Origin of the sequence: uncultured Psychrobacter sp., from assembly GCF_947488565.1 — a bacterium.
Taxonomy (GTDB): Bacteria; Pseudomonadota; Gammaproteobacteria; order Pseudomonadales; family Moraxellaceae; genus Psychrobacter; species Psychrobacter saeujeotis.
The window spans coordinates 807400-922742 of record NZ_CANKZC010000001.1 but is presented as its reverse complement, the minus strand read 5'-3'; the positions used below and the strand labels follow the sequence as shown (position 1 = coordinate 922742).

Annotated in this window: 108 protein-coding genes and 1 tRNA gene (2 of these 109 only partly in view); 64 read left to right on the top strand and 45 right to left on the bottom strand. The window is 42.3% G+C overall.

Annotated elements, in window-relative coordinates; genetic code table 11:
* The 4 genes from minD to Q0890_RS03750 all read right to left on the bottom strand — a co-directional run.
* Nucleotides 1–35, bottom strand: partial view of a septum site-determining protein MinD gene (gene minD / locus Q0890_RS03765; protein ID WP_058369466.1) — the beginning only. It extends 778 nt beyond the left edge of the window; only the first 35 of its 813 coding nucleotides appear in the window; the start codon lies at nucleotides 33–35; its stop codon lies off the left edge, out of view.
* A gap of 431 nt (nucleotides 36–466) precedes the next feature.
* The gene (gene minC, locus Q0890_RS03760; RefSeq protein ID WP_299217786.1) at nucleotides 467–1315 is read right to left on the bottom strand and encodes a septum site-determining protein MinC; all 849 of its coding nucleotides are present in this window, start codon (nucleotides 1313–1315) and stop codon (nucleotides 467–469) included.
* 219 nt (nucleotides 1316–1534) lie between these two features.
* A complete protein-coding gene (locus Q0890_RS03755) occupies nucleotides 1535–2629 on the bottom strand; it encodes a hypothetical protein (RefSeq protein ID WP_299217784.1) in 1095 nt (364 codons plus the stop codon).
* Nucleotides 2630–2668: 39 nt separating this feature from the next.
* Entirely contained in the window at nucleotides 2669–3631 is a 963-nt protein-coding gene (locus Q0890_RS03750) for an acyltransferase (protein ID WP_299217782.1), read from the bottom strand.
* A 666-nt stretch (nucleotides 3632–4297) separates the two neighbouring features.
* Here Q0890_RS03750 and Q0890_RS03745 point away from each other — a divergent pair.
* From Q0890_RS03745 to Q0890_RS03715, 7 genes are all read left to right on the top strand, one after another.
* A complete protein-coding gene (locus Q0890_RS03745; protein WP_299217780.1) occupies nucleotides 4298–4954 on the top strand; it encodes an OmpA family protein in 657 nt (218 codons plus the stop codon).
* Nucleotides 4955–5335: 381 nt separating this feature from the next.
* Nucleotides 5336–6787 carry an imelysin family protein gene (locus Q0890_RS03740; RefSeq protein WP_299217778.1) on the top strand — a complete coding sequence of 484 codons (1452 nt, stop codon included), beginning with the start codon at nucleotides 5336–5338 and terminating at the stop codon, nucleotides 6785–6787.
* 258 nt (nucleotides 6788–7045) lie between these two features.
* Nucleotides 7046–8677, top strand: coding sequence for a di-heme oxidoredictase family protein (locus tag Q0890_RS03735; protein WP_299217776.1), 1632 nt, complete (start codon nucleotides 7046–7048; stop codon nucleotides 8675–8677).
* Between the two features lie 180 nt (nucleotides 8678–8857).
* Entirely contained in the window at nucleotides 8858–10006 is a 1149-nt protein-coding gene (locus Q0890_RS03730; protein ID WP_299217775.1) for an imelysin family protein, read from the top strand.
* A 3-nt stretch (nucleotides 10007–10009) separates the two neighbouring features.
* Complete coding sequence (locus Q0890_RS03725; protein ID WP_299217773.1) at nucleotides 10010–11515, top strand: DUF1513 domain-containing protein; 1506 nt, start codon at nucleotides 10010–10012, stop codon at nucleotides 11513–11515.
* A gap of 203 nt (nucleotides 11516–11718) precedes the next feature.
* Nucleotides 11719–12306 carry a YgjP-like metallopeptidase domain-containing protein gene (locus Q0890_RS03720; protein ID WP_299217772.1) on the top strand — a complete coding sequence of 196 codons (588 nt, stop codon included), beginning with the start codon at nucleotides 11719–11721 and terminating at the stop codon, nucleotides 12304–12306.
* 108 nt (nucleotides 12307–12414) lie between these two features.
* Nucleotides 12415–13017 carry a methyltransferase domain-containing protein gene (locus tag Q0890_RS03715; protein ID WP_299217770.1) on the top strand — a complete coding sequence of 201 codons (603 nt, stop codon included), beginning with the start codon at nucleotides 12415–12417 and terminating at the stop codon, nucleotides 13015–13017.
* Here Q0890_RS03715 and Q0890_RS03710 read toward each other — a convergent pair.
* Nucleotides 12998–13666, bottom strand: a complete 669-nt coding sequence (locus tag Q0890_RS03710) for a hypothetical protein (protein ID WP_299217767.1) — start codon at nucleotides 13664–13666, stop codon at nucleotides 12998–13000. The two genes, Q0890_RS03715 and Q0890_RS03710, sit on opposite strands and share 20 nt — an antisense overlap.
* 47 nt (nucleotides 13667–13713) lie before the next feature.
* Nucleotides 13714–14622 (bottom strand): hydrogen peroxide-inducible genes activator, encoded by a 909-nt coding sequence (locus tag Q0890_RS03705; RefSeq protein ID WP_299217766.1) that lies wholly within the window; start codon nucleotides 14620–14622, stop codon nucleotides 13714–13716.
* A gap of 293 nt (nucleotides 14623–14915) precedes the next feature.
* Between Q0890_RS03705 and ahpC the strand changes: the two genes are divergently transcribed.
* On the top strand, nucleotides 14916–15482 hold the full coding sequence (gene ahpC, locus Q0890_RS03700) for an alkyl hydroperoxide reductase subunit C (RefSeq protein WP_299217764.1): 567 nt from the start codon (nucleotides 14916–14918) through the stop codon (nucleotides 15480–15482).
* A gap of 268 nt (nucleotides 15483–15750) precedes the next feature.
* Nucleotides 15751–16617 (top strand): SDR family oxidoreductase, encoded by an 867-nt coding sequence (locus tag Q0890_RS03695; protein WP_299217762.1) that lies wholly within the window; start codon nucleotides 15751–15753, stop codon nucleotides 16615–16617.
* 129 nt (nucleotides 16618–16746) lie between these two features.
* Here Q0890_RS03695 and Q0890_RS03690 read toward each other — a convergent pair whose 3' ends face one another.
* On the bottom strand, nucleotides 16747–16995 hold the full coding sequence (locus Q0890_RS03690; protein ID WP_299217759.1) for a DUF465 domain-containing protein: 249 nt from the start codon (nucleotides 16993–16995) through the stop codon (nucleotides 16747–16749).
* Between the two features lie 504 nt (nucleotides 16996–17499).
* On the opposite strand from Q0890_RS03690, the gene ahpF reads away from it, so the two are divergent.
* Nucleotides 17500–19077 carry an alkyl hydroperoxide reductase subunit F gene (gene ahpF, locus Q0890_RS03685; protein WP_299217757.1) on the top strand — a complete coding sequence of 526 codons (1578 nt, stop codon included), beginning with the start codon at nucleotides 17500–17502 and terminating at the stop codon, nucleotides 19075–19077.
* A gap of 68 nt (nucleotides 19078–19145) precedes the next feature.
* Here ahpF and Q0890_RS03680 read toward each other — a convergent pair whose 3' ends face one another.
* The 5 genes from Q0890_RS03680 to Q0890_RS13690 all read right to left on the bottom strand — a co-directional run bounded on the left by Q0890_RS03680 (nucleotide 19146) and on the right by Q0890_RS13690 (nucleotide 23308).
* Nucleotides 19146–20006 (bottom strand): bile acid:sodium symporter family protein, encoded by an 861-nt coding sequence (locus Q0890_RS03680; protein ID WP_299217755.1) that lies wholly within the window; start codon nucleotides 20004–20006, stop codon nucleotides 19146–19148.
* A gap of 229 nt (nucleotides 20007–20235) precedes the next feature.
* Entirely contained in the window at nucleotides 20236–20568 is a 333-nt protein-coding gene (locus Q0890_RS03675) for a TIGR01244 family sulfur transferase (protein WP_299217752.1), read from the bottom strand.
* Between the two features lie 111 nt (nucleotides 20569–20679).
* The gene (locus Q0890_RS03670; protein WP_299217749.1) at nucleotides 20680–21006 is read right to left on the bottom strand and encodes a sulfur transferase domain-containing protein; all 327 of its coding nucleotides are present in this window, start codon (nucleotides 21004–21006) and stop codon (nucleotides 20680–20682) included.
* Between the two features lie 208 nt (nucleotides 21007–21214).
* On the bottom strand, nucleotides 21215–22933 hold the full coding sequence (locus Q0890_RS03665) for a SulP family inorganic anion transporter (protein WP_299217746.1): 1719 nt from the start codon (nucleotides 22931–22933) through the stop codon (nucleotides 21215–21217).
* Between the two features lie 84 nt (nucleotides 22934–23017).
* On the bottom strand, nucleotides 23018–23308 hold the full coding sequence (locus tag Q0890_RS13690; RefSeq protein ID WP_345832191.1) for a metalloregulator ArsR/SmtB family transcription factor: 291 nt from the start codon (nucleotides 23306–23308) through the stop codon (nucleotides 23018–23020).
* A gap of 348 nt (nucleotides 23309–23656) precedes the next feature.
* Between Q0890_RS13690 and Q0890_RS03655 the strand changes: the two genes are divergently transcribed.
* The 3 genes from Q0890_RS03655 (at nucleotide 23657) to trxA (ending at nucleotide 25300) form a co-directional block, all read left to right on the top strand.
* Nucleotides 23657–24526, top strand: a complete 870-nt coding sequence (locus Q0890_RS03655; RefSeq protein ID WP_299217741.1) for an MBL fold metallo-hydrolase — start codon at nucleotides 23657–23659, stop codon at nucleotides 24524–24526.
* Nucleotides 24527–24582: 56 nt separating this feature from the next.
* The gene (locus Q0890_RS03650; RefSeq protein WP_299217738.1) at nucleotides 24583–24765 is read left to right on the top strand and encodes a DUF2892 domain-containing protein; all 183 of its coding nucleotides are present in this window, start codon (nucleotides 24583–24585) and stop codon (nucleotides 24763–24765) included.
* A gap of 97 nt (nucleotides 24766–24862) precedes the next feature.
* Nucleotides 24863–25300, top strand: coding sequence for a thioredoxin (gene trxA, locus Q0890_RS03645; RefSeq protein ID WP_299217736.1), 438 nt, complete (start codon nucleotides 24863–24865; stop codon nucleotides 25298–25300).
* A 117-nt stretch (nucleotides 25301–25417) separates the two neighbouring features.
* Here the strand turns inward: trxA and Q0890_RS03640 are convergent, their stop codons facing one another.
* The 4 genes from Q0890_RS03640 to Q0890_RS03625 form a co-directional block, all read right to left on the bottom strand.
* The gene (locus tag Q0890_RS03640; protein WP_299217734.1) at nucleotides 25418–25819 is read right to left on the bottom strand and encodes a hypothetical protein; all 402 of its coding nucleotides are present in this window, start codon (nucleotides 25817–25819) and stop codon (nucleotides 25418–25420) included.
* A gap of 158 nt (nucleotides 25820–25977) precedes the next feature.
* Complete coding sequence (locus tag Q0890_RS03635) at nucleotides 25978–26337, bottom strand: SirB2 family protein (protein WP_299217732.1); 360 nt, start codon at nucleotides 26335–26337, stop codon at nucleotides 25978–25980.
* Between the two features lie 74 nt (nucleotides 26338–26411).
* Nucleotides 26412–26732: a BolA family transcriptional regulator gene (locus Q0890_RS03630; protein ID WP_299217730.1), complete on the bottom strand. Its 321-nt coding sequence runs from the start codon at nucleotides 26730–26732 to the stop codon at nucleotides 26412–26414.
* Between the two features lie 201 nt (nucleotides 26733–26933).
* A complete protein-coding gene (locus Q0890_RS03625) occupies nucleotides 26934–27746 on the bottom strand; it encodes a M48 family metallopeptidase (protein ID WP_299217728.1) in 813 nt (270 codons plus the stop codon).
* 425 nt (nucleotides 27747–28171) lie between these two features.
* Here Q0890_RS03625 and Q0890_RS03620 point away from each other — a divergent pair.
* Nucleotides 28172–28246 (top strand) — tRNA-Gly (locus Q0890_RS03620).
* 286 nt (nucleotides 28247–28532) lie between these two features.
* Nucleotides 28533–29324, top strand: a complete 792-nt coding sequence (locus Q0890_RS03615) for a glucose 1-dehydrogenase (RefSeq protein WP_299217726.1) — start codon at nucleotides 28533–28535, stop codon at nucleotides 29322–29324.
* A gap of 140 nt (nucleotides 29325–29464) precedes the next feature.
* On the opposite strand, the gene Q0890_RS03610 is transcribed toward Q0890_RS03615, so the two are convergent.
* The 4 genes from Q0890_RS03610 to Q0890_RS03595 form a co-directional block, all read right to left on the bottom strand.
* Nucleotides 29465–30721 carry an amidohydrolase family protein gene (locus Q0890_RS03610; RefSeq protein WP_299217723.1) on the bottom strand — a complete coding sequence of 419 codons (1257 nt, stop codon included), beginning with the start codon at nucleotides 30719–30721 and terminating at the stop codon, nucleotides 29465–29467.
* 227 nt (nucleotides 30722–30948) lie between these two features.
* Entirely contained in the window at nucleotides 30949–31179 is a 231-nt protein-coding gene (locus Q0890_RS03605; RefSeq protein WP_299217720.1) for a hypothetical protein, read from the bottom strand.
* Nucleotides 31179–32084, bottom strand: a complete 906-nt coding sequence (locus Q0890_RS03600; RefSeq protein ID WP_299217718.1) for a LysR family transcriptional regulator — start codon at nucleotides 32082–32084, stop codon at nucleotides 31179–31181. The genes Q0890_RS03605 and Q0890_RS03600 overlap by 1 nt, the downstream gene beginning before the upstream one ends.
* A gap of 166 nt (nucleotides 32085–32250) precedes the next feature.
* Nucleotides 32251–32859, bottom strand: coding sequence for a YceI family protein (locus tag Q0890_RS03595; RefSeq protein ID WP_299217716.1), 609 nt, complete (start codon nucleotides 32857–32859; stop codon nucleotides 32251–32253).
* Nucleotides 32860–33369: 510 nt separating this feature from the next.
* On the opposite strand from Q0890_RS03595, the gene Q0890_RS03590 reads away from it, so the two are divergent.
* From Q0890_RS03590 to Q0890_RS03580, 3 genes are all read left to right on the top strand, one after another.
* Nucleotides 33370–33774 (top strand): DoxX family protein, encoded by a 405-nt coding sequence (locus Q0890_RS03590; protein ID WP_299217713.1) that lies wholly within the window; start codon nucleotides 33370–33372, stop codon nucleotides 33772–33774.
* A gap of 69 nt (nucleotides 33775–33843) precedes the next feature.
* Nucleotides 33844–34398, top strand: coding sequence for an NADPH-dependent FMN reductase (locus Q0890_RS03585; protein WP_299217711.1), 555 nt, complete (start codon nucleotides 33844–33846; stop codon nucleotides 34396–34398).
* Between the two features lie 76 nt (nucleotides 34399–34474).
* Complete coding sequence (locus Q0890_RS03580) at nucleotides 34475–35128, top strand: YoaK family protein (protein WP_299218008.1); 654 nt, start codon at nucleotides 34475–34477, stop codon at nucleotides 35126–35128.
* A gap of 206 nt (nucleotides 35129–35334) precedes the next feature.
* On the opposite strand, the gene Q0890_RS03575 is transcribed toward Q0890_RS03580, so the two are convergent.
* Entirely contained in the window at nucleotides 35335–35661 is a 327-nt protein-coding gene (locus tag Q0890_RS03575; protein ID WP_299217709.1) for a GNAT family N-acetyltransferase, read from the bottom strand.
* Nucleotides 35662–35924: 263 nt separating this feature from the next.
* Between Q0890_RS03575 and Q0890_RS03570 the strand changes: the two genes are divergently transcribed.
* From Q0890_RS03570 to Q0890_RS03560, 3 genes are all read left to right on the top strand, one after another.
* Nucleotides 35925–36638 (top strand): pirin family protein, encoded by a 714-nt coding sequence (locus Q0890_RS03570; protein ID WP_299217706.1) that lies wholly within the window; start codon nucleotides 35925–35927, stop codon nucleotides 36636–36638.
* 201 nt (nucleotides 36639–36839) lie between these two features.
* Nucleotides 36840–37778: a pirin family protein gene (locus tag Q0890_RS03565; protein WP_299217703.1), complete on the top strand. Its 939-nt coding sequence runs from the start codon at nucleotides 36840–36842 to the stop codon at nucleotides 37776–37778.
* 205 nt (nucleotides 37779–37983) lie between these two features.
* On the top strand, nucleotides 37984–38595 hold the full coding sequence (locus Q0890_RS03560) for a nitroreductase family protein (protein WP_299217701.1): 612 nt from the start codon (nucleotides 37984–37986) through the stop codon (nucleotides 38593–38595).
* A 152-nt stretch (nucleotides 38596–38747) separates the two neighbouring features.
* Here the strand turns inward: Q0890_RS03560 and Q0890_RS03555 are convergent, their stop codons facing one another.
* The 3 genes from Q0890_RS03555 to nadR form a co-directional block, all read right to left on the bottom strand.
* The gene (locus Q0890_RS03555) at nucleotides 38748–39194 is read right to left on the bottom strand and encodes a DUF962 domain-containing protein (RefSeq protein WP_299217699.1); all 447 of its coding nucleotides are present in this window, start codon (nucleotides 39192–39194) and stop codon (nucleotides 38748–38750) included.
* A 172-nt stretch (nucleotides 39195–39366) separates the two neighbouring features.
* On the bottom strand, nucleotides 39367–40110 hold the full coding sequence (gene pnuC / locus Q0890_RS03550; protein ID WP_299217697.1) for a nicotinamide riboside transporter PnuC: 744 nt from the start codon (nucleotides 40108–40110) through the stop codon (nucleotides 39367–39369).
* 107 nt (nucleotides 40111–40217) lie between these two features.
* Entirely contained in the window at nucleotides 40218–41315 is a 1098-nt protein-coding gene (gene nadR / locus Q0890_RS03545) for a multifunctional transcriptional regulator/nicotinamide-nucleotide adenylyltransferase/ribosylnicotinamide kinase NadR (RefSeq protein ID WP_299218006.1), read from the bottom strand.
* Nucleotides 41316–41879: 564 nt separating this feature from the next.
* Here nadR and Q0890_RS03540 point away from each other — a divergent pair.
* The 4 genes from Q0890_RS03540 (at nucleotide 41880) to Q0890_RS03525 (ending at nucleotide 46140) form a co-directional block, all read left to right on the top strand.
* The gene (locus Q0890_RS03540; RefSeq protein ID WP_299217695.1) at nucleotides 41880–42092 is read left to right on the top strand and encodes a PspC domain-containing protein; all 213 of its coding nucleotides are present in this window, start codon (nucleotides 41880–41882) and stop codon (nucleotides 42090–42092) included.
* A 412-nt stretch (nucleotides 42093–42504) separates the two neighbouring features.
* A complete protein-coding gene (gene glyQ, locus Q0890_RS03535) occupies nucleotides 42505–43500 on the top strand; it encodes a glycine--tRNA ligase subunit alpha (RefSeq protein WP_299218004.1) in 996 nt (331 codons plus the stop codon).
* A 9-nt stretch (nucleotides 43501–43509) separates the two neighbouring features.
* A complete protein-coding gene (glyS, locus tag Q0890_RS03530) occupies nucleotides 43510–45603 on the top strand; it encodes a glycine--tRNA ligase subunit beta (RefSeq protein ID WP_299217693.1) in 2094 nt (697 codons plus the stop codon).
* A 240-nt stretch (nucleotides 45604–45843) separates the two neighbouring features.
* Nucleotides 45844–46140, top strand: coding sequence for a hypothetical protein (locus tag Q0890_RS03525; RefSeq protein ID WP_299217691.1), 297 nt, complete (start codon nucleotides 45844–45846; stop codon nucleotides 46138–46140).
* Between the two features lie 16 nt (nucleotides 46141–46156).
* Here Q0890_RS03525 and Q0890_RS03520 read toward each other — a convergent pair whose 3' ends face one another.
* Entirely contained in the window at nucleotides 46157–46615 is a 459-nt protein-coding gene (locus Q0890_RS03520; protein ID WP_299217687.1) for a cell division protein ZapA, read from the bottom strand.
* A gap of 107 nt (nucleotides 46616–46722) precedes the next feature.
* A complete protein-coding gene (locus Q0890_RS03515) occupies nucleotides 46723–47163 on the bottom strand; it encodes a hypothetical protein (RefSeq protein ID WP_299217684.1) in 441 nt (146 codons plus the stop codon).
* 212 nt (nucleotides 47164–47375) lie between these two features.
* Between Q0890_RS03515 and Q0890_RS03510 the strand changes: the two genes are divergently transcribed.
* From Q0890_RS03510 to Q0890_RS03495, 4 genes are all read left to right on the top strand, one after another.
* On the top strand, nucleotides 47376–48029 hold the full coding sequence (locus tag Q0890_RS03510) for a UPF0149 family protein (protein WP_299217681.1): 654 nt from the start codon (nucleotides 47376–47378) through the stop codon (nucleotides 48027–48029).
* A gap of 69 nt (nucleotides 48030–48098) precedes the next feature.
* Nucleotides 48099–48581, top strand: coding sequence for a nucleoside deaminase (locus tag Q0890_RS03505; protein ID WP_299217679.1), 483 nt, complete (start codon nucleotides 48099–48101; stop codon nucleotides 48579–48581).
* A gap of 31 nt (nucleotides 48582–48612) precedes the next feature.
* Nucleotides 48613–49848 (top strand): acetylornithine deacetylase, encoded by a 1236-nt coding sequence (gene argE / locus Q0890_RS03500; protein WP_299217677.1) that lies wholly within the window; start codon nucleotides 48613–48615, stop codon nucleotides 49846–49848.
* Nucleotides 49849–49972: 124 nt separating this feature from the next.
* On the top strand, nucleotides 49973–50704 hold the full coding sequence (locus Q0890_RS03495; protein ID WP_299217674.1) for a LysE family translocator: 732 nt from the start codon (nucleotides 49973–49975) through the stop codon (nucleotides 50702–50704).
* 108 nt (nucleotides 50705–50812) lie between these two features.
* Here Q0890_RS03495 and miaB read toward each other — a convergent pair whose 3' ends face one another.
* The gene (gene miaB / locus Q0890_RS03490) at nucleotides 50813–52294 is read right to left on the bottom strand and encodes a tRNA (N6-isopentenyl adenosine(37)-C2)-methylthiotransferase MiaB (RefSeq protein ID WP_299217671.1); all 1482 of its coding nucleotides are present in this window, start codon (nucleotides 52292–52294) and stop codon (nucleotides 50813–50815) included.
* Nucleotides 52295–52981: 687 nt separating this feature from the next.
* Between miaB and Q0890_RS03485 the strand changes: the two genes are divergently transcribed.
* From Q0890_RS03485 to Q0890_RS03470, 4 genes are all read left to right on the top strand, one after another.
* Nucleotides 52982–54964 carry a lytic transglycosylase domain-containing protein gene (locus Q0890_RS03485; protein ID WP_299218002.1) on the top strand — a complete coding sequence of 661 codons (1983 nt, stop codon included), beginning with the start codon at nucleotides 52982–52984 and terminating at the stop codon, nucleotides 54962–54964.
* A gap of 257 nt (nucleotides 54965–55221) precedes the next feature.
* Complete coding sequence (locus tag Q0890_RS03480) at nucleotides 55222–56043, top strand: ribonuclease T2 (RefSeq protein ID WP_299217668.1); 822 nt, start codon at nucleotides 55222–55224, stop codon at nucleotides 56041–56043.
* Nucleotides 56044–56337: 294 nt separating this feature from the next.
* Nucleotides 56338–57321, top strand: a complete 984-nt coding sequence (locus Q0890_RS03475) for a malate dehydrogenase (RefSeq protein WP_299217665.1) — start codon at nucleotides 56338–56340, stop codon at nucleotides 57319–57321.
* A 208-nt stretch (nucleotides 57322–57529) separates the two neighbouring features.
* Nucleotides 57530–57769, top strand: coding sequence for a DUF2789 domain-containing protein (locus tag Q0890_RS03470; RefSeq protein WP_299217662.1), 240 nt, complete (start codon nucleotides 57530–57532; stop codon nucleotides 57767–57769).
* Nucleotides 57770–57846: 77 nt separating this feature from the next.
* On the opposite strand, the gene ribF is transcribed toward Q0890_RS03470, so the two are convergent.
* Complete coding sequence (ribF, locus tag Q0890_RS03465; protein WP_299217660.1) at nucleotides 57847–58890, bottom strand: riboflavin biosynthesis protein RibF; 1044 nt, start codon at nucleotides 58888–58890, stop codon at nucleotides 57847–57849.
* A gap of 203 nt (nucleotides 58891–59093) precedes the next feature.
* Here ribF and Q0890_RS03460 point away from each other — a divergent pair, with 203 nt between their 5' ends.
* Nucleotides 59094–59720, top strand: a complete 627-nt coding sequence (locus Q0890_RS03460; protein WP_299217657.1) for a GNAT family N-acetyltransferase — start codon at nucleotides 59094–59096, stop codon at nucleotides 59718–59720.
* A gap of 22 nt (nucleotides 59721–59742) precedes the next feature.
* On the opposite strand, the gene Q0890_RS03455 is transcribed toward Q0890_RS03460, so the two are convergent.
* The 3 genes from Q0890_RS03455 to ampD all read right to left on the bottom strand — a co-directional run bounded on the left by Q0890_RS03455 (nucleotide 59743) and on the right by ampD (nucleotide 62846).
* The gene (locus Q0890_RS03455) at nucleotides 59743–60399 is read right to left on the bottom strand and encodes a hypothetical protein (protein ID WP_299217654.1); all 657 of its coding nucleotides are present in this window, start codon (nucleotides 60397–60399) and stop codon (nucleotides 59743–59745) included.
* A gap of 133 nt (nucleotides 60400–60532) precedes the next feature.
* Nucleotides 60533–62083: a murein biosynthesis integral membrane protein MurJ gene (gene murJ / locus Q0890_RS03450; RefSeq protein WP_299217651.1), complete on the bottom strand. Its 1551-nt coding sequence runs from the start codon at nucleotides 62081–62083 to the stop codon at nucleotides 60533–60535.
* Nucleotides 62084–62246: 163 nt separating this feature from the next.
* Nucleotides 62247–62846, bottom strand: a complete 600-nt coding sequence (gene ampD, locus Q0890_RS03445) for a 1,6-anhydro-N-acetylmuramyl-L-alanine amidase AmpD (RefSeq protein ID WP_299217648.1) — start codon at nucleotides 62844–62846, stop codon at nucleotides 62247–62249.
* A 222-nt stretch (nucleotides 62847–63068) separates the two neighbouring features.
* Between ampD and Q0890_RS03440 the strand changes: the two genes are divergently transcribed.
* From Q0890_RS03440 to lpxC, 12 genes are all read left to right on the top strand, one after another.
* On the top strand, nucleotides 63069–65186 hold the full coding sequence (locus tag Q0890_RS03440) for a DUF4105 domain-containing protein (RefSeq protein WP_299217645.1): 2118 nt from the start codon (nucleotides 63069–63071) through the stop codon (nucleotides 65184–65186).
* Nucleotides 65187–65195: 9 nt separating this feature from the next.
* Nucleotides 65196–66035 (top strand): SDR family oxidoreductase, encoded by an 840-nt coding sequence (locus Q0890_RS03435; RefSeq protein WP_299217642.1) that lies wholly within the window; start codon nucleotides 65196–65198, stop codon nucleotides 66033–66035.
* Nucleotides 66036–66092: 57 nt separating this feature from the next.
* Nucleotides 66093–67145, top strand: a complete 1053-nt coding sequence (locus Q0890_RS03430) for a hypothetical protein (RefSeq protein ID WP_299217639.1) — start codon at nucleotides 66093–66095, stop codon at nucleotides 67143–67145.
* A gap of 76 nt (nucleotides 67146–67221) precedes the next feature.
* Nucleotides 67222–67965, top strand: a complete 744-nt coding sequence (pyrE, locus tag Q0890_RS03425) for an orotate phosphoribosyltransferase (protein ID WP_299217637.1) — start codon at nucleotides 67222–67224, stop codon at nucleotides 67963–67965.
* Nucleotides 67966–68117: 152 nt separating this feature from the next.
* Nucleotides 68118–69083 carry a glutathione synthase gene (gene gshB, locus Q0890_RS03420; protein WP_299217634.1) on the top strand — a complete coding sequence of 322 codons (966 nt, stop codon included), beginning with the start codon at nucleotides 68118–68120 and terminating at the stop codon, nucleotides 69081–69083.
* A 237-nt stretch (nucleotides 69084–69320) separates the two neighbouring features.
* Nucleotides 69321–70406, top strand: a complete 1086-nt coding sequence (gene murG / locus Q0890_RS03415) for an undecaprenyldiphospho-muramoylpentapeptide beta-N-acetylglucosaminyltransferase (RefSeq protein ID WP_299217631.1) — start codon at nucleotides 69321–69323, stop codon at nucleotides 70404–70406.
* Between the two features lie 90 nt (nucleotides 70407–70496).
* On the top strand, nucleotides 70497–71936 hold the full coding sequence (gene murC, locus Q0890_RS03410) for a UDP-N-acetylmuramate--L-alanine ligase (protein WP_299217628.1): 1440 nt from the start codon (nucleotides 70497–70499) through the stop codon (nucleotides 71934–71936).
* Nucleotides 71937–71965: 29 nt separating this feature from the next.
* Nucleotides 71966–73060: a D-alanine--D-alanine ligase gene (locus Q0890_RS03405; protein WP_299217625.1), complete on the top strand. Its 1095-nt coding sequence runs from the start codon at nucleotides 71966–71968 to the stop codon at nucleotides 73058–73060.
* Nucleotides 73061–73460: 400 nt separating this feature from the next.
* Entirely contained in the window at nucleotides 73461–74264 is an 804-nt protein-coding gene (locus tag Q0890_RS03400) for a cell division protein FtsQ/DivIB (protein ID WP_299218001.1), read from the top strand.
* Nucleotides 74265–74416: 152 nt separating this feature from the next.
* Nucleotides 74417–75709, top strand: a complete 1293-nt coding sequence (ftsA, locus tag Q0890_RS03395; protein WP_299217622.1) for a cell division protein FtsA — start codon at nucleotides 74417–74419, stop codon at nucleotides 75707–75709.
* A 281-nt stretch (nucleotides 75710–75990) separates the two neighbouring features.
* On the top strand, nucleotides 75991–77187 hold the full coding sequence (gene ftsZ, locus Q0890_RS03390) for a cell division protein FtsZ (protein ID WP_299217620.1): 1197 nt from the start codon (nucleotides 75991–75993) through the stop codon (nucleotides 77185–77187).
* 348 nt (nucleotides 77188–77535) lie between these two features.
* Nucleotides 77536–78453 (top strand): UDP-3-O-acyl-N-acetylglucosamine deacetylase, encoded by a 918-nt coding sequence (gene lpxC / locus Q0890_RS03385; RefSeq protein WP_299217617.1) that lies wholly within the window; start codon nucleotides 77536–77538, stop codon nucleotides 78451–78453.
* A 299-nt stretch (nucleotides 78454–78752) separates the two neighbouring features.
* Here lpxC and Q0890_RS03380 read toward each other — a convergent pair whose 3' ends face one another.
* Nucleotides 78753–79268 (bottom strand): DciA family protein, encoded by a 516-nt coding sequence (locus Q0890_RS03380; protein WP_299217615.1) that lies wholly within the window; start codon nucleotides 79266–79268, stop codon nucleotides 78753–78755.
* Between the two features lie 151 nt (nucleotides 79269–79419).
* On the opposite strand from Q0890_RS03380, the gene Q0890_RS03375 reads away from it, so the two are divergent.
* Nucleotides 79420–80148 carry a CHAP domain-containing protein gene (locus Q0890_RS03375; RefSeq protein WP_299217612.1) on the top strand — a complete coding sequence of 243 codons (729 nt, stop codon included), beginning with the start codon at nucleotides 79420–79422 and terminating at the stop codon, nucleotides 80146–80148.
* A 189-nt stretch (nucleotides 80149–80337) separates the two neighbouring features.
* On the opposite strand, the gene Q0890_RS03370 is transcribed toward Q0890_RS03375, so the two are convergent.
* Nucleotides 80338–81099: a hypothetical protein gene (locus Q0890_RS03370; protein ID WP_299217608.1), complete on the bottom strand. Its 762-nt coding sequence runs from the start codon at nucleotides 81097–81099 to the stop codon at nucleotides 80338–80340.
* A gap of 144 nt (nucleotides 81100–81243) precedes the next feature.
* Complete coding sequence (locus Q0890_RS03365; RefSeq protein WP_299217606.1) at nucleotides 81244–81555, bottom strand: YhbY family RNA-binding protein; 312 nt, start codon at nucleotides 81553–81555, stop codon at nucleotides 81244–81246.
* 460 nt (nucleotides 81556–82015) lie between these two features.
* On the opposite strand from Q0890_RS03365, the gene Q0890_RS03360 reads away from it, so the two are divergent.
* From Q0890_RS03360 to Q0890_RS03335, 6 genes are all read left to right on the top strand, one after another.
* Nucleotides 82016–82648 carry an RlmE family RNA methyltransferase gene (locus Q0890_RS03360; protein ID WP_299217603.1) on the top strand — a complete coding sequence of 211 codons (633 nt, stop codon included), beginning with the start codon at nucleotides 82016–82018 and terminating at the stop codon, nucleotides 82646–82648.
* Between the two features lie 270 nt (nucleotides 82649–82918).
* Nucleotides 82919–84811: an ATP-dependent zinc metalloprotease FtsH gene (ftsH, locus tag Q0890_RS03355; RefSeq protein WP_299217600.1), complete on the top strand. Its 1893-nt coding sequence runs from the start codon at nucleotides 82919–82921 to the stop codon at nucleotides 84809–84811.
* A gap of 219 nt (nucleotides 84812–85030) precedes the next feature.
* Complete coding sequence (gene folP, locus Q0890_RS03350) at nucleotides 85031–85936, top strand: dihydropteroate synthase (RefSeq protein WP_299217597.1); 906 nt, start codon at nucleotides 85031–85033, stop codon at nucleotides 85934–85936.
* Nucleotides 85937–86004: 68 nt separating this feature from the next.
* Nucleotides 86005–86286: a succinate dehydrogenase assembly factor 2 gene (locus tag Q0890_RS03345; protein WP_299217594.1), complete on the top strand. Its 282-nt coding sequence runs from the start codon at nucleotides 86005–86007 to the stop codon at nucleotides 86284–86286.
* A 17-nt stretch (nucleotides 86287–86303) separates the two neighbouring features.
* Nucleotides 86304–86777 (top strand): hypothetical protein, encoded by a 474-nt coding sequence (locus Q0890_RS03340; protein ID WP_299217591.1) that lies wholly within the window; start codon nucleotides 86304–86306, stop codon nucleotides 86775–86777.
* 217 nt (nucleotides 86778–86994) lie between these two features.
* The gene (locus Q0890_RS03335) at nucleotides 86995–87711 is read left to right on the top strand and encodes a YidB family protein (RefSeq protein ID WP_299217589.1); all 717 of its coding nucleotides are present in this window, start codon (nucleotides 86995–86997) and stop codon (nucleotides 87709–87711) included.
* Nucleotides 87712–87836: 125 nt separating this feature from the next.
* On the opposite strand, the gene Q0890_RS03330 is transcribed toward Q0890_RS03335, so the two are convergent.
* From Q0890_RS03330 to trmB, 3 genes are all read right to left on the bottom strand, one after another.
* On the bottom strand, nucleotides 87837–88931 hold the full coding sequence (locus tag Q0890_RS03330; protein ID WP_299217587.1) for a regulatory protein RecX: 1095 nt from the start codon (nucleotides 88929–88931) through the stop codon (nucleotides 87837–87839).
* 40 nt (nucleotides 88932–88971) lie between these two features.
* A complete protein-coding gene (recA, locus tag Q0890_RS03325; protein ID WP_299217584.1) occupies nucleotides 88972–90030 on the bottom strand; it encodes a recombinase RecA in 1059 nt (352 codons plus the stop codon).
* A gap of 1054 nt (nucleotides 90031–91084) precedes the next feature.
* Nucleotides 91085–91906, bottom strand: a complete 822-nt coding sequence (trmB, locus tag Q0890_RS03320) for a tRNA (guanosine(46)-N7)-methyltransferase TrmB (RefSeq protein WP_299217582.1) — start codon at nucleotides 91904–91906, stop codon at nucleotides 91085–91087.
* 326 nt (nucleotides 91907–92232) lie between these two features.
* Between trmB and Q0890_RS03315 the strand changes: the two genes are divergently transcribed.
* Nucleotides 92233–93162, top strand: a complete 930-nt coding sequence (locus Q0890_RS03315; RefSeq protein WP_299217580.1) for a DUF2628 domain-containing protein — start codon at nucleotides 92233–92235, stop codon at nucleotides 93160–93162.
* A gap of 102 nt (nucleotides 93163–93264) precedes the next feature.
* Here the strand turns inward: Q0890_RS03315 and Q0890_RS03310 are convergent, their stop codons facing one another.
* The 8 genes from Q0890_RS03310 to gmk all read right to left on the bottom strand — a co-directional run bounded on the left by Q0890_RS03310 (nucleotide 93265) and on the right by gmk (nucleotide 104321).
* Nucleotides 93265–95154, bottom strand: coding sequence for a monovalent cation:proton antiporter-2 (CPA2) family protein (locus Q0890_RS03310; RefSeq protein ID WP_299217577.1), 1890 nt, complete (start codon nucleotides 95152–95154; stop codon nucleotides 93265–93267).
* Nucleotides 95155–95216: 62 nt separating this feature from the next.
* Nucleotides 95217–95921 carry a hypothetical protein gene (locus Q0890_RS03305; protein WP_299217575.1) on the bottom strand — a complete coding sequence of 235 codons (705 nt, stop codon included), beginning with the start codon at nucleotides 95919–95921 and terminating at the stop codon, nucleotides 95217–95219.
* 247 nt (nucleotides 95922–96168) lie between these two features.
* A complete protein-coding gene (locus Q0890_RS03300) occupies nucleotides 96169–97353 on the bottom strand; it encodes a cation diffusion facilitator family transporter (protein ID WP_299217573.1) in 1185 nt (394 codons plus the stop codon).
* A 317-nt stretch (nucleotides 97354–97670) separates the two neighbouring features.
* On the bottom strand, nucleotides 97671–99944 hold the full coding sequence (locus Q0890_RS03295) for a primosomal protein N' (protein WP_299217571.1): 2274 nt from the start codon (nucleotides 99942–99944) through the stop codon (nucleotides 97671–97673).
* Between the two features lie 174 nt (nucleotides 99945–100118).
* Complete coding sequence (locus tag Q0890_RS03290; protein WP_299217568.1) at nucleotides 100119–100499, bottom strand: RidA family protein; 381 nt, start codon at nucleotides 100497–100499, stop codon at nucleotides 100119–100121.
* A gap of 125 nt (nucleotides 100500–100624) precedes the next feature.
* Nucleotides 100625–102811, bottom strand: a complete 2187-nt coding sequence (locus Q0890_RS03285) for an HD domain-containing protein (RefSeq protein WP_299217567.1) — start codon at nucleotides 102809–102811, stop codon at nucleotides 100625–100627.
* A 449-nt stretch (nucleotides 102812–103260) separates the two neighbouring features.
* Complete coding sequence (gene rpoZ, locus Q0890_RS03280; protein WP_299217564.1) at nucleotides 103261–103521, bottom strand: DNA-directed RNA polymerase subunit omega; 261 nt, start codon at nucleotides 103519–103521, stop codon at nucleotides 103261–103263.
* Between the two features lie 170 nt (nucleotides 103522–103691).
* A complete protein-coding gene (gene gmk, locus Q0890_RS03275; RefSeq protein WP_299217562.1) occupies nucleotides 103692–104321 on the bottom strand; it encodes a guanylate kinase in 630 nt (209 codons plus the stop codon).
* A 303-nt stretch (nucleotides 104322–104624) separates the two neighbouring features.
* Here gmk and ispH point away from each other — a divergent pair, with 303 nt between their 5' ends.
* The 10 genes from ispH to Q0890_RS03225 all read left to right on the top strand — a co-directional run.
* Nucleotides 104625–105581 carry a 4-hydroxy-3-methylbut-2-enyl diphosphate reductase gene (gene ispH, locus Q0890_RS03270; RefSeq protein WP_299217561.1) on the top strand — a complete coding sequence of 319 codons (957 nt, stop codon included), beginning with the start codon at nucleotides 104625–104627 and terminating at the stop codon, nucleotides 105579–105581.
* Between the two features lie 10 nt (nucleotides 105582–105591).
* Nucleotides 105592–105837, top strand: coding sequence for a hypothetical protein (locus tag Q0890_RS03265; protein WP_299217559.1), 246 nt, complete (start codon nucleotides 105592–105594; stop codon nucleotides 105835–105837).
* Nucleotides 105838–105928: 91 nt separating this feature from the next.
* Nucleotides 105929–106744 carry a thioesterase family protein gene (locus tag Q0890_RS03260; RefSeq protein WP_299217556.1) on the top strand — a complete coding sequence of 272 codons (816 nt, stop codon included), beginning with the start codon at nucleotides 105929–105931 and terminating at the stop codon, nucleotides 106742–106744.
* Between the two features lie 372 nt (nucleotides 106745–107116).
* Nucleotides 107117–108637, top strand: coding sequence for a catalase (locus Q0890_RS03255; RefSeq protein WP_299217555.1), 1521 nt, complete (start codon nucleotides 107117–107119; stop codon nucleotides 108635–108637).
* Between the two features lie 248 nt (nucleotides 108638–108885).
* A complete protein-coding gene (htpG, locus tag Q0890_RS03250) occupies nucleotides 108886–110904 on the top strand; it encodes a molecular chaperone HtpG (RefSeq protein ID WP_299217553.1) in 2019 nt (672 codons plus the stop codon).
* 212 nt (nucleotides 110905–111116) lie between these two features.
* Nucleotides 111117–112622 carry a C13 family peptidase gene (locus Q0890_RS03245; RefSeq protein ID WP_299217551.1) on the top strand — a complete coding sequence of 502 codons (1506 nt, stop codon included), beginning with the start codon at nucleotides 111117–111119 and terminating at the stop codon, nucleotides 112620–112622.
* A 216-nt stretch (nucleotides 112623–112838) separates the two neighbouring features.
* Nucleotides 112839–113729 (top strand): S-formylglutathione hydrolase, encoded by an 891-nt coding sequence (gene fghA / locus Q0890_RS03240; protein ID WP_299217549.1) that lies wholly within the window; start codon nucleotides 112839–112841, stop codon nucleotides 113727–113729.
* A gap of 384 nt (nucleotides 113730–114113) precedes the next feature.
* The gene (locus Q0890_RS03235) at nucleotides 114114–114359 is read left to right on the top strand and encodes a TIGR03643 family protein (RefSeq protein ID WP_299217999.1); all 246 of its coding nucleotides are present in this window, start codon (nucleotides 114114–114116) and stop codon (nucleotides 114357–114359) included.
* 104 nt (nucleotides 114360–114463) lie between these two features.
* Nucleotides 114464–115156: a ribulose-phosphate 3-epimerase gene (gene rpe, locus Q0890_RS03230; protein ID WP_299217547.1), complete on the top strand. Its 693-nt coding sequence runs from the start codon at nucleotides 114464–114466 to the stop codon at nucleotides 115154–115156.
* Between the two features lie 51 nt (nucleotides 115157–115207).
* Nucleotides 115208–115343 carry the 5' end (the start) of a hypothetical protein gene (locus Q0890_RS03225; RefSeq protein WP_299217544.1) on the top strand. Its footprint extends 215 nt past the window's final position, so only the first 136 of its 351 coding nucleotides appear in the window; it begins with the start codon at nucleotides 115208–115210; its stop codon lies off the right edge, out of view.

Genomic DNA, 115343 nt, shown 5'->3' with positions numbered 1-115343 from the left:
CCTTTACCTGAAGTGATTACAACAATCTTCGCCACAATGGCACACTCCTATAATTCAATGGGATATTCGATAGTTAAAAATCGTTTAATAAACGTGAATATAATGTTGATGCTTACAGCACTGGATATCTATGATTCAGTATTTAATAATAATTATGTGTCGTTAAACATAACAAGCATAATACGACTACTATCTGCGAGCGTAAGCCTAGCATAAATCAACAAAAATTTATAGCTTGTCTATAACAAACACTAAAAACCTGTTGAGATAAACCCTATTTTATATAATTGTTTACTAATCTTGTAGATAGTGGCTGACTTACAGATTTATAGTAGGACAGTTTTGTTAAATTACCTTACGTGAATATTAACGAAGTCTTATGTAAGTACTTTTTAACTTTCGCCAAAATAAAAAACAGCCTTAACTATCAAATAGTTTGGCTGTTTTTACATAATATAATTGCATATTAAGTGCTTTCCATGACAGTAAACACCAAGCCTTCCCCTTCTACAAAACGCACTTGTACTGGTTTGTCGATAGTATTTTCAGGCAGGTTGTCACGCAAGCAATAAGTGCCAGCGACAGAGACTAGGGATGGATTAAATACCTGACAAAATATGCGCGCATCTTTGTCGCCCGTAGCTCCCGCAACTAGACGGCCTTGGGCGCGTCCGTAAACATGTAAGCTATTATCTGTAATGGCTTCAGCACCGCTATTGACACTATTGGTTAGGATTAAATCACCACCAACGTGGTTGATACTTTGGCCTGAACGTAGCAGTTGATCGTAAATCATACTGGTGATGTGCTCACTACTGAGCAAGGTTTCTGCAGAGACATCTATAGTATTTGGGTCTTTATTTACAGTATTTGGATCTTCACTGTTGGCAGTATCAGCAGCACTACTTTCTTTAGTCTGTGCCTTGGCTGCTTTTTCAGCGCTGGTTTGGCTCAACTGAGTGATTGATTTTTTACTAGATACAATACGCTCTATGCGTTTGCCATCTGCTGGGAATATCGCCAGTCTTTGAGCCTGCGCTTGTCTATCAAGCAATCCTGTTACGACACCAATAGGCTGCAAACCCCACGTCCACAAAAGCTCAATCAAAGCGGACAAATCTTGTTCAACGCTACTGTCGATGATGACAGGAATCTGACTGCTCTTATTGCTTAGCATGTCTGATAAATGTGCTTCAATAGCGGTTAAATCATTGGTTCTCAGTTGCAGGCGTGAAAACGTCAGCATCTTTCCATAAAAGGTTATCGCAGGTTGAGATGTCATATCATCATGCTGGCCTGTATCCGAAATCGTCATAATGCAAATCCTTAAAAGATACTAATAACGCTGCGATCACGGCGCAGTTGTTACTATAAATAGATCGTTAGTTTGTTCGCTATCAACGAGCAGTGTACTAAGGGTTGCTGGTATTTAACAAGCCCCTAGTCATACAAAAATTGACATAAATAGTTACATAAAAATTGAAATCTGATAATCATAAAGACCTGTTTTTTAGCAGTACCTAGGCCATAGAAGTTATAAATTGAGCATATCTTGATGTTTCCACTGCTGAATTTTGATTTGTGCTTCAAATTCGCTCAAGCTATCATTGATGATACTTGCAAGCAACGCCTCCAGTGCTGCATTATTGATATCAATATTTACAATACTATGGGCAATGTTTACCATCAATGCGTCAATATGCTCAGCTTTCAGCAGACGCTCATTGAGAGAGTAGACGACATTTTCTCCAATGTTATGTCCAATATGTTGAAGTTGCGACTCAATGAGGCTACCTGCAATCGGAATCAGACGCAGGTAACGCCGCAGCTCAGGGGTGTTAGCGAGTCCGTCTTGAATGGCATTACCAACCTCGTTTGCTATAAGCTGACCACCTTCTGATTTATCAGTAAGCTTTTGAAGTATGGGCGTAAGCTCTTGACGTAACAACGATAACAACATCGCTTCGATCTGCTCGCGATTGCGCTCAATAGTCGATTTAATCAGCGATTTATGAGCGTCAGAGTCAGTAAGCTGTTGCCGAAAGTTATAGATAGTCGTCAAAATAACACGATCAGACAATTCTTCTAATAACACATCGATATAAAACTTGATACGATTGATCCAAGGTTGCGGCAGTACCTGATAACCAAGCTGATGCAAGCGTCGACCGATTATCACAGCTCGAAACAGACGTAGTGCACGCAGCTGCGGAAAGCAGCCAAGCACTTCATACCAGTGGACAAATGGAAAGAAAAACCAGCGATAATAAACCTCATCTTTAATGGCAATTACCCAACGTGCCAGCAGCTCAACAATTAAAAATATGGTAAAGAATCCACCTATGGTACGTAGTGGATCGTGCAAGCTGTTCTGATACCAGCTAAGCCCATCACTAATTGCCAACCATCCTGCCACATGGCTACTGAAGTTACTCATCAAAATTGCATCGATACTAATAAATAGTAGATCAATACTAATAGCAATAAGCATCACAATATCGTAGGCCAGTTTTAGCCGGTTCGGCTGTGGACGTCTAGGAGGCTCTGGTTTTGACAACGAGGTTTCTAGCTGATTGGGCAGCGGCTTGGTATCTGTAACAAAAGGAGGAGTAGAGGCGGACACAATCATACCTTATATCGTCGGTGGTTATATTAGAGCAATTTAGTCTTAAGCATTGTTAGGTTCAGAGTTGGAGTCAAACTCAGCGAGCATAGTATCGATACGTTCATTTTTTTGTTGCCATACGTCCCCAACCCAATCAAACATCTCAGCTTTAATCGATTCATCTTTTTCGTAACCACCTTTTTGGATAGCAGTGAACAGCGTGTCAGGCATCTTGATATAGCGGACATCGACTCCCAAGCGTTTGATGTTGCCTTTCCACAAATCGCTATAGTTTGGTATGCCATCAGGATAAACGATGGTCATGTCTAAAATACCATCGATATCCTCACCCAAAGCATTAATAGCGAGTGCAAGACCGCCTGCACGAGGCTTGAGTAAATGACTATAAGGCGATTGCTGCTTAGCGTGTTTGGCTTTAGTAAAACGCGTACCCTCTAAGTAATTCAATAGGGTAAAAGGTTTGCCTTTTAACAAAGCACAAGCACGTTTGGCCTCCTCGATATCCTTACCTTGTAGAGCTGGGTTTTTCGCTACCGCTTCTTTTGAATGCCGGCGCATCATAGGAAAGTCTAAAAAATAAAAGGCTTGTCCAATGACAGGAATATAAATCAGCTCAAACTTGGTAAAAAAACGCGTTAATGGTAAGCGCTTTTCGCTAACATACTGTACGATACTGGTATCAACCCATGATTGGTGATTGCTAATCAGCAAGTATTTACCCTTTGGATGCACATCATCAGGTAGGTTAATACGCCAATCTTTATTGGGTAAAATATTATCAATCAAAGCATTATTGCTATTTATCCAATAATTGGTCACTTTAATGACAGTATCATCAGCAATTTTCGCGCCAGTAATGGTTTTGGCTGCACCCATAAACCATATCGGTATGCTTGCGCCAATACTATTACCAGTAATAACACCCGTAGCCGTTGCAAGAGAGAGGGCTTTGCCGAGTCTGGGAGCGCGCTCATGCAGTTTTTGAATAGTAGAAATCAATTGCACGATAAGTCCTTTTTTATTTGTTGTAGTAATCGTTGCGAATGTTATAAGGGCTGCTAGTGCTATAGAGAAAATACGAGTGGTTTATATAGATATAGCAACGTGAGCCATATAAATTTAAATAAAACGATCAATTTATAGTACTAAGCAGGCACGAGTTTAGCAGAAAGCAAGAACAGTGTACGAGTGTTAACATCACTTTTGGTAGCAAACACTACAAATATTTTATTATATTTATAGTTATAACTATTGGCTAAAATCGGGAATTTTTTGAATAATAATATTTCTTATATTCAGAAAAAAGTATATATTGAGGTCGTTTTATAGTATTTATTGCATTTATATAATCGTATCGATAACAGTGTGTGTAAGGTCTCATGCACTTCTTATACATAGATGTGACAAAATATTACACATAGACAGAACTTGCTTGCGATAATAATGACGAGTGTGAATAACACCTAACAAGCTGTTTAATGTTTGGTATCTTGTGAACTTGTACGACTGTCAGATATAACTGCTTTTGATTCTTTACAAAAACGTTATAATCGTTAACTGTACTAAACCCTAATATGTCGCATATCAATCATATTAATAGCGTGTTTTTAGAGGAAAAATTCTAGAATACAACAGAGTACAATGAATAAATTTAACTTAAGAGGGAATACTATGCGTAATAAATTAATGATTGCAGCAGTAGCATCAGGTCTAGCATTAAGCGGTTGTACTACTGATCCAAACACTGGACAACAGCGTTTGAATAAAACGGCTTTGGGCACTTTAGTTGGTGCAGCAGGTGGTGCGACTATCTCAAAGGCTACTGGTGGCGATAAGACTGGTCGTGATGCTGCTATTGGTGCAGCGCTAGGTGCTGGCGTTGGTTACTATATGGAACGTCAAGCAAAGCAGCTTGAGCAACAAATGGCTGGCACGGGCGTCACGGTCGAGCAAAATCCAAATACGGGTAACATTGACTTGGTTATGCCAGGTAATATTACTTTCTCATTTGATGATGCAACATTGAGCTCTTCTTTCAAGCCAACATTAGACAAGCTTGCATCAACAATGAACCAATATAATAAAACGACAGTAAACATTGCAGGCCATACGGATAGCAAAGGTTCGGATGCTTATAACATGCGTCTATCGCGTGACCGCGCTTACTCAGTCGCTAACTATTTGACTGCACGTGGCGTATCTTCCAACCGTATCAATGTGGTTGCATATGGTGAGTCTCGTCCAGTTGCTGATAATGGTACAGACTATGGTCGTCAGCAAAACCGCCGCGTAGAGTTGACTATCAACTCACCACAAAGCATAAACTAAGCACCAAATACGTATTTGTACCGAATAACATTGTATTAAATAACGAAAAAAAGAGAGCTGGCACTTTGCTGGCTCTTTTTTTTGCTATAAATTTATGAAAGGTAGAGAGTAGTTAAGGTAGAAAGTAGTTATTGAAAAAATATTAATGTTAAATTAAATATTGATAATGATTATCGATAACTTTATACTTCATTAATATTTATTATGGCTGTAACGCTAACACTTTTATTATGCATAATTAGATGTATGACGAAAAAGAGTCGTCATATAAAGATAAGTGCGCTTACGACTCTAGGGACAAAACGCCTAATAATATTTGGTCAAACTTTAGTATTTGGTCAAAATTGATAAATTCTTTTGCAAAACTTTTTGAGGATATGTATGACATTTACCACAGTAACGAGCCGCAAGTTTTTACCAACTACTTTAGCTACTGCACTTACCGCGATACTAATGGTGTCGGGTTGTACCAAACAGACAGAAGAGGACACTACTGTTACACAGACAGAAGTGCAAAGCGCAGAAACATCTGATGATGGACAACGCTCAGCTGCCGAGCAAGCTCATATTGATCGACTGGTAAGTAGCTATGCCAATATGGCACATGCTGCTTATAAAGACTCACTAGACACAGCAAAAGCCCTGCAAACTGCGGTCGAAACCTACGTAGCAACACCAACTAAAGCCAACCTAGATGCTGCAAAAGCCGCCTATAAAGCGGCGCGTCAGCCTTATTCACAGACCGAAGTGTTCCGTTTTGATGAAGGTTTTGTCACGGCTAATGACAAGCGTGCCATCGGTAGCGTCGATGGGTGGGAAGGTCAAATAAATGCATGGCCACTTGATGAAGCGTTGATTGATTATGTCAGTGATAGCTATGAAGGTGAGTACAATAGCCAGGACAATATTATCAATAGCGATAGTATTACGGTCGGCAGTATTAAACAAGATACCAGCGAAATCACCCCTGAGCTACTAGCAGAAATGAATGAGATCGGTGGTAGTGAAGCCAATGTCACAACGGGCTATCATGCAATTGAATTTATGCTATGGGGTCAAGACACCAATGGCGTCAGCGCGGGTGCAGGAGAGCGCCCTGTGACTGACTATGCCACTGAAGCTGGGCAATGTACCAGTGGTGATATCGTCAATGATGACGCCAGTATATGTGAACGTCGCGGTAATTTTTTAAAGGCGGCGACTCAGCTATTGGTTGATGACTTAACAGCGATGGAAGCTGAGTGGCAACCTGATAGCGAAAATACTTTACGTAGTGATCTTATAGCGCGTAAAAACGACAATGCTTTACGTCAAATCATGTATCAAATGGGCAGCTTAGCACTGGGTGAGCTGGCTTCTGAGCGCATACAGGTAGCGTTTGTGACTGGATCAACAGAAGACGAGCACGAATGCTTTAGTGATTTGACTCACTTAAGTTATGCCAATAACGCACGTGGTATCCAAAATGTATTCAATGGTAGCTATCAAACAGTCACTGGCGAAACCGTTGGGGGTTACGGTATTCATCAGTATCTTATTGATAACGGACACTCAGACGCCGCTGATAGATTGGCCATCGACTTTATCAAAGTAGAAGATGCTTTTAATGTCATCGTTAAAAAAGGCGAAGAAGAAGGCATTAAAGTTGATCAAATGATTGCTACAGCAGGTCAAGTGAGTAAACAAGGTATCTCGGCTGAAGAGCAAAACACGCGTCGTGGCTGGATTGAGAGTAGCATTACTAGCTTACAAGAACTGACTGCTGGTATCGAAAATGCAGCAAAAGCGGTCGGTATCGACAACTTAGATGCCGATGCAGGCTCTCAGTTTTAAGTTGACGCTTATCTGTTTAAATAGATTGGTTTATACTGCTTGTCATGTCTGTTGAGTCATTATAAGTTTGTAAGACAGGTCCTGATAAAAGCGTCAATCAGATATAATATATACGTTGCTGGCAATGGTTGGCAGCGTATTTTTGAGCATTAAAATAAGCCGATAGGCCAGTGTGTACCAGTACATCAGTCAACAGACTGATCAAAACCGTATAGCAGCTGATTTTAATGGTTCTACTTGTGAACTAAGGCAACTTCTATGAGCGTCACTTCTGCCAAACCCTCTACTTTCCCTGCTTTAATTCTCCAACGTACTATCTATAAACTGACGATAACAATCATAGGCGCAGTGGCGATCAGCGCTTGTCAACCGACTGATAGTGTATCTAAAAATAAAAACGAGGTAGCGGATAGCGCAGAGGCACAAGCGGTCACACCTAAGCGTGCTCAAGATATTGAAGCGCTGGCGGGCGTGCCAATGACGCAGCTTGCGATATTTGACCCGCAAGAGATCAAGCAAGGTGGTGATACTGGTATTAGCATTACGAGTAGTGAAAGTTACTCTAAACCGTCCTCCAATCTATCGGCCTCACGTAAGGGTAGTTTTTTTATTGGTAATGCGTTTTTTCGCCAGCCGTGGGTCGTCGCCCCTGCCAGTACCGATAGCCGTGATGGTTTGGGCGCGTTATTTAACGTCGCTGCCTGCCAGTCTTGTCACATTAAAGACGGCCGTGGTCATGCGCCGATGAGTAATGAGGACGATGCCGACAGCTTGCTGATTCGTCTGGCGATGCCTGCGACTACAGCTGAGGAGCGTCAGCAGCTGCAAAACTCGCTGATCGAAAAAGTCGTCGATCCAATGTATGGTGGCCAACTGCAAGATCGCGGTATTCAGGGTGTGCCCGCTGAAGCACGTATTAGTGTGCAGTGGACCGACAAGCCCGTTACTTTTGCTGATGGTCACGTTGAGACCCTGCGCGCGCCAACCTTTGATCTGACACGCCCAGGTTATGGCGCGTTTGATGATGAACTAATGGTGTCGCCGCGCGTTGCTCTACCGATGATAGGGCTTGGGCTGCTGGAGCAAATACCTGACGACGACATTAAAAAACAAGCAGTGGAAAATAACAGTGACGATATCAGCGGTAAATTTAACTGGGTTATGGATCCACAAACAGGTAAAACTGCATTGGGACGTTTTGGTTGGAAGGCCGGCCAGACTAAGCTTTTAACACAAAACCAAAGCGCCTTTAATGAAGATATGGGGTTGACCTCTAACATCCGTCCTCATGAATCCTGTATGCCAACGCAGACCGCGTGTGTCAACGCGACCACGGGCGCTGATGAGCAAGGCAATGGTAAGCCACCTGTGGAGGTCAATGATGAGGTGGCTAAGTTTGTCGAATTTTATACGCGCAATCTGGCCGTGCCGCATCGCCGCAATGCCGACGATAAACTAGTACTTGCGGGCAAAAAACGCTTTTATGATATGGGTTGCCAAAGCTGTCATACGCCAAGATATCAGTTGCCAAAAACCGACGATGACCACCTTGAGCAGCATGGACAAGTGATTTATCCTTATACTGACTTGCTACTGCATGACATGGGCGACGAGCTTGCCGATCGGACGGCCGCTGGTAAGCTGCCGCCAAAAGACGCGCAAGTAGAGTTTTTAGCCAACTCCTATGAATGGCGAACGCCAGCTTTATGGGGGGTTGGCCTTGCGCAAACGGTCGATCCACAAGCGACGTTTCTACACGATGGCCGCGCTCGTACATTGATGGAAGCTGTACTTTGGCATGGCGGTGAGGCAGAAAAACAAAAGCAAAAAGTACTACAGCTAGATAAGCAAGGACGCGCTGAATTGACCGCGTTCTTACAATCGTTATAAAAAGAGCCGTCATAAAAAGAGCCGTCATAAAAAGAGCCGTTATAAAAAGCGTCATTATAAAAGCGCAGATCAGCGTTGATCGTTAACGGCTACAATTTTAATGACTGAATACATTGATATTATTATGATTACTTTTATCAGTTTTTCAGCCATCTTATTCATACAAATACCGAGAAACTTATGAAAATAAACCATGCTTTAGCGATGACGCTCTCTGCTTTGAGTGCTGGGCTACTGATCAGCTGTGTCAAACCTGCAGATGAAAACAAAACGCCAGAGACTGATAGCCAAAAAGTCGTACAAGATAGCGCTACTACGTCTTCTGTAAACGATAAAAATAATAGTATAGAGAAAATCGCCGCTGTCGATATTAGTGCTGAGACAGAAAAAACCTATCTGACTCACGTGGCAAATGATATCGTTATTCCGGCCTATGCCGATGCTGTAGAGCAAAGCGAGCTGATGCATAAACTGGCGCAAAAGCATTGTCAGTCAGGAGCAGTCAGCGGTGATGAGCTACAAGCGCTACGTGATCAATGGCTGGTGTTGGCCCAAGCATGGGCGCGCGCTGAGATGATCAATTTTGGCCCTGCGACCGCCAGTATGAGCAACTTATATATCAATTATTATCCTGATGAGCGTGGACTGGTACATAGTGGTGTGGCAGATCTTATCGCTGCCAATCCAAACCTAAGCGCTGAGCAGCTCGCTAACGAAAGTGCCATTGTACAAGGAGTGCCAGGATTGGAAGAGGCACTTTATGCTAACGAGAGCTTGGATGCTGGCCAGTGTGCTTACGTGATAAGCGCAAGTCATGCCCTGAGTACGCGCTTGCAAGATATCGAAAACCATTGGCAAGAGAATGCCACCGAGCTGTTGGCAATTGATAAGACGGCAGATAGCGATCAGGGCTTAAACCAATGGTTTAATTCTTTGTTGTCTTTGGTTGAGACCATGAAATCTAACGCCATTGATCAGCCTTTGGGACTGACGGGTAAAGCCAAAGGTCATCTGCCAGCTGCGACAGCAGGTCAAAGCCGCGCCATTATCAATGCCAAATTAGCCACGTTAAATGAAGCGCTAACTGATCCTGTCTTAACCGCTATCCTCGGCAGTAATAACGAAAACGAAGTCGCTGATAATTTATCAACAGCACTTGCAGACGCCACCACGCTGTTGGCACAAATGCCAGAGGATCTTGCTACAGCTGATAAGGCCGTGCAGCAAGAACTGTATGATCATCTGACCACCATTACTCGTATTATGAAGCGCCAGATGATTCCGACACTCGGTATTCGTGTGGGCTTTAATAGTACTGATGGTGATTAAGCAATGTATAAACGTATTAATGAAACGCAGACTGGCATGTTGGCGCTTGATATCAGCGATCAGCCCAGTCAGGGGTTATTGACGTCATCTGTGCTGACAGCGCTCGCTAGTATCACAGGCACGGCAGCACTGGTCGGCATCCATCATTATTATCGAAAGCGGCACCAGCCCGATGCAAGCTTGCAAGATTACGTGATCGGTGTCCGCGCACAGTGGCAGGTATGGCAGCAAGCGTATCAGCAGTATTATCAAGAGACAACAAATGCTCCTGATTTTGCTGCTTTGCATACCACCACCATGGTGGCACGTCCCGTAAGCTGGGTAAGCGGTGTGGCATCTATGCCAAAAAATATCACTGGTGCTGATAGTTCTAACAGGCAGCTTGACAGCGACTTTGGTGTCGTCGGTATCGATGCTGATAGACAGATCGTTTGGCAGACCACCATGCCTGAGCGTGTGCACGATATCGTTGTTCAGCCATCTGTTGATGATTTATGTGGTATGCAGCATGTTACTCAAGATAGCGTGAAAAATCAGCCTCTTCACCGTGATGTCGTGGTGATGGGTCGTCGCCCTAGTGAGAGGTTTTGGGTGCTAGACACCGCTAGTGGACAAGTCACAAACGCTATCCAAGCGGTAAGCCAGCGGCATTTTTATGGTCATGCTTGCTACAGCTTAGATGGAAAGCTTTTATATGTGACTGAAAATGATACAGTAAGCCTAGATGGTAAAATCGGTATCTATGACGCTGCTGATGGCTATAAGAAAATCGCGGAATATGACGCTTATGGTATCGGCCCTCATGAGCTGATTATGCATCCTGACGGCAACACACTAGTGATCGCCAATGGCGGTATCAAAACCGAGCGCGCGTCTCGAGAAGAGCTAAACCTCGATAGCATGCGCCCTTCGCTTGTGTATCTCAATCGTCATACTGGCGCATTACTGGAGCAAGTTATCCCAGCGCACAATCAGATGAGCGTGCGCCATCTCGCTATGCATGACGATGGTACAGTGATGATTGGCATTCAGTTTCAAGGGGATAAACATATCAATGTACCACTGGTACTGACGCATAAGCGCGGTGATGCTAATTTTGAACCGCTCATTATGCCTCATGATCAGTGGCAGCGCTTTCACCAGTATATCGCCAGTGTCGCTGTCGATAGCGAGCATAATTTATTGTGTGTTACCACGCCCATTGGCGGCTGTGCGGCGATTTACGATTTAAATACGCGGCAGCTAATTGATACTGTCAGTTTGCCAGATTGTGCTGGAGCTTCTATGTTAGCCAGTCAAGCCTTTAAAGAGCAAACCTTTAAAAAGAGTGGCAGCGAAAAATCAGGCTTTATTGTCAGTGATGGACAAGGGCAGTTAACGACGTTAGAAATACAAGATACGTTAGCGTCAGGCGCAATCGACACGCGTAATACTGAAAGAGTTCCGCATATTATTAAAGACAGTCAAGTGCATCAGATGTCTTTTGACAATCATTTGCAAGCACTGTAGTTGAGGTAAGTGCTAAATAAAAAATCATAATAATAGGCGACGGGCATAATCGTCATGAGCTGCGAAAAGCTTATCTTCATAGCCTTTATTTAGCAGCCCTTATTTTTCAATGACGCAACTCTAACGATGACTAAGCAAGGGGAGGTGGCATCAGTTTACATACGATTAGACAACATCTTGCACAGGCCGGTATTGAGCTATACGTGACCAAAAAACGCGTCAAAAATATCAATTTTCGCCTGAAGCCTTATGCTTTGATGGTGTCTGTTCCAGTATTTATCAGTACAGCGCAAATCGAGCAAGCTGTTGCCAAGCGCATACCTTGGGCGCTTGCCAATCACGCCCAAGTTTTAGAGCAGCACCAGCGTAAACAAATCCATTCAGCACAATCTTCAACCGCTGACAGCCCTGTTTTACTTTGGGGTACCGAGCAATCTATCACCCTCAGCCATGATGAAAAACTCGCCTATTATCGGCAACATCTTGCTTCTATCATGCCATCGTTGTTTGAAAAGTGGCAACCAGTGGTCGGTGCTTATGCCAATGAGATACGCCTAAAAAAAATGCATACGCGCTGGGGCAGCTGCAATACGCGAGCGCGGCGAATTTGGCTGTCTATATATTTGCCAGCCTATCCGATTGAGTGTACTGAATACGTCATCGTCCATGAGCTGTGTCACTTACATCACGCCAATCATAGCCATGCTTTTTGGCAAACGGTGGCGACAGCGATGCCAGATTATCGGCACTGGCATGATATGCTGGCAGGTAGGACAGGGCAGTTGGATTAGGGACGGTATATTAATAATAAAGTCAATTAGCCTGCATAATACTGATATGATAGCCCATAATGGTACAAAGCGTATTACTTAAAACAAGTAAGCAAGGATAAATATCATATGGAAAACGTCAGTCAAGCCGAGTTTTGGCAGCAACGTTATAAGACGGGCAGCATACAATGGGATATGGGGCAGGTATCACCGCCGCTCAAAGCTTATATAGATCAATTGCCTGAATCTGTTAAGCAGCAGGCCATTCTAGTGCCAGGGGCAGGTAATGCTTACGAGGTTGGCTATTTGCACGAGCAAGGCTTTACCAATGTCACGTTGGTGGACTTTGCCCCAGCGCCCATTACTGATTTTGCCAAGCGTTATCCTGACTTTCCCTCTAAGCATTTAGTCTGTGCTGACTTTTTTAAATTGTCTGCTGAGCAGTATCAGTTTGATTGGATACTTGAGCAGACGTTTTTTTGTGCGATAAATCCGTCACGCCGTGATGAGTATGTACAGCAGATGGCAGCGCTACTAAAACCGCGAGGCAAGCTGGTTGGCTTATTGTTTAAGGTCGATTTTGGCCGTCAAGAACCCCCTTTTGGCGGTACAAAAGAAGAGTATCAACAACGTTTCGAGAAGCATTTCGATATTGAAACAATGGAAACGAGCTATAATTCACATCCTGCACGTCAGGGCAGTGAATTATTTATTAAGCTGCAAGTAAAGTAAGTTCGCGTTTGATATTATCCCGTGCCTGCATCTCAAGTCGCTCATAGTAATAGTTGGTCAGATAAAGTTTAGGATGTGCCAAGAGTCCGTTTAATACAGCCATTCGTCCCGTACAATAATCTGTCAGCGAAACGTGACTATACTCTTGGCGTACGGCTTTTGCATATTGTTCATACTCAGGCCAAGACGCACCCAAAATACTCAAATCCATATCTAGTAAATAAGCGGCATCACTGCTTTTGTTAGGGTTTGCCAACTCATCAAGCTGATGGTTGGCGGTCATCATGATAAGCGTTGAGATATACTGGCATTGTTCAACGCTTAGGTAGTGACTTAACGCTTCTACAGCATATTCTGCACTTTTTCGTTCGTTATTCGTGCTTGTTGGATTGTATATCACATCATGATAATAAAGCGCTAATGCAATGATATGTGGCTCATAAAGCTTATGCTTAACCTGTTCAAACTGTGCAAACAATTGCTGAAGGTGGCTTAGAGTATGATAAGCACGTGTTGCTTCATTATAGCGAGTAGCAATATCTTGCCAAAGCGCATTAACCTTCGCCGACTTGATATCACTATCAATCGCAGATAAGTGCCTTACAAAACCAAGACCAAGCGCAGCTTCTGTTTGCGACAAATCGTCCATATTTTACCTTTATGACGGTTAATGAGCTAATACACTATACCGCCCTATTACTCTTTGTCAGCGGCTTCTTCAAACGCTTGTTTAAACACTTTACCAAGCAAGTTAACATCATCGACGCGCGCATAGTTTAGTCGAGTTACAAAAGCGATATGACGGTGGGGCCCTTCCTCTGCTAGCGGTACAGCGACTGCATTTTGGTTTTCTAGATGCAGCTGATCTAACGCCATCTCTGGTACTAGTGTCGTCCCCATATTGGCAAGTGCCATTTGTATCAAGGTATTTAGACTGGCATCGGAAAAGCTCGATTTCATTTGCTCACGATCAAAGTGACAGACCGATAATGTTTGATCAGTCAAGCAATGTCCTTCACCAAGTAGCATCAAATTGGCTGTTGCGAGCTCATCAGCATTGATGGTTTCAAGTTTGGCATGGTTATCGTCTTTGGGAAATACTGCAAAAAAGTCCTCACTCCAAAACTCAAAACTGTGCAGCCCATCGACGGCATAAGGTAGGGCAATAATAGCAGTATCGATATGTCCGTAGCGGACCTGTTCGAGTAGGCGCTCGGTTTGTTGCTCAACGATGGTCATACGAAACTCAGGATAATGCTGTCGCAGTGCGGGCAATACTTTGGGAAGTAAGTATGGCGCAATCGTTGGAATAATCCCGACCGTCATCGGATAAGCAAGTGGCGTCTGATGGCTATGCGCGCGTGTGGTCAGATCACTGACTTCAGAGAACACCCGCTGCGCTCGCGTCAAAATATCTTGTCCAATTGGAGTGATAAGCACTTGCTTGTTATTACGCTCAAAAATCTGCGTATCAAGCTGCTTTTCTAACTCAGCGATACCAAGGCTGAGCGCAGACTGTGAAATGTTACACTCTTCGGCGGCACGCTTAAAATGGCGATGTTTTGCCACCGCTAAAGCAAATTCAAGTTGACGTAAAGTAATCATAAAACCTCTTTATTCATGGGCCTTTCAACATCAGGTATTGTAGTAATTTGTCCGTGGTAGTCACTTGACATAAGGTAGTGACTTACGCATGAGATACTGATGATAAAAACTAGAGATAATAGTTTAACAAGTTTAATAAAACAAAACATCACATTAAAAACTTTTAACTGGATTAACCATAAAATTCGCGTATAGTTTGTCAGGTAGCCAAGAGAGTTAAGGGCTTAGTAAAAATAGTCAAACACATAACCAAAACTTATTTTAAAAGTATTTAATCTAAAAAGGAGCCAAACATGGCAGCTATTATCAACCAAGAAATCCCAGAATTTTCAACTGAAGCTTTTGTAAATGGTGAGTTTAAAACCATTACTTCAGAAGATGTTAAAGGCAACTGGGCAATCTTTATGTTCTATCCACATGACTTCACTTTTGTATGCCCAACTGAATTAGAAGACATGGCCAACCATTATGAAGAGCTAAAGGGCCTCGGCGTTGAAGTATACGCAGTATCAACCGACACTCATTTTGTCCATAAAGCATGGCACGATTCTTCAGAAGCAATTGGTAAAGTACAATATCCAATGCTAGGCGATGGTACTGGTAAAATCACTCGCGGCTTTAACATCATGATCGAAGAAGACAACGCTGCTTTACGTGGTACTTTCTTAGTCGACCCAGAAGGTCTGATCAAGGTTGCTGAGATTCATGACCTAGGTATCGGTCGTAGCGCAAAAGACATGGTTCGCAAAGTAAAAGCAGCCCAGTACGTGCGCGATAACGATGGCGAAGTTTGCCCAGCTGCTTGGGAACAAGGTCAAGCAACACTAAAACCAAGCCTTGATTTGGTAGGTAAAATCTAAGTAGTCGATTCATTATTTAGATACTTCTATAGGACTGGCTACTAAGTATGTTTAGAGCCAGTAACATAGACAAAGACTCTATCAGCAGATGTTGATAGGGTCTTTTTTTACATCTCGTCTACAGGCTGACACCAGATTTTACCTAATCCTTATTTTATATTCTTTAAGCTGATAACACGCTTCAAACGATAAGAAGCGGTGGGTTATTCAAAAGCTCGTTTAATCACGACTACTATAAGAATGAATATGATAATAAAGGAGTAAAATCATGAGTAATCAATCAGAAAATAAAGGTTTTCCTCAGCAAGAGCAGTCTTTGCCAGGCTCGCAAAAACAACAACACCCAAATCCTGAAGTATTGCCGCGCGACTATCCGAACGGCAAGCTGGCTGGAAAAGTGGCGATTGTGACAGGATCCGATAGCGGTATTGGCCAAGCGGTAGCTATCTTGTTTGCCAAAGAAGGCGCAGACGTGGTGGTAAGCTACCTTTGTGAAGATGAAGACGCCGAAGTGACTAAAAAGCATATTGAGTCTTATGAGCGCCGCTGCCTATTGGTTGCCTCTGACTTGTCAAAGGAAGCTAACTGTAAAGAGCTGATAGACAAAACGCTTACTAAGTTCGGCCGTATCGATATTTTGGTCAATAATGCGGGCCGACAAGTCGAGCAGCAAACGCTAACGGACATCAGTACCGAGCAGCTCAACGAGACAATTCATACCAATTTTTATCCGCATTTTTGGCTGAGTAAATATGCCCTGCCACATATGCAGGCGGGCAGTAGTATCATCAATACTACCTCTATCACCGCCTACCGAGGTAGCGATCATCTCATTGATTATGCAGCGACCAAGGGCGCTATCTTGTCCTTTACCCGTGCACTCTCCAACAATTTGATGGGTAATGACAAAGGTATTCGAGTTAATGGTGTCGCACCAGGACCGATCTGGACACCGCTTATCGTGGCATCATTCACGCCCGATGAGGTCGAAAAATTTGGTCAAAGCTCGCCGATGGGACGAGCGGGTCAGCCAAATGAGGTCGCGCCTGCTTACTTGTATTTAGCAAGTGATGATGCAAGCTATGTGACAGGACAGGTAATACATGTCAATGGCGGTGAAATTATAGGCGGTTAATAATTATTGACTGATATTCAAAACTATTCATTAGTTGTGCTATGAAATAACAACCCCATCAACAATAGCTGATGGGGTTTTTATATGGCTAAAAAAGTGGCTTAATTTTTAATCCTAGTAAGAGAAGCACTAAGCTTGAGATTGTAGTTTATTCTTATCAATTATTTTATAAATCTCATCTTTTAAATGTAGCTTTCGTCGTTTCATTCTTTCGATTTCTTCATCTCTACTGGCATGTGTAACCAGATCCTTATCAAGTTGATTGATTTGTTGATCCAGCGCTGTATGCTCGTCAAAAATACTGGCAAAATGACTATCTTTCTGCTTAAGCTCGGCAATAACATCTCTATTGTCTTGTAACGTATCAGTCTTTCTCATATTGTCATCCTTGGTATAAAACACAAGTTCGTAATAAGCCTCAGCGCTTTATCATTAAAGCTAGCATGATGCGTTGCTACGATTGTGTATCTTAGGTTTTATTGAACCTAGTTGAGGTTTGATTCAATAGTGATAAAGCTAAATATCAGCAGAAATTGCTTTTAACAAACCAGCTTAAAAGCGAATCTGCAATAAGACAAATAAGAACTTTTCCTATTTGCTTCATTTGATTGTAGCGAAAAAATCACCGCTATACCATGGTTATTATTCGTCCATAAGTTTATATTTAATTAATTAAACGTATTTATGATTGGTTTTATAAAACATAAAGTTTGAGTTTATCAGCTTGCTCAAAATCATGAAACCTATGATAATAGGGACATTAAAGGGTATCAGCCTATTGTATATAAGATATGAAACAAAATTGTTAGTACTAAAAAATTTGTATTCAAACGTACAATAGGCGTATTGCCGTTACATAACCAATAATGATAAGGAACAAATATGATAGATCAAAGCTTATTAGATGCTGTCAAAAGCTATAGTGAAAACATGACTCGTCCGATTACCTTTGTATTGGGTAGTGGTGAGCATGAAAAACGTGATGAGTTGGTTGATTTTTTGACCAAAATTGCTGGTACCACTGATAAGATTAACTTCGATGTACAAATAAACGACGACAGCTTACCAAGCCCAATCAGCTTTTCGGTTCGTAGTCATATTGATGAGACACCTACCGATACAGGCATTGTATTTAGCGGTATCCCAGGCGGACACGAGTTTACATCGCTTATCTTAGCCATCCTCCAAGCTGGTGGACATACATTAAAGCTGGATGAAGGCATTCAAAAGCTCATTAAGCGCTTTAACAAGCCCTTACAGTTTCAAACTTATGTCTCGCTTTCTTGTCACAGCTGTCCAGAAGTGGTGCAGGCGCTAAACCAATTTGCGCTTTTAAATGATGATATCAGTAACGAGATGATCGATGGCGCGCTGTTTCAAGAGCAGGTTGAGGCGAACAATATTCAAGGCGTACCAGCTGTATTCTTAAATGGTAAGCCATTTGCGAATGGTCTGATTGATACCGCTAAGCTGATTGAAAAATTACAAGAGCAGTTCCCTGATTTGTTATCAGAAGCTGATGATGACGCTGAGCAGTTAGAGCAACAAGACGTTACTATCATTGGTGCGGGGCCTGCTGGAGTAGCAGCAGCGATTTATAGCGCACGTAAAGGTCTTAAGGTGACGATGGTCGCTGACCGTATTGGTGGGCAGGTAAAAGACACGCAGGATATTGAAAACCTGATTTCTGTGCCTTTAACTAATGGTACTGATTTATCGACCAACTTCATAAAACACTTAGATGAATATAATATCACGTCAAAAGAGCATGTCAGTGTTAAAGAGATTGGTGAAACCAAAGAAGAAAACTATAGCATCCATCTTAATACAGGTGAGACTTTTGAGACTCGCAGTATTATCTTAGCAACTGGTGCGCAGTGGCGTAAACTTGGTGTACCAGGCGAAGAAGAAAACGTCGGTAAAGGGGTTGCTTACTGTGCGCATTGTGATGGTCCTTTTTTCAAAGGTAAAGATATCTCAGTGATTGGCGGCGGCAACTCAGGTGTGGAAGCGGCTTTAGATCTAGCAGGTATTGTCAAGCACGTAACGGTATTTGAATTCGCTGATGAATTGAAAGCAGATCAAGTATTGATTAACAAGGCCAAAGAAAAAGACAATATCGAGTTTATCACTGGTGCAGCCACGCAAGAGATTAAAGCGACCGATGGCAAAGTGTCCTCTATTGTATACCAAGATCGCATCTCAGGTGAGACCCACGAGCGTGACTTATCAGGGGTGTTTGTCCAGATTGGCTTAGTACCAAATACTGGGTTTATCAAAGGCTTTGTTGATTTGAACCGTTTTGGTGAGATTGAAATCGATGAGCGCTGCCGCACGGATCGCAAAGGCATCTTTGCTTGTGGAGACGTGACGACTGTACCCTTTAAGCAGATTAATATTGCAATGGGTGAGGGGAGTAAAGCAGCACTGTCAGCGTTTGAGTATTTAGTCATGCAGTAAGCTGTTCAGCTACAAAGTTAGTTTAAGAAACCACCTCTTGTGAGGTGGTTTTTTTATGTCAGCGATAATCAACTCTTATTTCGAATCAAAGCAATAATTGGTAGCGCAATCACATACATAAGCACCCCATATACCGCAGCGGGTAGGGCGATCGCGGGTAAACCTATTGCGGTGCCCATAATAATAGGCGCTAAAGTAATGGCGGTCGTACTGTTTTGAATACTGGTCTCTATCGAAATTGTTTTGGTGTCAAACCAGCTAAGTTTTGATACCTTAGACGTTAAAATGCTTAATACAAACAACGCCATAATAATAAGAACCAGCTCAAGCCCCATCGATGTTAACTGAGATTTTAGTAGATCCCAGTTGGAAGCGATGGCTGCAAAAACAATCAACACAAAAAAGATGCTGGCAATGCTGTTTAGAATACTGCTCCTACGCACCATAAAGCGAGTGAATTTACGGCGAGCGAGCATACCGAGGGTCACGGGTAGGGTGGTCAATAAAAACATGACAAGGCCGATTTTGATAGCACTAATAGAGCCTGCTTGCCCCTTCATAAAGTGGTTAAAAGCCAGAGTGATCAAGATAGGCAAGGTGACGACTGATAACAAACTGACCACACCAGTGAGCGCAACAGAAAGTGCAACATTGCCTTTGGCATAATAAGTCAGCATATTACTGGTCACGCCGCCTGGACAAAAACTAATCAGCATAATACCAAAGGCAATTTTTGGTGGCGGCCCCATTACTAAGACGACTGCTAAAGCGATCAAAGGGACCAAAACGACTTGATTCATTAAGCCTACAAAAAAGGCTTTGGGATAGGTAATAATAATTTTAAAGTCGCTAGGTTTTAGCCCTGTTCCTAAGGTAAACATGATATAGGCGAGTGCCAGAGGAAGTAGCACCAATGCAGTATTACTCATGAAACGTTCCTTGTAAAATTAACAGTCATATCAGAATGACTCTTTAAATAGCCCACAATCCTTGTGGCAATAACCTTATAAATATACCCTAAAACATACTTACAGATACGATAAAAGCCCATATATTTATATGAGCTTTTATTTATTTCGCTGAGACTTGGTTGTCAAGGTTTATCCTGACAGTACTATATCGATTTTGAACTGCATTGCCTAAACTAAATTGTACAGATCAGTCGTCTAACAAATCCATACGCTTAGCTGCTTCATAGATTCCTGTTGAGCGATTACCAGTACGACAAAATATCAGCATTGGCTGCTCGGCTTGATTAAAGAAGTCGGCAAATTCTTCGACATGATTTTGATTGAGCTCGCTACCAGCAAAGGAGACTTCTTTATAGGCAATGCCTGCATCGGTAGCGGCCGCTTCAATATCAGCACTGGTTGGTTGGCCCGGCTCCTCACCATCAGGACGATTGTTAATAATGGTTTTAAAGCCATTTTCGGCAATCATAGGGATTTGATCAGGCGTGATTTGTCCAGTAATGCTCACTTGATGGCTCATAGGAGCTCCTTTTTTATAATGGTTAACTTGTAGTTGGTTTTGCTAAAAATAACATTTTTTGAGAGACATTATTTTCTAAGATACGCTGTTTTTAGGTCAAATATATAAACGTCATAACAGGCCTTGCATCAAGGCACTTTGATACAGCAGTTTCGCGCGTGCACCGGTACCACAAAACATCAATATAGGTTTAGGTGCGGTACGATAAAAATCAGCAAATTGCTGCACAGTCATCATACTCAAACGCTCATCATCAAAAGGTAGGTGATGATAAGTTAGGTTTGCTTGCTCGGTAGCTGTAGCCAAATCACAGCTATTAGGCTGCGTATCAACCTCAGCATCAGGACGTATATTGAGCACTGAGCGATAGCCAAGTTCGGCAATTTTGATACATTGGCTTGGATAAATTTGTCTATAAATGGTTATATCATTGGTCATAACTGTATTCAATTGAGTTTGTTAAAGTAGGGTTATAAAAGAAGATTGTAGCGTATTAAACCAGTAAAGATATGGAAGCTAATAGAGTCTATTTCAAACAATTTGTCTATACAACAAGATAGCATAATACGTACTCTATCATAACGATATTTTGTGACAGACGACACCAGCAATTGATGCTATGTCGTAAAAACTCAGTCATCGCTCGCTATCTTTTAGTGCATTCTTTTAATGCGTTAACAGCATCTAAAGTGCTTAGATACACCTGCCCTGATAGCTTGGTAATCAGTGAAGTATGACCAATTATATCCATGACTGGCCCTTTTACAAAGCTAAAATGCAGGCGTTTATTTTGCAGCGCTAGCTCATCATTAAGTGTGCTGAGCATTTCTTGCGCAGTCAGGTCGATATGATTGACTGCGGACATGATTAAGATAAGTTCATTCGCGTCTGGGTAGCGCTGCAAAGCGTTTAAAATACGCAGGTGTACTGACTCGCTATTACCAAAGAATAGACTCTCATCGATACGCAATAGTAATAAATTATTAAAAGTCACTACATTATGACGGTTGATATTGCGAAAGTGTCCTGTACCGTTTAACTGTCCAACGATGGCAACATGCGGCTTACTCGATTGCCAGATAAGGCTGGCGAACGATACCATCAAACCGATAACCAGTCCAATATTCAATCCGAATATTAGCACGCCTGCAAACGCGGCGACAAAGTTTGCTGCATCTAATCGATCTCGCTGCCACGCAGACTTTAACGTGTCAATGTCAATCAGTCCAATAATGGAGGCCATGATAGTTGCACCAAGCAAAGCATAAGGTAGTGGAGCAAGTACATGACCAAAAGCGATCAGTGCGGCAATCATCACTAACACCGTAACCAGACTGGCCACCGGAGTTTTAGCGCCTGAATCAACGTTGATGGCGGTACGTGAAAAGCCACCAGCGACCGCAAAACTTTGAAACAGTCCGCCAGATAGATTGGCAAGTCCAAGTCCAGTCAGCTCACGGTTGGCATCGAAGTTTTCACCGCGTAGCCGGGCATAAGTGCTAGCAACTGAGCTGCTGGACACAAAGATAATAAGCGCCATCAGTCCTGCTGTTGGTAGCAGTCTAAGCGCTTCTTGAACATCTGGCACATGAGGTACCGTAAAGCTTGGCAACCCTTGCGGAATACTACCGATGGTCGCCACTCCAAGCGCATTCCAGTTCAATGCCATACTCAGCAAAATTGCGATACCAAGTAAGATAAGTGGGAACAAGCGCTCCGCCCATTTGGTATAAGACGATGATAGCCATGTGCGCCATACCCATCTGCTTGCATAGCGATTTGTTACCAAAAGCGCGAAGGCGACAGTACCAATAAATAGCGTCAACGGATGTAACTGACGGGCATACAACTGCATACTCGATAAATAGCTGATTAAGCTGCTACCAGAGATGGGAATATCGGTTAAATATTTAAGCTGGCTGATAAAAATTAGGACAGCGGCTCCGCTTACAAATCCTGCTGAGACCCCGCGACTGATAAACTGCATGATCCAGCCAAGTTTAAGACGCCCAGCTAGCCATAGCAGCGCTCCTATCATAAATGCAAGAAGGCTTGCCATCAGCGCATACTGCTCAGCACCCCTATCGGCATAAGGTAGTAGGCTACTGGCCGTCATGATCGCAGTGATGGCGACGGGACCGACTGCTTGTACATTACTAGAACCAAGCCAGGCATAGACGATGACGGGTACAATGGCTGCATATAGACCATAAACGGGCGGTAACCCTGCCAGTACAGCATAGCCAAGGCTCTGCGGAATGACGAGTACCCCTACGACCAATCCAGCGATGACATCAGTTGGTAAGGTTGTAAGCTGGTATTGACGCAGCCATGTAGGAATCAAGCGAGCAGCGATAGTGGGCATGTTAGTACGTCATCACATCAAAAATCGTTATCACAATGGATAGCATTTTTATACTACGTTCAAGTGTTTGAATGCAGCACTACATTATTGCTCTGCCTTGGCACAAAAACGTTGATACAGTAACTCTAGTACCGCTAAAGCATCATCGCTTGCAATACTGTAGTAGATTTGCTTGCCTTCACGGCGAGTAGCGACCAGATCATCTTTACGCAATATACCTAGCTGTTGTGACAGACTTGGCTGCCCGACACCGACCAAGCTTTCAAGCTCGCCGACGCAGTATTCACCTTGAGTTAGCTGACACAATAATAGCAGGCGATCAGGATGTGAGAGCGATTTTAGTAGTTGGCTGGCTTGCATGGATGCTTGCTGCATTTGTTCGGCAAGATCGATAGGGGCAAAGTCTGCTGAATTAGACAATGCATCGTCATCTATACTGTGAGTAGATGTACTCAGTGCTGAAATAGAAGTAGTCAGAATGAGCTCCTTAAATAAGATAGCAATATGTTTTGTATTATTATCTAACAATATATGGTTCATTATCAATGATATCACCAATTATATCAAGTTATCACTATTTACATTATATAAATTGATAAATTGTATAATTATTGCTATATTGTTAGACATAGATAAGTAGTCGGTATGTCAAATATTATATACGATTCGATATCATACTTAAGTGTTATTTAAAGTTTCAAACATTCTTATAGCGAGGTTGGCATGCAAGTTCATTCTTTCTTACATAACGATACTGAAACGTACACACACGTACTCGCTGATGTTGAGCAAAAGTTATGTGCCATCATTGACCCAGTATTGGATTTTGATGCCAAATCTGGCCACACTGCCACCAGCAGCATCGATGAAGTCATTGCGTTTGTCCGCGAGCAAGGCTGGGAGCTGGTCTATATCATTGAGACCCATGCACATGCAGATCATATATCAGCGGCCATTCATGTCAAAGAAATGCTTGGCGGTCAGTTAGTGATAGGTCAGCATATCACCGAAGTACAAAAAACCTTTAAACAAATCTTTAACTTTGATACCCGTTTTCGTACCGATGCCAGTCAGTTTGATATCTTGATAGATGATGGTGAGATATTAGAGCTTGGGAGCATTACTATTACGGCGATGTATGTGCCAGGTCATACGCGTGCTGACATGGCCTATATCGCTGCTGATAAAGAAAAAACAGTGGTGTTTGTCGGTGATACTTTGTTTGCCCCTGATGTAGGTACAGCGCGCTGTGACTTCCCAGGTGGTGATGCTAAAACACTGTATCAGTCTATCCAAAAACTGTTGGCACTTCCTGAGGATACCATCATGTATCTATGTCATGACTATCCAAGTAAGGGTCGCAAGCATTGCCCGACGACTACAGTTGCAGCGCAAAAAATGGGTAATATCCATGTAAAAGAGGGTATTAACGAGGCGGAATTTGTGCAAATGCGCGAGCGCCGTGATGCCACTCTTGAGATGCCGCGTCTGATCATTCCAGCGGTGCAAGTCAATATTGATGCTGGTCATTTACCGTCGCCAGAAGACAATGGTATTCGCTATCTAAAGGTACCGATTAACGCATTGAAATAAAGCTACTGGCTAACTTGTTTTTAAAATACTAAGCGATAAAGCTTAAGGAGTCAGAAATGAAGGCAAATGTCGGAAGTACTGAGAGAACGTTACGTATTATAGCTGGGTTGATCATTATTGGGCTGGGAGTATATTATCAAAGCTTATGGGGTGTGCTTGGGTTAATACCTTTGCTAACAGGATTATTCCGTTTTTGCCCTTTGTACAGAATGCTTGGCATGAACACTTGCAAGCGTTAAGCTACTACTACAAGTCTCAGCATAAATGAAGACATAAGAAATAAAGATCTACACTGCTATCAATAATTGTCTTTGCTATTTGTATAGGAGTTCTATAATGAATGAGCAAAATTGCCATCTCGTCTGCCCACATTGTCAAGTGACCAATCGCGTGCCAGCTGCACGGCTTAGCGCTGCACCAAACTGTGGTAAATGCAGTCAACCATTATTAACTGGCAGCCCTCATGAGCTAAACGCACAAACGGCCAGTAAAGTCATTCAAAAAAATGACGTGCTGACTATCGTTGATTTTTGGGCGAGCTGGTGTCAGCCTTGTATTATGATGGCACCGCAGTTTAAAGCGGCTGCCAATCAGTTGCCACAAGTAGTCTTTGCTAAAGTCCAAACGGACAAATACGAGCAAGCTGCCGCGCCCTATAATATTCGTAGCTTACCGACGATGGTGGCTTTTAGAGGCGGCAAAGAGATCGCGCGACAGTCGGGTGCGCTGCCAAGCCAGCAGATTGCCCAATGGGTACATAGTTTACAAACATAACAACTGGTTTGAGTTTGTTTTTGCAAACCAAAAAAGCCAATACGTCGATGGCGTATTGGCTTTTTTTAGTGACTTAAAGACAGTATTTTATCAGTACTGTATGCAAATTATTTTAACTTATTCGCCATAAATTTTGATGCCATTGACGAAGCCACAGCGCTGGATACGAGCAGATTGGACTATCGCATCACGTTCGCCGTAGAGCCGTGAAAGTTTAGCATCACGTGCTTTGGTATTGTTGCTTTTACCCACACCAAAGCTGATATTAGGCGAGATACCCCAGCGCCCAGCAGAGACGCCGACACCTACCCCTGAAGCAGACAACGTTGACTGCTGATTACGAGCCGATTCAACGTAACGGTTTATACGGTTATATTCTTGACTAAGTGCTTGGCAGTCATAATTTTGATAGGTACTTGGTGGCACATATTGCGGGGTAATATTACCAGTTGAGGCGCAGCCAACAAGACCAAAAGCGCCAACTGTTGCCACTAGGGTTGCGGCGGTAAGAATATTCATAATGGCTCCATAAGGCTAAGTTGTTGTAATTGCTGTTATTGTACTCTTAATGAACATACTTTCAATCACTAACATTTAAAGTACGCTGATTATTAAATGATCTTTTATAGACTCATTCATACGTAAACATTGTGTATTAAATTAATATTACTTCAATATTAAAACAAGTTTGCAGGTTTTGTGAATGCAAGTATTACAATACCGATATATGCAATCGCTGAAATTAAAATCCCTGTCTTTCTTTGAATAGGTGTTGCATGATTGTGAAAGGCTTTTATGCTTGCACTGATGGCAGCGACAAGTAAAATAATTTTGGCAAATACCCATTGTATAGGGGCGTTTGCACTCATTAATTGCATCAACATCAAAGCCCCTGATAAGATAACTAAAGCATAAACAATATGATTGGCTATTTTTACCATCTTTGGCGCGCGTCTATTGGCACTTAATACTAGATAGCTTTGATATAAGAACAATACAATTACCAATACTGCCATTAGCATATGCAAGTGTTTCATTGAGTATCGTCTCCTCTAAGGTTACGGCAATTAGACTTATTATTTGTGCCTGATGATTATTCAAGTAGGGTTTATTATTTGTTTTGTCCAGCACACAATGGGCTTTCTGGACTTTGACCTTGCCATTCTGTTGGCGTATAGGCATGAATAGCCAGTGCATGCACCGAGCCGCCTTGAGAAGTGAGTAGGGGCGCGACTAGACCATAAACCAGCTGATGACGAGCAACCAAACGCTTACTCTCAAAAGCATCGCTTACGATGGTAAGTTTAAAATGACTTTCTTTTCCTTCAAAATAACCAGCGTGGTTCATTGATTCATTAATTAGCTCAATATACTGCGGTTGTAATGATTTTAGCTCAGCATGTAGTGCATCAGCGGTAGGGGTAGTACTCATAGCAGTCCTTTTTTATATCGTGTCAGCGTCTATTACGTATTAGCACTTTTCGGTGATTTATGATCGCTATTATAGCAGACACTACTAGTGATACTTTATCATTCAATAGACGTTAAGCTTTTGACGACAGCAGTAAAAAAGCAGAGTGCAAACCATGGTTTGTACTCTGCTTTATAACCAATCTGAACTGGCGTGATTGAATTAACGACGTGATTGTTGATAGAGCGGCATGACTTTGGGCATCAATGATTGCAATTGCGCAATACGATTGCTACTGGTTGGGTGAGTGCTCAAAAATTGTGGTGGCTCGCCTTGGCTGGCACGTTGCATTTTTTGCCATAAGGTAATCGCAGCTTGTGGATTGTAGCCTGCGCGTGCCATTAGCTCTAAACCGATTTGATCAGCTTCTGCTTCTTGAGTGCGGCTATGCGGACGACTCAGACCTAGATCACCAGCGACGTTTGCAAGCTCGGCCTGTCCTTGCGATAGACCAAAGATGCTCGCTGCGACACCGATGCCTGTTTGAGTTGCATACTCACGTGAGAGGCGCTCGCGAGAATGCTCACGAAGTGCATGAGACATCTCATGACCCATAATTGCAGCGATCTCATCATCAGACAAATTCAGGCGATCGATAATACCTGAATAGAACATGATTTTACCGCCTGGCATAACAAAGGCGTTGAGCTGATCAGACTTTATCGTATGTACTTCCCATTGCCATTTAGCAGCGTCTGGACGATATGTACCAACTTGACCAATTAGACGATTAGAGATGTTTTTTAGGCGATTAAGTTGGGCCTTGTTGGTGTCGAGCAGACCGCGCTTGCGAGCTTCTTGTAGGTTTTTATTATAACTCTGAGCTGATAGCTGTTGTACCTGTTCACTAGAAACCAATAAGAACTGTTGACGATCAACACCAACAGCACCGCTATTGGTTGTGCTTGTACAACCTGTTAAAGTGAGTGCCGACAAAGAAGCTGCCATCACTGTGGTGGTAAGCATTTTTCTCATGATAAATATCCTCATTATAAATAGTAAAAAGTTGATCAAAGCTAATCTAGTAAATAAACAGACTATTATTTAAATTTTCATATTGTTTGTCAGCTTACCTACGCTACCAATAAATTTTACCCGAACTTTTGTTAAACATAAGTATAATAATGTTAATAATGAAAAACAAAGGTGGAAAAAGTAACAAAACAACGTATTCCTGTAATTAAGGCGATGATGGATGGTCTTATTATTCTTTATTGTGAGTTAATGATAATTTTTGCTATATCAATAGGTTATATAGATGCTTAACGTGATCTAATGCTGGATATTGATAATATTAATCACAAACTTTAAAAAAGATATTGACACGCTCAGGATTTTTGCTAAAATAGCCAGCCTATCGAGACGTAGTCGTTATCAATAACACTGCAATTTGATATTTAGCGGGATTAGCTCAGTGGTAGAGCATAACCTTGCCAAGGTTGGGGTCGAGAGTTCGAATCTCTTATCCCGCTCCAAATATGGCTCTTTAAGAGTACTAAAGCCTCACTTTATAGTGAGGCTTTTTTTATGTGTAAAATTTACATTATTTCGTTTTTTGGTTTTTTTATTTTATACGTCCAAATTTATATCATTTATTTAAACAAAATCAACTTATAAATAACCGTTACAAAAAATGGTCAATCTGTCACATTAAGTTAAATTAATAAGCGCATACTTATTACTGGCACTTGAACAAGAGTGACAATCAAATCATAGATAACTATCTAACAATTATATAAATAATAATTATAAGGAATAAGTATGCAGAAGTTTCAACATAAAGCATTCAATGAGCTATTTGATTTGTCAGGTAAAGTGGCTATCGTCACAGGCGGCGCAAACGGTATTGGTAAAGCAACTGCAATGCGTTTAGCAGAGGCGGGCGCTAGTATCGCTATTGCTGATCTAAAGTTAGAAGACGCTAAAGCTGCTATTAAAGATATCGAAGCACTAGGGGTCAAAGGTTTAGCGGTCGAGTGCAATATCCTAAAAGATGATGATTTAGTCGCTATGGTCGATCAAGTAGTGACAGAGTTTGGAGCGATTAACATCTTAATCAATAACGCTGGCGGTGGTGGCGGTGGTAAAGAAGATCCTACTAAAATCTCAGTAGATGATATTCGCCGCGACTTTGAGCTAAACGTTTTTAGTGGCTGGCGCTTGTGTCAGCTCTGTGTGCCGTACATGAAAAAATCAGGCTACGGGTCTATCGTGTTTACCACTTCAATGTCGAGTGTCAATAAAGATCCAAATATGAGTGGTTATGCAGGCTCAAAAGCCGCTGTCAATCACATGGTCGCCAATTTAGCCCATGACTTTGGCCCTGAGGTGCGTATCAACGCTGTTGGCCCTGGTGCCACGCGTACGCATGCTTTAGAAACGGTACTAACGCCGGAAATTGAGAAAAAAATGCTTTCACATACACCTATTAAGCGCTTAGGTGAAGCGGACGATATCGCAGGAGCCATGCTATACTTTGCTGCGCCAATCTCAACTTGGGTAAGTGGTCAGACCATTTTCGTTAATGGCGGTGGTGTACAAACCTTGAGTTAAGAGTAACGCTATAAAAGCATCAAAAAAAGCGCCATCTAACTTTCAATTAGATGGCGTTTTTGTTGTCTTAACCTTAATGTCTTAAATACATTACGATAAAATTTTTCTGCTTCTTTTGGCTAGTAAAGATTCAAGTGTGTTCATTCAAAGTAAATCTCAGCCGCTTGGTTATTGAAAGTCTGTTTGCCATTTTTGAAACCCGCGAGCGCTTGCGCATTGGTGCGGATCGCTTCTACGGCACTTTTGGCTTCTAATACGACGAGCGTTGCTGGCGCACCAACGATGATGTCGCTCTTAACCGCTAGTAATTTGGCAGCATTTTTGGTGATCATATCAAAGGTGTCGGTAAGCTCATCGTCCGTGGATAACTGTGCAATATTGGCATACATATTGGCCATTCTTACCAAGGACGCATCACCATAAGGTGTAAAGGCGTTCAAAATATTGTTGCTAGAGATCGCCGTATTGATACCAAGCTCAGCGAATTGATTAGCATTGACCGTGCCTCTAGGTATCAAAGACTCATAATTACTACCATTGATATAAATATCGGTAGCTGGCAGTACAATCAAGGTAATGCCCGCTTGTTTGAGCAATCCTGCCATCTCACCGCGCTTCATTTTATCCATAGCTGACAGTTTGGTAACGTGACCGATAGAGACGCGGCCTTGATAGCCACGCTTAATAGTCTCTTCTACTACTTTTGGAATGCTTGAACCTTGTGGATCTAAATCAAAATCCAAATGAAAGTCGACATCGACATCAAACTGCTCAGCAATGTCAAATATCATCTCGATGTGTTGGTCTGGATTCTCATCTTTATACGGGCAACCCCCTATTAGATCAGCGCCTTGCTCAAGCGCCTGTTGCAACAGCTCATGAGTTTTGGGTTTGGTGGTGAGGCCTGACTGAGCAAAGGCGCATATCTCTATATCGATGGCAAAAGCATATTTATCCTGTGCTTTTTTGATTGCTTCAAAGCTACGTAATTCTGTCTTTTCGTCAGTCTCTACGAAAGTGCGCAGACCCACTGTGCCTTTTTTAATTGCCATCTCAATGACTTTTGCGGCGCGCTCAAACACATCGGTTTCAGTAAAGTTTTCTTTGGCTTTACCTGTCTCTTCAACCGCCTCCTGAAGTGTGCCTTCTTGTACGCTACAACGATCTAAAATGCAGGCTTTATCAAGATGAATATGACTCTCAAAAAACCCTGAGCACACAAAGTTGCCTTTAGCATCGTAAACGTTTTTGGAAGTTTTAGACTTTTTGTCCGATTCGTTATCAGTGATATCGTCTTCTACAACGTCTATATTAGCAATATGTCCATCTTTTATGTGAATATCGACAGGGTACTGATAACCCATTAATTGAGCATTTTTTATTGTTAAATCGGTCATTATTATTATCCTATTTTAGGTAGTATGCGTTTATTGTACTTTGCAAGACTGCTCTGGTGATTTAACAGAGTAGAGTATCGAAAAAACATCTACCATCCGTTACTGTCTTAGTTCGGTGGGAATTATGTAGATGCGATAGTGAAAGGTGTTATTAGCCATAAAAAAGCCAAGCAATATGCTTGGCTTATATCTACAAGTTGATGAGCAAATTACTTCTTCATAGCAAATTACTTTTTTATAGGCAATGCCACGCTCTTATTACTTATCCAATTTACCCATTTCACTGGGAAAAAACGTAGCTGTAATCTTATTAAGTTCGCCATTACGCCTGGTACGACTAAAAACTCGCGGTTTTCCACCCCTTTTAACATTGATTTAACCGCTCTCTCAATCTTTAGCTCACCTAAAGCAGACATGGAAGCGGTAACCATGACTTGATCGCTACAAGATATGTTCATCAGAATTCATCCCAATAAGGGTCGTCACCAAAACGCTCTGCAATAAAATCGATCAAATGGCGACAGCGCTGTGATAAAAAGCGGTTTTTTGGGTAAACCGCATAGGCGTTGAGTGTGGGCAATTGATATTGCTCAAGAATAGGGACTAGCTCACCTTTGGCCAATCTTTGGTAAGCAATAAAAGTTGGTATAAAAATAATACCATGATTTTTCACTGCCAAATCTACTAAGAACTCACCATTAGTCGCTTTGATTTTTGCGTTTATTGTATAATTATGCTTTTTCCCTTGCGCGTCAGTGAGCTCTAGATTGCTTGTTTTACTAAGGCCATACTGCAAAAACTCATGTTCTTTTAAGTCTTCGAGCGTTTCAGGCGTTCCCATCTTTTCTAAATACTCAGGGCTGGCACAGAGCGCATAACGAATCAGCGCTAAACGCTTTGCCTGATAGCTTGAGTCTTGTAGCTCTCTAATACGAATGGCTAACTCATATCCTTCCTCAATTAAGTCCACATGCCGATCTGAAAAATCCAAGTCAAAGCTTAGGTTGGGATGTTGATTGGCGTACTCGTCGATCACATCATTTAAATGCATAAGCCCAAATGACAGGGGCGCTGTCATTTTGAGCGTGCCTTCAATGCGTGTGGGTGCACCACTGGTCTGCTCATTAAGTGCGTCCACTTCACTGAGGATATTGTTTGCTTGTCGATAGTAATGTTCGCCAGCCTCGGTCAAGTTAGACTGCCGCGTGGTCCGACTTATCAACTGGTTGCCCAAGCGAGACTCTAAATCTTTTAGTCGCCTACTCACAGCCGACTTGGCAACATCCAATTGCTCAGCAGCCTTAGTAATACTACCGGCTTCGACAATGCGTACAAACATTGCCATATCTTCTAGCTGTCCCATTTTAGCTGCCCTATTGTTATCTTAACTTATTGCTTTATAAGGGAGATTGTCTGCATAACACTCCCACAAACACTTTCACAAAATCAAAAAAGCTGAGTTAAAAAACCCAGCTTCATTGTAGTACAGATTGTCTTAAGTGGACGAACCATTATTATTTAAGGTTTGCTTACTTTAAATCTGCTTGTTTACTGCCTTCTACCTGAATGACCAATTTGACATCTTTCATCATACCGCCGTCTGTATAGGTATCGATACCCCATTTGGTTCTGTCGATAGTGGTTTCAAAATCACCGCCACAAGCTTCAGCATTTAATAGAGGGCTGTCGTAGCAGTTAAATTTAGTGGCTGTTAAAGTCACAGGATGAGTCTCATCAAGTAAGGTTAAGTCACCTTTCACTGATTTGACTTCATTGCCATCAAATACCCAATCAGTAGATTTAAAATAAGCGGTTGGGTATTTTTCTACATTGAAAAAATCATCGGATTTTAGATGGCCATCAAAAGCTTTGAGCCCTGTGCTTAAGCTACCCATAGGTATGGTAATGCCGATAAAACCTTTTTGCTCTTCAGGTGCGTACTCAAGAGTACCCGATAGATTATGAAAGCCGCCGCTGTTGGTCGTAGTGCCAAAGTGATCGACATAAAAGCGTACTGCAGTATGTTTGGGATCTAGCTCATAAGTCGCTGCATGACCTAATGTGCTAAGCATACCAAGCGCACTGATGGCTGCAAAAGTCATGGCACGATTCGCTTGTTTGATAGATTTCAAAGTCATTATAAATAATCCTTTTTAGATAAGTAAATTAAGTACGTTTAAGTGTGTACGTATAGGTAAGTAAGGGGTTTAGTAAATATGGTATTTCCTTTGGCCGTCAGCATAAAACTGATTGAATCTGAAACTATATTATTAATTACTGCTTATACATAGAAGTAATAAGTTTAGCAAAGAACTGCTTTATTTAAAGCCGAACACTATCAAGAGATGTGTAATTCCGTTATTTTTTTGTACTTTTTATAGAGTCTTTAATACTTTCCTAACTAAACTCTGCTATACAAGTGAATAGGTTTTAACCATATTACATAGGACGTTTTTCGTAAATGATTCGCTTATAAAAGTTCTTACGTGAGCAACAAGTTGATAAATACCTTAATATTGTTCTGATAAAAAGAACATATATTTGAGATTATTGCTGTTTATCTAAGCATAGTCAACACCTACAATACGCTCATTGAATAACCAAACGAAAAGAACTTAAACATATATTTTCATTAATGGAGAATGGCAATGGATAAATTACAAGACATAAGCGCTCCTATTGGTCGTCTGTTTTTATCGATGATTTTTATTTTTTCAGGGTTCAATAAGATTACAGGTTACGCGGCGACAGCAGGTTATATGGAATCGGTGGGCGTACCAAGTATCTTGCTACCGCTAGTGATTGCACTTGAGTTATTAGGCGGTATTGCTATCTTAATTGGCTTTAAAGCACGTCTAATATCATTGTTATTTGTTGGATTCAACATCGTTTCTGCACTTATCTTCCATCAATTTTGGAATGATGAATCACAGATGAACCCATTTATGAAAAACATCGCTATGGCGGGTGGTTTTTTAATGATATTTGCTCATGGTCCAGGCGCTTACTCAGTCGATAAAGACCCTGCACCAAGAAGAACAACGTTACACTAATAAAAATTATAAGTAACGGTATATCAAATATTACTAAAATAATTAATGCACAGTACGAAGGAGGTCATCATGAGTACATCGACAAATGTAGCCCTTATTATTGGCAGCTTGCGAAAGGCATCAATCAATCGTAAGTTTGCAGAGTTTATAGTGTCGCAGTTACCTGATAACGTCACAGCGACAGAAGTGCATATCGCAGATTTGCCTCTTTATAACCAAGATTATGATGACCAGACGATTGACAGCTATGATCGTGTCCGTAAGCAGATTAAAGATGCTGATGCAGTATTAATCGTCACACCAGAGCATAACCGCACCATGCCCGCTGCCTTAAAAAATGTCATCGACATCGCTTCTCGCCCTTATAAACAGAGTGTGTGGGAAGGCAAAAAAGTCGCAGTAGTGACGGCATCTCCTGGCACTTATGGTGGCAGAGCTAGCGGCCTTGATGTCCGTAAAAGCATGCAGATGCTATCGGCACAGATGATGATCCGCCCTGAAGTGTACTTGGGTCATGCAACTGACAGCTTGGACGATGAAGGCAATGTCAGCGACCGTACGCAAAAATTCTTGCAAAAGTTCGTTAATGAGTTTGTCATATTTGCCGGAAATACCAGTGCATAATACTTCATCTAAGCATGATAAGAGTGACGCTCAAAATAACTATTCGCCAAGTTTTTGGCAACGTTATCAAGCGCCAGTGTTACTCACAGTCGTTGGTGGTGCCATCGATACTATTGGCTTTATCACCTTGTTTGGGTTTTTTACCGCTCATGTGACTGGTAACTTGGTGCTGGCAGGTAGCGGTCTGGTGAAAGGCGAAGATGGTCTATGGATTAAGCTTGCGTCTGTACCATTGTTTATTTTGACGGTAGTAGTGACGAAGATATACATAGATAAAAGCAAAAAACAGCAGCTGTTACTGAGTCACTTATTATTAGCTGAAGCAGTGTTTTTGACCGCATTTATGATTGCAGGCTTGTCTTTTCAACCTTTTATCGATGCAGGCGGTATTACCGTTGCAATAACTGGCGGTTTGGGTTTGACTGCGTTGGCGATTCGTAATACTGCTAGCAAAACAGTCATCAAGCACATGAGTCCAACGGTACTGATGACTGGCAATACGACGCAACTAGGGATAGGTCTATCAGACTACTTATCAAATAGAACGTCTAAGAATGCTAAAAAGTTGGGACATAGCTCAGCACTAGTCATAAGCTTTGTAATAGGCGCGTTGTTAGGCGCTGTTCTGTATGTCAAGTTGAGCTATTGGGCCGTTGGTTTGTTTGTACTGCCCGTACTCTATTTATCATTTTTGGCCAGAGACAAAGAATTTTTACAAAATATTGGTTAAAAGCTTCCTGTGTTGTTAAGTCGCTCTATTAATTTATTATTTGCTAAAGTAGGGCTATTCAATCACGACAGTCTAATCTTCAATGAGTAAACCATTAAAGGTAAAAGTTTTTGAAAAAGATTAAATAGTTTATCGTTAAATTAAAAACGCCATGCTTTTTAGCATGGCGTTTTTTTGTCTTTGAAATGTGATGTTCAAAATGTGAGTTAAGGCGTAGCGTTGTGAAATACAGAGTTATCTTGATATTCAGAATGCTTATCGATATAGGACTTAACATAAGGACAAGTTGGCTTGACACGTAGACCTTTAGCCGCTGCATCGTCTAAGATGTATTTCACTAAGTAACCAGCGATACCGCGACCACCGAGCTCCTTTGGCACTTCGGTATGTTTATACTCAATGCCTTTTTCACCTTGACTGGTGGTAAAAAATTCATAATCTTCGAGGGCAATTTGATCATCGATATGAATCTCAAAACGCTTCTTATCTGTGTTATTGATAACGTCATAGTCTAGTGTTGGTTTGTCAGACATATTGGAATTCCTTTTATTATAAATGATAAAACATTAACGGTCAGTTGTGCTCTAAGCCTTGACTTAATATGCTAACAGTTTATAGCTGACATTCTGTTAGCTTTATATTACTTGGTTATTGTTCTAAAAATGAGAATAGTCATTTGCTATTTACCACGTTTATCTCTTCTTTGACAACAATTATAATAACTCCATTGTTTAGACAAGTTCGTTAATCATAGATTTTCAAACGTGTCTAACGCATCAATTAATAAGGATAAATTATGAAAACTATCTATCATGCAGCAGATTCTCGTGGCGATGCAAACCATGGCTGGCTCAAAAGCCGTCATACTTTTAGCTTTGCAAACTACCACAATCCAGAGCGTATGGGTTTTGGTGCACTACGCGTCATCAATGACGACTTTGTGATCGGTGGTCAGGGGTTTGGTAAGCACTCACATCGCGATATGGAAATCATCAGTATTCCGTTAGCAGGTAAGCTTGGGCATGGCGATAATATTGGAAACAATGGCATCATTGAGACAGGTGAAATTCAAGTCATGTCTGCTGGTACTGGTATCACGCATAGTGAGATGAATGGTGATGACAAAGAGGATGTAAAATTTTTACAGATTTGGGTCATTCCAAATAAAATGAGCGTTGCGCCTCGTTATCAGCAAATACGCATGGATGAGATCATGCAGCCAAATGCGTTCAATCAAGTCTTGTCACCGAATGCGGACGATGCTGGTGTATGGATTCATCAAAATGCTTGGTTTAGCATGGGTGATTTTGATAAAGGCGTGACCCAGACTTATCAGCTAAATGACCCTAGTAACGGTGTCTATATATTCGTTATCAGCGGTAAAGTAACTGTAAACGGTAACACTTTAGATACTCGTGATGGCCTTGGTGTTTGGGATACTAAGAACTTCACGATGGATGTAGAAGAGAATGCTAAAGTACTACTAATGGAAGTGCCGATGAGTTTATAAGCCACTTCGAGCTTATAAGATACGTCTTTTGAAATGTTAATATTTAAAAGATGTTGAACCATAAAGTACGATTTAAAAGTAGCGTGTCAGATGCTTATAACAGTTATATTTTAGCGCTACTTTTATTTCTACATACCGTATATCAGGCTGTATCAGTTTCATTACATTGACTATCACATAATAGATCATAAAAGGTGAACCATGAGTATCGAAACCCTAGAACCGCGTTTGGCAGATGTTGGCGGTATTCCAATAGCCCGTCTTTTACCTAATACAGGCAAAAAACCGATTGGTGCTTGGTGCTTTTTGGATCACGCAGGCCCTGCTGAATTTGATGAAGATGACTCAGGCATGCAAGTTGGCCGTCATCCGCACACCAATTTACAAACCTTTAGCTGGATGTTAAATGGCGAAGTATTGCATAAAGACAGCTTGGGTAACGAGCAAGTTATTACCAAAAACCAAGTCAACGTCATGACTGCAGGGACAGGCTTTAATCGCGGTATCAGTCATACTGAGCAAAGTGTCTTTCCAGATACGGGCGGCTCACCAGATGCAGCGCGTGCGATAAGCATGGTACAACTATGGATTGCATTGCCTACCGATCAAGAGATTGAGCCAAGTTTCCATCATTATCCAGAGCTACCAACGTGGACGGAAGATAGCGCCCAGATGATTCTGACGACCGGTAGCTATAACAGTGTCACAGGGGAGCGATATGAAGCGCCAACCATACAGTACTCAAAAATGGTCGGTATCGACGTGTACTGGGTCGAAGACGGTGAAGTCACGCTGAACCTAGAGCCAGGCTTTGAGTATGGGATTTTGGTTACAGAAGGCGAGATTGAGTCTGAGGGCAAAGTCTGCCCGCAAGATCAGCTATTACGCTTTCACGATAATGATGTTGCTAATAATGAAAGCATCAAGCTTGTCGCCAAAAAAGGTACACGGGTGATGTTTATTGGCGGTGAGCCATTAAACAATCAAGTACTGCTGTGGTGGAACTTTGTCGCTGATAATAAAGAAGAGATTGAGCAATCCATCATTGACTGGAACAACGGTCATGAGCGCTTTGGTGAGGTTGATTCTGACATGAAGCGTTTGCCAGCTCCAGAGCTGCCGGATGGCTTTAAAGGGTAGTTTAACAGTAAATCAATAAGTTAAATTATCTTCTGAATAAGCAATAATAGTTAAGTTTTATTACAAAAAGAAAATACGGCTATACTACAGTTTTCTTTATAATAAATTGGATAAATTTAGAGTATGGTTATCAAATATGACTTTTTAATCATACTCATCTAGCGTTTATTTTAATCAATACACATTAATAATTTGGAGAAAATCTATGTCAGACCTAAAAGATCTACAACAATTGGCTGAAAAACGTCGTTCTATCTATGCACTAAGCAATAAGCTGCCAGTGTCTAATGATGAGGTCGTTAAACTGGTTGAGCATGCTATTTTGCATACGCCATCAGCGTTTAACTCTCAGTCGGCGCGTATTGTTGTATTATTCGGTGATGACCATCAAAAGCTATGGGATATTACTGAAGAGACCTTGAAGGTTATAGTTGGTGATGATGAGAAGTTTCAAGGGACAAAAGATAAAATCGCAGGCTTTAAAGCGGGCGCCGGTACGATATTATTCTTTGAAGACAAAGGCGTGGTCAGAAACATGCAAGAAGCGGCACCTTTATATGCGGACAAATTCCCAATCTGGGCACACCAAACCAGCGCCATGCATCAGTATGTGATTTGGACAGCATTGGCAAGCATCGATGTTGGTGCAAACTTGCAACATTATAATCCGGTTATCGATCAGCAAGTTGCTGATACTTGGAATATCGCTGATGACTGGGAGTTGAATGCACAAATGGTATTCGGTGCTATCGAGCAGCCAGCTGGCGATAAAGAGTTTAAACCAGTAGAAGAACGTATGAAAGTATTTGGTAAATAATACCAAAGCTCAGTAATGTGAAAGATGAAGAGCTAAAAAAAGCGCCATCCAGTTAATAGGTGGCGCTTTTTTAGGTATAAAAACTATCAATACGTAAGTTGTGGCTACATAGCGCGCTAAACATAAAGCGTTGCGCTGTTAAACGGTGGTTGTTAGCTGTTTTTGCCACCCATAAGGCTGTTGGCTACCCAAGCTGGGCCAATCAATAGAAACTGCAAATCTTCAAAAAACGATGGTTTTTTGCCTTCAATCTTATGACCGATAAACTGTCCAATCCAAGCGACAATAAAAACACCGGCCCAAACCTTAAAACCCCATGGCAGCAAACTCATCACTGACAGACAAATAAGAATGAAAACTCCCATTGCCATAAATAATGGCGTAGAAAGTTGCATATAAAATAGTAATACCAAAGCACTAAGTACCAGAGTGAACCAAACCGATAGCGACATTCCCATCCCTAACAGACTGACAAAGATAGTCGGGACGCAAAGCCAATGGATTTTCTTATTGACTAAGTTTTGGTGGCTGACAGAGTACTCAGTGAGCCATTGTTCGAGTGTACGTTTGGACATACCTGTACGATTGATACGCGACATACTAACCTCCTTGTTAGTGTTTGAGTGCTTACGGGTAGTTAAGTCATTACTGAACCATCAGTTTTAACACTATCTAAGACAATCTACCATACTATTAGCTAGACCATGCAGTCATAAGGCCTTGTTTTGGTAGCGTTATTCGCCATTTAACTATCTAATATTCTTATTAACTTTAAATTTCTACTGCATTTTGCTCGCTACGATGCCATTCGTATAAGCCGATAAAGGCATTGACTTGATAAACCATGGTTTGAATAGCAAAAATATAGTTGCCAGACATTAAGTTTACGATTAACCAAACGAAGTTGACGACAATCCACAGCCACCAGTTAAACGAATAGCGCAGAACCATAGCAGCCTGTGCGGTAATAGACAGTACAAAGGCTAAGACGTTGATCCAAAAAAAAGAAATGACGCCCAAAAACTTACTATTATCGTCTTCTACAACAGCATAACCATAGCTTGCTAGTATGTCGTTGACTGTCGGAAATAGTGCTAAACCAATGACAATAAAGGTGGCGGTGATAAGCCAAACCCATTTACTGGCTGATTTAGGTACCATGTCCCCATCGAGGTCGGTGTGCTTGGACCAATAAAACAACCCATAGACATGGGTAAAAAAGTTAAATAACGGCGCAAGCATCAAGCCCACTGCACCAGACGTTGCTTGTACGACCACCTCACCAGCGGTCGCCGCCATACCAAGACCGTTACCCATGACGTTTTTGCGAAATGACAGCGACACCACACAGATCAAGCCGACAAAAGAGACTCCCAAATAAAACATATCAAGGGTTGTATGTTCTGTAGTGAGCCAAAAGCCTGTAGATAGTGCAACCACACCGCAAATGAACCAGATAACAATCCATTGCATGGACCATTTTCCAGTAATGTTATCTAATAGCTGAATGCGCATAACTTGTTTTCCTAAAAATATATCAGGGAGATACTGACAAAAACGATATTATTATAAATGTGGTATTCGTGAATCTCCGAAACTTCGGATTATAGTGAAACTTTAAACTATGATTTTGGTATGTTTTTACCATAAATATACTGATCGATAAATCGTAACGCTTGCTGATAGCGAGCGTCGTAGTCAGGTTCATCGATCAAATATGGTGCTATATCATGCCGTGCAAATATATCGATAAGACGCTGCTCAAAACGTCCACGTGCATCAGGGTCTCCCAATGAGCGCATGCCATCGTCAACCCATGGTGTGTTGTTATCTAGCATGATCGTATGGTCTAAGCGAAACTCGTCAATACTGGCAGTGACAAATGGGTGAGTACGACCTTCATACTCTTCACAAAATGCTTGTGTGGTCACAAAATCTGTATCAACAATAGTAATAGGGGCGGTTGCTACAGCAGTAGCATCTCGAATGGCCTGTGCATGATCAAGCGCAATAGGCCCATAATCACTGTATTGTAGACCAATTTCACTACCGCCTAAGTCCGTCCCTACGTACAAGCGTCCCATCTCTAACGCAAAACTCGCCCCATAATAGTTAGCAAGCTTATGGACTAAAGTGGTCTTCCCTGAGCTTTCACCGCCAACGATAGCGACCGTCTTGGTGTAATCACCGCGTGCTTGTGGATGAATCGCTGACCAATGGGCGATGGGATCACAAGCGATAGCATAAGAGTCAAATTCAGGCTGAAGTGGGGTAGTGACGACTGTCATCAGTAATTGCTCATGAATGTCGCTCTGCGCCAATGGATGATTATCCGCGACGAATAAAACGGCCTCTACTGGTAAGTCTAGCGCCTCAATTACACGTTGTAGTTTGGCATTGCTAGCAGGTATATCGATTGTTACATCATCGAAGCTGTCATGTAGTGGCAGCTCAATCTCATGAGTTGTGTGAATGTGGATAAACGGCAGATCTGCACAAGCCATCTGGAGCCAGCGGGCTTTATCTTGTAGCGTAATCGTGAAGTCTGGATGCGGTGACGGATGAGCGGTAATGATGATGTGTAACGATTTTGCTTGTCCTGCAGCGTCTAGAATGCTACGCATCTGTCCTAAGTGTAGCGGTTCAAAGTGTCCAATCATCAAGCCGTTATCGTACATATTGTTCCCTAAGTTGTTCTCTAAAAGTGACTTATCAAATATCTTATTGCTCAAATTTTTATCTGTTATTTATCATGGATTATATGACACAGAGCCTTACTTAGCACAGACTATATAAAGCTTTTCGCTCTGATACAGGTACCTTATTGTAAACTACTGCTTGGTTTTTGTGAGTCTATTTTAATACGTTACTATATCAAACGATAAAATTATCCATTATTGACTAACCATACTTTTATATCGAAAGTAACAGAGCAAACTGCCAGTAGAATAAGAGAAAGATAAGCGTAACAAAGTGTCCGCTGAAACATTTTGAAATACCTATTTAAAATCAGGTAGTTAGAGGTAGTCATCGATAGATTAGGGTAAGTTTAAGTAGCATAAATTCACAAAGCATACCTACATGAATAACAGATGTTAAGTAAATCATTGCTATAATTATCTCAAGTCAAAAAAACAACAAATGCGCAAACAAACATTATTAGGATCTTTACTAAAAGTTGAGCTAATAGCAGTTTGGTTTTGTAATAATTGTTCAAAACATGATTTTCACGCATTTTATAATAACAACGCTAATTGAAAGTAAAAAAAGAAGAGGTATGAATTTTGGGTAAATTAGCAAAATTACATCGTTCACAAAACAGCCGTATGATCGCTGGTGTGATGGGAGGTATTGCAGAGTATGTAGGTTGGTCACCAACTTGGGTACGCCTCTTGTTTGTAATAATCTCTACGTTGAGTGCAGCAGTACCTGGCATATTAATTTACGTTATCTTATGGATCGTTATGCCTAAAGCCTCAAATCAGTCTTATCAGTAACATAATTTATAGTCAGTTATACAGCATTATCAAACTTAATAAACGAATAATAATAACAGTAACATGCTATAAAGGTTGCTTATAAAGTGCACAAGCTTCAAGCATAAATCAATAGCAGCCATACAGCTTTCCTCCTGCCCAGATGTTAATTCATCTGGGTATTTTTTTATTGTCTGGTTTTACGCTACATGACGTTTATGAATGTCTAGATACTATTTTATTATTCGATATGACTTACTAGCAAGATAAATTTAGTTGCGGTAAATATGGATAAAATATCCGTTTTTTAGTAAGGTGAGCAGGCAAATAGATATGTAGCCAAATGCGCTACACGAACAGTTAGCATAGATGTTTGTTACGTTCGGTCTAACCTTCTTAATTCCATAGTGATTTTCTTATGAATTCTCAACCGATGACTTTTCAAGATTTAATCTTAACCTTACAGAACTATTGGGCTGACAAAGGCTGTGTGGTCTTGCAGCCTTACGATATGGAAGTTGGCGCGGGCACCTTTCATACGGCGACTTTTTTGCGCTCACTTGGTCCTGAGCGCTGGAACGCCGCTTATGTGCAGCCGTCACGTCGTCCAACCGATGGCCGTTACGGCGATAACCCCAACCGTCTACAGCATTACTATCAGTTTCAAGTAGTGCTAAAACCCAACCCGCCCAATATCCAAGAGTTATATTTAGACTCACTAAGAGCCATTGGTATTGATCCTTTGGTGCATGACGTGCGTTTCGTTGAGGATAATTGGGAATCACCTACGCTTGGCGCGTGGGGTCTTGGTTGGGAGATTTGGCTCAACGGTATGGAGGTGACGCAGTTCACTTATTTTCAGCAAGTCGGCGGTATTGAATGCTTCCCAGTCACAGGCGAGATTACTTACGGTCTTGAACGCTTGGCGATGTATGTACAAGGCGTCGATAGTGTTTATGACTTGGTTTGGACAGATGGTGAGTTTGGTCGTGTCACCTATGGCGATGTCTTTCATCAAAACGAAGTTGAACAATCAACCTATAACTTTGAGCACGCTGATGTGTCAAAAATGGGTGAGTTTTTTGATTTTTATGAAGCGCAAGCGGATAAATTGGTTGCCGAAGGCTTGCCATTACCAGCGTACGAGATGGTGCTAAAAGCCTCACATGCCTTTAACTTGCTTGATGCACGTGGTGCTATTTCGGTTACTGAACGTCAGCGCTTCATTTTACGTGTGCGAACGCTAGCGCGTAAAGTGGCTCTTAGTTATGTCGAAGCGCGTGCCAAGCTTGGTTTTCCATTGGCAGATGACGATCACCGTCAAGCGGCGCTTGATAAGTATTTGCCAAAAGAAGAGCCTGAGACGGCAGCTGAAATAGGGGACAAAAACCAGTCTAACGACAATCATCAAACGACTAATAATAAATAGGAGCATCCCATGAGTACGATATTATTTGAATTGGGGTGTGAAGAGCTGCCTCCAAAAAGCCTAAAACCACTACGTGATGCCATGCAAGCCAGTGTCATTGAACAATTAAACGAATTTAATATTAGCTTTGATAGTATTAAAGCTTTTGCCGCACCGCGTCGTTTGGCACTTCAGATTCAAGGGATCAGCGATAAGCAGCCAGACCGCATGGAACAAAAGCGTGGCCCTGCGATTAAAGCGGCATTTGACGCTGATGGTAACCCGACGCGCGCAGCAATGGGCTTTGCCAAAGGTTTGGGCATCGATGCCAGCGAGCTTGTCACTATCAACACCGACAAAGGCGATTATGTTGGCTACGAGCAGACCATTCATGGTCAGGCAACGACTGAGTTACTGCCAGCTATTTTTCAGGCAGCGCTAGATAATTTGCCAATTGCCAAACGCATGCGTACAGGTGCGAGTCGTGATGAGTTCGTGCGTCCAGTACAGTGGACAGTATTGATGCAAGATGATGCTGTCATTGATGCGACGATTCAGGGACATGAGACCAGCAATCTAACCCGCGGTCACCGCTTCCACAGTCCAGACTATCATAATATTGCTCACGCCAATGATTATGAGGAGCTCCTTACTGACCTAAAAGTTGTGGCCGATTTTGATAAGCGTCAAACACTGATCAAAAACCAAGTCAAAGCATTGGCGGATGAAGTCAATGCTGATGCGATCGTGCCGCAAGACTTGCTTGATGAAGTGACGGCGTTGGTCGATTACCCTATTGCATTACGTGCAAGCTTTGAGCCGCGCTTTTTACAAGTGCCACAAGAAGCGCTGATCTCCACCATGCAAGCAGATCAAAAGTACTTTTGCTTGACTGATAAAGAAGGTAAGCTACAGCCTTATTTTATCTTTATTACCAACATCGAATCAAAAGACCCCAATCAAATCATCGAGGGTAATGAGAAAGTGGTGCGTCCGCGTCTGGCTGATGCCGAGTTTTTCTTCTTGCAAGATCAAAAGCAGCCATTGTTTGCGCTAACTGAAAGCTTAAAGACTCGCGTGTTTCAAGACAAACTGGGTACGATTTGGGAGAAGTCTGAGCGCATTGCTAAGCTTGCCGCCTTTATTGCTACCTTGATGCAGCAGCAAGAGCATGATATTAGTGTTGATGAAACAGTACGTGCGGCTATGTTGTCTAAGGCGGACCTAGCAAGCTCGCTGGTTGGTGAGTATCCTGAATTGCAAGGTATCGCTGGTACTTATTATGCGCGTCTAAATGATGAGCCAGAAGCCGTCGCTGCAAGCCTGCAAGAGCAGTATTTGCCTAAATTTAGCGGCGATATATTACCGCAGACGCCGATTGGTATCTGTTTAGCGCTGGCTGATCGCTTAGATACGCTCGTCGGTATCTTTGCAATCGATCAAGCGCCAACTGGTTCAAAAGATCCGTTTAGCCTGCGCCGCTCTGCTATTGGTATCTTGCGGATTTTAATTGAAAAACAGCTACCGATTAATTTGGTAGCATTGGTTGAGCAAGCGATCAAAGGCTACAGCACAAGCGGTGGTAGCAAAATCGCTAAGATGGGCGACACCTTCACCCAAGTGATGGCGTTCTTAAATTCGCGTTATCGAGCGATGTATACAGAGCAAGGAGTGAGCGTCGATACCATCCAAGCAGTACAAGCGATTAATCCACATATGCCACTAGATTTTGATCAGCGTATTCGCGCAGTACAAGCGTTTAGCAAGTTGCCTCAAGCGTCGATGTTAGCCGACTCCAACAAACGGGTGGCTAATATTTTAGCCAAGTCAGAAATAACCGTCGCTGACAATGTCGATGAAACATTACTGAGTGAAACAGCCGAACAAAATCTGTATCAAGCTGTTCAGCAAGCACAAAAGGCTGTAGAACCGCTACTTGAACAAGCTGACTATACGCAAATATTGCAAACGCTCGCCAGCTTAGATGCGCCATTGACGCAGTTCTTTGATAACGTGATGGTTAATAGTGACGATGCAGCGCTTAAAAACAACCGCTTAGCCTTGCTCAAACAAGTACGAGCCTTGTTCTTAACCGTGGCTGACATCAGCGAGCTGCAGCTATAACCTTATGGTTTAAGCTCGCTTAAATTGTTTTTGCAAAGTAGTGCACTAAGAATAAAAAACTGACCCTAATGAGTCAGTTTTTTATTCTCTTTAAAAGGTGTTTTTAAACAGTGCTAAGCGCTTGGTAACAATGAATATGACAGTAAACAAACAGAGCAAAGATTGTGCTTATAGTTTAACTTACAGTACACTTCATACCGTACCTATAGTATATAAATTATCCATCTAAGGAGCATGACCGTGGCGGCTGCTATTATTATCATCATTCTTATTTGGGTCTCGATGTGGGGTTTTTATAAGTTCATGTACCCACGAGCGCCCAAAAGCATGATGCCAAAAGAAGGGGATGTGACCACACCGCGCAATTGCGATTTTTGTGGGCACAGCTTGGCTGAATATCGCGGCGTTCTCGAAAGCCAGCCTAATTTGGCCACAGATAGCGATGGGCATACTGTAACCAATAAAGAACTATTTTTTTGTAACTATGAGCATCAAGCAGACTTTCATGCTGGTAAGCGTTATCAGCCAGGAGGGTAGTCTGTCATTTATGAGCTTACAAAATAGACTGTGCATCTTTTATAATTTTGCTAAGCAATGCTTCAGCTTGTTTGGATGCTTGAGCAGTTTCGTCATCTGATTTTTTATGGGCATGAATTTTTTCATAAAGGTTCAAGCAGCATAGTACGAGTAAGTTTTCTTGACTCAAGTTCGGCGCGTCTTTTTTGATGTTGAGCAAAAAGTCGTTGATATAATATACCGCTGAGCGTAGCTCCGCCTCTTCATTTGCAGGGCAATAAATTTGATAGGTCACACCAGCGATGACAATGTCTACTTTTTTCATTTCTGGTTCAGATGTCGCAGGTTTTGCGCTTGTATTAGAGGCAGAGCTACTAGAAGCTGAGTGGTTAGAAGTCAAGTTTGCATTGTCAGCACGCTGTTTCGATGCTTCATTTTGGTTTTGCTGAGATTGCAGTTTGTCTTTTTGAGTGGCGTTGCTATTGTTATCAGTCATAGAGAATCCTACAAGTTAACGTCGTTAAAATAGTATCATTAGCGCAGACATCATTAATACATGATGAACCGCAGCATTATTAAATTAAAGTATATAAAAAACTATGCTTAGCCTTCCATTTGATCAATACGCGTCAATCGTTTTAGTACGACTTGCGTACGCTCAGCGGCGAGCTGATTTTTTTCTTGTAAGTCATGATTTTGCTTTTTGATATCGCTATTTTGTTGTTTGAGTTCATTGTTGTGCTGTTGTAGCTCATTATTCTTATGCTGCAAATCATTTATCTGTTTATGCAGTTGGTCTTGTTCTTCGCCAATCATATGATGTGCTTCAGCGAGGCTTTGATAGCGTTTATCCAGATCGGCCAACTGTTTTTTGGCATTATCGTTTTCAGATTTAAAGCTGTTTAGCTGGGTTTTGAGCGCTGCTAGTTCTTTGGGGTCGCTATTTGGCTTTTGTTTGAGGCTGCTAAGTTCGCTACTGACGAGCTGATACTGCTTTTTTATATCGAGTATCATTTTTTCTAAGTTTTTTAGTTGATCATACATAGTCAGTTTTTATCCTTAACAAGTAATGTGTGGAGGAATTTTCTTCGTTACGTTTAATAATGCCATAGGTGACCGCATAATATCTATATCAACAAAGTAATTGCACGTATTGTGCTCCATTTTTTGCTTTTATTGGCTGTAATCTTATAAATAGTATGAAATTACAGCTATTTTACATGAATAAGTACCGACTAATTGATAGGACGATTGTTATGAATGACAATATCTCAGGCTGGAACACTTGGTCAAATACCATTGAAGATTGGACTGATGTTAGCATTAGTGAGCTACATGGTTTGATGACAGGCTTGATGACAGCATGCAATGCTCCTAGTGAGCAAGAATGGGCGACTGTCCTTGCAGAGCTAAGTTTTGCACCATTGCCAGACGCGGCGCTAACCTTATTGGCAGAGGAGGGCGAAGATACAGTATTTCAGTTAAAAGACAAAGACGATGCCTATGCATATATGCCACTTGTTCCTGATGACGAACATAGCTTATACGAACGTGTCATTGCTTTGAAACAGTGGGCGAACGGTTTTATGACAGGGTTTGGGATTACTGATTGTGGTCTGACGGCTGAAGAAAATGAGATGCTTTCAGATTTGGCCAAAATTGGGGCTATCCGCCTTGAAGAAGATGAAGAATATGAGGGCGGTGAAGAGTCCTACCTTTATATTTATGAGTTTGCGCGTATGATACCTGTGAGCTTTGCTACTCGTAAGCGTAAACCTGTTAAAGAGTTGACACTGATTTCAGGCTTGGCTATAAATGCTAAAACGACAAAAGAGTTGCAGGCAGAAGGTAAATTGCCAAAGCCTATCCCGCCTGTGCTCAATGTCATGAACCAACATAATCCGTCGTAAGTGTTTCGCTATAACGTTAAGTAGTATAGGGTTTGCGATTTGCCGTCAAATAATAAAAGGGAGACTGAAATGATAACGGACAATGATATACAGTACTTGCATCGCTGCGTTGAGCTTGCTGCTGAAGCGGTAGAGGCGGGCGATGAACCATTTGGTAGTGTATTGGTCGATGACGAGGGACGTGTGTTGCATGAAGATCGTAACCGTGCCAATACAGTCGACGCCACTTATCACCCTGAGATTGCTGTCGCCAAATGGGCGGCTCAAAACATGGATCCTGATGCACGTGCAAAAGCAGTGGTCTATACCTCAGGCGAGCACTGTGCTATGTGTTCTGCTGCGCATGCTTGGGCAGGATTGGGCCGTATTGTTTACGTTAGCTCATCGAAACAGTTAGGCGCATGGATGGAGGAGATGGGCGTCAAATCCTCTTCTCCCATCAATACCTTATCGATTCAAGAAGTGGCTCCGAACATACCAGTAGAGGGTCCAGTTGTTGATTTAGACAACAAGGTAAAAGAGTTACACCGGCGCTCAATCCAGAAAGGCTAATGTTTGTTTTATATCGTAATGAGGATGTTCTATGGCTATCAGTAGTAGTAACGATGATGATAAGCAAACCTTGTCTCATGTGACGTATCCTGCGCAAAGCATCGATTGGCTAACGCGTCTGATTGGCTTTGATACGGTCAGTCGCCATTCCAATTTAGCGTTGATCGAAGATGTGCAAGCCTATTGTGAGCAATTGGGCTTATCGGTGGATTTGACCTTTAATGAGGCCAAAAATAAAGCCAATTTATTTGTCACCGTGCCAGCAGGAGCCAACGCTAATGAAGTGAACCGTGGCCTTGTATTATCTGGTCATACTGATGTCGTACCAGTTGATGGACAAGAGTGGGCATCGGAGCCATTCACCGCGACCATTCGTGGCGACAAGCTATATGGGCGCGGTGCTTGTGATATGAAGGGCTTTATTGCTTGCGCGTTGACCTTATTGCCACAGGCAGCAAAACTGTCTAAAAGTGGCCAGTTGCATCGTCCGCTACATTTAGCTTTATCATTTGATGAAGAGGTTGGCTGCTTGGGCGCTCCGTTAATGCTGGCAGATTTACAGGAACGTGGTATCGCACCGGATTATTGTATCGTTGGTGAGCCGACCAATATGACGATGGTTGTGGCCCATAAGGGCATCGCTGTTTATCGCTGCCGCGTCCATGGCAAGTCTGCGCATTCATCATTGACCAAACAGGGCGTTAATGCCATCAGCTATGCCAGTCGACTCGTCGGTTATGTTGATACTTTGGCTGAAGAAATCAGTCATCGCAATGATAATGACGCACTGTTTGATGTGCCTTATTCGACGCTCTCTGTTGGCACAATACAAGGCGGTACAGCGACCAATATAGTCCCAAATTTATGTGAATTCACCTTTGATTATCGTAATCTGCCGCATATGACACAAGACGATATTCTCGCGCCGATTCAAGCGAAAATTGCGGAGCTTAATGCACAGATGCAAGCACGCGCTGCCGATACTGGTATTGAGCTGCTGCAAATGGAGGCCGTACCAGCCATGACCGACAATGATAGCGCTGAGCTACAAGCGTTGATCGCTGCCCTAACGAAGGACGACAAACGTCATAAAGTTGCTTATGCAACTGAAGGCGGGCAATTTACCAATGCTGGCATACCAACGATTATTTGTGGTCCTGGCAGTATTGAGCAAGCGCACAAAGCTGATGAGTATGTTGAGCTTAGCGAGATGGTACGCTGTGATGAGTTTTTACAAAAATTGCTTAAGAGCTGTGCGGTTAGTTAAGGCAGTAAGCAGTTCTTTTTTGTTATGAAGTAGCATAAAATATACCGTCTTTATGGCGGTATTTATTTTTTGCGTCTTTTGCGTTTATGCCATTTATTTTAAATAAAAGAGTAGGGGTTGGTTGATGTCTTGGCATCTGTTTGCGGTATTTTTTGCAAGTACGTTTTTTATTTCAGCGACCCCTGGTCCCAATATGTTATTAGCGTTCCAGTATGGGATGAACTATGGGGTCAAGCGGACAATCTGGACGCTGGCGGGGTTAAGCCTTGGTTTGTTTATACTGCTATTATCGACATTGCTTGGATTGGATGTCATCAGTCGCCAGTCACCTTGGTTGCTTACGGTTATTAAAGCAGTCGGCGCAGCATATCTTATCTATTTGGGTATCAGCTCGTGGCGCGATGCTGGTGAAGGTAGCTTGATGAGCGATGCTCGTGAGATAGGTGAGGAGGTGGCAGCTGACTACCCCACTACTATGCAACCTACGCCTGATATGCCTAGACCACGCTCGCTATCTAGTGCAGCAGTTAAGATGTCTCCGAGCAACACAACCTTATTTCGTACTGGTATTTGGGTGTCACTGTCTAACCCAAAAGCCATCTTGTTCTTTGCTGCGCTCTTTCCTAAGTTCATTAATTTTAGTGCGCCACTGTGGCCACAATATGTGGTATTGACTATAGGATTGTTTTTGAGTGAGACAATCTGGCAGATCGTTTATACCCTAGGTGGTACAAAGCTTGCAAGCTGGCTCGATGTTGGAAATCGCTTGGTATGGCTCAATCGTGGTTGCGGGATTATATTTATGCTAATTGCAGCAGCGTTATTGGCCGAAGTGTTGAACAGCTTTATGGTTTAAAGTAAGTCGTTTGTCATTTAAAAACTTATCATTGCGTCATAAAAAAGTCGCTTACTAGCGAATAGTAAGCGACTTTTTTTTGTATTTAGATATTTAGACTAAATAGATTTAAGCTAAAACAGCTTCAAGCTCACCTTTGACCATATGCGGACTCACAAAATCAGTAATGTGAACGCTAACAATCTTACCAAGTAGCTGATCTATTTGTTCCATATCGTAAGGGAACATAACAGTACGTGTATTGTCTGCCGTGCCGATTAGGCAATCTGGATGACGATCTGCCACTTGTTCAACCAACACGCGAGTCGTCGTGCCGACCATTTCATGAGTTTTGGCAAGCGTTGAGTCTATGATGACTTGCTGAAATTCAGCCAAGCGCTCTTTTTTGGTCGTAAAGCTCACATCATCAGGCAACTCTGCGGCTGGCGTACCTGGGCGTTTAGAATAGATAAAGCTATAAGAGTGATCGAAATTTAACTCTTTTGCCAAGTTTAATGTATCTTGGAAGTCTTGATCGGTCTCACCCGGGAAGCCAATGATAAAGTCACTCGACAAATAAATATCAGGACGAATGGCCTTGAGTTTATTGATCTGATTGATATAAACATCAATCGTATGGTTACGCTTCATCGCCGCGAGGATATTGTTTGAGCCACTTTGTACAGGCAAGTGCAGGTGTGATACCAGCTCTGGTAATTGCGCATAAGCATCAATGATATCATCAGTGAACTCTAGCGGGTGGCTGGTGGTATAGCGAATACGTTCAACGCCATCGATATGTGATACATAATGCAACAGCTCTGCGAAACGGCAAATACTGCCATCATCTTTTTCACCGCGATAACCATTGACGTTTTGACCGAGTAGGTTGATTTCACGAATACCTTGCGCCGCCAAACTGTCAATCTCAGCCAATACATCGTCTAATGGACGTGACAACTCTTCGCCGCGAGTATATGGCACCACACAAAATGAGCAGTACTTTGAGCAGCCTTCCATGATGGAAACAAAGGCCTTATAACCCTCTACCTTGGGCTCAGGCAAAAAGTCGAACTTTTCAATGCTAGGAAAAGAGATGTCAATGGTGCCAATACGATTTTTGGGAGCGATATTGCGTTGCTCGCTTGATTGATCATATAGCTCTGGCAGACGGTGCAAGGTCTGCGGCCCAAATATCATATCAACGTAAGGGGCGCGTTTTTGGATATTGTCCCCTTCTTGCGAGGCCACACAGCCACCGACGCCGATGACCAAGTCTGGACGTTTCTCTTTCAACTTGCGCCAGCGGCCCAATTCTGAAAACACTTTTTCTTGGGCTTTTTCGCGGATAGAGCAGGTATTCATTAAAAGCACATCCGCCTCATCAATATCCTGTGTCACCACCATGCCGTGCGAATCGCCCAGCACATCAAGCATTTTATCAGAGTCATAAACGTTCATCTGACAGCCTTGAGTCGTGATAAATACTTTCTTAGTAGCGGCTGAAGCAGTTTCTGGATTTGTCTCTACGAGTGCATTGATAGCAGGCGCAGTGACATCAGTTTTAGCACTAGCGTCAGTGATGCGGGGGTCGAATACAGAAACACTCATAAGTTAAAATCCATAATTATCAAAAATTATCAAAACATGGCAACGATAAGCCATTAATGCGTGGCGTATTTTATCATAACCATCTACTAATGTGAAAAGTAACCGTATAGTATTGGCCATTATTGTTATAAATTATTTATAATACTATCAATTGCTTATCATAATTTTTATAGGTATTTGACGAATATAGCAGAGTCGGCGCCATATCATCTCTGTGTTACGCGCCACTCTCTTATTTATTAACGAATAGTAAGGGCGCTGGTTGAAAGTCAGATGAATGTAGTATGATAAGTGTGATACTACTAATACAGTACATTGTTCTAGTCTTTACTTATATTGACCGATATCTACTCATTTTAATAAGTAGTGAGCTGAGCCTATCATGGTATGAATGAACAGATAGTCGATGTTAACAAAGAGTATTTGTTAAATATTAGAATGACGTTTATAAAGTTAGTACAGAAAATGAGCACAGATAAGAGAGCTAAAACAGCATAAAGGGTTTTGGCAGTAAATGATGATTAAAATACAAAGAGAGCAAGTATGAGAAAGCAGTCAGCTGCCAATCACATTCAAAATAACAGCCAAGCTAGTGATTTTGTCATGTCTAAACCGAAACGCCATATAACTGTTATGGGCGTGCAAGCCCGATCACTACGTATTGGGGCGCTAAGTCTAGTTACCGCAATGAGTGCAGCTGGGTTGTCACAGGTTGCTTGTGCACAGCCTACAACCTCTTATGGTAATAGTTACCAGCAAGACAACAGTGTGGATTACTTTACATTGGCTGCACAAGCGGCAGACCGCAGGGACGTTAATGCCTTGTTTAATTATGAGCAATTGATGAGTGGCGGATTGTTTGCCATGTATCCAACCTACTGGCGTATGAATCTAGATTTAGAGGCGCAAAGCTCTGCTGCCGTATCGCAGTTCGTTCGTCAGTATCCTAATACAGTAATGGCTGAAAAATTGGTTGCTGATTTTGCCGAAACAAAAGCTGCTTCAGGCGACCACGCTTCGGTACGTCAAGTTGCTAATTTAGTGACAAATGGTGATCGTAGTGAGCGCTGTGCTGTTGCTCTTGGATTTAATAGTGGCGGTGATACGATGCGTGCGCTGGCAGAAAAGTCAGATGTTTGGTTGAACACGCTTAAGCAGCCTGCACTATGTGATCAGCTTGCCACTGAGCTTAATAATAATAGGCTTATCAGTAATCAAGACCGCGCCGCTCGTCTCAAACGTATGTTACGTAAAGGCAAGACAGGCGATATTATGGCATTATCATCACGTCTTGGTACGCCGATTCCTTATTCTATGTTAAGCGAGATTCAGCTTAATCCAAGTGCTTATTTTGGTCGCTTTGGCATGCAGCCTAATAACCAAACCAACCAGTATTTATATCTATATGCTATAGGACGACTCGCTGAAAAGTCATACCGTGAAGCTGCTCTGCAGTTAGATTTTGATATCAAACAAGACAATCAGCGTTCAGCCAAATTATTGAATGATGATACACGTCGCTACGCTTACCGTATTCTAGGGGTAGAGCGTATGAACCATACCACTGATGATGGTTTTAGCGCTGAGGCTATCGACTGGTTTCGCAACAGCTTAGACGATGATTTTAACTTTGAAGAAGCTGAAGATTATGCCAAGGCGGCTATCCGTTTTAGCCGTTGGGATGATGTGATCGAATCTATCTCACAGATGGATGCTGAAACCCAAAAACTAAATCAGTGGCAATATTGGCTAGCACGTGCATACGAACAGTCAAATAACAGCAGCAAGCGCAATACGGCTAAGAAAATGTATCAATATTTGGCCAAAAGTAATGATTATTATGGTTTGATGGCTAAAGATAAAGTCGGACAGCGTTTTGATGCTAGGAGCTTAGGTGGTAGCAACCTGCCAAACGTGAGTACTGCTGATAAAGCTCGTGTTCTACAAGACCAACACTTTGCACGTGCTTTTGCTTTATATAATGCTGATGCTAGCCGTGCCTATGCCAACCGTGAATGGAACTGGGCGGTAAAGCAGGCACGCGATAATCGTGATGATGGCCTAATTATTGCAGCGGCTCGTCAAGCGCATGACATGGGCTGGCTTGATCGCGCTATCTATGCTGCCGACAATACTGATAGGATAAACAGCCTAGCATTATCGCATCCAATGCCGCATCAAGATGCGGTGGTACGCTATAGTCAGTCGGCCGGTATTGATCCAGCATGGGCTTATGGCATTATGCGTCAAGAAAGCCGCTTTGTGACGTCAGCACGTTCTAACGTTGGCGCTAGTGGACTTATGCAAATCATGCCAGGTACAGCAAAATATATTGCACGTAACCTAGGTGAGTCGTATAGTGCCAGCCGTGCCAATAGTGGAGACACTAATATTCGCTATGGCACATGGTATATGAGTGATATCTTGGGTAAGCTGAACTATCAGCCTGTACTGGCAACGGCAGGTTATAATGCTGGTCCTAACAATGCCAAACGCTGGCAACCTACTTATGGTCCGCTTGCTGCAGATCAGTATGTTGAATCGATAGCCTATCCTGAGACTCGTAATTACGTGAAGCATGTAATGGAGAACGCGACTGTTTATAGTAGTTTGTTGGGTCGTACTAAGTCGATTAGTGAACGTATGGGCACAGTGCCAGCGGCGCTTTAGATTTAACAGCGATCTGATTTTTCCTATGTCGGTATTATTAAATTAAAGTTTTTGTAAGTGGTAGTAAAGGCGATGTAAAGGTGCTTTGCTACCTCTGTTATAATTGTCACTCTTTACAAAGTTTTACTAAACGGTTCATTTAAAACTGTTGCTTAAATTATTAGCATTTTACGTTCAGAACTTAGCTGCATTTTACTGTATGATGTTGCCTAAATGCTGCTGTCCATGTTTAATAACTATTGAGTGTTTTTTTATTTATGATAAATAATGACCCCATCCGGCCTGCGCACACGTTCACCAGATTTCAGTTATCTGCCCGAAAGTGTGCGCGTCAGTTTGTGCGGGTATTTGGTTCAATAGCTAAATTACAGCAAAATAATATAAAAAAAGATGGGTCACAAAAGTATTGGTCGAACAAACATGAAAATAATGTCCCTAATAAAAGTCATTATCTAACCTTGAATATTGTAGGTCTAATCCTACTACAAGGCATATTTTTACTACCAGCACAGGCAGCAAATGCTATTCAATCTAATCAAAGGGTACTGATGATTGAAATGACACCAGCGCTGTGTAATTTGCAACCTTCACGCGCACGCATGCGTCAATGTTTAGAAGGTTATTCCTTGACGGTATCTGGGCTAGATATGGGATATGGAGAGCGCTGTGGTCGCGGTAGTGATCCACGATTAACACCGTTACAGCTAAAAGTTGTTAATCGTATCATGCCTGATACGACCGTACGTAGCCAAGCATGGCAGCATCATGGTGCTTGTAGTCCGCTGAGCGCCAGCAGCTATTTTCGCCAAATTACCAATTATGCCGGCGCTTTAAAACTACCTAGCGAGTTGAATACAGGCAATAGTTATACGGTTTCAAAGTCTCGTTTCATTAGTCAAATGACTCGTCTTAATAATGGAATGTCTTCTGCTAGTGTTGATTTGATCTGTCAAGCTGGTAATCGTCGTCAGTCTGTACTGACTGACATACATGTTTGCTACGATGGTGGCCAGTTTGGTAAATGCAACGAAGTAACAAATAGTTGCGGCAGTAACTTTATTATTTCGGGTGGTAAGTAGCCATAACTATTGATGAGACAAATCAATTAAAGCAGTTCTCTTACTGTACAGCCCCTTCTTATGTGCATGTTGGTTTTTGCTGACAAACTTTTGTACGTATAAAATGTAACAATATAGACATCAGTAAGCGCATCGTTGTCCCTAGACGGTTTACTAAATGAAGTGCTACACTAGCTTTCGGTTTGTGACCGCTACCATTGAGCAAGTCTATATCTCATTGCGCAAGTCCATATCTATTATGCCTGTCTGTATAATGATGACGACATTATCTAATAATTAATTAGGGAGTATTCTATGAAACAGCCTTTACGTATTGCCGTGACTGGTGCCGCTGGTAATATCAGCTACGCGATGCTATTTCGTATTGCATCTGGTGAGATGCTTGGTAAAGATCAACCAGTTATTTTACAATTGCTTGAAATCACACCAGCGCTTGATGCTTTAAAGGGCGTGGTCATGGAATTAGAAGACTGTGCATTCCCATTGTTGGCAGGTATTGTCCAGACTGATGATGCCAATGTTGCATTCAAAGATATCGATTATGCGTTACTAGTAGGTGCACGTCCGCGTGGCCCAGGTATGGAGCGTAAAGACTTGCTAGAAGCCAACGCTGCGATCTTCTCGGCACAAGGTAAAGCATTAAATGAAGTGGCCAGCCGTGATGTAAAAGTATTGGTCGTCGGCAACCCTGCCAACACCAACGCGCTAATCGCCCAGCGTAATGCGCCAGATCTTGACCCACGTAACTTTACTGCCATGACTCGTCTAGATCACAACCGTGCGATGGCACAGTTGGCTCAAAAGACTGACAGCACTGTTAATGACATTAAAAACATGACCATCTGGGGCAATCACTCATCAACTCAGTATCCAGATCTAACCGCTTGTACGGTAAATGGTAAGCCAGCATTAGATTTGGTAGATCGCGACTGGTACGAAAATACTTATATTCCAGAAGTACAACAGCGCGGTGCAGCAATCATCAAAGCGCGCGGTGCATCATCTGCGGCCTCTGCTGCCAATGCTGCCATCGCTCATATGCGTACATGGGCACTCGGTACTGATGAAAACGATTGGGTATCAATGGGTGTTTATTCAAACGGCGAATACGGTATCGCTGAGGGTTTGATTTACTCATTCCCATGTACATGCAGCAACGGCGATTGGTCTATCGTAGACGGCGTTGACGTATCATCAGATTTCTCAAAAGAGAAGATGGCAGCTACAGAACAAGAACTTAGCGAAGAGCGTGATGCGGTTGCACACCTGCTTCCATAGGTCGTAAATTTGCTAAACCCATTGTACAAAGTAATCTAGAAGAAGCCCTCTTATATAGAGGGCTTTTTGGGTTTTAAGCATACATTAATACAATTGATAACGTTAGATAAACGTTGATTAACAGCGAATAAAAAAAAGCTTGCTACAATAAATGCGTTCGTTGAAATAATAAGTATAATCAAACTTGCATTATCTAAGGAGAGGCAATATGTTGGGTGAACCTGAATATAATATGAATGAGCTATTTGCTCAGTTGGGGCTGGATAGCTCGGATGAGGCGATTGATGAGTTCATCGAAAAGAACCAATTAGCCAAAGAAGAAGAGCTGATCGATGCTCATATTTGGAATGATAATCAGCGTATGTTTTTGCAAGAAGAATGGCAAAAAGATGCAGTGTGGGTTGAGACGATTGATGAATTAAACGTACGCTTGCATCCAGACGCTTAGAGTAAAACAACAGATGAATTAAAAAAGCCCACAAATTTACAGCTTGTGGGCTTTTTTCTGCAAACAAGTTGCGCTCTTTAACTTATTTGTTGATGCTCTCGCCATTCAAGTAATTCTTTAACATCTTGATGAATACCTGCTTTAAGATCTTCTAAACTCTCGTAGCGCCGTTCACCATGCAAAAAATGCAAAAAGCGTACTTGTAGAGTTAGGTCGTACAAATTGCCTTCAAACTCTGGAAAATGCACTTCCAAGCGCCAGTTATGCGCTTTATTAATAGAAGGTCTGATGCCGATATTTGCAGTACCAAACAAGCTATGCGGACGTAGGCCTACCATACCTGTTTTCTTACCCGTAGCCAGTTTTGCCAAACCATGAGGTATTATTCCGCCTTTACCATCAAGACTGACCACATCAACAGCAAAAATACCATGAAGTGCAGGCTTTAAACGATCCAGATTTATATTAGCAGTAGGAAAGTCCATCGTTCGACCAATTTTATCTCCGCTGACAACCGATCCTGTCATAGTATAGTCGCGACCAAGTAAAACATTGGCCGAGTCGATATCCCCTGCCAACAATAAGTCACGAACACGCGTGGAGCTGATGCGAGCCGCTTTACTGCTATCATCGGTGACCGTATGTAGATTGGTCACATTTAATCCATAATCTCGTAAAAACTGACTGTCACCAGTACGATCATGACCAAATTTAAAGTCATCACCTAATACCAAAGCTTTGACATTTAGGCGCAGCGCTAACAGATCAGCGAACGCCTGCGCTGATAGCGAACGAAACTCATCATCAAAGCTTGCAACGATTAAAGTGTCGACTCCATGCTCGGCTAATAAGGCTTGCTTTTCTACTAGATTGGTCAAGCGCGCTGGAGCCTTGGCTGGTGCAAAAAACTCACGAGGTTGGGGTTCAAATATCATGACGGCAGAATGAAGGTTTTGCGTGTTGGCGATGTCACGCACTTGCGCTAACATCGCTTGATGACCTAAATGTACACCATCGAAGTTGCCAATAGTAAGCACGCAAGGTGCCAAATCTACAGGACTGGTATCTGCAGGCAAAGTGCTTGGTGATGCAATCAGTTGCTCAAGAAAATAGGTGTTCATAAATTTCAGCTATGATAGATAAGACCAAATAAAAAAACAAAAAACACATCTGTACTAAAAATCGATGTGTCTAAAACCAGCTATTATAAAGTAAAATAGTCACACTAACATCTATAGTCTGCTGATAATACAAGTATAGTCAATCTACTATAAAAACCTTACATCGCCTCATTATTTACTACGCCATTAGCTATGGAAACTCTATGACTAACATTACTTTGAATGCTATACCGCCTAATTCATCAATATACAATCTTGACGAGCAGTTTATGGTGCATCTTGCCAATAAACAGGATTTACCAGAGATTTTGGCAATTTATAATCAAAGTATTGCCGGCAAGCAAGCGACAGCGAACTTGACGCCAGTGACTTGTGAAGAGCGTGCAGAGTGGTTTGATGAACATCTCAATAGTCCAACGCGTCCCATTTATGTAGTTAGAGCAGCGGTTATATCAGCAGATGATGATAATATTGTCACACAAACAAAATCACCAATCGTTGCGTGGGGCAGCTTTAGTGATTTGTATGCTCGTACGGCTTACCATATTAGCACTGAGATTAGCATCTACCTGCATCAAGGCTACCAAAGAAAAGGTTTGGGCAGTTTGCTCGCGCGCTGGATGCTGACGCAAGCACCAAATCTTGGCATTCAAAACGTCGTCGCGCTTGTCTTTGCCCACAATAAACCAAGCTTAGGACTGTTTCATAAGCTTGGTTTTGAGCAGTGGGGCTACATGCCAAAAGTATGTGATATGCAGGGGTTTATTGCGGATGTCGTAATGCTTGGTAAAACCATGGTAGTTGAACAAACGAAGGCCGATAACGCATAATTAATAACAGACCCTAAATGTTCTAGCCTAAAATTTTCCATTGGCCATCTATCTTTTGCAGCTCATAGGTCAATGGCGCAGGCTCACTTTGGTCTTTTAGCATGAGCTCACCGGTGATAGTGGCGCGCGTTTTATCATCATTATATTTAGTATCAGTAATAGTGACGCCTTCGACCGTTTGCTGAAAAGCCAACTGCGTATTGGCCAGCTCCTCTTCAAAGTTTGCCATATCTACTTCATAATAAGAGGCAGATTTTTTTGCATCATCATAGTACAAGCTGTTTAGCGCTTTCTTAACAGTAACTTCTGGTGTGCCAGCTTCAGTAGGATTGGTGACTAGACTTTTCTGCTGGGCAGAGGAGGTAACTGGATTGATATTATCACTATCAATAGCAGTTTCCTCTTCAACACTATCTGCTATCTGTTCACTTTCAACAGCATTGTCAGCATTAGTTAATTCGGCTTCAGCTGCTTCATTTTCAGCTGCCTCATCTTCAGAGGTCTCAACGACAGCTGCGGTGTTTTGAGTATCATTGGCAGCTGTCTCTGTTTCTACATTATCATTATTGCTACAACCAGTTAAAAGTAGTCCAGTGCTTAGTACGCCGACAGTTAGTATGGTTGGCAAGCGTGACAGTCTAGGTCGTAAAAATTGTAACGTTGAATTTTTAGTTGTCATAATAGTCCTCAATAGTCATTTATTCATTAAAGAGCAATTATGGCAACTATCAGCGTCATTCACTGTCAATTCTCATACTAAGCTTGTTTTGGTTTCGTAAGTTTGTACGCCGCTTAATTTTCAACACTAAGTTTTAACCATGTTTTAGCTGACGAGGACGAAAGCCTGTTGCTAATAATACTGCGCCATAAACTACCGCACCAACCGCGCACATGATAAGTAGCGCTGCAATACGTCGCCACTGAGCGTCATCAGTTGGAAAGTAGGGCAGCATGACATAAAGCACGGCAACCATGGCACTCGCAGCAATCGCAAACTGCGAAAATAGCTTTTTCCAGTGACTACCAAAGCGAAATATCTCACGTTTATGCAAGAAATAATACAACAAGCCTGCGTTCACAAAGGCGGCGCCCGTTGTTGCTAATGCCAAACCGCCGTGCAGCGGCATATCAAAGAAGTAGAATATGCCAATAAAAATGACACTAAAAATCATATTGGCAAAGACGGAAACGATACCGATTTTTACTGGTGTTCTGGTATCTTGACGCGCAAAAAATGCTGGCGCGAATATTTTAATTAGCATAAAGCCTAAAATACCGCCCGCCATACTACGTAGTGCCAGCGCGCTCATCTGTGAATCACGTAAGGTAAACTCACCGCGTAAAAACAGCGCCTGCATGAGCGCATCTGCGAGTATAAACAGAGCTGCCGATGCTGGTACACCAACCAAGATAATAAGTCTTGCTGCCCAGTCAATGGTCTTTTTAAAGCTAACATCATCCTTTTGCGCTTCACTTTTTGACAAGCTTGGCAGAATAACCGTACCGATAGCCACCCCAATTAGTCCTAGTGGTAGCTCGCTCATACGTTCCGCAGCATACAACCAAGAAACCGAACCGCCTATCATAAGAGAAGCAAATACGGTATTGAGCAGCAGGTTAATCTGAGTGACAGAGACGCCAAAGATAGCCGGTAGCATGAGTTTTAAAATACGCTTAACACCTTCGTGCTTGAAATCAACTTTAGGTGCGACCAGCAGTTTTTGTTGCCATAGCTGCGGTAATTGAATCAAAAACTGCAACAAACCAGCGATAGCAACTGCATAACCGAGCGCCATAATTGGCGTATCAAACATTGGCGCAAATATTAGCGCAGCGCCAATCATACACAAGTTTAATAATACTGGTGCAAAGGCTGGCGCAGCAAAGCGCCCGTAACTTTGCAAGATACCACTGGCAAAAGCGGTCATAGAAATAAACAATAAGTAAGGGAAGGTCAGGCGGAGCAGCTCAGCGGTAATGGCAAATTTGTCGGGCTGATCGGCAAAGCCAGGCGCAAATAATGTCACCACCCAAGGCGCGATTAAAATGACAACCACTGTCAGCATGGATAGAACCAGCAACAGTGCCCCTGAGGTACGACTGACCAAAATCTGTACCTGTTGCAGGCTGTATTTTTCTTTATATTCAGACAGTACAGGCACGAAAGCTTGGCTAAATGCGCCTTCTGCAAACAGACGCCGCAAAAAGTTTGGTATCTTGAAAGCGACTAAAAAGGCATCCATCAGGCCACCTGCGCCAAAGACACCTAACAGTACGATATCGCGTACTAGACCTAAAATACGCGACAGCATAGTCATGCTACTGACCACCATGGTTGAACGAAATAACCGACTTTTTGCCATGAGAACCTATTTTACCAAATTGTTTACTGATGGTTGTTTGCTGATTTACTATTGTCAAAAAACTGACGGATTATAGCACTTTCATGGCATATCTATAGCATAGATAAATGAATTGAATGCAGCTGTTATCATGAGTAATCGATATCTTGCTAATTGTCATAAGTTAGTCGTTCAGCTTTCGCGCTACCAGCTCGCGAAACTTTGCCCATTCAAAATAATCACCAGGATCTGTCTTACGTCCCGGTGCAATATCACTGTGTCCGGTTAGGTGTCGGCGGGTTTTTGGATAGGCGGCGTATATAGTGGCGACTACTGCTGCAAGCGTGTGGTATTGAGCGGTGGTGAAGGACACAAAATCTGACCCTTCAAGCTCGATGCCAATGCTATAATCGTTACATTCAGGTCGGCCAAGATAGCTTGACCTGCCCGCATGCCACGCGCGTTCATTGAAATTTACAAATTGAGTAATAGTGCCATCACGTTCGATAAATAGGTGCGCCGATACTTCTGCGCCTTTAATCGTCTGAAAATAAGGATGGGCATCCCAGTCTAATTGATTGGTAAATAGCGCTCTTACATAATGCACGCCGTCAGTACCGCAGGTGCCAAACTCATTGGGTGGTAGGCTAATATTATGAATGACGATAGTATCAATGGTCGTATCGTCGGGTCGTTTATTATAATTGGGTGATGCAAGCCAAGTGGCTGCGGATAGTAGGCCGTCGTTGATAGTCATTGACGATGGGGTAGCTGAACTGAGCATAATGTTCTCTTTATATAATGGTATTAACAAGTATGCAGCTAAAGCATGTATCTAATAAGTTTTCGTAAAATAATAACAAACATAACTTATATGCTTAAGAGCTAAATAATTTAGTTCCAAGATAACTTTTGAAATATTTAAGTCAACAGCCCAGCAGATATTGTTGACTAGACCCTAATAGCGCTACCAGCGTATCAATAATAACGTGCGAGATTTTACCTTATGTCTATAAAGCCGTCTTCTATATCTGTAGATTGTACCTTAAGCGCAATTAGCCTGCGAGCTTGCAGTCATCGAGCACGTTTGCCGATTGCCATTGCTGGGCTACTACTCTCTGCAAATGCGCAGGCTTTTTTGCCAACGCCAGCATCACTAGTGACGACAGGAGAGTTAGCGCCTGATATAAATTCTGTGCCTCAAGTAAAAGCGGTGAACTTAGATAGTGATAAGAGTGTGCAAAACAATCAAGCTCATTCACTAGAGGCCAAACAGCTACTAGCCACATGGCGCAAGCAAGTACAGGCAGACAACCTTGCCGAACATACAACGTGGCGACGGTTATTATATTTTTTGGATGATAAAAAGTCGCTCTTTAATAAAGGTGCGCCCAAAAGCTTAATCGATAGTCCAGAGTTCTTTCTCAGTGCGAATGGTCAACAGGATGCCAGTGCTGAGCTTGATGCGATGCTTGTGGCGTTTGCCAATCAAATCGCAGCCTCTCAAACCACACAGTCTACCAATAATTCAAACTCAGCCATTTGTCGTTTTCCAGCGCGCACGCACTGGCTTACTGAGACTCTGGGCATTGATAGTTCGAGCTTGCAAGCTGACTGCCCTGAGCTTAAAGAGTGGATGGCCATGCTGAACCCCGAGCAGCTGTCGATTATGTTTGCTGAGGAGTATTTGGACAATCCAATCTCCGCTTTTGCTCATACCTTGCTGCGTATTGACTCACCAGCCAGCGCAGCAGATCCTAGCCAAATTCATCATGCTTACGCGCTCAATGACACCGTCGATGGTAATCCTGATGACGCTTTTGCCGTTTATGCTATTAAATCAACTAGCGGCGGCTATAATAATAGGATTGAGATTGATCCTTATCCAGAAAAGCTGGCCAAGTATCTCAAAGACGATGAGCGTGATACGTGGACGTATCAGTTGGATTTAACACCCGCAGAAGTGCAGCAGATTATATTGCATGTATGGGAAACTAAGGATTTAGATATTCCTTATTATTTCACAACGGATAACTGTGCTTCTGAGATTTTACGTCTGATTGATGTCGTGCGCCCTGAGCAAGATTTGCTCAGTCAATTGCCCTATGTTGTCATTCCTTCCGACGTGATTCAACTGCTTAATGACGAAGCCATATTAGCAGATGCTCGTTACACGCCATCTGACGGTACGGTGCGCCAGGCCGAGTTAAATAAAGCGAAGGCAGCAGCACTTGGTTATCAGCAATTATCTAAAGATGACGTTCATGATATTCAATCAGCAGAGCACAATTTGGCATCAAGTATATCTGCTGGTGAGGCTGACCAAAAAACGATTATAGATCACGGTATTGTCGCCTCGGATAATAACCCTATCGACAGGCACCCTTTGCAAGTGGCTCAAATTGGTATTGGTCAGCGCGGTGACAACAGCTATGTCGATGTTGGGTTACGTCTAGGCTTTCATGACACCCTTGATCGGGCGTCAGGATTTTCACAGTTTTTCAATCTAGAAGCGCTCGCCACTACGCTACGCTTTTATGATGCTGATAGCAGTAAGGACAATGAACCTGACAGCGTGGTATTAGAAAACTTTACTGTGCTGCGCGGACGCTCTTTTAACCCGGTCAATACTGCCAAGCAAGGCAAGACTTGGGGCGCAAGTATTGAGGCGACGCGCGTGAATGATGGATCGCAAGCCGAGGGTCGGGATCATCTAGTTGGGAGCGTTGGCTATGAAACTGGCTGGTCGTGGGCGTTCGGTACACCTAGTGCTGGTACTGGTGAGATGCCGCCACAGCTATGCTATGCCCTGTTATCAGGGAAAGGGCAAGCCGGGCGCGGGATTAACAAGGGCTTTCGCGTAGGCGCAGGCGTGAATGCTGGCTGCCGTTATCAGATTAACAATCAGTTACGCGCGCAGGCCCAATTGCAATTGCCATATTGGTATCATGGCAGCAGTGACGACTCTAACGTTCGCGGTCATTATTGGCAGCCGATCTCAAGCTTAGGTCTGCAATACGATATCGATAAAACACAAGCATTACGCATTAATGCCAACTACGATTGGCAAGATCGCGTCGATGCCAATGACGATGTGCAATTGTCATACAGACGCTATTTTTAAGGATATAAAATGAGTAAGCGAAATTTACTGATTATTGGACAAGGTGATATCGGATTGCCAGTCACCAATAAACTTACTGAGGACGGTTTATCGGTCACCGGTCTTGCCCGTAGTAAACGCGAACATTATGATTTGAATAGTAATGCAAAGTTTATGCAAGCTGATGCGTTGACACTTAGCGCTGAGCAGCTGCAAGACTTTACTCATATTGCAATTATCGTCACTCCTGATGAGTATTCGACCAGTGGCTATCACGACAGTTATTTGGCGATTAATCAACATTTAGTAACCCTTGCGGATAAGCTAACCAACCTTGCGCGCGTTGTTTTTATTTCCTCAACGGGTATTTACGGTCAAGATAGTGGCGAATGGATTGATGAAGATACTGCGCCTGTTACGCCTGAGCGCGAAGCTTCCAATGTGATACTCCAAGCAGAACAAGCGCTGCAACATGGTTTTGGTAATAAAGCCATTATCATTCGTCCGAGCGGGATTTACGGACGTGAGCGTCTCATGCGCCTGCGTAAAGCCCGCGAGCCACAAAAAGAGCCAGTGGCAGCAGCGCACTGGAGTAATCGTATTATGGATCGCGACTTGGTCAATATTATCACCAACGTCCTGACCATCGACGCACCAAAGCCCCTTTATATTGCCACTGACTATGCGCCAGTCACGACTTTTGAGCTGGGCGTTTGGTTAAGTGAGCAGATAGGAGAGATGCCTCCTGCTATTGATAATAAAAAAACAGCGGTTACGGGGAAACGCTTACATAGCAACATTCCGTTAGCTTGGCTCGATTATCCTGATTGGCAAGCAGGTTATCGTGATATTTTGAGTCATCAAGAGTAAGATGACAGCTTGATTTGATTAGAATTGATTTTATGTTTTATAGTTTATGGAGATTTCATGACCCAGCCTTCTACTTCTGATAATCGCTTACCCAATGCTGAACTTGCAGCAATAGGCGATAAGCTGGCAGGAAACCATATACAAAAAAAGGCTGACCAATTGTCTATACTAGCTGATTCACAGCAGCCTGCGATCGTGCACCCAAACTTTGATCCGAGTCAATCGCCACTTGACCCTGCGCGGCCTTTGAGTGACATTCCGGAGCCTGCTCGACGCCTAAATGGCCAATTGCGACGGCTCTATGGAAATTCTGCGCGGTTTTATCAGCCTAATGAAGACAGTTTGTCGAAATGGGAGTTGGTGGCGTCAGAGGCATTGGCTGAGCATTTGTCATTATTAAATGCGGCAAAGCTTGTCGAGTTTCCTGATAATTTTTATCAGAACCATAGCGAACAGCCGTTATTATCGCCGCTAAGCGACATGACCTTATTAGATATGTCGGATATTCAGCAGGCGATTCGCGCTCATCCAAAACTGAATCGTTATGGTTTTGCGCTTGCTGATAGTCCAGTAAAAACCAATAAAAATGACGGTGGCTCTAATAACAGGCCTAACAGCTCTAATAGCGACTCTGATAATAATAGCAAAGCGTCTTCTGCCTCGTTACGTGCGTTGACCAAACGTTATAATCCTGATGAGTTACTCAACAGTCTTTATGCTGATGACTGGCAAGTGATTTTACAGCCGCAGCAGTTTGAGACAGGCGAGGGCAGTTTGGCGACAGATATTATGGCTTGTAGTGTCGCTCTTCATGCTTTAAAGCAATGTAGTACGCGCAAAACTATTAATCACCGTTATAGCGCGGCACAAATCTGTCAGCATGTTCGTAGCTACCTGCTCAGCCAGCTTGATCTTGAGCCAGCACAGCGTTATCAGTATCGCCAGATTCGACTATTTGCAGGACATATTATTGCTGCGGCTTACCATTTAGGCTGGGACATACAAGTGAGCCATGATGGTCAATGCTATTTTAATCTCTCATCGCGTAGTGGCCTACTGACTCGTTATCCGAATATGCAGGATTACGACATCAATGGTTGGTCAAGCTGATCAATAATGCGTACAATAATGCAAATTTTTAGCCCTTTATTTTGCTAACCTTTATTTTGCTAATAGGAATGCCATAATGCTCAATGCCCCAGTGACTAATGCTCAACCTGCTCAAAACGTGTCTTTTTCATCTCATCAATTCATCCAACTCGCTTTAGACAATCAAGTTTTAAAGTTTGGTGAGTTTGTGCTTAAATCTGGCCGTATCAGCCCGTATTTTTTTAATGCAGGCTTGCTTGCGACTGGTGAGATGTTATCGTTACTAGCGCGCGGTTATGCAGATGCCTTGGCTGAGAAAATGGCCGAACAGATGGCAGCTAGCAATAACGGTGCAGAGCAGCAAGAGCTGGTCATTTTTGGCGCGGCTTATAAAGGTATTCCATTTGTGGCGGCAACCGCGCAAGCGTTATGGCTGCATCATGGTATCAATGCTAAATGGGGTTATAACCGTAAAGAAGCCAAAACTCATGGCGAGGGTGGTAACTTAGTCGGTGCTGATGTCAGTGGCAAAGCTGTCTGGGTACTTGACGACGTGATTACCGCTGGCACTGCGATGCGCGAAGTGGTGGAAATATTAGAGCAAGCGGGTGCAAGTGTGGCTGGTATTATTGTTGCTCTTGATCGTAAGGAAAAAGGCCAAAATGATCATTCTGCTATACAAGAGCTTGCCGCGACGCTAGAAGTGCCTGTACATGCTCTCGTTAATATTGATGATTTAATCAGTTATTTAGCAGACGACCATGGTGTACAAAGCGGCCAGTATAAAGACGCGACCCAACTGGCAAAGATGCAGCATTACCGCGAGCAGTACGGGGTATAGTTTGTGGTTAGGATGCTGTTCTTGAGCTGTATTCAAGCGTTAGTATATTGTAGGTACTTATAAATAAGGGTTTATAAATACCTGCCTATAGATTAAGTGTCTGTCAATTTTAATAACTGCCTATTTATAATATAACGTAAGTGAGCCTTATCATGAGCCAAGAAAATCAAAAAAAATCTCTAAAAATACTCGTTATTATGGATCCTATCGAGCAGGTCAACTATAAAAAAGATACCAGTTTGGCAATGATGTGGGCCGCTCAAGACCGCGGTCATACGCTTGGTTATTGTCAGATTCATGATCTATGGTTGGATCGTGGGCAGTTGATGGTCGATACACAGCCAGTAACGGTAAAGCGTGACCCCGAAAACTTCTATACGTTAGGCGATAAAGCGACAGGTCCGGTCAGTGACTATAACGTGATTTTGATGCGTAAGGATCCACCGTTCGACATGCGTTTTGTTTATGCAACCTACCTGCTCGATCATGCCAAAGCGGCAGGCGTGCTAGTGGTCAATGACCCACAAGCGATTCGCGACTGTAATGAGAAGTTATTTGCCACTTGGTTTAGCGAGTATATGAGCCCAACGATTGTGACCAGTAATCAGGCCCACATTCGTAAGTTTATCGCTGAGCAACAAGACGTCATCGTTAAGCCATTAGACGGTATGGGCGGAACTGGTATCTTTCGTCTGACCGCCGACAGTGCCAATATCGGTGTAACGTTGGAGATCTTGACTGAACTTGAGACCCTGCCAATTATGGCACAGCGTTATCTACCTGAGATTGTTGAGGGTGATAAGCGTGTGTTGATCGTCGATGGGGTAGTGGTTGATTACAGCTTGGCACGTATTCCAGTCAAGGGCGAAACCCGTGGTAATTTAGCTGCAGGTGGTAGCGGTGTGGCCATGCCGCTTACCGATATTGAACGTCAAGTGGCAGAAGTTGTCGCCCCAGTTGTCAAAGAAAAAGGTCTCATGTTCGTTGGTTTAGATCTAATTGGTGGCCGTATTACCGAGATTAACGTCACCAGTCCAACTTGTGTACGTGAGATTGATGATCAGTGTGGTACGGATATTGCGACAGACTTTATGATAGCGATAGAAGCTCGTTGTTAAGGTTTGTATTTTGAAGATGAGCGGTTATTAATTTTTTGATATCTCTCATTTTTATTGTTTGGCATTAAAGTGTTTCAACCCATTATTTAAGCGATAAAGTGCTATATAAATGAGCATAAATTCCTCTATACTATGCGAGCTTTAGTGTATGAGCTTTTATAGTGAATTATTACTATTAATATATGAGTGGCTACTACTTAATATTTATTTCAGTAAAGATAAGAAAGGCAGGCGTTAATGAAGACACCGCACATAATGATGATGGCCGCTGGTACTGGTGGCCATGTATTCCCAGCGCTGGCAGTTGCTGAGGAATTGACCCAACGCGGTGCCGTCATTCACTGGCTAGGTACGCCAAACGGTATGGAAAATGATTTGGTCAAACCAGCTGGCTATGATTTTCATCCTATTGCGATGCAGGGATTACGCGGTAAAGGTATCACGCGCTTAGCCAAGTTACCTTTTACCTTGCTATCAGCGACGATGGCTACAGTCAAAATTATTCGTAGCAATCGGATTGATATGGTGGTGGGTTTTGGCGGTTATGTCACAGCACCCGGCGGTATTGCAGCACGTATGACCAATACGCCTCTAATTATTCATGAGCAAAATGCCATTGCTGGTATGAGCAATCGTTATTTGGCGAAGATTGCAACTAAGGTACTACAAGCGTTTGAGCATACCTTTGCTGATAGTACACAAAATGCAAAGCTTGAAAGCGTTGGTAATCCAGTACGCAATGCGATTTCGGGTGTCGCTGAACCGATTAAGCGCTACGATATCAGTGATCGTTCACCTTTAAAGCTATTAGTCGTTGGTGGCTCATTGGGCGCGCAAGTATTAAACGATACCGTACCTAAGGCACTCTCATTAATAGACCGTCCTTTTGAGGTACAGCATCAGTGCGGTCGTAACAACGAGCAAGCGACAAAAACAGCTTACGATAGCGAGGATTTAAGCGCTCATAAGTTCACTGTACAGCCATTTATTGACGATATGGCAGCGGCGTACAATTGGGCAGATATTATCGTTTGTCGAGCAGGCGCGTTGACAGTTACTGAAATTCAAAATGTCGGTATTGCCGCGATTTTTGTGCCGCTACCGCATGCAGTTGATGACCATCAGACTGCCAATGCGCGCACCTTGACGTCACACGATGCTGCGATTTTATTACCGCAGTCTGAGCTAACAGCGCAGCGTCTGAGTGATGAGCTTGCAGCGCTTGATCGCCACACTTGCTTAGAGATGGCAAAAAAAGGCCATGCCCTTGCCAATCGTAGCGCCACTAGCCAAGTTGCTGATATTATTTGGCAAGCCTTGTAGCCTATATCTTCAGAAGCTACTGTTTCCATAACTGATTGTTTATACAACTAATTCAATAAATTTATTGGCCTTTAATAAAGAGAACCTTTTATGTCTACCTCCGCGAAAGCTCTACCCAAGCGTTTGATTGAAATACCAGAAATGCGCCGTATTCAGCATTTGCATTTTATTGGTATTGGTGGCTCGGGAATGTGCGGAATCGCTGAGGTTATGAATAATCAAGGCTATCAAGTTAGTGGCTCTGATATCGCTGATAGCGTGGTAACGCGGCGTCTACAGCAGATTGGTATCGAGATATCAATTGGTCATGATTCTAAAAATATCGCGAATGCAGATGTCATCGTTGTATCCTCAGCGATTGATCGTAGCAATCCTGAAGTAAAAGCGGCGTTAGAGGCGCGTCTACCAGTGGTACGCCGCGCTGATATGCTTGGCGAATTAATGCGTTACCGTCATGGTATTGCGGTTGCTGGCGCGCATGGCAAGACCACGACGACTAGCTTATTAACCACTATGATGGCAGAAGGGCAGCTCGATCCGACCTACGTAATTGGCGGTAAGCTGAATGCCTCAGGAAAAAATGCTGCGCTTGGTAGCAGTCGCTATCTAGTTGCCGAAGCGGATGAGTCTGATGCATCGTTCTTGTCATTGCATCCAATGGCGGCGATTGTCACCAATATCGATCAAGATCATATGGAAACTTATGAAAACAGCTTTGATAAATTAAAAGCCGCTTACATTCAGTTTTTACAAAACATGCCGTTTTATGGTTTAGCTGTGGTATGTGGCGACGATCCAGAGCTGTATGCAATGATTGATGATATTGGCCGTCCAGTACTAACTTTCGGACTTGAGCCGTTCAATGATGTGCAAGCGATTGACGTGGTTAGTGAAGGCACTAAGACTCACTTTACGGTACTGCGCCGTGACCGTGAGCCACTACGTTTAACGTTAAATATCCCAGGTATTCATAATGTCTATAATGCCCTTGCTGCTATCACCATGGCAACTGATGAAGGGGTAAATGATGACGCTATTGAGCGTGCTCTACAAAAATTTGAAGGTGTCGGTCGCCGCTTTGAGCAACATGCTTCTGTCAGTGTTGATGAGGGTGATGTCTTATTGATTGATGATTATGGGCATCATCCAAAAGAAGTCGATGCCACGATTAAAGCGGCGCGCCAAAGCTTCCCAGATCGTCGTTTAGTGATGCTGTTTCAGCCGCATCGTTATAGCCGTACGCGTGATTGCTTTGATGATTTCGTTGAAGTGCTCTCAAGCGTGGATGAATTGCTACTATTAGATGTATATTCAGCGGGTGAAAGTCCGATCGCAGGCGCTGATACCAAAGCACTAGCACGTAGTATTCGTCTTCGCGGCGCCGTTGAGCCTACGATTATTGATAAAGACAATCTTGCGCCCGTTATGCAGCGCCTTTTAAAAGCCAACGACATGCTTCTTACCCAAGGTGCTGGTAATATTGGCCAAATTGCAATCGATTTGGCTGCAAATGATTTATATCTTAAATAAGTTTTAAAAGATTTTTGGAAATCGTACTCATGACTATTAATGACAATCAACACACAAATCCTTTCAATAGTGTCAACGATGGTGCTGATAATGAAACACTTATCACCAATCCAGAGTCAGCTTTAGCAGCAGCTGCTCAAGTAGAGAAAGATGGTATAGAAAATAACCAGCCAAGCCAAGCCTTATCATTAAGTGTTGCGACGAGCAAAGTCAAAGATGCCAGTGAGTTTGGTAAAGTCGCTGTCATTTATGGCGGTAGTAGCAATGAGCGCAGCGTATCATTAGACAGTGGCGCAGCAGTATTGCAAGCTTTACAAAACCAAGGCGTTGATGCCACGCATTTTGATCCTAAGCACCAAGACATTACCGAGCTTCGTGAGTATGATCGAGTGTTTAATGTTTTACATGGTCGCGGCGGCGAAGATGGATTGTTACAAGGCGTGTTGCAATGGTTTGATATCCCGCAGACAGGTTCAGGAATTTTAGCATCAGCACTTGGCATGGATAAAGTACGTACCAAGCAATTGTGGCAGGGCTGCGGCTTATCAACAGCGCCATTCTCATTACTAACGGCTGATACTGACTGGCAGCAAGTCGTCAACATGCTAGGGCTACCTTTAATTATTAAGCCCGTTCATGAAGGTTCAAGTATTGGCATGACGAAAGTCAACAACCTTGACGAGTTGCCTGCAGCATACGCAACGGCAGTACAGTGCGGTGATGCAGTAATGGCTGAACGCTGGATTACTGGACGCGAGTTTACGATTGTTGTTATCGATGACGAAGCTTATCCAGTAATACGTCTTGAGCCTGCCGACATTACCAATTTTTATGACTTTGAAGCAAAATATAACCGTAACGATACCAGTTATTATATTCCGTGTGGTTTGAGCGATGCTGACGAAAAGCATTTGCAAGCGTTGAGCCTTGCAGCATTCCGCGCGGTTGATGCAAAAGGCTGGGGACGTATTGATGCGATGCAAGATGAGGCGGGCAGCTTTTGGCTACTTGAGATCAATACTGTCCCGGGTATGACCAGCCATAGTTTAGTGCCCATGGCTGCTAAGGCTTACGGCATGGATTTTGATACGTTGTGCTGGCACATATTGGCACAAACACTTTAATGTATAAAAGGATAAGTAGAGACTGATGGTCATCGCTTACTTTATACAAAATGAATTTTATTACGGTTTATCAAACTAAATAGGTAATTTTCCTAGTACTATATTGAACAAAACGGATATAATGCCATGTCATATTGTATCACTAGCCCTGCTATATCTCAGCTTCATGTAAACTTGTGTAAAATCACTGGCTACAGCATGGGTTAGGCTATTGTTTACCATCAAAATACGTTAATATTGTGGTGATTGGGTTATGTAAATGATATACCTCTTGTTTTGAGTGTTTGTTATGATAAAAATAATACAATTATGATAAAAATCATTTAGTGGCAGAACAGCTATCTGTTTAAAGTGTCTAATAAATTAACCATATATAACAAGCATAGGGGCAAGTGTGACTATGGCTCAAACTGTCAATGGAACAACTGACTTGATGAGTAATGACGTCCGTCGCCCAGGATCTAGCTTACAAATACCTGTATGGGTAAAGTATATTTTTACGACTCTGGTAATAGGGTTATTGTTGTTAATACTATTAATGGGTGGTAAAGCTTTACGTGATGCACCGCCAGCGGCTATTCATGTTGATACACAAGACTTATCTACTGCTCAGCATCAAGCACTGCAGCAGACCATGAACCAGCAGAAAGTAAGCAGTTTTTTTACGACTGATTTACAGGCATTACGAGATATTGCCATGAGTCTTGCTTGGGTTGATGAAATTAGTGTGACTCGAGATTGGCAACAAGGTATTGTCATTACTGCATTACCTAAACAAGCAATAGCCAATTTTGGTACGGAACGACTGGTTGATGCAAAAGGTGCAGTATTCGTGCCAGCTGATAATGAAGCATTGATTCAGCCGCAGTTTGCTACATTGCAAGGTGAAGTAGACCAAGCACCTGTGATTATGCAGCAAATGCAACAAATCAACGATTGGTATGTTCCGCTTGATATGCGAGTAGAGGATATTATTCTAACACCTCGCATGACGTGGCTGGTACGTTTTGATAACGGTCTACGGGTCATTGTTGATAACGAAAATACTGCCCAAAAGCTGCTCAATCTGAGTCAACTTTTGAACAATCAATTGGCTGATCGTCGCGACAACATGCAATCGATAGATTTACGTTATAAAAATGGTTTTACAATAGCGTGGAAAGTAAAAGAGTCGTCGGTAGAGCCTCCGACGAGCCAGTTGTGATATAGAGTTTATGCTTTGTGGTCTGGTTATATGAGTAGGATAGTTGCACAATTTTTGTACTATGAATGATAGAGCGAATCAAATAGTACTGTTCTAGTGATTCAATAGAGACAGCAGATAGTCTTCTATTTAGTGATAATTTGTTTGGTAACATGAAAAATACTGAAAATCTGGTTGTTGTCCATCTAAGTGCCACTGCAGTTTATGTGGTGATTGGTAGCGTTGTCTCTGCAAAAGACATACGTATCATGGGTGTTGGACAAGTCAAAAATAGTGATTTTTATCAAGGCCAAATCAAGCATCGCGAACGTTTACAGGGTGCAATCAAACAAGCCATTCAAGATGCTGAAGATATGGCAAATTGCCGTGTGCATAGTGTATGGCTGACACTTGCGACGCCTGAGTTATCTAGTAAAAACAGTATCGGTAATGTTGCAGTTGAAGAAGAGGTAGTACGTGCTAGGGATATGGTACAAGCATTATCTAATGCCAAATCTCAAGACTTACCCTCTGATTATTATTTAATGCATTGTTGTCAGCAAGGTATTTATATTGATGAGCAGGATACTATGGTTGATGATGCGATTGAGATGATCGCAAAAAACATCACGGTTATGTATCACATGATGATGATGCCAGTCTCTAGCCGTCAAAATATTCAAAAGCTATTGCAAGGTTGTGATGTTGGTATCGATCATATTGTTTTTGATGCAGTAACAAGTGCCGAATATAGCCTAATGAGTGAAGAGCGCCAGCAAGGTGTCTGTCTAGTAGATATAGGCGCGAGTACCACTAGTATTTGTGTATATAAAGAAAACAAACTTATTTTTACTCACTGTATAGCCAGTGGTAGTCATGAAGTAACCATGGATATCTCAGCCGATATCGGTATTTCTATGATAGAAGCTGAAAAGCTCAAAAAATCACATGGCACAGTAGATATAAATAGTATGGATCCAAGCTCGTTCTTTATCTTTAAACCGCAAGGTTCAGGTGATGAAGTTAACGTCAGTCTTTATAATTTAGCGCGCATTATTGAGGCACGTTATGTACAGATATTTACTGAAGTCGTACGACAACTTCATGAAGCCGAGCTTTTAGGTTATATTGATCGAGGTATTGTGCTTAACGGTGGTGGTAGTACTATTAAAGGTATGATACCTTTTGCTAAAAGGCTATTAAAAATGCCTGTGGTGTTATCCAACACTCATCCTGCTATCAGTGCTTATAACCATTTCGATAATGAGGAATCGTTTAAGCAGTTAAGTATGCAGGTAAATAATCGTGCTTATCAAACGGCATTTGGTACTCTGCTCTATAGTCAAAGTGAGCAATTTCGTCATAGTGAGCAAAGTGAACCCGATGCCATTAAAAGAGGTCGTATAAAAGGGACCTTCCAAAATGTCGGTCAACGTTTTACTAGTGTCCTGAAAAAAATACTTTAAGATTTTGAGGTGATACACAAAAACCTTAAGTATTTTTAACCCATATCTGTCATGGACGATTGAAAGTAGGCGTTTGATATACGTGTTTTGAGACTATCGTAGTACTGTATGATTATATTATCAGCGTAACATGTTTTAATAGAGGTTTAACACACATTGATTGAACCTCATCTTTATTATTTTATTTGTATGTATTTATATATAGTAAGTCGATAGTACTTTATACGAGTGCGTTGTCACGTATCGACCATCACGCTATCTGCAACTGGAGAACCTTTTTTATGTCAAAATACACCATGCCAGATGATAACCAGTCTCAAAGCAACGGCCAAGCTCGTTTTACCGTATTCGGTGTAGGCGGCGGTGGCGGTAATGCTGTAGAACATATGGTACAGCAAGGTATCAAAGGCGTGACGTTTATCTGTGCCAATACTGATAGACAAGCCCTTGATCGTCTAACCGTACCGCATAAACTGCAACTTGGTGCCAAAAGTAATCGTGGTCTAGGGGCGGGTGCCAATCCAGAAGTCGGACGCGAAGCAGCAGAAAGCGAAGAAGAAGCGATTCGAACGCTACTTGAAAACTCAGACATGGTATTTATCACAGCTGGTATGGGCGGTGGTACAGGTACGGGTGCAGCGCCTGTTATCGCGCGTATTGCTAAAGAGATGGAAGTGTTGACAGTGGCAGTCGTTACGACACCATTTAAGTTTGAAGGTGGTAAGCGTAATAAATCTGCTAAAGCAGGAATTGAGCAATTAACAAACTTCGTTGACTCTATTATTACTATTCCTAATGATAAGCTTATGAGTGTGTACGGCAATATTTCAATGAAGGATGCATTCAAAAAAGCAGATGACGTCTTATTGCATGCAGTACAAGGTATCGCTGAAACTATTGCTCGTTCAGGTCTTGTCAACATTGACTTTAATGATATACGTACGGCAATGACAGCTAAAGGTCATGCGATGATGGGTGTTGGACGTGCGAGCGGCGATGATCGTGCGCGTCAAGCAACTGAAAAAGCAATCAAGTCACCTTTATTGGATGATCTGTGCTTGGAAAACGCGAAAGGTCTATTGGTCAACGTTATTTCTTCTGAAACTTTATCGCTAGATGAGTTTAGTCAAATCAGTGAGATTGTTGAAGGTATAACAGATACTGATGAAGCAAACATTTTCTATGGTTCAGTTGTTGATGAAGAGATGGGTGATGACTTGCATGTTACTGTGATAGCCACAGGTCTAACATTGGATGAAAAGATGGAGAAAGCGCCTCAAGTCCAACAGCCAGTACCTTCTGTCACTAGTACCCAATCAGTAGATCCAAACTTACATACCAGTGCATTAAACAGTCAAAAGCATTCGCAAAATCAGACGTATCAAGATAATGGCGTACGTTCTACATCTACTCAAGAACAACCGCAAACTAAAACCAATAGCATTCAAGATTATCTAAAACGTCAACAGAACAAATAGTATGTTTTAGATAACTATACTATTTGTAAAGTATATATTTTTACATTTGTTTTTTATATATTTCTTAAATATATCATCAACAATGTATTAAACATAAAAAACCAGCACAATAGTGCTGGTTTTTTTGTATTTATACAAAAAAAGGTACACATGCCCCTTTTTTTGTAAGAGTCTAGGCTGACATCAGTACTTTTAGGAACCTTTATAAGTATTATAGATTGATACTTATATGATTATTTAATATATAAATCATGGGTATAAGAAGATTACGGTGCCATAACTGTAGCGAATTAAGGCCTGCTAATGGTACACTATGACAATTGTAACAAATTATGTGAGAAAACAGCCATGAATCAACGAACCATAGAAAAAGCGATAGCTATCACAGGCATTGGTTTGCATAGTGGTCAGCCTGTCGATTTGGAGTTTCATCCGCAACCAGTTAATACTGGAATAGTTTTCGAGCGTTCTGACATTGTTGGTAGTGCGCCAATACCAGCCAGTGCTTTTTTGGTACAAGATACTATGATGTCATCAAATCTTGTTTTCGGTGGGACGCGTGTTGGTACAGTAGAGCATTTACTGAGTGCAATCGCTGGGCTTGGAGTAGATAACCTATTAATAAAGGTATCGGCAAGCGAGATACCAATTATGGATGGCAGTGCATCGCCTTTTGTCGGTCTATTATTGCAAGCAGGTTTTGTTGAGCAAGAAGCGCTAAAAAAGTTTTTGAAAATCGTCAAACCTGTGCGTGTCGAAGTTGATGACAAATGGGCAGAGCTGCATCCATATGAAGGATATGAGTTGAATTTTGAAATTGATTTTGATCATCCAGCATTTGATAAAGACTTTCAACATGCTCAATTAGATTTTTCAACACAGAATTTTATTGAACAACTAAGTGAAGCCCGTACCTTTGGTTTTTTACAAGATATTGAGACTCTAAGACAAAATAACTTAGCATTAGGCGGTAGTATGGATAATGCCATCGTTATCGATGATGCTCGTATTTTGAATGTTGAAGGGCTACGTTTTGCTGATGAGTTTGTTCGTCACAAAATATTGGATGCTTTAGGCGATTTATATCTGATTGGCTATCCCATTATAGGTCGTTTTAATGCCTATAAGTCGGGACATGCATTGAACAATATGCTAGTCCGAGAAATTTTATCAGATGAGAGTAACTTTGAAATTGTAACATTTGATGACAACGTAACTTGTCCAATCGAATATTTGCCTTTAACAGGCTTAATAGTTGAAGGATAAATACAGGAATATACAGGAAGTATCGCAACACTTACGTAAGATTACATAGTTTAAGCAAAATAATGCTCAAATTATAACCACATTAGCGAATATATGATTTTATATTGTTTGATTGGGTAGCTGAAGCCTAGAGTATTCAAAAGCTCAAGGTTTTCTAAAAATCATCTGTTGGTCAAAACTCTCAATTGGGTTCTGACTAACAGATGATTTTTTTTGTTTGTAGAATTACAAAAACGCAGCGTTAACAGCTTATTTTCTCCTGTTTATTTACATAAGTTTACATTGTAAAAGAGGGTTTTTTACTCATTTACCAGCCTTAAAAGGGCTTTTTTGAGGTTTTTATCTGTCGTGACATGCTCTGCAGCCTGTGCTATAGTCCGCTTTGTGTTTTGGCTAAGAGCCTGATTTTTACCAATTTTATGAGAGTTTAGGTCACTTGTTATTGACGATAAATTCTTTTCATTTAACAATTTATTTGAACTCGTTTTTGAAACGATGACCTTTATTTTCTTAAGTTGTTTAAATGTAATCGATTGTTCTGTTAATACTCGTAGATAGGCACTTTGTAGATAACGAATATGATTGGCTGCAGTAGCAGAGCCTACACTTAATGTTAGTTGCTCAGAGCTCAAACCAACGACCCAGCAATTGGCAAGTATTTCTTCAGGTAGACAATCAATTAGAAGTGTTTTTAGTTCATGAGTCATCTGTGCATAAAACTGCATATTTTCAGTTAAAGCTTGAGGTAGGGCGCTACCAGCAAATGCCTGATGATCAATAAGTTTAGCTAGCTGATTAGGCTGTTTCTTCGACATTATATTTACTCATCCATTGGGTGATAAAGGTCGATAAATAAATTGAGTATGTTGAATTTTATCACGGTTACTTAGTGATACGTCTTCTAAATTAATTAATGTCTTGTCATGGATGACAAGCAATCTTGTATTAACAATAGGTAGTAAATTTATGAAACAAGCTTTATTAATTTTGTCAGTATTGGGAATGGGTTTAGCACAAACGAGTGGTGCTGCCGAAACCACCTTTCAGCCAAATAATACCTTGAGTCATACCATCACAAATATTTCAGTGTCTCAGAACTACGGTTCTAGTCGTAATATATATAGCACTAATAGTGGCGCGCATGTTTTTAGCAATGATGAAATTAGCCAAGCTATTGACAACTTAAGCGCTCATGCCAAACAAAAAGAGTATAAATTAGCCTCATTAACCAGCCGCTTATCTTATGAGCGTCAGCAGCAAGCAAGCAGCAGAATACCAGATAGTAACTCTGCCCCTGCTATTGCAGCTGCTCGTGCGTCAAGAGTTGCTCTTTCTAGAAGCTCTGGTTATTGTGCCCGCTACGTGCGTAAGGCTTTGCAATCAGCTGGTTATGAGTTCACTCCAAATCCTTCAGCTTATCAGTACGCCTCTCGTGGTACACTTGCCAATGCTGGTTTTACTAAAATCAGCAATGACATGACGCCTCAAGTTGGAGATGTCATAGTCTATGACCGTAGCTCAAAACGCCCACATGGTCATATACAGATTTTTGATGGTTCAGGTTGGGTGTCTGACTTCCGCCAGAACAGTATTAGCCCATATAGCGGTGTACATAGTTATACCACATGGCGTGATTCGCAATATGTCGACGATGCCTCAGATCGTGGTATCTACCTAGCCATGGCTGATAAATAAAATATAAGTAAATTGCTTAAACTTATTATTTTAACGTTTTCTCCTAACTCAGTAATGCTCTTTATGACATTACTGAGTTTTTTTTGTTTTTATCATCGTTCAACTATCAAAGCTATCTGCTATCTGCTATCTGCTATGGGCTATTCAAAAGACCAACCAGTCATTAAACGTTGCTTGACGTTATAAAAGCTATTTCGTTGGTGCAGCTTGCAAATCCAGTGCTGTCCAATAGTAGTGTTGATGAAAGTCAGACGGAGTAGCATGAGCTGGGGCAAAGTACAGATTTGTTTTACCAAACTGTAGAATGACGCATGGATGTAATAGCTTTATGCCGATATCACCGGATGAGTTATGGTTATGAGCATTGAGTGAGAGCTGTTCTAAAGACAATCCAAAGCAGCGTCGATATTGATAGTACGGAGTAAATTTGGTGATGGTTGAATCCACAAAGTGGTTTGCCAGTGTGGGGTGTGGTTTTAGACGGTTTATTGGTTCTGCTTGCTGGTTTGAGGCGCTCTTAGCCCAAGTGATGTTCGCTTTTGTAGTACAGTTTGCTTGCATCAATGGTACTGGAGGCAGTGTCGATGGTGTACGATATTCATCAAATTTGTAAAGAGCATATTGCCCGTTTGGATTAACATTGATTTCTATATAGCTAGCTGTTGCATCAAAAACTTCACTACTGACAAAACATTCAAGACAAGTACGCTCCCATAAATAGTCGGTAAAACGGACTTTTGATTGTTGCCATGCTGTCCAATCTAGCTGCGCAGCTAGCCTAACGGATGGTAGCTGTATTTGGTAGCTCAACCAAAGTTGGCGTGTTGACAGCACAATCGAGGCTTCTACGTTAATGCGTATTTTTTGTAGCTCTTCAATCGCTACACCGATTTGCTCTGCATCAGCCGATAAGGTGTCGGTTGCCAATCGTAAGGTAAATAGCTGGCTCATAGTACTTGATTCATCATAGAAAAGATCGTCAATGTAGATTTGATAAAATGAGGAATAAAATAAAAGCCACGAGCGATGATGCAACGCAGCTTCTATAGTTTTGGCTGTTCTTTCAATCTATTTTATACGCTTCATAGATACTGATTATTGAGCATGACGTGCTAAGTTTGATAACTTAGGATTAGCATTTGGATTCTGACGTAGCAATAACGCCATACGTCCAATAGTATGAATCACATTGGCTTTGGCTGCGGTTGCAAGCTCAGTGGCGACTACGTCACGGTCATGCTTACTGCCAGCTGGTAATTTTACTTTAATAAGTTCATGATCAGTCAAAGCGCGCTCAATCTCTTCGGTGATAGCAGGAGTAATGCCATTATTACCGATCATGACAATGGGTTTGAGCTCATGACCAATACCTTTTAAGCGTTTAATCGTAGCGTTATCAAGTTGCATAGTATTCCTAAATTTTAGTAAAAATAAAAAACAGTTCTAAAATGGTTGAATTGCCATAATAAGTCATAATAAATAAGAAGCAATGTTATCTAAACGACATGACTAAAACCATGTTATTAAAAAAGTTAATATTCATTATAAATAATCTATGACTATCTTGCATGATATCAGTACCATTTTGCACGATTTTACGTGATGAAAATGTTAAACTGAATAACTCGTTGCATTATAAACGCTGCTGGATCATAAAGCTGCTAAATCGTTAATAATGCCTTTAAATTTATTTATAAAAATAAGATTATTTCTAATGGGTATTATCGAATGGGTTTATCAGCATAATATAGCCGATACTGAATAAAAAATGCGACCATCTTTAATTAATAAAAGTTTAGTCAGTCGTCTGTTAAAAATTATGACATCGTAAATTACATGACACCATAAAGTAATAGGAGCAGGTATTTTGGCCACGCGCATTGAAAATAAAGGTTTATCAAAAAGTAGCCGTGCTTGGATGAAAGAACATATTGATGATCATTATGTAAAAAGAGCGCAAAAAGATGGCTATCGTGCGCGTGCTGCATACAAGCTACTTGAGATCAACGAAAAGGCTAAATTAATATCGTCTGGAATGACAGTAGTAGATTTGGGTAGTGCACCTGGTAGTTGGTCACAAGTCGCCAGTCAACTGGTCGGTGAAAGCGGTACATTGATCGCCTCTGATATTTTGCCTATGGACGCTCTAGCAGATGTAACCTTTATTCAAGGGGACTTTAGAGAAGCAGATGTTTTCGACAAAATTATGACTGAGGTCGGTGACAGACAAGTAAATGTGGTATTGTCTGATATGGCGCCTAATACAGCCGGAAACAGTGCGGTCGATCAACCGCGAATGATATATTTATGCGAGCTTGCAGTGGACTTTGCTTTGGAGACCTTACCTAAAGGTGGCGCGCTTATTATGAAAGTGTTTCAGGGCGAAGGGTCACAGGAATTACGCAAGCAGATGCAGTCCAAATTTAGTAAGATTCGTAGTATCAAACCTGCAGCATCAAGACCACGGTCTAAAGAGATGTTTTGGATAGCAATAAAATAACTTGTTATTTCAATAGGTTGTATATAATAAATAGTTTATGATTGATTTTATAAAGTACGTCATATTACGTGTAAAACCGCTACAATTGCTAACTGAATAAACGCAGCTTTTGCTTGAATTATGCAGGTTAAAACCACATATCATGATATATTAACTTTGTTTTGTTTCAAGCAAAGTCGTCTGATAATGTATGATGAATTTATATTACATTTTTATATAGGCGTTACGTGTCTAGTAAACACACCAATAAGTAAGGGATGGGAATAACTAGTGAGCGACATGGTAAAAAATACCTTATTGTGGCTGGTGGTAATCGGCGTTTTGGTACTGGTGTTTAGCGGCTTTGATCAATCATCTGAGCCGGATAACCTTAACTACTCTGAGTTTGTGACCGCAGTGTCCGAAAACCAAGTAGCCAGTGTTGAGATCGACGGCGAGCAAATCATCGGCGAAAAGAAAAATGGTTCATCTTTTGAGACCATTAGGCCAGCTGTGACTGATGAGCAGTTGATGCCTCTATTACGTGAAAACCAAGTCGAAGTCCAAGGGACTGCGCCTAAACGTCAAAGCGTGCTGATGCAATTGCTAATAGCCAGTTTCCCAATCTTATTGATTATTGGTTTATTTCTGTTCTTTATGCGCAACATGCAGGGCGGCGCTGGTGGTAAAGGTGGCGGCCCGATGAGCTTTGGTAAGTCTAAAGCTAAGATGCTGACTGAAGACCAAATTAACGTCAATTTTGAAGACGTTGCTGGTTGTGAAGAGGCTAAAGAAGAAGTCGTTGAAGTCGTCGATTTCTTACGTGATCCTGATAAGTTCACTAAGCTTGGCGCAACCATTCCACGTGGTATCTTGATGGTAGGGCCACCTGGTACAGGTAAGACACTATTGGCAAGAGCCATTGCTGGTGAAGCTAAAGTGCCTTTCTTCTCAATCTCAGGTTCTGATTTTGTAGAAATGTTCGTCGGTGTTGGTGCGTCTCGTGTTCGTGATATGTTTGAGCAAGCGAAGAAGAGTGCGCCATGTATTATCTTTATTGATGAGATTGATGCTGTTGGTCGTCATCGTGGCTCTGGTATGGGTGGCGGTAATGATGAGCGTGAGCAAACGCTTAACCAGTTGTTGGTTGAGATGGATGGTTTTGAAGGTAACGAAGGCGTTATCGTCATTGCAGCGACTAACCGTGCAGATGTACTCGACAAAGCGCTATTGCGTCCGGGTCGTTTTGACCGTCAAGTACAAGTAGGGTTGCCAGATATCAAAGGTCGCGAGCAGATATTGAAAGTGCATTTAAAGAAACTGCCCAATACAGTCGCTGTCGATGCAAATGCTCTTGCTCGTGGTACACCTGGATTTAGCGGTGCACAACTGGCTAACCTTGTGAATGAAGCCGCATTGTTTGCAGCTCGTCGTAATAAAACCAGCGTCGACATGAACGACTTTGAAGATGCTAAAGATAAGCTATACATGGGTCCTGAACGAAAATCTATGGTGATACGTGAAGAAGAGCGCCGTGCAACTGCTTATCACGAATCAGGCCATGCTTTGGTTGCTGAACTATTACCGGGTACTGATCCTGTCCATAAGGTAACAATTATGCCGCGTGGATTTGCACTTGGCGTAACATGGCAACTGCCTGAGCATGATCAGACCAGTATGTATAAGTCAAAAATGCTCAGCGACATTGCTATTTTGTTTGGTGGGCGTATTGCAGAAGAAGTGTTTATTAACCAGATGTCAACAGGTGCTTCTAACGACTTTGAACGTGCCACAAAAATGGCTCGTGCTATGGTCACTAAGTATGGCATGTCCGATGCACTTGGTATTATGGTGTATGAGGATGACGATAGTTCACAAGGCTATTTTGGTTCTAGCAATCGTACTATCTCAGAAGCCACACAGCAAAAAGTAGATGAAGAAGTGCGCCGTATGTTAGAGGAGCAGTATGACATTGCTCGTGAGCTGATTGAAGGCAACCAAGATAAAATGCATGCAATGGTCGATGCATTAATGAAATGGGAAACGATTGACCGTGACCAGTTGCAAGATATTCTAGCAGGTGAAGAACCACGTCCACCTAAGGTTTATCAGCATGGGGTCAATTTGGGTAAAGGTAACGTTAAACCAACCGGTTTAACACCGCCCCCATTACCAGCAATGTAAGTCAAAATCGAACCTAGAGTTATTATAAAAAAGCCCTTTTCATAAAGGGCTTTTTTAATGGTTTAAGATTTTTGGTAGCGACTAGCAATACTAATCATTAGTGTTATAAGTGACAGACATCCGGTTAGACTGTGTGTTAGTTCTACTATTAGATATAATTATGATCTTTTATATGACAGAATATATTATTTATAAAATATAATCATTGATGGATGAGTTATGTCATTATTCGACCCTTTACCAGCTTATACGCTATATGGTCCTACGAAAAAGCTAGATTTATCTCAGCCCCATATCATGGGTATTTTAAATGTGACGCCGGATTCGTTTTCGGACGGTGGCCAGTTTAATGCTATTGATAAAGCAGTTGAACATTGTCAGTATATGCTTGAATCAGGAGCAACCATCATTGACATAGGAGGCGAATCTACTCGTCCAAATGCCGACTCTGTGGCGACTACTGAAGAAGTAGAGCGTGTGGTTCCAGTCGTTGAGGCAATAAGGCAACAACTTGGCGAGGAAGCCTGGCTATCTATTGATACCAGTAATCCTATAGTTATACAAGCCGCTGTTGAAGCAGGCGCAGATATTTGGAACGACGTACGTGCTTTAAAACGCGAAGGTGCAATTGCAATGGCAGCCAAACTTGATGTTCCTGTAATGCTTATGCACATGCGTGGTGAGCCAACAACGATGAGTAGTTTGGCGCATTATGATGATATAGTCAGTGAAGTGAGTGCTGAGTTAACGACTCGTATCGATGAGGTAATAGCTCTCGGCGTTGAGCGTGATAAGATAATCATAGATCCTGGCTTTGGATTTGCTAAAAACTATGAACATCATCGTGCACTATTGACCCAACTTGATAGATTAAAAGCGCTTGGATTACCGCTGATGTTTGGCGTGTCGCGTAAGCGCTTTTTAGCTGAAGTATTGGCTAACAGTGGCCTTGATCAGCTTGCGACAATTAAAGCCCCTGATCGCGATACAATAGGAGTTGCAGCTGGTTTGTTTGCGCTGCAACAAGGTGCTTGTATTATTCGTACGCATAATGTCCCTATGATGCAGCAAGCGGTGGCATTATGGAATCAGTTATCTGCTTACGAGCAAAATAGAGTCCAATAACGACAATGACTATTCTATAATGCCGTAACGTATTTTTATTTAGACTTATCTTCAATGAGATCAAAATTATGACAGTCAAAAGCCAGCCAGAGCCTACCAACGAACAGCGCCGGATTATTTATCAAGCACGCCGCGGCTTAAAAGAGTTGGATTTTTATATCGATCCGTATGTTAAAGAGCTTTACTTGACAGCAGATCCTGCTGAACAAGCAGCTTTTGCAAATATGCTTACTTATGAAGATCCTGATCTATTAGATTATTTTACCAATCAGGCGCGCCCAGATGATGAGGCAATATGGACGCTGGTCAAAAAAATTAAAACGTGGCGTCATGGGAAAGATTTGTCATAACGGACTGGTTTTAACCGATGTATGATTCTACTGCGGTTCAGTTGCCTACTCTACGTATCGATACTGCTATTAAATATGGCAGTCGACTTCGCACGTTAATGTATACAGGATTGTCAATCTCGATCGTTTTATTATCTTGGCTTGCCAAGCTGTCATGGTGGCAGTACGCTTTAATTTTGATAGTGAGTGCAGCAGTGATAAGTTATTTGGCTTTATCAAGGCCAATACTACTACATTTAAGTCAGCCTCCCTTACACAATCATCTAAATAAAGAGTGGCAGTTGCTTATGCGTACTGGTCGCGGCGATGAATTATGGCGAGCTGATCTCAACAATGTTCATCGTTATCAATGGCTATTAAATTTCCAATTTGTTACTACTGAACCTTTTATGCGCTCTTTGACCATTACTATCTATCGTGATCAAGTCAGCCTTGATCATTGGCAACAATTAAATATCTTAGCCACTATAGTAAATAAGAAGCACGATTAAGGTTAAGGTTCAAAAAACCTATATTGCTATATAATTTTATAAAGACTCTTCTTATTGGTCGTTGGGTGGCAACCTTACGAAGCACTACGTGTGATAACAAAATACCTATGCCGATGGTTAACACGGTTTGTTATATTGTCTAACAAGACTATCCATACTATAAATAGCTATGATGTCATGCATAACAATATGATTAAAATAAGGAGAGGGAAACATTATGAGTTTATTAGGAAATTTAATTACACAAGTTGCTCGCAGTGCAATGGATCCAGAAGATTCTAAACGTAATCCGGTCAATCAAAACATTAATCCGCGTCGTACAGGCGGTCTTGGCGATATTTTGGGTGGCGTATTAACAGGTAGTCGTAACCAAACACGTGAGTATAATCCGCAACAATATGACCGTCAGTCAGATAATGGTTTGGGTTTGGATGATATCTTAGGCGGCTTGACTGGTGGTGGTCAGCGCGGCGGTATCACTTCTGGTGCAGGTGGGCTGGGCGATATCCTAGGTGGTGTATTGGGCGGCCAGCGTACGAGAGGTGGCTTTGGTGGTAAAGGCATGTTAGTCGCCGCTCTTATGCCTATGGTGCTTAGTTGGATACAACGTAACGGTGGCCTTAGTGGTGCATTGTCTAAAGTTACTGGTATGGGCTATGACAAGCAAGCGCGCTCTTGGATGAGCAATCATGAGCTCAATGACAATTTAGACCCCAATGATGTTAGTCGCTTGTTTGACGAGAGCGAAATCCAGCAGGTTGCTGCGCATACTGGTGCTAATGATGTAGAAGTACGTCAAGGGTTGGCTGAATTATTACCAGAAGTGTTTAATCAGCTAACTCCGCACGGTAACCTAGACAATGAGTCAGAGGCCAATCAAGAAATCGATCAGATCGTCAGTCAGTTATCTAGTCGTCTTGGTATGTTGAAATAGGAAAGAAACCTCTCAGTTTCAGTCCCACATGTTTTAGTCTAAAAAAGAGTACATTTAATAATGTGCTCTTTTTTTTGACCGTTTTTGTTTCAAACAATAAGTAATAAGTTGACTACAAAAGCCAGTTAAAAGCGTTCATCTAGTGTTTCTGATGTATAGTTGAGCGCAGCAAAGCATACATCAGTTTTAAACCCTCGATACTGCAAAAACCGCAGCTGGCGCGCCTTGTCTTTTTGTTCAGTAGGGATATCGTTTCCATATTTTTTAGTACGTACCTCTACCGCAAGCTTTAGCCAGTCGACGCCTTCAACCAAGCTCTCTGCACTATCATCAACAAAGTCTCTAAATTCATCGGACTCTGTATTTGCCATATCAATAAGCTCATCTATATTGCTTGGCATCTCAACTTTTTTGCGATAAAACTCTTGCTTGATACGTCCGCGTCCACGACCTTTACGAATGCCTTCTCGAATCAGCATTAAGGTCGTACGATAATCACTTTGATAGCCTTTTTCCTCAAACTCATCAAGCAGCGCATCGATTTTGTCAGGATCCTGCTCTTTATCGAGCAGCTTTTGTCTTAATTCAGCTTTGCCATGCTCACGGCGCGACAAATAGTAAAATGCTAACCAACGTAAGCGGCTCTCAGCTTTGATGGCATCGATATCTGCTTGTCGCTGCTCAGGCGTGCGTAAGTAGGCTTTTAACGCAGATGGTAAGTTATCCGTTTGACTATCTACTTCGCTGTCTTCGTCATTATGATTAATTGTATCGTCACTACTGTAATTTACAGCTGACTTGGCTTCTATGTCAGACTTATCGTCTATATTGGTTTCATGAACATCACTTTTAACCTCTGCCAGTATCTCTTTAATACTTTGCGCTTTAGGCGGCTGATAGGTAGGTACTGTATTAGGTTCAAAATTAGCCGCTGGATGAAAACGCTTCTTACGCTTTTTGGATTTGGTTTTAGCAGTATGGCCATGAGAGGAGGGTAAGGGTTTGTTGTCAGATTCATTAAAACCATCAAACGTCTCATTGACTGATAAAGAAGGCTCAGGACCGAATTTTGCAAATTTGGACTTGACGATAGCGCTTTTATTTTTGGCAGGATTTTTAGACAGATATTTTTGAGTGGCTGTTTTTGACTTTGAGGCAGGTGTACTAACTGAATCGGCCTGCGATTCAGCTAGAATTTCAGCTAATGTTTTAATTTTCATAACTATTAATCAGCTAATCAATAAAGTATATATGCAATAACTATTGAACTGGCGCTGCGTCTGAGTTTTCGTCCACATCGTCTGCGTCTGATGCGTCGTTGTTGTCAACAGCACCAAGTTTTTCAGCACGTATCTTCGCTTCAATAGCTTGAGCAATTTCAGGGTTTTCTTTCAAAAAGACCACTGAATTGGCCTTACCTTGACCAATTTTTTCATCGCCATAGCTATACCATGCTCCAGCTTTGCCAACGGCACCGACTTCAACACCTAGGTCAATGACTTCAGCTAAATGATTGGTACCTTCACCATAGGTAATTTCAAACTCAGCCTGACGGAATGGAGGTGCCATTTTGTTCTTAATGACTTTGACACGCGTCTGGTTACCGATGATTTCATCTCCGTTCTTAACTGCACCAATACGGCGAATATCCATACGTACTGACGCATAAAACTTAAGAGCGTTACCGCCAGTGGTAGTCTCAGGGCTACCAAACATAACACCAATTTTCATACGAATTTGGTTAATAAATACCACCATACAGTTAGAACGCTTGGCATTACCGGTAATCTTACGTAAGGCCTGACTCATCAAACGTGCTTGCAAACCCATATGAGAATCGCCCATCTCGCCCTCAATCTCTGCACGCGGGGTCAAAGCAGCAACAGAGTCAACGACGATCATATCGACCGCTCCTGAGCGTACCAACATATCCGTAATCTCTAGCGCTTGCTCACCATTGTCAGGTTGAGAAACCAATAGATCATCTGTATTTACGCCAAGTCTGCGCGCATAGACAGGATCAAGAGCATGCTCTGCATCAATAAAAGCACAAGTACCACCTTGCTTTTGACACTCTGCAATTGCTTGCAGCGTCATAGTCGTTTTACCTGAGCTCTCTGGACCATAAATCTCAACAATACGTCCTTTAGGCAGGCCACCAATTCCAAGAGCGATATCCAAACCTAATGAGCCAGTTGATACAACATCTACATCAAGCGCTGCCGACTCATCGCCTAGATGCATGATAGTGTTTTTGCCAAATTGCTTTTCAATTTGACCTAGTGCCGCCTTGAGTGCTTTGGCTTTGTTGTCGTCCATAATGGAGTCCTTGTCATAAATTGTCATAAAAGAGTAATTAAAAATTCGAAGGTATAATGGTAAGTGCAGAAAATATCCTATTAGATCATCTGTCTTAACATATCTTTAAGATCGTAGTTGTCTAAATAAATGCAATATAAACATCTCGTTCCACTATACAGTAAATAATACGAGCAATAGAAGTAGAATAAAGTTTAGAGTAAAAGATTGATAGGTGTGTGAGTTGATGCAGTAATTATAACAAAATCTAGATGTAACATCATGATATGAAAGGTATCAAACGACAACAGCTGTCGTGTGAGATAGAGTGTAATTTAATTGTCTAAATGGGTAGAAAAACTTGTCATTATTATGATAAATTAGAATCATTAACAATGAATGATGTCAACAAAAATATTGAGTTGTCCACAGGAAACAATAGGCTTTAGAGTCGATTTTGTGAAACATCGATTGGTATTTAAAATTTTTTAAATTAATTTATAAAAAGTCAATTTTACTTTTATTGAGATGTAAGTCGTTGATTTATATATCTATTTAAATTGTATAAAAATTAACCAATTTTACCTAAGCCATTAGTTTATCAAGTCAAATACGTGTCAAGTAGTGACTTATCCACATACTTATCCACAGGGAATGGGGAAAACTCAGCAAACCCTTATGCTATCAATGTTTGCGCTAATACTAAAAATCGTCTAACCCTCCTAGTCCTTCTTTTCAAGAACAATATGGTTGAAAATTGCTTTAATTTTTCTGTTTTTGTGTCTATGTTTCACGTCGTTAAAGAACATAACATTTCTGACAAATACAGTCTTAATTTGTCAAAATACTAAAATAGTAAAAAATACTTTTATTAAAAATAATCGCTAGAAATAGCAAGGGTTTTTATCGTTATTTTTAGCATGAGAATGTGCTTAAGAGTCACGTAGAGAATAATGCGATGTTATCGCGAATAACTATACAATAAAGCTTAGCATTAGAATCAATCGAATCATCACAAAAAAGCGGCTAAGTTAATTAGCCGCTGTATATAAACCATCAAAGAAAGTATAAGAATCTAGTCCTTAATATATATTAAGTCCCATACACCGTGACCGCGCTCTAAGCCACGACGTTCAAACTTGGTCATTGGACGAAAGCTAGGACGCGTCGTAAAGTTACCCTTGCCAGCTTGATTGCTAAGCCCAGCGAAATTGTCTAGGACATCAACCATCCAAAACGCATAATGCTCCCAGTCAGTTGCGGTATGAAACCAGCCACCTTGCGTTAAACTACGAGTGACAATGGCCATGCGTTCAGGACTCACAAAACGGCGCTTATAATGGCGCTTTTTTTGCCATGGATCAGGGAAGTAAAGCTGGATACGATCAATGTGGTTTTCTGGAAGCTGCTTTAGTAGCTGAATGGCATCACCATTAATGATTTTAACATTGGTTAAATTCTGCGTACCGGCCATATAAGCGCACTTACCAATACCAGGCTCATGTACCTCAACGCCAACAAAGTTACGTGTAGGATCGGCCGCTGCCATCTCAATGAACGAATCACCCAGCCCAAAACCAATTTCTAGGGTAAGGGGCGCATCACTGCCATTGGGCTTGTCGCTAAATGATGAACGCAGATCGTTTATGCCTTCAAGGTTGCCATCACCGAAACTATTATTGACTAAATACTGAGTAAATTCTGGATCAGTTAGGGCCAGTTCAGCATTTTTATTCATATGAGTGCGGCGTTTCATAAAGGTATTGACGATACGTTTATGTTTGTTATCAGGCGCTTCAGTATCAGATGTCATAGACTCGTTGGTCTGTGTGTCGGTATTAGTTGATACATCGGTATCATGCTTGATGAGACTGTCATTGTGAGGATGTTCATTCATAGGAGCAGTAAAATTCGATTGGGTAGCGAGTATGAGCGTATTATAAGTTAAATACTCTTGTGTGTGAACGTGCAATATTTGAATGCTTAACTAACTTATTTATAGTTAAACCGTTATACATGTCTTTTTCAATTGTCTATCATCTGGTTTGAAGCATGTTATACAGGTTGTAATAGACGCTACATTATTTTGTTGACCTATACTAAAGTACATCGTATCTGCTTTTTTATTGTCATATAATAAAGAGCATTTATCGTCACATTGCTATTTAGCGATCTAAACACCAAGTAATCGTAAACTCTTAACAGTCAATAGAGCCTACTGCTATGTTATTTATTGAGACGGATTCGCCACCACCGTTTTATCAAGAACAGCTGAGCCCTCTCAAACGTAAACAGCTTGACCAATGGTTTATTGGTCATCGTACGCAAGGTTATTACCTTAAGCGTTTTGCACAGTTTGATCAGCAAGGATACCTATCACCTAAGTGGCATTGGGCGGCATTTTTTATCACTCTACCTTGGCTCTTGTATCGCAAACGTTACATGGATGCGCTTGTCTATAGTGTGGCTGGTTGGTCATTTATCCAACTTAATATCGTCATTGCGCTAGTCACGTTTGAGTTTGTAGCGATGCCTTATATTCCAGATGCCTATCAGATGGCAACACGTATTGGCATTGCTGGGATAATTTGGCTGTTTTGGTCATTTATGGTGGCGCGCTGGACCGATGCTTATTATTACCGGATGGCGCGACGTGAGATTGCTGATGCTATCAATGACCATCCGCGCGATGAAGCCGCACAGCAAGCACATCTACGCCGTGAGGGCGGGGTAAGCTTATTTGGTTTAGGATTGGGCTTTGGGTTCTTTGCTTTTGCGCTCATGGTGATCAATGTGCAGTTTTTACCGATCATCGCCAAGCAAAAAGAAAACGAGGTGTTGTTTGATGCGTATGACATCACGAAAAATGCACAAAATCGAGTCGCGCTAATTTATCAGCAAACAGGAGTATGCCCGACTAATTTGCCGCTTAGTACCGATGCTCAGCAAGTACGTATGCAGGTTACTACGCAAGTGGACGGTCTACCTGCGACTGACTGCGCAGTCGTGGCGACCGTTCAAAACATCAAGTTTCCTATACGCTATCTAAATGATCAAACGCTAGTATTTCACCACAATCCAGATACTGATAGCTGGAGCTGTATAAGCTCACTTAACGAAAAACAGGCTCCTAAGCGCTGTATAACCAATTAAAAATGAACATGCACACATTAGGACTATTGATAGCTAAGATTGTATAAAGCTGAACGTAATATAACGATAATATGCCGACCCTAGATAAGTTTGCAACAACCGCTAGGCTTTGGGGTCAGTAGCAACATTGTTTGAGGCATCGTCAACTGGAGTTGCTTGGTTCTTAAGTACTTCATAAAAATCCCCTAAGTCCATCTTGCGCGCTTTACCAATATCTTCGTCAAACAAGCTTTCAAGCTCTGCCATTGCAGATTGTGCTGATTCAATCATCCTTGCTTCATCATCATAGATAGCTTGCTGACGTTCAATTAAATCATCGTCATAGTCGCGGAAAGTCTGAATCGTATCGCGGGCTTTTTCAGGTGATATACCAAGCAGCTGTAGGGACTCGCGTGACATATCTAACGAGGACAAATAGGTCTCACGCCAGATATGACGGACGCCAACCTCACGTAAACGATAATAATGCTGACGGTCACGGGCGCGCGCCAATACAACCAAATCAGGATAGTTTTTGCGCAGATATTCAGCGGTAGTAATAGAGCGCTCTAAATCATCAACAGCGATAATAAAAATACGGGCTTTACTGATACCAGCCGCCCGCAAAATCTCAGGGTTTTTTGGGTCGCCATAATAGACTTGGTTACCAAATTTACGTACAAAATCCACTCGGTTTGCCGAGCGTTCAATGGCCGTAAATTCGATATTATGCATACGCAGCACACGGCCGATAATCTGTCCGACGCGTCCAAAACCTGCAATAATGACAGGATGCTCATGATCGGGAATGGTGTCGTGCTCGCGACTAGGCTTACTTTTAGCAAATAAAGGCTCACCGATTTTGTCTAATAATAAGAAAGCAAGCGGGGTGAGTGCCATAGAAATGGTCACGATTAAATTTAGCGTGTTCTCCATTTCAGGCGCTAATACGTTTTGGGTTGCTGCGACGTTGAATAATACGAACGCAAATTCACCGCCTTGAGCTAAGGTCACGCCAAGTCGGATACTGGTCGGCCAGCGATTGCCTAGTACCTTTGCAATAGTGGTAATTACAGCGAATTTGATGAACATTAACGCCACGGCACAACTTATGATAAATACAGGATGTGCCATGATGAGCTTAATATCAGTCAGCATGCCTACTGACATAAAAAATAGACCAAGCAGTAAACCTTTAAAGGGCTCAATACTGGCTTCTAGCTCATGACGATATTCAGAATCTGCTAAGAGTACACCAGTCAAAAACGCTCCCAACGCCATCGATAGGCCAATTTGTCCCATCAAGATAGACACGCCCATAACGATAAACAAGGCAACAGCAGTCAGTAGCTCTGATGCACCGCTAGATGCGACAAATTTAAAAAATGGTCGGATAACATAACGACTGGCAAGGATGAGACCAGCAAAAACGGCAAAAACCTTGCCAAAGTAAATCAGATCGTAGCTTTGTTCGCGCACCCCTGATAAAAACGGAATCACTGCTAATAACGGAATCACGGCAATATCTTGGAATAACAAAATGGTAAATGCTTCGCGACCATGGGTACTTGAGAGCTGCTGTTTTTCAGTGAGTATCTGTAGTACGAAGGCAGTGGAAGAAAGGGCTAAGCCGAAGCCGACAATAAATGCCGTATCCAATCGTAGAGAGAAAAAGTGATACAGGATTACCATCAGTAGCGTGCCAGTAAGCCCAACTTGCAAGCCGCCAAGGACAAATATAGAACGCCGCAGTGCCCACAGACGCGATGGTTGCAGCTCAAGACCGATGATAAACAGCAGCATGACCACGCCAAACTCAGAAAAGTGTAGCAAGCTTTCAGCATCACCTGCCACATCTAGCGCGCTTGGACCTAATATTAATCCCGTAATCAGATAACCAAGAACAGTGGCTATACCGAAGCGTTTACCGAGAGGGACAAAAAGCAGCGCTGCACCCAAAAATATGGTGGCTTGTAGCATCAGGTTTGGTGAGCCGGCAGCGGCAGCGAACATATAGCATCCTTAGCAATCAATTTAAAAACACAATCAATGACAGAGTAAATAAAACAATACAGTTATTTTTTGCGATAAATTTTCCAAACGCCATTGTCTGCTAATGGATTGTTATAAGCATCGTTACGACGCTTACGCGGCGTCTGTCTGCTATCAATCATTTTAAACTCAGGCAAAGCATGAACGATAAGCCCCGTACGATAGAAGCGTACACGCTCAGGCTCTAACATCTCACCTTTTCTGTCACGACAAAATACATACGCACGCAGATCAATAAACTCACGGTGAGCGACTAAACGCGCCTCGTCATCGTTATCAAATACTGCTGCCATACGCGCAATATCCTCAGCACTATAATCGCCGCATTTATCAGTCAGTGCGCCGACCGAACCAAAGCTTTTGGATTCCTTGGCATGGGTTTTGGTGAGATGTAGGCGTTGAACATGATAGATAAACTGGGGAATCTCAAGGCTGGCTGGCAGTGGTAGATAGTCGGGTGGTAGGTTGGCTGCAGGATAAAACGCCATCGCACGCTCAAGCAAAGTTTGCCAACGCTGCTGGTATGCTTGGACTTCTGCTAAGTTGCCTTCATAGATGGGCATGTCGCGGATTTGACGTAAAATGTCAGGTGGAAACTGCTCATCACGAAATTTAGCAATGTCTTCTTGCAGCGTTGATAGCAAAACCTTGGCGTGTTTTTTGCCATCTTTTGACGTAGGGTTGTCAATATAGTCTGGGGCGACAAAGGGCGCCGAGCGTCTAGACATAGGATTATATCGTCAATAAGTAGGTTAAAAAAATACTAATAAGTCTGCTTACCAAAGTCAATCGGTATGATAAATAGAGGATTTATATCGTTATTATAACCATATAACCCCCTTTAAAGCTTATTTTTTTAAATCGTACAACTAAGGTTTTGAGAAAGACTACCGAATTAATCTGAACATGAGTAATAAACGAAGAAGTTCTTTATTATTGAATGAAATAAATCACGGCAATGCTCAAGACTTATTGTTAATGACTATGCCCAATATGACTATTACTATCTATAGGACGTTCTGAGACATCACAAACCAGCGCATCACTATGGGTTTTGGTCTGCGGGTGCGATAAGCTTTCAACCTGAATGGTAGCATGATGTATACCAATCGCTAACAAACTTTGTTCAAGACTGGCAATCAATACGCTGGCATCCGAGATTTTCATATCTCCATCGACCATCACATGGCAAGATAGCGCATTTAGCCCGCTGGTAATGCTCCAGACATGTAGGTCATGGACTTGTTTTACTTGTGGATGGGCAAGCAGTTTGTCTTCAACATCGACCAGTGAGATGCCTTTTGGTGTGCCTTCCATCAAGATATGTACCGAATCACGTACGACGCGGTAGCCACTCACTAAGATAAGTATGGCGACAATGACAGACGCTGCTGCATCCGCCCAAACCCAACCAAATCCCATCATTAATAGCGCGGCAACAATAGCAGCAACGGATCCCATTAAATCACTTAGTACATGCAAGTAAGCACTTTGCATGTTGAGATTAACAGGCTCTTTTGTGTCAGAGCTTCCGACTTTTACCCTGTCTTTATTTGCTTTATCTTTATTTGATCCATGACTGTGCGCGTGCCCATCGCCACCGCTACTACCACGATGCATCAGCCAAGCAACTAAGATATTGACTAGCATACCGATGGTCGCGACGATCAGCATACCTTGGGTAGCAATCTCTGGCGGCGAGTTAAAGCGTTTGATCGCTTCATAAAAAATCATCAAGGCGATAATTACCAGCGTCGCACCATTAACTGTGGCTACGATAATCTCAAAGCGTTTATACCCAAAGGTCTTTTGATGCGTGGCTGTTTTTTCGCCGATTTTAAATGCCATCAAGGTCGCACCAAGGGCGATGGCATCGCTTAGCATGTGTCCTGCATCAGAGAGTAGCGCCAAACTTCCGGTCAGTAAACCACCAATTGCTTCGATAAACATGTAACCAGTAATAATGATAAAGCTAATAAGTAACGTGCGCTGATAGCCTTTGGTGTCTCGTGGTGCGGTGGTCTGCTCTAAATGTTCATCATGATCATGGGTATCTTGATTGTCAGGAGTATAGTTACTATCGTCCTTGTTATACACATCAATATGCTCACTTGAAGGCAAGTGCTTTTTTTGCTTATGATTGGGATTTTCTTGACTCATAACGATACTCAAACTTATTAAAATTTATAACAAATAACTCTGATGACTGATAATAAATCTAACATAGTCGGGTATTAGAAGCTGTAACGACGAGGTAAAAATGAAGCCAGTAAGTTATAGTCGATTCACTGTAAAAATAACATAGTGCTACTGGTATAAATTTTCCTTGCGTGCTGTTATCACAGAGGCTGAGCAAAATTCATTCCAGTAGCGCTCTTCAATTTATAACCATCTATAATCATGTTATTTTGAATTGACTATACGTTTAGTAGCCTAAGAATAATAAGAGTAAACTGTGATAAGTTTGAGGTGTCAGCCTACCAGCCAATAGGATCAATATCTAAAGTCAGCTTTAGGTATTTAGCGCTGGGTAGCGCCAGTACTGGTTGCCACCAGTGACTCAATACATGGTGGAGCTGCTGGCGCTCTTTGGCGAGCAGGAGTAGCTGCGCATGGTAGCGGCTGTTTTTTTTACTCATAGGTGCATCGATGGGACCTAGTACTGCCAAATTGTGGTTACTAGGCAAAATAGCGATGGCATCTTTAAGTGCTTGCCTGGTGCTGACGAGAGTTTTTCCTTCGCAGCGAATCAACGCAGCATGAGTATAAGGCGGCAATCCCATCATTTTGCGCTCTTGCAATAGCTCACGCGCAAATGATAAATAACCGTCTTTTACCAGTTTTAATAGCAAATCGTTGTCTGGTTGCAATGTTTGAATCAGCACGCGTCCTGCTTTATTGCCACGTCCTGACCGTCCTGCTACCTGAATCATTAGCTGCGCTGTATGCTCAGGCGAGCGAAAGTCTGCAGACAAAAAGCCGCGATCGGCATTGGGTAAGCATACAAGAGTGACGTTTGGAAAATGATGACCTTTGGCGACCATTTGCGTGCCAACCAATATGGCAGGATTGCCTTGATTAATACGCTGATAAATATTTTCCCAGCTGTCTTTGCGCCGTGTGGTATCACGATCGATTTGAATAATAGGATACAGCTCTTTGCTGGTTTGCGGATTGGCAAAAATCGCGTGCAAATTTTCGCTTAGCCTTGTCGTACCTATACCTTTGGCATCTAAGTTTTGACTGCCACAATCAGGGCAAACGGTTGGAATATAAGCTTGCCAGTCACAGTGGTGGCACTTTAGATATGAGCTATATTGTGACTGACTATTATAATGAACGGTCAGATGGGCATCGCAGCGCGGACAATCTGCTTGCCAGCCACAAGCTTCGCATAATAAGACAGGTGCATAGCCGCGCCGGTTTAGGAACACCAATACTTGATCGCCAGCCTCTAGTGTTTGCCGTATTGCCCCAATCATGGCGTCTGTCAGTCCTGTATCGTAGCGTGCGCCATCGTCCGTCGTCTGCTGATGGGTACTTTGCAAGCGCGCATCAATAAGCTGCATGGGCGCAGGTTTGGCATTACCTGGCCGTGTCCGTAACTGGTACTCTACCAGTTTGCCATCATCGACCAGTTTTAGATGTTCAAGAGAAGGAGTGGCGGTACCAAGGATGACTGGAATATTATATTGCACACCGCGGTAGAGCGCGACGTCAGCGGCATGATAGCGCAAGGTATCTTGTTGTTTATACGAGCCATCATGCGCCTCGTCAACGACGATCAGCCCCAAGTTAGCAAAGGGGTAGAGCACTGCTGAGCGCGTACCAATGATGATTTGGGCGTGTCCTGTGCGGCAGTCTTGCCAGCCTTGCAGACGGTGGGTATTGTTCATACCAGAATGCAACAACACAATATGAGCGGCAAAGCGACTGGCAAAACGAGCACGCGTCTGCGGTGTCAAGCCAATCTCTGGCACCAAAATCAAAACTTGCTTGCCAGCTTCAAGTACCGCTTGCATCGCTTGCAAGTAAACTTCAGTCTTACCACTGCCAGTAATGCCGTTTAACAAAAAACCTGTGTAGCGCTGAGCTTGATGAGTAGCGATGATAGCGCTAACCGCCTGCTGCTGTTCTTCATTTAGATCAAGGGGCATTTTCGCTAACGTGACAGGAGACGGTGCTTGTTTTGGCTCAATATAGCGCTCAATCAGACCTTTTTCTTCTAACGTCTTTAAAAAGGCGCGCTCCATACCTTCTAATAACAGTACATCTTCACTAGCACCGCGCGCACCATGTAGCTTGAGCATATCAAACTGCTGCTTTTGTTTTTTTGCATTGGCATGAAAGTCATCGTCGCTTACATGCGGCAAAATCCGCCAGTGCGTAATCAGTAAGTCCAGCGGCTTACCTTGGCGCACTAGACTTGGCAAGATAACGGCTAGAACATCACCGAGCGGATAGTGGTAATAACGCGCAAGCCAATAGGCAAGCTTTAACATACTGGCATTTAAAATAGGCTCAGCATCTAAGCATTTATTAATAGGTTTAAGCTTACCGCTAGGTACATTGCTATCGGCTCTAGCGATATGAGCAATTACAATACCGATTAGGGTTTGACGACCGAATGATACTTCGACACGGCTACCAATCTGAGGCAAAGAGACGTTTGATAAGATGTTGTTATCAGTTGATACGCTATAGTCAAATACCCGATAAAGAGGCACGGGTAGAGCAACTTGTACCAACATAACATGCACCCCTAGCTTTTTGATATGTAGCTTTTAGCTATTTAGATTATTGCATTAAAAAGAGAGATAACAATAAGCCCAAATAAACATATTTGGGCTTACTCTATAGTTATCTTTTAAAAAGTATATTTTTTGATTGAATCATTTGAGAGTCAAGTAAAACAATATAGCAGTTTATTCAATATATAAAATGGCTTCAATCTCAACGACGCCACCCTTTGGTAGCGCAGCAACCTGTACGGCAGCACGAGCTGGGTACGGCTCGCTTAAGTTTTCGACAAAGACCTCATTTAAAACAGCAAAGTCACTTAAGTCAGTCAAGGATACGTTAAACTTCACCACATCGCTTAAGCTACCACCAGCAGCTTCACAAACGGCCTTTAGGTTAGCAAATACTTGCTTGGCTTGCGCTTCAAATCCGTCACGTAATTCCATCGTTTCAGGGTCAAAACCAAGCTGGCCTGAGATATATACGGTATTACCGACCTTTACGGCTTGTGAATAGGTACCAACGGCTGCTGGTGCTTTATCAGTTTGGATGGTTTGACGGCTCATATTATATCCTTGGCTTATTTTTACAGGTTTAGTTTGCAAGACTTTTTGCTAAAAGTTAGCAGGAGAGTCTAGCACTATTTTGAATTTTTTTAAATTCATACAAAGAGTAATGTGCGCTTGTACGCTTATAGCTGATATAGGCGTACGATATTGGGGAAGCCTAATGAAGAGCGCAGTTCACGAATACCTTGCGCCAAATGATCACGGCTACGGACAATAACGTGAACAATGGTGTCGCTGCTACGTACATCGACTGTCTCGACGCCGATATTAAGCTGACGCAAGTGGTAGATAACTTCACTGATTTGTTCATCGCTAAGGGCAATCGACAGTTTTAGGTAAGCTGGGAAACGAATTTTTCCATTTTGCTCATCTTCTTCACTTTGTTTGATCGCTTTATCACTACGCCAGCGTAACTGTATGACCTGATAAGGATTGTCTTTACGGATATCATCAAGCGAGAAGCACTTATGACGATGAACAACCAAGCCATGACGTGAGAGATGACCAACGATAGGGTCGCCATAGATAGGATGACAACAATTGGCAAAATCAATCTCAACACCGGTGGCATTTGCAATCAGTTGCTGCGGTTGTACCATGCCATTGTGGGGTCGTTGAGCCTGTAAATTGCTGACTTCATCACTGAACAAACGTGACACTACAAGCTGTGGTAGCAAGGTGCCAGAGCTTATTTGTTCAAAAAGCGCGCTTTTCTCTGGTAAGCCGCGCCATTCGATAAGATTTTGCCAGTCATTATCCGTCAAGTCGTCGAGGTTCTTTTGGTAGGTCTTTAGTGCGCGATCCAAAGCTTGCTGACCATGATGCTGTTTATCAGCCGCTGATAAGTCTTTAAACCACCGTAAAATCTCTTCACGGGCTTTGTTGGTCACGACAAACCCAAGCCATTCAGCTTTTGGCTCTGAGTGACTATTGACTTCGATTTCGACCAACTGGCCGTTTTTGACGACCGTACCCAGCTTGGCTTTTTTACCCTCAATATTGGCCCCAACCGCTACGTTACCGACCATAGGCCCGACAGCGTAAGCAAAGTCTAGCGCTGTTGCCCCTTGCGGTAGCTCGTAAGCACGTCCCTGCGGACTATAACAGATGATTTTGCTAGAATGCAGATAGTCCATCAGCTCGTTAATGGTAGAAACGGCCGCGGTGAAGTCAGGGCTGTTCTCATCTAAAGTGTCCTCATCAACCAAGTCTTTCATGTTGCGTAATGAAGCTTGAATGACGGATTGACTCACGTCAGACGCATGTTCTGCACCGATAACCCCAAGCCTGGCTGCATTTTGCATCTGTTTGGTCAAGATAGTGACTTTCACAAAATCGTTATCACGTTCATAAATCAGGGTGAGCGACTGATTGCCACCGGGTAGAGGTCTGCGAATATTGTCTTCAATATGTGAGTCATCGATTTGATACTTTTTAATCAAATAATATGCCAGCTTGTCACAAGCTTCAATATTATCCAGCACAATCTCAAATGCATAATGGCGAAGTAGGGCATTGATTTCACCGCGATTACGGAAGAACTGTCGATATATAGCCACGCGATTATCTAACACCTTTACGTGACCACCAAGCCCTAAGTTATTAAGAACTATGGTCAGATAACGATGAATAGCTTCTCTTTGAAAATTACGTCCAAGACCATGCTGCAACAGTTTGTCAGATAACTTGTTATACATATCAGAGTTAAGATTGCGATAACACAAGACTTCAATGTAATCAGCAATGTCATTGAGACCCATCAAGCGTGCAAACGGCACATAAAAATCCAAGGTTTCTTGGGCAGTAGCGCGCTGCTTTTCAGGACGAACCGCATCAAGCGTTGACATATTGTGCAGACGATCGGCAAGCTTAATGATTAGCACACGTGGATCATTTAAAGTTGCAGTAAGGATTTTGTGAAAAGTAGCCGCTTTGTTTTGCTGCTTGTTGTGAGTAGAGGATTTGAGCTTGGTGACGCCATCAACCAGTCTTGCGACAACCTTGCCATAGCGCTGTTCAATCTGCTCATCACTAACCTCTGTATCTTCGACCGTATCATGCAAAATAGCTGCAATAATAGTATCTCGATCTAGCCGAAATCCAGCCAATATCTCAGCGACCGCTATAGGATGAGTGATATAAGGCTCACCTGATTTGCGCCGGTCTTTTATGTGCGCAACATCACCAAAAGCACAAGCATCTATAATGTCGCGACGCTCAGCTGCACATAAATACCCAACCGAACGCAGTAAGTTATACTGAGCTTCATCAACCAGATGGTGACTGAGTTTGGGTAAGGTTTGGCTCATAGAGTGGCGATCCTATTGTTCGTGACATGACTGGGAATTATTACTCAACCAGTTTTTATACATCTGATGGCTTAATGCTAATTATATATGGATGTGGGTTGTACGGTTGCCGCCATGAAAATTATGCTTGTAAAGAAGATAGCTCAGCTGCAAAGTCTTTCTATTTTCATTACTGCGACGCCATCCTCTAATTAATCGTAAATTGCGTTGAATGTCAACTACTAAGCGCATAGACACTTTAAATATCTTAAAACTACAATCATTAATATAAGCTGTCCGTGAACATAAATGATTAACAATCGTTTAGAAAAATACAGCAGATATAAACGGCAAAAACCACAGCATGACACTGTGGTTTTTATTACTGCAGTCTATGCTGTAGTGTTTTTGTCTGAGCTGTCATATAGAATATATGGCGACCGCTCAAACAAAAACAAGACTATATCAGGCTAGAAGCTATGATCGCCTGATAAGGCTAAATCTAGTGAGCTTGTGGCAAAGTTGTGCTCTGGCTGATTTAGGATATCGCGAGTAATCTTGCCAATGGCAATTTCACGCAATGCCAATACAGTCGGTTTGTCGTTATCGACTTCTACTAACGGCTCGGCAATACCTTTTGCAAGCTGACGAGCGCGTTTGCTGGCAACCAATACCAATTCAAAGCGATTATCAACATTCTCTAAGCAATCTTCAATCGTTACTCGTGCCATAAATAGCTACCTCGGTTGTTTTTATCAGTAACGAGTATAGCTCGCCACTTAATAAAAATAGTATCAAAAATATAAGGGTCAATAACTGACTATTATAGCATTTATTTACTCAAACGCGCAGTTGCTTTTTATACCTTATATTCTAAATACCACAGCATGAATCAATCGACTTATGATTGGTCAGCTGGGTCTGACAATAGGTTTGTAATGACGCGGCTATAGCGCTGCTGTTGACGTCTTAGCGTTTGTCTATCTGCTACGATGATGGATTTTAGCTCTGTTAACGCCACCTCAAAGTTGTCGTTAATCACCACATAGTCGGCATGTACGTATTGCGACATCTCGTTCACTGAGCCTGCTAAGCGCTGTTCAATGACGTCGGTGCTGTCTGTCGCACGTGTCGATAGACGCTGACGCAATGTCGCCACACTTGGCGGTAAGATAAATACCATGATTGCTTCAGCAAATATCTTTTTGACTTGCAGCGCCCCTTGCCAATCAATCTCTAAAATAACATCAACGCCTGCTTGTAGTTGCGTACGTACGCTTTGCTCTGAGGTACCATAATAGTTGCCAAAGACTTCTGCATGCTCTAAAAACTGACCTTCAGCGATGGCTTTAGTAAAAACATCGACACTAGTAAAGTGATAATGATGACCGTCAATCTCCCCAGGTCGCGGCTGACGGGTAGTATGAGAGACACTGACAGTCAGATCGTTGGTGGTAGCAAGTAACTGTTTGACCAGTGAGGTCTTGCCAGTACCAGAGGCTGCAGTAATAATAAACAATGAACCTGTCATACAGTGTGTCCTAGTAATAAATGAGTAATCAAATAAGTAAGCAGATAAAGACTGGTAAAAAAAGAAAATGCCATCATGTAAAACGATAGCAAGTACGACTAATAACAATTACGTCTACTTTAATAATTATAAACTGCTTTTGATATCGTCGTATTGATGAGTAATCCTGTCAACGTTATGACGATTGCGACTATGGTATTTTAGAAGGCAATAAAAGCAAATTATGCTAAAGTAGCGTATTGTTCCACTCTAATTTCTTGAATTCAAGTTTAGAATCTAAATTATCTAATGATAGGCCGTCTTATGCAAATTTATCTTGCCAATCCACGCGGGTTTTGTGCTGGTGTGGACCGCGCAATTGCGATTGTTAACGAAGCATTAACGCGTTTTGAGCCCCCTATTTATGTGCGTCACGAAGTTGTACATAACAAGTTTGTGGTTTCAGACCTAGCCAATCGCGGTGCTGTATTCGTTGAGGAACTCGATGAAGTGCCAGATGGCTCAATCGTTATTTTCTCAGCGCATGGCGTCTCAAAAGCCGTTGAAGATGAGGCAACACGCCGTGATTTGACCGTATTCGATGCCACTTGTCCATTGGTCACCAAGGTACATATTGAGGTTGCAAGGTTTGCGCAGGATGGTATGGATGCAGTGCTGATCGGTCATGCCGGTCATCCTGAAGTTGAAGGTACAATGGGACGCTTTAATCGTCGTCACGGCGGACAAATTCATCTGGTCGAAAACGAGGGCGATGTCAAAGAATTGACGGTACAAGATGCCGAACGTTTGGCATTTGTGACTCAGACCACGCTGTCAATGGATGATACCGCGCGTGTCATCGATGCACTACGGGACAAATTTCCTAGTATTCAAGGACCACGCAAAGACGATATTTGCTATGCCACCCAAAACCGTCAAGACGCGGTTAAAGATTTGGCTGGACGCTGCGAAGTCGTCTTGGTGGTAGGTTCACCAAACTCATCGAACTCTAATCGTCTGCGTGAATTGGCAGAACGTATGAGCTGCCGCGCTTATTTGATCGATAATGCCAGTGAGATGAATCGTCAATGGTTTGAGGGTATCGACAGTGTTGGGGTGACTGCTGGCGCGTCTGCACCTGAGGTGTTGATTCAAGAAGTGTTACAACAGCTGCAAGACTGGGGCGGTGATTTGCCCAGTGAGCTGTCAGGTATTGAAGAAAACGTGACGTTTAGCTTGCCAAAAGCATTACGTATTCCGGTTACCCAAGTAGGTAAATAGGCCAAGGGACATGAAAAAACAGAAAAAAAGATTTGTGTTAACAGAAGCGACTCTTGATGAGATTAACAAACAGCTAAAAGTGAATATGTTTGTCATTGGGCTGCTAGTCATGTTGCTTGGTCTAAACACAGTGCACTTTATAAAAGAGTACAATCTTTTTTACGGACTTCTAATCGCTATTGTAATTTTTTTATTGTTCTTGATGATAAAGAGTCGCAAGATTCTAAAGATAAAAGAGCAAGAGCTTACTCGGTAGGGCATAAAAATAAACCAATGTTCAAACATTCTATAGAGCTTACAAGCGTATTACCTCTCTCAATACTGTATTCAAAAAACTAAGGATGGTTATGTCAGCTTACTATAAATTTATAAAACGCGTACAGCAAACCGATGGTACTTGTATCGCGCACTATCAACCAACCAAGCATGCGCAAGGCGCTTGGAACGAGCATGAGCAGCATATGGCACCAGCGACTGGGTTATTGACTGTCGAATTGGAAAAATTTTTACCGCAGGCCAATATGCGTATTGCTCGTATCAGTCTTGACATCTTAGGACTGATTCCGCTTGATGACTTTACCGTTACTACCCGTTGTATACGTCCAGGTAGAACGATTGAGCTTATAGAGTCAGTGATGAGTAGTCGTGGCCGCGATTGTATTATTGCACGCGCTTGGCGTTTAATGACTCAAGATACCAGTGCCGTTGCAGGACTAGAAGATCAAAAGGTTTTGCATCAGCCGGATGAGTTGCCTGTTTGGGAGGATATGAAAGGTTGGCCGGGCGGTTTTATTGAAAGTGTGCGTTTGGTGGCGGCTCCAGATCGTCGACCAGGTAAAGGTATGGTTTGGATAACCAATGATATTGAAATGGTAGCAGATGAGCCTACTGATGACTTGGTTCATCTTTTAGGTATGGTAGATACGGCCAATGGCGTCGTGCCTCGACTTGGTATAGAGCTGTCAGCTGCTCAGTGGATGTTCCCCAATACTGATTTGCAAATTCATATGCATCGTGCCCCAAAAGGTCGCTGGCTTGGTATTGAAGCGATACAGCAGTACGGTGATGACGGGATAGGGCTTACCAGCGCGGTACTACATGATGTACATGGGCCGTTTGGTCGCAGTGAGCAAATCCTTACGATTCGCCCAATGCCGCACTAGGATAGGCTACACTGGGATAAATAGGGTTGATGGTCGTACAAACAGCATTCATTATAGTGCTTATTGTCACCACGCTGATTGTCATGAGGTACTTTATAGCAAAAAACAGTAATGTAGTTCTAAAAAACAAAATGAAAATATGTGATTAATTAATTATACAAAACAATACTAATCGGTTGTAATAGTAGTTAAGCAAACGACATGCAAGACAATACAACTGCATTGGTAGGTGACTATGAGATTTACTACACAAGTTACTATGAATAAAAATCACCGTTTTTCAAACAAAATGACAAGCATTCTAGATATACTGCTAGAGGCATATTCAGTATAGGTTTGGCACTTTCATTTGTTTTTTACAGGAGTACGATCATGAGCGATAAAAAATGTCCCTACGCACCGACCCCACTGACAATGAGCAATGGTGCCCCAGTTGTTGATAACGAAAACAGTAAAACGGCTGGTAAACGCGGCCCGCTTTTAGCAGAAGATTTATGGCTCAACGAAAAACTTGCTGATCTCAACCGCGAGATTATCCCTGAGCGCCGTATGCACGCCAAAGGCTCGGGCGCGTTTGGTACCTTTACTGTGACCAATGACATCACGAAATACACGCGCGCTGGTATCTTTGACGAAGTCGGCAAGCAGACGCCAATGTTTGCGCGCTTTAGTACGGTAGCCGGTGAGCGCGGCGCCGCTGATGCTGAGCGTGATATTCGCGGTTTTGCGCTCAAATTTTATACTGAGCAAGGTATCTGGGATATGGTCGGTAACAATACACCCGTATTCTTTGTGCGTGACCCACGTAAGTTCCCTGATTTGAACAAAGCGGTAAAACGTGATCCACGTACCAATATGCGCTCGGCGACCAATAACTGGGACTTTTGGACTTTACTACCAGAGTCCTTGCATCAAGTGACGATTACAATGAGTGAGCGCGGCTTGCCGGCTTCATATAGGCATATGCACGGCTTTGGCTCACACACTTATAGTTTTATTAACAGTGATAATGAGCGCTTTTGGGTGAAGTTTCACTTTGTCACTCAGCAAGGTATCAAGAACTTAACCGATGCTGAGGCCGCTGATATCATCGCAAGCAACCGCGAAAGCCATCAAGAAGATTTGCTCAATGCTATCGATAACGGCGACTTCCCAAAGTGGAAAATGTATGTGCAAATCATGCCAGAAGAGGAAGCGGATAATGTGCCTTACCATCCGTTTGATTTGACCAAAGTCTGGCCAAAAGGCGACTATCCACTCATCGAAGTGGGTGAGTTTGAGCTCAACAGAAACGCTGACAACTATCATCTCGATGTTGAGCAAGCGGCATTTGCTCCAAATAACCTCGTGCCTGGTATCAGTGCTTCTCCAGATCGTATGCTACAAGCGCGCTTATTTAGCTATGCCGATGCTCAGCGCTACCGCGTCGGAGTCAATCACAAGCAGATTCCAGTCAATAAAGCCACATGCCCTGTGCATAGTAACCACCGTGATGGTCTGATGCGCGTCGATGACAACTATGGTGGCCGTCCGCACTATACGCCAAACAGTTTTGAGCAGTGGCAAGAGCAGCCGCAGTATGCTGAGCCGCCACTAAAGATTGATGGCTATGCCGACCATTACGACTTCCGTGAAGATGATAATGACTACTTTAGTCAGCCGCGTGCGCTATTTAACCTCATGAATGAGGAGCAAAAGCAGGCATTATTTGCTAACACGGCAAGAGCAATGGGCGATGCGCTAGACTTTATTAAGTATCGTCATATCCGTAACTGCCATTGGTGTGAGCCAGCTTACGGCGAAGGCGTGGCCAAGGCGCTGGGCATGACCGTCGAAGATGCGATGGCAGCGCGGGATTCAGATCCTGCATGTCATCTGCCTAGTTGTCTATAGACTGCAAATTGTATGAATTTATCTAAAAGTACCGCCTTAGAAAACTAGGGCGGTTTTTTTACGACTAATAATTGTTTTTAGGTTATTTGAACTTGAAATTTTTGCCCATGCCCCTATTTGATTAATCAGCCTAGCAGTATTTACCGCGCAGTTTTGTGCATAACTTGCGCTCATCTGCTGGTACTTGATGTTCTTGTGACTAATCTATGCTGGCTACAGCATTTTTGGTATAAATAATAGGAGTTTTTATGAGTGAGCAGGCCCAAGCGGATAATAAAAATACGGATAATCTCAATGCTAATAGCAGTACCGCTACTGAAAGCACCCCTGAATTAAAAAAACATACTTTTGAAGCCGAAGTCGCGCAGTTACTACATTTGGTGACCCATTCGCTGTATTCTAATGCCGATATCTTTGTGCGTGAGCTGGTTTCAAACGCTTCTGATGCTTGTGATAAGTTGCGTTTCGAAGCAACCAATGATGATAGCCTTTATGAAGACGATGGCGAATTAAAAATACGTATCGCAGTCGATACCGATGCTAAGACCATTACCTTTACTGATAACGGTATTGGTATGAATGAAACCGATGCCATCGAAAACTTAGGAACGATTGCCAAATCAGGTACCAAAGCATTTTTAGATAAGCTATCTGAGTCGCAAAAGCAAGATGGTCAATTGATCGGACAGTTCGGTGTTGGTTTTTACTCAGGCTTTATCGTGGCAGATAAGATTAGCGTTGAATCACGTAAAGCAGGTGAGCCTGCGGATAAAGGTGTGCGCTGGGTATCAGACGGTACTGGTAGCTTCACCGTTGAGACAATCAACAAAGCACAGCGTGGCACGGCTATTACCTTGCATCTAAAAGAAGAATATAGTGCAGGCGAAGACAATTACCTTGATCGCAGCAAGATCAAGCGTTTGGTCAACAAATACTCAGATCATATCAGCTTGCCCATTCAGATGCGTAAAGAAGTTTGGCAAGAAGATGTCGCTGATGACAGTGACGATTCGGGAGAAAACAGCGCAGTTGCTGGCGGTGAAATGGTACTTACTGATGAGTGGGAAACCATCAACAAGGCTAGTGCACTATGGACGCGCTCAGCATCTGAAATTGAAGATGACGAGTACGTCGATTTCTATAAGAACATCACCTATGACATGGATGAGCCACTAACTTGGACGCATAACCGCGTTGAAGGCCGTGTACAGTACACGCAGCTGCTTTATATTCCCAAAAAAGCGCCGATGAATTTGTATACGCGTGAGCAGCAGCATGGTCTTAAGCTGTATGTCAAACGCGTCTTTATTATGGATGATGCTGAGCAGTTGCTACCGATGTACTTGCGTTTTGTCAAAGGGGTTATCGACTCAGCAGACCTACCATTGAACGTCAGCCGTGAGTTACTACAAGAGTCGCGTGATGTAAAATCTATCCGTGATGGTAACGCGCGCCGAATCCTCACCATGCTCGCAAGCCTTGCCAATAGCGAAGACAGTGACAAGCAAGAAAAGTTCGCCCAGTTCTATAGTGAGTTTGGCGATGTGATCAAAGAAGGTCTTGGCGAAGACATGGGCAACCAAGAGCGTATTGCTAAATTGCTACGTTATGCAACCAGCACTGACGATAAGGTTGCGACCAGCTTTGAGGACTACAAAGCACGTATGAAAGATGGACAAAAAGCCATCTACTACCTAACAGCCGACAATTTGTCTGCTGCAAAAAATAGCCCACAACTTGAGCTATTTAAGAAAAAAGGCATCGAAGTTATTTTGATGACCAGCCGCGTTGATGAATGGGCGATGAACTTCTTGACGCAGTTTGATGAAACCCCATTGCAGAACATTGCAAAAGGTGCGGTAGATTTAGGCGATTTGCAGGACGATGAAGAAAAAGCAGAGGCTGAAAAGGCACAAGAAACCATGAAGCCAGTTGTCGATAAGTTAAAAACGACGCTTGGTGACCGAGCTAAGGATGTCAAAGTATCGACGCGTCTGGTCGATAGTCCAGCTTGTTTGGTCGTAGGTGAGGGTGAGTTGTCGCCACAAATGATTCAAATGCTGCAGCAAATGGGGCAGGAAGTACCAGAGAGCAAGCCTACACTTGAGGTGAACCCTGAGCACCCGCTAATCAAAAAGCTTGAGAGCAGCGAGCAATTTGATGACCTTGCGCAAGTAATCTTTGATCAAGCGTTATTAGCAGATGGCGGTCAGCTTGAAGATCCAGCGGCCTATCTTAAACGCGTCAATGAGCTATTGATGAAATAATATCCATTAATTGAATTAAAAAAGGTCTTGGTTTCAAGGCCTTTTTTTTGATTGATTTTTAATTCAGTATTTTATAGGGTATTTTACAAATCATGCTTATCGTCTTAGCTGACAATCCGTTACAATCGCGATAGATTAGCAAGATAAACTATGAGGTTATGTTATCAATATGATGGTAACCATTTGTCTCGACTAGATAGAGGTCTAAGTCTTTGCCACTCTCGTCGCTAAAAACCGTTTCCCTTCAGCGCTTTTCACTCAACTTCGCTGCCAATATTATTGCTGCCCTTTGGATGCTGGTAGGGTCAACACGTGCGTTTTCTTGGGTAAAGCCAACATTTATACAATTTTTGCTATTTGCCTTATTAGCGTTAGGCAGCAACGTTTTATTTTCTTGGTTGGCTGCTGAAGCTGGTAGTGTCTTTAATGAGCAAGGATTGGTCAGTTATCTAATTTGGCCTGCTATTATCTCTTTGGTCGGTATCGTTCTGGCGCGGCGTTCTGGTAACCATACCTTGGTGTTTGTACCAGTGGTGCTATGGTTGGTAGCTGACACATTATCTGCGCTGCTGCAAAGCATCGTACAAGTTTTGGGTAGTCATGGGTGGTTACCGGATTGGAGCTATTCTTTTTTACCGATATTGTTTTTAGTTTTGTTCTTGTGGCAAACATTAGCATTGTTATGGATATTTGCCCGAAGACAGCGTACCCCTTGGTGGGAGCGCATTACTATTTTATTGGGAGCGGTAGCATTACTAACCATTTGGCAGCGCAATGTCGCAGATCAACCTATTTTTAAGCAGATACCCATACAGCCTGTGTTAGAGGAGGCAGCACTGTATGAGCAGCCACGTCTATTGCAACAAGCATTAACAAGTATTGATCCAAATGTAGCTGGCAAAAATGACTGGTACTTTATGGGAGTGGCAGGGTTCTCTGAGCAAAACGTTTTTCGTTCTGAAATAAATAAAGTACGAGAATTGTTTGATGTGCGTTTTGGCACTAGTGGTCAATCATTGGCGCTCATCAACAATACTTATAGCTGGCTGGACGAGCCAGTCGCGACTAAGACTAGTATTCTACAGGGATTAAAAACAATCGGTCAGCAAATGGATGCTGACGAAGATGTTCTATTTATGGCGTTATCTTCACATGGTGACCAAGACTTTATTCATTTATCTAACCCGCCACTTGAGATGGATAATTTAGATGCTACGTGGCTACGAGAGGCGCTTGACGCTTCGGGTATTCGCTGGCGTGTGATTGTAGTGTCCGCTTGCTACTCTGGTTCGTTTATTGATGAGTTGGCCTCGCCAACTACCGTGATAATCACTGCCTCAGCTGCTGATAAGATGTCGTTTGGCTGTACCAATACGGCTGAGATGACCTACTTTGGTCAAGCATTTTTTGCAGAAAGTTTACGTGAAAACACCAGTTTTGCCGCAGCCTTTAAGGATGCGCGTCTACGTGTTAGCGAGCGCGAAAACTTTATGGGCTTTGAGTCATCAAACCCGCAAATGGTCGTCGGTAGTTTGATGGAGACAGCATTGCCAGCGTTTGAAAAAGTATTGTTTGATAAAACGCGCTCCTCGGTTGAGCATCTTACTAATAATACGGAAGCCAGCGGCGCAATGCTTGAAGATACTATTAATAATAATGCCATCAATGATGATGCTATCAATAGTAATAAAAGCACTGCTATGTCCGGCGCAAAGTAATGAATAAGCGTCATTTTGTTTAAGTCATAGCAGCGATCTACTATGCCCGCCACTATTATCATCTTATGTGATCGCGCGTTTGATTTTGCTCACAATGACGTATTTTTCGTTTTACTTATCACTACGTCCGGCATTTCTGAAAATGTTATCATTGTCTTATTGGTTGACGCGATAAAGCATGATTTATTTTAAGTTTCATAAAAAAGGATAGTCATCATGAACAATTCTTATAACAACAGTTTATCTACTAATACTCAGCTCACACAAAAAAGCGTGAATCGCTGCTTTGATGGCGAACAGCATTATTACAGTCATCAATCGATAGCGACCAAAACGCCCATGACGTTTAGTATCTATTTGCCAGATGAGGCGCTAACAGGAAAGGTTTGTCCTGCCATCTTATATCTGTCAGGTTTGACTTGTAATGCTGACAACGTCACTCATAAAGCGCATTTTCAACAAAGATGTAGCGAGCTTGGCATGATATTTATCGCGCCAGACACTTCTCCTAGAAGTAGCGAAGATGATGACGTGCCAAACGATGAGCGTTATTTTGTTGGTCAAGGCGCAAGCTACTACGTCGATGCAACTTGTGCGCCATGGGCTAAAAACTTCAACATGCAAAGTTATATCGTTGATGAGTTATATGATCTGCTTCGTTCAGAGTTTCCTATTAGCAGTATCGGTGTCACAGGCCATTCTATGGGTGGTCATGGCGCATTATTACTCGGTTTTAAATTTCCAAGTAAGTTTGTCAGTGTGTCGGCATTGTCTCCAGTAAGCGCGGCCAGTGAGTCAGCATGGGGGGAGGCTGCTTATACAGAATACTTTGGAGATGACAAAGCGCAGTGGACGCAAGCAGACGCTGCTCAAACGATTAAAAGGGTCGGTCGTCAATATTCACGCATTTTAGTTGATCAAGGGGGCGCTGATAACTTCTTAGCGGAAGGGCAATTGCAAACGTCCAAACTCCAACAAGCTTGCGAAGAGGTGGCACAGCCCTTGACGCTGCGTTATCAAGCAGGACATGATCATAGCTACTACTTCATCCAAACGGTGATTAATGACCACATTGACCATCACTGGCGTATGGCACAACTATACTAAATTATATGCTCACCGCTTGTTTATAAGTTTATGATTAATAGTCATTTATAAAGTCATTTTTATGACTGTATTGTAGAGAGACTGGTTAGTCGATAGTTTAACCAAGCGCTGTTATTGTTATAAAATAGAGCTTGGTTAAATAAATGTACAGAGCATACAAGGTAAAAATACATGGTATATCATCAAGCATTATGCGTAGATGAACATTCAAATAAACAACCAAAAAATGAGCACTCATCGCTTGCGACTATGCAAGCTGATATCAATGAAGCATTACGATTAAAAAAACAGAGCAATGCTAAAACATCAACTGAAGACAAGAAAGATGTCATAAGCTCAGATCAGTTACAGTCGCAATCATCAAAGACAGCAAATGATAAAGTATTGACCACCGTGCAGATATCACGTGTGATAGAGATGGCGTGGGAAGATAGAACACCCTTTGGTGCGATAGAGCACAGTTATGGGCTGAGCGAAGATGAGGTTATCAAGCTGATGCGTCAACAGTTAAAGCCCTCCTCTTTTCGCATGTGGCGCAAGCGTGTGACGGGTCGCGCCACTAAACACCAGATAAAACGCTCTTTTGAAGTTGGCCGCGCTTATTGCAAAACTCAATATAAACCGCGATAGTCGTTTTGAGATGGCAAGTTTATAAACTTACTTGGCGTTAATAACGCTGAGGTAAGCCTGCTTATTTTATCAATTTATTAAAAAATCAATTAGGTAGCTTTATTATGATCAGTCCTTCTAACCAATATCTAATCGCTCCTTCTATCTTATCTGCTGACTTTGCACGCTTAGGTGAAGAGGTTGAGACAGTTTTAAAGGCGGGCGCTGACGTCATACATTTTGATGTAATGGACAACCATTACGTACCCAATTTAACCTTTGGTAGTATGATTTGTAAGGCACTGCGTGATTATGGCGTTGATGCGCCTATTGATGTTCATCTAATGGTCAGTCCAGTTGATGGTATGATTGAGCAGTTCTTAGAGGCGGGGGCGAGTGTCATTACTTTTCATCCAGAAGCGAGCGGTCATGTAGACCGCTCTTTGCAACTGATCAAAGATGGCGGCGCTGAGTGCGGCTTGGTACTAAACCCGGCTACGCCACTGCATTATTTAGATTACGTGATGGATAAAGTCGACCAAATTTTACTGATGAGCGTCAATCCTGGATTTGGGGGGCAGTCGTTTATTGAAAGCACGTTAGATAAGGTGCGCCAAGTCCGTCAGCGTATTGATGCGAGCGGTCGCGATATCCGGTTAGAAGTCGATGGCGGTATTAAGGCGAGCAATATTCGTGCTATCGCTGAAGCTGGTGCGGATATGTTTGTGGCGGGTTCTGCTATCTTCAATCAAGATGATTATCAAGCTGCTATCACGGCCATGCGTCAAGAGTTGTCTTTAGTAACTAGCGCAAATTAGCCGTCATAAAGATACTGGCAAGAATATTTTTACCTCACATAAGGGTATATTATGGATAAGCCAACTTCACCAGTAACAAGCGATAAGAGTTCGCCTGACAAGCAACAAAAACGCAGTTTAGTACCCAAAGGAATCACCATTGGCCTAGCAGTATTTTCGTTGATACTAAGCCTTGCTGGATATGGTT

What these genes read in the sequence shown, in the direction of transcription:
- Q0890_RS03295 (WP_299217571.1), bottom strand. Translation starts at nt 99,944, where the DNA reads ATGTTGGTACAAGTTGCTCTACCCGTGCCTCTTTATCGGGTATTTGAC.
- Q0890_RS03435 (WP_299217642.1), top strand. Translation starts at nt 65,196, where the DNA reads ATGAGTAAGCGAAATTTACTGATTATTGGACAAGGTGATATCGGATTG.
- ahpC (WP_299217764.1), top strand. Translation starts at nt 14,916, where the DNA reads ATGGCAGCTATTATCAACCAAGAAATCCCAGAATTTTCAACTGAAGCT.
- Q0890_RS03690 (WP_299217759.1), bottom strand. Translation starts at nt 16,995, where the DNA reads ATGAGAAAGACTGATACGTTACAAGACAATAGAGATGTTATTGCCGAG.
- Q0890_RS03255 (WP_299217555.1), top strand. Translation starts at nt 107,117, where the DNA reads ATGAGCGATAAAAAATGTCCCTACGCACCGACCCCACTGACAATGAGC.
- htpG (WP_299217553.1), top strand. Translation starts at nt 108,886, where the DNA reads ATGAGTGAGCAGGCCCAAGCGGATAATAAAAATACGGATAATCTCAAT.
- Q0890_RS03735 (WP_299217776.1), top strand. Translation starts at nt 7,046, where the DNA reads ATGAGCGTCACTTCTGCCAAACCCTCTACTTTCCCTGCTTTAATTCTC.
- glyQ (WP_299218004.1), top strand. Translation starts at nt 42,505, where the DNA reads ATGACTTTTCAAGATTTAATCTTAACCTTACAGAACTATTGGGCTGAC.
- Q0890_RS03290 (WP_299217568.1), bottom strand. Translation starts at nt 100,499, where the DNA reads ATGAGCCGTCAAACCATCCAAACTGATAAAGCACCAGCAGCCGTTGGT.
- Q0890_RS03755 (WP_299217784.1), bottom strand. Translation starts at nt 2,629, where the DNA reads ATGATTGTGTCCGCCTCTACTCCTCCTTTTGTTACAGATACCAAGCCG.
- Q0890_RS03285 (WP_299217567.1), bottom strand. Translation starts at nt 102,811, where the DNA reads ATGAGCCAAACCTTACCCAAACTCAGTCACCATCTGGTTGATGAAGCT.
- Q0890_RS03480 (WP_299217668.1), top strand. Translation starts at nt 55,222, where the DNA reads ATGATAAATAATGACCCCATCCGGCCTGCGCACACGTTCACCAGATTT.
- Q0890_RS13690 (WP_345832191.1), bottom strand. Translation starts at nt 23,308, where the DNA reads ATGCAGCAAGCATCCATGCAAGCCAGCCAACTACTAAAATCGCTCTCA.
- Q0890_RS03635 (WP_299217732.1), bottom strand. Translation starts at nt 26,337, where the DNA reads ATGAAACACTTGCATATGCTAATGGCAGTATTGGTAATTGTATTGTTC.
- ahpF (WP_299217757.1), top strand. Translation starts at nt 17,500, where the DNA reads ATGATAGATCAAAGCTTATTAGATGCTGTCAAAAGCTATAGTGAAAAC.
- murG (WP_299217631.1), top strand. Translation starts at nt 69,321, where the DNA reads ATGAAGACACCGCACATAATGATGATGGCCGCTGGTACTGGTGGCCAT.
- Q0890_RS03625 (WP_299217728.1), bottom strand. Translation starts at nt 27,746, where the DNA reads ATGAGAAAAATGCTTACCACCACAGTGATGGCAGCTTCTTTGTCGGCA.
- Q0890_RS03730 (WP_299217775.1), top strand. Translation starts at nt 8,858, where the DNA reads ATGAAAATAAACCATGCTTTAGCGATGACGCTCTCTGCTTTGAGTGCT.
- Q0890_RS03665 (WP_299217746.1), bottom strand. Translation starts at nt 22,933, where the DNA reads ATGCCCACTATCGCTGCTCGCTTGATTCCTACATGGCTGCGTCAATAC.
- Q0890_RS03520 (WP_299217687.1), bottom strand. Translation starts at nt 46,615, where the DNA reads ATGACTGATAACAATAGCAACGCCACTCAAAAAGACAAACTGCAATCT.
- Q0890_RS03675 (WP_299217752.1), bottom strand. Translation starts at nt 20,568, where the DNA reads ATGAGCCATCAAGTGAGCATTACTGGACAAATCACGCCTGATCAAATC.
- Q0890_RS03315 (WP_299217580.1), top strand. Translation starts at nt 92,233, where the DNA reads ATGTTATTTATTGAGACGGATTCGCCACCACCGTTTTATCAAGAACAG.
- pyrE (WP_299217637.1), top strand. Translation starts at nt 67,222, where the DNA reads ATGCTCAATGCCCCAGTGACTAATGCTCAACCTGCTCAAAACGTGTCT.
- ispH (WP_299217561.1), top strand. Translation starts at nt 104,625, where the DNA reads ATGCAAATTTATCTTGCCAATCCACGCGGGTTTTGTGCTGGTGTGGAC.
- Q0890_RS03340 (WP_299217591.1), top strand. Translation starts at nt 86,304, where the DNA reads ATGTATGATTCTACTGCGGTTCAGTTGCCTACTCTACGTATCGATACT.
- Q0890_RS03460 (WP_299217657.1), top strand. Translation starts at nt 59,094, where the DNA reads ATGACTAACATTACTTTGAATGCTATACCGCCTAATTCATCAATATAC.
- Q0890_RS03310 (WP_299217577.1), bottom strand. Translation starts at nt 95,154, where the DNA reads ATGTTCGCTGCCGCTGCCGGCTCACCAAACCTGATGCTACAAGCCACC.
- Q0890_RS03595 (WP_299217716.1), bottom strand. Translation starts at nt 32,859, where the DNA reads ATGACTTTGAAATCTATCAAACAAGCGAATCGTGCCATGACTTTTGCA.
- Q0890_RS03615 (WP_299217726.1), top strand. Translation starts at nt 28,533, where the DNA reads ATGCAGAAGTTTCAACATAAAGCATTCAATGAGCTATTTGATTTGTCA.
- trmB (WP_299217582.1), bottom strand. Translation starts at nt 91,906, where the DNA reads ATGAATGAACATCCTCACAATGACAGTCTCATCAAGCATGATACCGAT.
- Q0890_RS03640 (WP_299217734.1), bottom strand. Translation starts at nt 25,819, where the DNA reads ATGAATATTCTTACCGCCGCAACCCTAGTGGCAACAGTTGGCGCTTTT.
- Q0890_RS03560 (WP_299217701.1), top strand. Translation starts at nt 37,984, where the DNA reads ATGTCAGACCTAAAAGATCTACAACAATTGGCTGAAAAACGTCGTTCT.
- Q0890_RS03305 (WP_299217575.1), bottom strand. Translation starts at nt 95,921, where the DNA reads ATGTCTAGACGCTCGGCGCCCTTTGTCGCCCCAGACTATATTGACAAC.
- Q0890_RS03400 (WP_299218001.1), top strand. Translation starts at nt 73,461, where the DNA reads ATGGCTCAAACTGTCAATGGAACAACTGACTTGATGAGTAATGACGTC.
- Q0890_RS03510 (WP_299217681.1), top strand. Translation starts at nt 47,376, where the DNA reads ATGAATGACAATATCTCAGGCTGGAACACTTGGTCAAATACCATTGAA.
- folP (WP_299217597.1), top strand. Translation starts at nt 85,031, where the DNA reads ATGTCATTATTCGACCCTTTACCAGCTTATACGCTATATGGTCCTACG.
- argE (WP_299217677.1), top strand. Translation starts at nt 48,613, where the DNA reads ATGGCTATCAGTAGTAGTAACGATGATGATAAGCAAACCTTGTCTCAT.
- recA (WP_299217584.1), bottom strand. Translation starts at nt 90,030, where the DNA reads ATGGACGACAACAAAGCCAAAGCACTCAAGGCGGCACTAGGTCAAATT.
- Q0890_RS03440 (WP_299217645.1), top strand. Translation starts at nt 63,069, where the DNA reads ATGTCTATAAAGCCGTCTTCTATATCTGTAGATTGTACCTTAAGCGCA.
- Q0890_RS03695 (WP_299217762.1), top strand. Translation starts at nt 15,751, where the DNA reads ATGAGTAATCAATCAGAAAATAAAGGTTTTCCTCAGCAAGAGCAGTCT.
- Q0890_RS03600 (WP_299217718.1), bottom strand. Translation starts at nt 32,084, where the DNA reads ATGGGACAGCTAGAAGATATGGCAATGTTTGTACGCATTGTCGAAGCC.
- Q0890_RS03345 (WP_299217594.1), top strand. Translation starts at nt 86,005, where the DNA reads ATGACAGTCAAAAGCCAGCCAGAGCCTACCAACGAACAGCGCCGGATT.
- lpxC (WP_299217617.1), top strand. Translation starts at nt 77,536, where the DNA reads ATGAATCAACGAACCATAGAAAAAGCGATAGCTATCACAGGCATTGGT.
- Q0890_RS03430 (WP_299217639.1), top strand. Translation starts at nt 66,093, where the DNA reads ATGACCCAGCCTTCTACTTCTGATAATCGCTTACCCAATGCTGAACTT.
- Q0890_RS03655 (WP_299217741.1), top strand. Translation starts at nt 23,657, where the DNA reads ATGCAAGTTCATTCTTTCTTACATAACGATACTGAAACGTACACACAC.
- Q0890_RS03725 (WP_299217773.1), top strand. Translation starts at nt 10,010, where the DNA reads ATGTATAAACGTATTAATGAAACGCAGACTGGCATGTTGGCGCTTGAT.
- Q0890_RS03630 (WP_299217730.1), bottom strand. Translation starts at nt 26,732, where the DNA reads ATGAGTACTACCCCTACCGCTGATGCACTACATGCTGAGCTAAAATCA.
- Q0890_RS03715 (WP_299217770.1), top strand. Translation starts at nt 12,415, where the DNA reads ATGGAAAACGTCAGTCAAGCCGAGTTTTGGCAGCAACGTTATAAGACG.
- Q0890_RS03575 (WP_299217709.1), bottom strand. Translation starts at nt 35,661, where the DNA reads ATGTCTGACAAACCAACACTAGACTATGACGTTATCAATAACACAGAT.
- Q0890_RS03505 (WP_299217679.1), top strand. Translation starts at nt 48,099, where the DNA reads ATGATAACGGACAATGATATACAGTACTTGCATCGCTGCGTTGAGCTT.
- Q0890_RS03470 (WP_299217662.1), top strand. Translation starts at nt 57,530, where the DNA reads ATGTTGGGTGAACCTGAATATAATATGAATGAGCTATTTGCTCAGTTG.
- ribF (WP_299217660.1), bottom strand. Translation starts at nt 58,890, where the DNA reads ATGAACACCTATTTTCTTGAGCAACTGATTGCATCACCAAGCACTTTG.
- Q0890_RS03455 (WP_299217654.1), bottom strand. Translation starts at nt 60,399, where the DNA reads ATGACAACTAAAAATTCAACGTTACAATTTTTACGACCTAGACTGTCA.
- Q0890_RS03495 (WP_299217674.1), top strand. Translation starts at nt 49,973, where the DNA reads ATGTCTTGGCATCTGTTTGCGGTATTTTTTGCAAGTACGTTTTTTATT.
- Q0890_RS03375 (WP_299217612.1), top strand. Translation starts at nt 79,420, where the DNA reads ATGAAACAAGCTTTATTAATTTTGTCAGTATTGGGAATGGGTTTAGCA.
- Q0890_RS03740 (WP_299217778.1), top strand. Translation starts at nt 5,336, where the DNA reads ATGACATTTACCACAGTAACGAGCCGCAAGTTTTTACCAACTACTTTA.
- Q0890_RS03475 (WP_299217665.1), top strand. Translation starts at nt 56,338, where the DNA reads ATGAAACAGCCTTTACGTATTGCCGTGACTGGTGCCGCTGGTAATATC.
- Q0890_RS03335 (WP_299217589.1), top strand. Translation starts at nt 86,995, where the DNA reads ATGAGTTTATTAGGAAATTTAATTACACAAGTTGCTCGCAGTGCAATG.
- Q0890_RS03610 (WP_299217723.1), bottom strand. Translation starts at nt 30,721, where the DNA reads ATGACCGATTTAACAATAAAAAATGCTCAATTAATGGGTTATCAGTAC.
- minC (WP_299217786.1), bottom strand. Translation starts at nt 1,315, where the DNA reads ATGACGATTTCGGATACAGGCCAGCATGATGATATGACATCTCAACCT.
- Q0890_RS03705 (WP_299217766.1), bottom strand. Translation starts at nt 14,622, where the DNA reads ATGATTACTTTACGTCAACTTGAATTTGCTTTAGCGGTGGCAAAACAT.
- Q0890_RS03585 (WP_299217711.1), top strand. Translation starts at nt 33,844, where the DNA reads ATGAGTACATCGACAAATGTAGCCCTTATTATTGGCAGCTTGCGAAAG.
- miaB (WP_299217671.1), bottom strand. Translation starts at nt 52,294, where the DNA reads ATGAGTGTTTCTGTATTCGACCCCCGCATCACTGACGCTAGTGCTAAA.
- rpoZ (WP_299217564.1), bottom strand. Translation starts at nt 103,521, where the DNA reads ATGGCACGAGTAACGATTGAAGATTGCTTAGAGAATGTTGATAATCGC.
- Q0890_RS03365 (WP_299217606.1), bottom strand. Translation starts at nt 81,555, where the DNA reads ATGCAACTTGATAACGCTACGATTAAACGCTTAAAAGGTATTGGTCAT.
- Q0890_RS03565 (WP_299217703.1), top strand. Translation starts at nt 36,840, where the DNA reads ATGAGTATCGAAACCCTAGAACCGCGTTTGGCAGATGTTGGCGGTATT.
- rpe (WP_299217547.1), top strand. Translation starts at nt 114,464, where the DNA reads ATGATCAGTCCTTCTAACCAATATCTAATCGCTCCTTCTATCTTATCT.
- murC (WP_299217628.1), top strand. Translation starts at nt 70,497, where the DNA reads ATGTCTACCTCCGCGAAAGCTCTACCCAAGCGTTTGATTGAAATACCA.
- Q0890_RS03330 (WP_299217587.1), bottom strand. Translation starts at nt 88,931, where the DNA reads ATGAAAATTAAAACATTAGCTGAAATTCTAGCTGAATCGCAGGCCGAT.
- Q0890_RS03485 (WP_299218002.1), top strand. Translation starts at nt 52,982, where the DNA reads ATGAGTGCAGCTGGGTTGTCACAGGTTGCTTGTGCACAGCCTACAACC.
- Q0890_RS03265 (WP_299217559.1), top strand. Translation starts at nt 105,592, where the DNA reads ATGAAAAAACAGAAAAAAAGATTTGTGTTAACAGAAGCGACTCTTGAT.
- Q0890_RS03555 (WP_299217699.1), bottom strand. Translation starts at nt 39,194, where the DNA reads ATGTCGCGTATCAATCGTACAGGTATGTCCAAACGTACACTCGAACAA.
- Q0890_RS03370 (WP_299217608.1), bottom strand. Translation starts at nt 81,099, where the DNA reads ATGAGCCAGCTATTTACCTTACGATTGGCAACCGACACCTTATCGGCT.
- ftsZ (WP_299217620.1), top strand. Translation starts at nt 75,991, where the DNA reads ATGTCAAAATACACCATGCCAGATGATAACCAGTCTCAAAGCAACGGC.
- trxA (WP_299217736.1), top strand. Translation starts at nt 24,863, where the DNA reads ATGAATGAGCAAAATTGCCATCTCGTCTGCCCACATTGTCAAGTGACC.
- Q0890_RS03570 (WP_299217706.1), top strand. Translation starts at nt 35,925, where the DNA reads ATGAAAACTATCTATCATGCAGCAGATTCTCGTGGCGATGCAAACCAT.
- pnuC (WP_299217697.1), bottom strand. Translation starts at nt 40,110, where the DNA reads ATGCGCATTCAGCTATTAGATAACATTACTGGAAAATGGTCCATGCAA.
- Q0890_RS03650 (WP_299217738.1), top strand. Translation starts at nt 24,583, where the DNA reads ATGAAGGCAAATGTCGGAAGTACTGAGAGAACGTTACGTATTATAGCT.
- Q0890_RS03590 (WP_299217713.1), top strand. Translation starts at nt 33,370, where the DNA reads ATGGATAAATTACAAGACATAAGCGCTCCTATTGGTCGTCTGTTTTTA.
- Q0890_RS03405 (WP_299217625.1), top strand. Translation starts at nt 71,966, where the DNA reads ATGACTATTAATGACAATCAACACACAAATCCTTTCAATAGTGTCAAC.
- Q0890_RS03745 (WP_299217780.1), top strand. Translation starts at nt 4,298, where the DNA reads ATGCGTAATAAATTAATGATTGCAGCAGTAGCATCAGGTCTAGCATTA.
- Q0890_RS03515 (WP_299217684.1), bottom strand. Translation starts at nt 47,163, where the DNA reads ATGTATGATCAACTAAAAAACTTAGAAAAAATGATACTCGATATAAAA.
- Q0890_RS03710 (WP_299217767.1), bottom strand. Translation starts at nt 13,666, where the DNA reads ATGGACGATTTGTCGCAAACAGAAGCTGCGCTTGGTCTTGGTTTTGTA.
- Q0890_RS03670 (WP_299217749.1), bottom strand. Translation starts at nt 21,006, where the DNA reads ATGACCAATGATATAACCATTTATAGACAAATTTATCCAAGCCAATGT.
- Q0890_RS03380 (WP_299217615.1), bottom strand. Translation starts at nt 79,268, where the DNA reads ATGTCGAAGAAACAGCCTAATCAGCTAGCTAAACTTATTGATCATCAG.
- ampD (WP_299217648.1), bottom strand. Translation starts at nt 62,846, where the DNA reads ATGCTCAGTTCAGCTACCCCATCGTCAATGACTATCAACGACGGCCTA.
- gshB (WP_299217634.1), top strand. Translation starts at nt 68,118, where the DNA reads ATGAGCCAAGAAAATCAAAAAAAATCTCTAAAAATACTCGTTATTATG.
- gmk (WP_299217562.1), bottom strand. Translation starts at nt 104,321, where the DNA reads ATGACAGGTTCATTGTTTATTATTACTGCAGCCTCTGGTACTGGCAAG.
- murJ (WP_299217651.1), bottom strand. Translation starts at nt 62,083, where the DNA reads ATGGCAAAAAGTCGGTTATTTCGTTCAACCATGGTGGTCAGTAGCATG.
- Q0890_RS03300 (WP_299217573.1), bottom strand. Translation starts at nt 97,353, where the DNA reads ATGAGTCAAGAAAATCCCAATCATAAGCAAAAAAAGCACTTGCCTTCA.
- ftsA (WP_299217622.1), top strand. Translation starts at nt 74,417, where the DNA reads ATGAAAAATACTGAAAATCTGGTTGTTGTCCATCTAAGTGCCACTGCA.
- fghA (WP_299217549.1), top strand. Translation starts at nt 112,839, where the DNA reads ATGAACAATTCTTATAACAACAGTTTATCTACTAATACTCAGCTCACA.
- Q0890_RS03260 (WP_299217556.1), top strand. Translation starts at nt 105,929, where the DNA reads ATGTCAGCTTACTATAAATTTATAAAACGCGTACAGCAAACCGATGGT.
- Q0890_RS03680 (WP_299217755.1), bottom strand. Translation starts at nt 20,006, where the DNA reads ATGAGTAATACTGCATTGGTGCTACTTCCTCTGGCACTCGCCTATATC.
- glyS (WP_299217693.1), top strand. Translation starts at nt 43,510, where the DNA reads ATGAGTACGATATTATTTGAATTGGGGTGTGAAGAGCTGCCTCCAAAA.
- Q0890_RS03605 (WP_299217720.1), bottom strand. Translation starts at nt 31,179, where the DNA reads ATGAACATATCTTGTAGCGATCAAGTCATGGTTACCGCTTCCATGTCT.